The organism is Massilia sp. X63, from assembly GCF_041023745.1.
In the GTDB taxonomy this organism is placed as follows: Bacteria; Pseudomonadota; Gammaproteobacteria; order Burkholderiales; family Burkholderiaceae_D; genus Telluria.
Window position 1 is genome coordinate 57273 of record NZ_JBFTEF010000003.1, and the last position, 113686, is coordinate 170958.

The 113686-nt window shown below is 66.5% G+C and carries 102 protein-coding genes, 1 tRNA gene and 1 pseudogene (2 of these 104 only partly in view); 42 read left to right on the forward strand and 62 right to left on the reverse strand.

The features are described from left to right. From AB3347_RS07315 to AB3347_RS07345, 7 genes are all read right to left on the reverse strand, one after another. Positions 1 to 315: the 5' portion of an ABC transporter ATP-binding protein gene (locus tag AB3347_RS07315; protein WP_369091130.1), read on the reverse strand. 621 nt of this gene lie to the left of the window's left edge; 315 of the gene's 936 nt are visible here — the first part of the coding sequence; the start codon lies at positions 313 to 315; its stop codon lies off the left edge, out of view. A 167-nt stretch (positions 316 to 482) separates the two neighbouring features. Beyond that, on the reverse strand, positions 483 to 758 hold the full coding sequence (locus AB3347_RS07320) for a lipid asymmetry maintenance protein MlaB (protein WP_369091131.1): 276 nt from the start codon (positions 756 to 758) through the stop codon (positions 483 to 485). After that, entirely contained in the window at positions 758 to 1390 is a 633-nt protein-coding gene (locus tag AB3347_RS07325; RefSeq protein ID WP_369091132.1) for a phospholipid-binding protein MlaC, read from the reverse strand. Before AB3347_RS07325 ends, AB3347_RS07320 begins: the two co-directional genes overlap by 1 nt. Positions 1391 to 1501: 111 nt before the next feature. Further along, positions 1502 to 2326: a VacJ family lipoprotein gene (locus AB3347_RS07330; RefSeq protein ID WP_369091133.1), complete on the reverse strand. Its 825-nt coding sequence runs from the start codon at positions 2324 to 2326 to the stop codon at positions 1502 to 1504. Beyond that, the gene (gene mlaD / locus AB3347_RS07335; RefSeq protein ID WP_369091134.1) at positions 2323 to 2796 is read right to left on the reverse strand and encodes an outer membrane lipid asymmetry maintenance protein MlaD; all 474 of its coding nucleotides are present in this window, start codon (positions 2794 to 2796) and stop codon (positions 2323 to 2325) included. Before mlaD ends, AB3347_RS07330 begins: the two co-directional genes overlap by 4 nt. A 31-nt stretch (positions 2797 to 2827) precedes the next feature. After that, positions 2828 to 3610, reverse strand: coding sequence for a lipid asymmetry maintenance ABC transporter permease subunit MlaE (mlaE, locus tag AB3347_RS07340; RefSeq protein WP_369091503.1), 783 nt, complete (start codon positions 3608 to 3610; stop codon positions 2828 to 2830). Further along, entirely contained in the window at positions 3610 to 4413 is an 804-nt protein-coding gene (locus AB3347_RS07345) for an ABC transporter ATP-binding protein (RefSeq protein WP_369091135.1), read from the reverse strand. Before AB3347_RS07345 ends, mlaE begins: the two co-directional genes overlap by 1 nt. 34 nt (positions 4414 to 4447) lie before the next feature. Between AB3347_RS07345 and AB3347_RS07350 the strand changes: the two genes are divergently transcribed. Further along, positions 4448 to 4705 (forward strand): hypothetical protein, encoded by a 258-nt coding sequence (locus tag AB3347_RS07350; RefSeq protein WP_369091136.1) that lies wholly within the window; start codon positions 4448 to 4450, stop codon positions 4703 to 4705. Positions 4706 to 4861: 156 nt separating this feature from the next. On the opposite strand, the gene AB3347_RS07355 is transcribed toward AB3347_RS07350, so the two are convergent. The 5 genes from AB3347_RS07355 to AB3347_RS07375 all read right to left on the reverse strand — a co-directional run bounded on the left by AB3347_RS07355 (position 4862) and on the right by AB3347_RS07375 (position 14079). Next, on the reverse strand, positions 4862 to 6325 hold the full coding sequence (locus AB3347_RS07355) for a glutamate synthase subunit beta (protein WP_369091137.1): 1464 nt from the start codon (positions 6323 to 6325) through the stop codon (positions 4862 to 4864). A 35-nt stretch (positions 6326 to 6360) separates the two neighbouring features. Then, on the reverse strand, positions 6361 to 11088 hold the full coding sequence (locus AB3347_RS07360; RefSeq protein WP_369091138.1) for a glutamate synthase-related protein: 4728 nt from the start codon (positions 11086 to 11088) through the stop codon (positions 6361 to 6363). A gap of 322 nt (positions 11089 to 11410) precedes the next feature. Beyond that, complete coding sequence (locus tag AB3347_RS07365) at positions 11411 to 12121, reverse strand: transposase (RefSeq protein WP_369091139.1); 711 nt, start codon at positions 12119 to 12121, stop codon at positions 11411 to 11413. A gap of 104 nt (positions 12122 to 12225) precedes the next feature. Beyond that, complete coding sequence (locus AB3347_RS07370) at positions 12226 to 12906, reverse strand: response regulator transcription factor (RefSeq protein WP_369091140.1); 681 nt, start codon at positions 12904 to 12906, stop codon at positions 12226 to 12228. 12 nt (positions 12907 to 12918) lie between these two features. Further along, positions 12919 to 14079 carry an ATP-binding protein gene (locus AB3347_RS07375; RefSeq protein WP_369091141.1) on the reverse strand — a complete coding sequence of 387 codons (1161 nt, stop codon included), beginning with the start codon at positions 14077 to 14079 and terminating at the stop codon, positions 12919 to 12921. Positions 14080 to 14239: 160 nt separating this feature from the next. Here AB3347_RS07375 and AB3347_RS07380 point away from each other — a divergent pair, with 160 nt between their 5' ends. After that, positions 14240 to 14488 carry a DUF3297 family protein gene (locus AB3347_RS07380; RefSeq protein ID WP_159699730.1) on the forward strand — a complete coding sequence of 83 codons (249 nt, stop codon included), beginning with the start codon at positions 14240 to 14242 and terminating at the stop codon, positions 14486 to 14488. 240 nt (positions 14489 to 14728) lie between these two features. Here AB3347_RS07380 and AB3347_RS07385 read toward each other — a convergent pair whose 3' ends face one another. Beyond that, positions 14729 to 17854, reverse strand: a complete 3126-nt coding sequence (locus AB3347_RS07385) for a DEAD/DEAH box helicase (protein ID WP_369091142.1) — start codon at positions 17852 to 17854, stop codon at positions 14729 to 14731. A 284-nt stretch (positions 17855 to 18138) separates the two neighbouring features. Between AB3347_RS07385 and AB3347_RS07390 the strand changes: the two genes are divergently transcribed. Then, entirely contained in the window at positions 18139 to 20490 is a 2352-nt protein-coding gene (locus AB3347_RS07390) for a Tex family protein (RefSeq protein ID WP_369091143.1), read from the forward strand. A 24-nt stretch (positions 20491 to 20514) separates the two neighbouring features. Here the strand turns inward: AB3347_RS07390 and AB3347_RS07395 are convergent, their stop codons facing one another. After that, positions 20515 to 20802: a hypothetical protein gene (locus tag AB3347_RS07395; RefSeq protein ID WP_369091144.1), complete on the reverse strand. Its 288-nt coding sequence runs from the start codon at positions 20800 to 20802 to the stop codon at positions 20515 to 20517. Positions 20803 to 20880: 78 nt separating this feature from the next. After that, the gene (locus tag AB3347_RS07400; protein ID WP_369091145.1) at positions 20881 to 21201 is read right to left on the reverse strand and encodes a hypothetical protein; all 321 of its coding nucleotides are present in this window, start codon (positions 21199 to 21201) and stop codon (positions 20881 to 20883) included. A 165-nt stretch (positions 21202 to 21366) separates the two neighbouring features. Between AB3347_RS07400 and grxD the strand changes: the two genes are divergently transcribed. Together grxD and AB3347_RS07410 are read left to right on the forward strand one after the other, a co-directional pair. After that, entirely contained in the window at positions 21367 to 21681 is a 315-nt protein-coding gene (gene grxD / locus AB3347_RS07405; RefSeq protein WP_369091146.1) for a Grx4 family monothiol glutaredoxin, read from the forward strand. 4 nt (positions 21682 to 21685) lie between these two features. After that, positions 21686 to 22279, forward strand: a complete 594-nt coding sequence (locus tag AB3347_RS07410) for a UbiX family flavin prenyltransferase (RefSeq protein ID WP_369091147.1) — start codon at positions 21686 to 21688, stop codon at positions 22277 to 22279. Positions 22280 to 22291: 12 nt separating this feature from the next. Here the strand turns inward: AB3347_RS07410 and AB3347_RS07415 are convergent, their stop codons facing one another. From AB3347_RS07415 to AB3347_RS07425, 3 genes are all read right to left on the reverse strand, one after another. Then, positions 22292 to 22465 (reverse strand): hypothetical protein, encoded by a 174-nt coding sequence (locus AB3347_RS07415; protein ID WP_369091148.1) that lies wholly within the window; start codon positions 22463 to 22465, stop codon positions 22292 to 22294. 118 nt (positions 22466 to 22583) lie between these two features. Then, positions 22584 to 23003, reverse strand: a complete 420-nt coding sequence (locus AB3347_RS07420; protein WP_369091149.1) for a hypothetical protein — start codon at positions 23001 to 23003, stop codon at positions 22584 to 22586. 245 nt (positions 23004 to 23248) lie between these two features. Further along, positions 23249 to 24301, reverse strand: coding sequence for an MBL fold metallo-hydrolase (locus AB3347_RS07425; RefSeq protein ID WP_369091150.1), 1053 nt, complete (start codon positions 24299 to 24301; stop codon positions 23249 to 23251). 139 nt (positions 24302 to 24440) lie between these two features. On the opposite strand from AB3347_RS07425, the gene AB3347_RS07430 reads away from it, so the two are divergent. From AB3347_RS07430 to AB3347_RS07465, 8 genes are all read left to right on the forward strand, one after another. After that, positions 24441 to 24842: a MerR family DNA-binding transcriptional regulator gene (locus AB3347_RS07430; RefSeq protein ID WP_369091151.1), complete on the forward strand. Its 402-nt coding sequence runs from the start codon at positions 24441 to 24443 to the stop codon at positions 24840 to 24842. 127 nt (positions 24843 to 24969) lie between these two features. Further along, complete coding sequence (locus tag AB3347_RS07435) at positions 24970 to 26154, forward strand: isovaleryl-CoA dehydrogenase (RefSeq protein ID WP_369091152.1); 1185 nt, start codon at positions 24970 to 24972, stop codon at positions 26152 to 26154. Between the two features lie 155 nt (positions 26155 to 26309). Then, complete coding sequence (gene aceK / locus AB3347_RS07440; protein WP_369091153.1) at positions 26310 to 28124, forward strand: bifunctional isocitrate dehydrogenase kinase/phosphatase; 1815 nt, start codon at positions 26310 to 26312, stop codon at positions 28122 to 28124. Further along, positions 28117 to 29316 (forward strand): acetyl-CoA C-acyltransferase, encoded by a 1200-nt coding sequence (locus AB3347_RS07445; protein ID WP_369091154.1) that lies wholly within the window; start codon positions 28117 to 28119, stop codon positions 29314 to 29316. The genes aceK and AB3347_RS07445 overlap by 8 nt, the downstream gene beginning before the upstream one ends. Positions 29317 to 29390: 74 nt before the next feature. Next, entirely contained in the window at positions 29391 to 30059 is a 669-nt protein-coding gene (locus AB3347_RS07450; RefSeq protein ID WP_369091155.1) for an SDR family oxidoreductase, read from the forward strand. Between the two features lie 32 nt (positions 30060 to 30091). Continuing rightward, positions 30092 to 31219: an acyl-CoA dehydrogenase family protein gene (locus tag AB3347_RS07455; protein WP_369091156.1), complete on the forward strand. Its 1128-nt coding sequence runs from the start codon at positions 30092 to 30094 to the stop codon at positions 31217 to 31219. After that, positions 31216 to 31761 carry an N-acetyltransferase family protein gene (locus AB3347_RS07460; protein WP_369091157.1) on the forward strand — a complete coding sequence of 182 codons (546 nt, stop codon included), beginning with the start codon at positions 31216 to 31218 and terminating at the stop codon, positions 31759 to 31761. The genes AB3347_RS07455 and AB3347_RS07460 overlap by 4 nt, the downstream gene beginning before the upstream one ends. 111 nt (positions 31762 to 31872) lie before the next feature. After that, positions 31873 to 32946 (forward strand): MORN repeat-containing protein, encoded by a 1074-nt coding sequence (locus AB3347_RS07465; protein WP_369091158.1) that lies wholly within the window; start codon positions 31873 to 31875, stop codon positions 32944 to 32946. A gap of 10 nt (positions 32947 to 32956) precedes the next feature. Here the strand turns inward: AB3347_RS07465 and AB3347_RS07470 are convergent, their stop codons facing one another. The 5 genes from AB3347_RS07470 to AB3347_RS07490 all read right to left on the reverse strand — a co-directional run bounded on the left by AB3347_RS07470 (position 32957) and on the right by AB3347_RS07490 (position 40997). Continuing rightward, a complete protein-coding gene (locus AB3347_RS07470; protein ID WP_369091159.1) occupies positions 32957 to 33385 on the reverse strand; it encodes a nuclear transport factor 2 family protein in 429 nt (142 codons plus the stop codon). Between the two features lie 8 nt (positions 33386 to 33393). Beyond that, positions 33394 to 34440, reverse strand: a complete 1047-nt coding sequence (locus AB3347_RS07475) for an LD-carboxypeptidase (protein WP_369091160.1) — start codon at positions 34438 to 34440, stop codon at positions 33394 to 33396. Between the two features lie 159 nt (positions 34441 to 34599). Beyond that, positions 34600 to 37449 carry a TonB-dependent receptor gene (locus AB3347_RS07480; protein ID WP_369091161.1) on the reverse strand — a complete coding sequence of 950 codons (2850 nt, stop codon included), beginning with the start codon at positions 37447 to 37449 and terminating at the stop codon, positions 34600 to 34602. 186 nt (positions 37450 to 37635) lie between these two features. Next, positions 37636 to 39399, reverse strand: a complete 1764-nt coding sequence (locus AB3347_RS07485) for an ABC transporter substrate-binding protein (RefSeq protein WP_369091162.1) — start codon at positions 39397 to 39399, stop codon at positions 37636 to 37638. Between the two features lie 38 nt (positions 39400 to 39437). After that, complete coding sequence (locus tag AB3347_RS07490; RefSeq protein WP_369091163.1) at positions 39438 to 40997, reverse strand: serine hydrolase domain-containing protein; 1560 nt, start codon at positions 40995 to 40997, stop codon at positions 39438 to 39440. A 254-nt stretch (positions 40998 to 41251) separates the two neighbouring features. Here AB3347_RS07490 and AB3347_RS07495 point away from each other — a divergent pair, with 254 nt between their 5' ends. Further along, positions 41252 to 42490 carry a nucleoside recognition domain-containing protein gene (locus AB3347_RS07495; protein ID WP_369091164.1) on the forward strand — a complete coding sequence of 413 codons (1239 nt, stop codon included), beginning with the start codon at positions 41252 to 41254 and terminating at the stop codon, positions 42488 to 42490. 13 nt (positions 42491 to 42503) lie between these two features. Continuing rightward, positions 42504 to 44003, forward strand: a complete 1500-nt coding sequence (gene dacB, locus AB3347_RS07500; RefSeq protein WP_369091165.1) for a D-alanyl-D-alanine carboxypeptidase/D-alanyl-D-alanine-endopeptidase — start codon at positions 42504 to 42506, stop codon at positions 44001 to 44003. A 166-nt stretch (positions 44004 to 44169) separates the two neighbouring features. Here the strand turns inward: dacB and AB3347_RS07505 are convergent, their stop codons facing one another. The 11 genes and pseudogenes from AB3347_RS07505 to AB3347_RS07555 form a co-directional block, all read right to left on the reverse strand. Beyond that, on the reverse strand, positions 44170 to 45078 hold the full coding sequence (locus AB3347_RS07505; RefSeq protein WP_369091166.1) for a polysaccharide deacetylase family protein: 909 nt from the start codon (positions 45076 to 45078) through the stop codon (positions 44170 to 44172). Between the two features lie 90 nt (positions 45079 to 45168). Next, on the reverse strand, positions 45169 to 45792 hold the full coding sequence (locus AB3347_RS07510; RefSeq protein WP_369091167.1) for a PEP-CTERM sorting domain-containing protein: 624 nt from the start codon (positions 45790 to 45792) through the stop codon (positions 45169 to 45171). A gap of 110 nt (positions 45793 to 45902) precedes the next feature. Next, complete coding sequence (locus AB3347_RS07515; RefSeq protein WP_369091168.1) at positions 45903 to 46514, reverse strand: M15 family metallopeptidase; 612 nt, start codon at positions 46512 to 46514, stop codon at positions 45903 to 45905. Next, positions 46511 to 47419: a LysR family transcriptional regulator gene (locus tag AB3347_RS07520; RefSeq protein ID WP_369091169.1), complete on the reverse strand. Its 909-nt coding sequence runs from the start codon at positions 47417 to 47419 to the stop codon at positions 46511 to 46513. Before AB3347_RS07520 ends, AB3347_RS07515 begins: the two co-directional genes overlap by 4 nt. Before the next feature lie 518 nt (positions 47420 to 47937). Further along, positions 47938 to 48705: pseudogene (locus tag AB3347_RS07525) on the reverse strand (N-acetylmuramoyl-L-alanine amidase); the annotation flags it as partial. A 20-nt stretch (positions 48706 to 48725) separates the two neighbouring features. Then, positions 48726 to 49670 (reverse strand): N-acetylglucosamine kinase, encoded by a 945-nt coding sequence (locus AB3347_RS07530; RefSeq protein ID WP_369091170.1) that lies wholly within the window; start codon positions 49668 to 49670, stop codon positions 48726 to 48728. Positions 49671 to 49753: 83 nt separating this feature from the next. Continuing rightward, positions 49754 to 51313, reverse strand: coding sequence for a glycoside hydrolase family 10 protein (locus tag AB3347_RS07535; protein WP_369091504.1), 1560 nt, complete (start codon positions 51311 to 51313; stop codon positions 49754 to 49756). Between the two features lie 61 nt (positions 51314 to 51374). Continuing rightward, positions 51375 to 52517 carry an acyltransferase family protein gene (locus AB3347_RS07540; RefSeq protein WP_369091171.1) on the reverse strand — a complete coding sequence of 381 codons (1143 nt, stop codon included), beginning with the start codon at positions 52515 to 52517 and terminating at the stop codon, positions 51375 to 51377. Positions 52518 to 52572: 55 nt separating this feature from the next. After that, on the reverse strand, positions 52573 to 53838 hold the full coding sequence (locus AB3347_RS07545; RefSeq protein ID WP_369091172.1) for an MFS transporter: 1266 nt from the start codon (positions 53836 to 53838) through the stop codon (positions 52573 to 52575). A 38-nt stretch (positions 53839 to 53876) separates the two neighbouring features. Next, positions 53877 to 54776: an N-acetylmuramic acid 6-phosphate etherase gene (gene murQ, locus AB3347_RS07550; RefSeq protein WP_369091173.1), complete on the reverse strand. Its 900-nt coding sequence runs from the start codon at positions 54774 to 54776 to the stop codon at positions 53877 to 53879. A gap of 77 nt (positions 54777 to 54853) precedes the next feature. Beyond that, entirely contained in the window at positions 54854 to 55594 is a 741-nt protein-coding gene (locus tag AB3347_RS07555) for a GntR family transcriptional regulator (protein ID WP_369091174.1), read from the reverse strand. Positions 55595 to 55901: 307 nt separating this feature from the next. Here AB3347_RS07555 and AB3347_RS07560 point away from each other — a divergent pair, with 307 nt between their 5' ends. From AB3347_RS07560 to AB3347_RS07615, 12 genes are all read left to right on the forward strand, one after another. Next, positions 55902 to 57275 carry a serine hydrolase domain-containing protein gene (locus tag AB3347_RS07560; RefSeq protein WP_369091175.1) on the forward strand — a complete coding sequence of 458 codons (1374 nt, stop codon included), beginning with the start codon at positions 55902 to 55904 and terminating at the stop codon, positions 57273 to 57275. A gap of 124 nt (positions 57276 to 57399) precedes the next feature. Then, on the forward strand, positions 57400 to 58644 hold the full coding sequence (locus AB3347_RS07565) for a D-amino acid dehydrogenase (protein WP_369091176.1): 1245 nt from the start codon (positions 57400 to 57402) through the stop codon (positions 58642 to 58644). Positions 58645 to 58702: 58 nt separating this feature from the next. Then, the gene (locus AB3347_RS07570; RefSeq protein WP_369091177.1) at positions 58703 to 59143 is read left to right on the forward strand and encodes a YchJ family protein; all 441 of its coding nucleotides are present in this window, start codon (positions 58703 to 58705) and stop codon (positions 59141 to 59143) included. A 30-nt stretch (positions 59144 to 59173) separates the two neighbouring features. Beyond that, entirely contained in the window at positions 59174 to 60781 is a 1608-nt protein-coding gene (locus AB3347_RS07575; protein WP_369091178.1) for a carboxyl transferase domain-containing protein, read from the forward strand. A gap of 14 nt (positions 60782 to 60795) precedes the next feature. Beyond that, on the forward strand, positions 60796 to 61581 hold the full coding sequence (locus tag AB3347_RS07580; RefSeq protein WP_369091179.1) for an enoyl-CoA hydratase/isomerase family protein: 786 nt from the start codon (positions 60796 to 60798) through the stop codon (positions 61579 to 61581). A gap of 28 nt (positions 61582 to 61609) precedes the next feature. After that, on the forward strand, positions 61610 to 62950 hold the full coding sequence (gene bioA, locus AB3347_RS07585; RefSeq protein ID WP_369091180.1) for an adenosylmethionine--8-amino-7-oxononanoate transaminase: 1341 nt from the start codon (positions 61610 to 61612) through the stop codon (positions 62948 to 62950). A gap of 5 nt (positions 62951 to 62955) precedes the next feature. Further along, positions 62956 to 64143, forward strand: a complete 1188-nt coding sequence (gene bioF / locus AB3347_RS07590; protein ID WP_369091505.1) for an 8-amino-7-oxononanoate synthase — start codon at positions 62956 to 62958, stop codon at positions 64141 to 64143. Next, positions 64140 to 64982: a dethiobiotin synthase gene (gene bioD / locus AB3347_RS07595; RefSeq protein WP_369091181.1), complete on the forward strand. Its 843-nt coding sequence runs from the start codon at positions 64140 to 64142 to the stop codon at positions 64980 to 64982. Before bioF ends, bioD begins: the two co-directional genes overlap by 4 nt. Before the next feature lie 11 nt (positions 64983 to 64993). Beyond that, positions 64994 to 66025 carry a biotin synthase BioB gene (gene bioB / locus AB3347_RS07600; RefSeq protein ID WP_369091182.1) on the forward strand — a complete coding sequence of 344 codons (1032 nt, stop codon included), beginning with the start codon at positions 64994 to 64996 and terminating at the stop codon, positions 66023 to 66025. Between the two features lie 69 nt (positions 66026 to 66094). Then, a complete protein-coding gene (locus AB3347_RS07605; protein ID WP_369091183.1) occupies positions 66095 to 68116 on the forward strand; it encodes an acetyl-CoA carboxylase biotin carboxylase subunit in 2022 nt (673 codons plus the stop codon). A gap of 29 nt (positions 68117 to 68145) precedes the next feature. Then, complete coding sequence (locus AB3347_RS07610; protein ID WP_369091184.1) at positions 68146 to 69075, forward strand: 2-hydroxyacid dehydrogenase; 930 nt, start codon at positions 68146 to 68148, stop codon at positions 69073 to 69075. A gap of 5 nt (positions 69076 to 69080) precedes the next feature. Then, complete coding sequence (locus AB3347_RS07615) at positions 69081 to 69998, forward strand: hydroxymethylglutaryl-CoA lyase (RefSeq protein ID WP_369091185.1); 918 nt, start codon at positions 69081 to 69083, stop codon at positions 69996 to 69998. Positions 69999 to 70096: 98 nt separating this feature from the next. Here AB3347_RS07615 and AB3347_RS07620 read toward each other — a convergent pair. Then, positions 70097 to 70173, reverse strand: a tRNA-Pro gene (locus AB3347_RS07620). A 135-nt stretch (positions 70174 to 70308) separates the two neighbouring features. Here AB3347_RS07620 and AB3347_RS07625 point away from each other — a divergent pair. Next, a complete protein-coding gene (locus AB3347_RS07625; RefSeq protein ID WP_369091186.1) occupies positions 70309 to 70896 on the forward strand; it encodes a hypothetical protein in 588 nt (195 codons plus the stop codon). Positions 70897 to 70920: 24 nt separating this feature from the next. On the opposite strand, the gene AB3347_RS07630 is transcribed toward AB3347_RS07625, so the two are convergent. The 4 genes from AB3347_RS07630 to rsmI all read right to left on the reverse strand — a co-directional run bounded on the left by AB3347_RS07630 (position 70921) and on the right by rsmI (position 78785). Then, on the reverse strand, positions 70921 to 72573 hold the full coding sequence (locus AB3347_RS07630; protein WP_369091187.1) for a methyl-accepting chemotaxis protein: 1653 nt from the start codon (positions 72571 to 72573) through the stop codon (positions 70921 to 70923). 69 nt (positions 72574 to 72642) lie between these two features. Continuing rightward, a complete protein-coding gene (locus tag AB3347_RS07635; RefSeq protein WP_369091188.1) occupies positions 72643 to 74820 on the reverse strand; it encodes a putative bifunctional diguanylate cyclase/phosphodiesterase in 2178 nt (725 codons plus the stop codon). Between the two features lie 8 nt (positions 74821 to 74828). Beyond that, positions 74829 to 77453 carry an EAL domain-containing protein gene (locus AB3347_RS07640; RefSeq protein ID WP_369091189.1) on the reverse strand — a complete coding sequence of 875 codons (2625 nt, stop codon included), beginning with the start codon at positions 77451 to 77453 and terminating at the stop codon, positions 74829 to 74831. Between the two features lie 426 nt (positions 77454 to 77879). Next, a complete protein-coding gene (gene rsmI, locus AB3347_RS07645; protein ID WP_369091190.1) occupies positions 77880 to 78785 on the reverse strand; it encodes a 16S rRNA (cytidine(1402)-2'-O)-methyltransferase in 906 nt (301 codons plus the stop codon). Between the two features lie 11 nt (positions 78786 to 78796). Between rsmI and AB3347_RS07650 the strand changes: the two genes are divergently transcribed. From AB3347_RS07650 to AB3347_RS07670, 5 genes are all read left to right on the forward strand, one after another. Further along, the gene (locus AB3347_RS07650; RefSeq protein ID WP_369091191.1) at positions 78797 to 80068 is read left to right on the forward strand and encodes a penicillin-binding protein activator; all 1272 of its coding nucleotides are present in this window, start codon (positions 78797 to 78799) and stop codon (positions 80066 to 80068) included. Between the two features lies 1 nt (position 80069). Then, complete coding sequence (locus AB3347_RS07655; protein WP_369091192.1) at positions 80070 to 80426, forward strand: YraN family protein; 357 nt, start codon at positions 80070 to 80072, stop codon at positions 80424 to 80426. An 82-nt stretch (positions 80427 to 80508) separates the two neighbouring features. Beyond that, entirely contained in the window at positions 80509 to 81102 is a 594-nt protein-coding gene (locus AB3347_RS07660) for a phosphoheptose isomerase (protein ID WP_369091193.1), read from the forward strand. Further along, positions 81099 to 81731 (forward strand): BON domain-containing protein, encoded by a 633-nt coding sequence (locus AB3347_RS07665; protein ID WP_369091194.1) that lies wholly within the window; start codon positions 81099 to 81101, stop codon positions 81729 to 81731. Before AB3347_RS07660 ends, AB3347_RS07665 begins: the two co-directional genes overlap by 4 nt. Before the next feature lie 45 nt (positions 81732 to 81776). After that, positions 81777 to 82295, forward strand: a complete 519-nt coding sequence (locus tag AB3347_RS07670) for a TlpA family protein disulfide reductase (protein WP_369091195.1) — start codon at positions 81777 to 81779, stop codon at positions 82293 to 82295. Between the two features lie 64 nt (positions 82296 to 82359). On the opposite strand, the gene AB3347_RS07675 is transcribed toward AB3347_RS07670, so the two are convergent. From AB3347_RS07675 to AB3347_RS07715, 9 genes are all read right to left on the reverse strand, one after another. Beyond that, positions 82360 to 82788 carry a PaaI family thioesterase gene (locus tag AB3347_RS07675; protein WP_369091196.1) on the reverse strand — a complete coding sequence of 143 codons (429 nt, stop codon included), beginning with the start codon at positions 82786 to 82788 and terminating at the stop codon, positions 82360 to 82362. 67 nt (positions 82789 to 82855) lie between these two features. Then, entirely contained in the window at positions 82856 to 84835 is a 1980-nt protein-coding gene (locus tag AB3347_RS07680; RefSeq protein ID WP_369091197.1) for a helicase-related protein, read from the reverse strand. Between the two features lie 124 nt (positions 84836 to 84959). Beyond that, complete coding sequence (gene lipA, locus AB3347_RS07685; RefSeq protein WP_369091198.1) at positions 84960 to 85946, reverse strand: lipoyl synthase; 987 nt, start codon at positions 85944 to 85946, stop codon at positions 84960 to 84962. A gap of 28 nt (positions 85947 to 85974) precedes the next feature. Then, positions 85975 to 86673 carry a lipoyl(octanoyl) transferase LipB gene (gene lipB / locus AB3347_RS07690; RefSeq protein WP_369091199.1) on the reverse strand — a complete coding sequence of 233 codons (699 nt, stop codon included), beginning with the start codon at positions 86671 to 86673 and terminating at the stop codon, positions 85975 to 85977. A gap of 89 nt (positions 86674 to 86762) precedes the next feature. After that, positions 86763 to 87029: a DUF493 family protein gene (locus AB3347_RS07695; RefSeq protein WP_369091200.1), complete on the reverse strand. Its 267-nt coding sequence runs from the start codon at positions 87027 to 87029 to the stop codon at positions 86763 to 86765. 307 nt (positions 87030 to 87336) lie between these two features. Next, a complete protein-coding gene (locus tag AB3347_RS07700) occupies positions 87337 to 89340 on the reverse strand; it encodes a DUF6600 domain-containing protein (protein ID WP_369091201.1) in 2004 nt (667 codons plus the stop codon). A gap of 123 nt (positions 89341 to 89463) precedes the next feature. Next, positions 89464 to 90114, reverse strand: a complete 651-nt coding sequence (locus AB3347_RS07705; protein ID WP_369091202.1) for a LysE family transporter — start codon at positions 90112 to 90114, stop codon at positions 89464 to 89466. A gap of 115 nt (positions 90115 to 90229) precedes the next feature. Continuing rightward, a complete protein-coding gene (locus AB3347_RS07710) occupies positions 90230 to 90514 on the reverse strand; it encodes an HU family DNA-binding protein (RefSeq protein WP_027864703.1) in 285 nt (94 codons plus the stop codon). A 208-nt stretch (positions 90515 to 90722) separates the two neighbouring features. Beyond that, positions 90723 to 90932 carry a BrnA antitoxin family protein gene (locus tag AB3347_RS07715; protein WP_369091203.1) on the reverse strand — a complete coding sequence of 70 codons (210 nt, stop codon included), beginning with the start codon at positions 90930 to 90932 and terminating at the stop codon, positions 90723 to 90725. A gap of 198 nt (positions 90933 to 91130) precedes the next feature. On the opposite strand from AB3347_RS07715, the gene AB3347_RS07720 reads away from it, so the two are divergent. Next, on the forward strand, positions 91131 to 92066 hold the full coding sequence (locus AB3347_RS07720) for a DUF808 domain-containing protein (protein WP_369091204.1): 936 nt from the start codon (positions 91131 to 91133) through the stop codon (positions 92064 to 92066). A 54-nt stretch (positions 92067 to 92120) separates the two neighbouring features. Here the strand turns inward: AB3347_RS07720 and AB3347_RS07725 are convergent, their stop codons facing one another. Beyond that, complete coding sequence (locus AB3347_RS07725) at positions 92121 to 92609, reverse strand: hypothetical protein (RefSeq protein WP_369091205.1); 489 nt, start codon at positions 92607 to 92609, stop codon at positions 92121 to 92123. A 45-nt stretch (positions 92610 to 92654) separates the two neighbouring features. Beyond that, a complete protein-coding gene (locus AB3347_RS07730; RefSeq protein WP_369091206.1) occupies positions 92655 to 93128 on the reverse strand; it encodes a hypothetical protein in 474 nt (157 codons plus the stop codon). A gap of 52 nt (positions 93129 to 93180) precedes the next feature. Here AB3347_RS07730 and AB3347_RS07735 point away from each other — a divergent pair, with 52 nt between their 5' ends. Genes AB3347_RS07735 through AB3347_RS07745 form a run of 3 tightly spaced genes read left to right on the forward strand, consistent with a single transcriptional unit; the run spans position 93181 to position 96014 of the window. Further along, positions 93181 to 94479: an SDR family oxidoreductase gene (locus AB3347_RS07735; RefSeq protein WP_369091207.1), complete on the forward strand. Its 1299-nt coding sequence runs from the start codon at positions 93181 to 93183 to the stop codon at positions 94477 to 94479. Between the two features lie 3 nt (positions 94480 to 94482). After that, positions 94483 to 94947 (forward strand): DUF2269 family protein, encoded by a 465-nt coding sequence (locus AB3347_RS07740; protein ID WP_369091208.1) that lies wholly within the window; start codon positions 94483 to 94485, stop codon positions 94945 to 94947. 38 nt (positions 94948 to 94985) lie between these two features. Next, on the forward strand, positions 94986 to 96014 hold the full coding sequence (locus tag AB3347_RS07745) for an NAD(P)-dependent alcohol dehydrogenase (RefSeq protein WP_369091209.1): 1029 nt from the start codon (positions 94986 to 94988) through the stop codon (positions 96012 to 96014). A gap of 20 nt (positions 96015 to 96034) precedes the next feature. Here the strand turns inward: AB3347_RS07745 and AB3347_RS07750 are convergent, their stop codons facing one another. The 3 genes from AB3347_RS07750 to AB3347_RS07760 are packed head-to-tail and all read right to left on the reverse strand — an operon-like array spanning position 96035 to position 98177. Beyond that, positions 96035 to 96805 (reverse strand): glutaminyl-peptide cyclotransferase, encoded by a 771-nt coding sequence (locus AB3347_RS07750; RefSeq protein WP_369091210.1) that lies wholly within the window; start codon positions 96803 to 96805, stop codon positions 96035 to 96037. Between the two features lie 49 nt (positions 96806 to 96854). Then, positions 96855 to 97538, reverse strand: coding sequence for an SOS response-associated peptidase (locus tag AB3347_RS07755; protein WP_369091211.1), 684 nt, complete (start codon positions 97536 to 97538; stop codon positions 96855 to 96857). Positions 97539 to 97586: 48 nt separating this feature from the next. Then, on the reverse strand, positions 97587 to 98177 hold the full coding sequence (locus tag AB3347_RS07760) for a histidine phosphatase family protein (protein ID WP_369091212.1): 591 nt from the start codon (positions 98175 to 98177) through the stop codon (positions 97587 to 97589). Positions 98178 to 98374: 197 nt separating this feature from the next. On the opposite strand from AB3347_RS07760, the gene AB3347_RS07765 reads away from it, so the two are divergent. Then, positions 98375 to 99067 carry a DUF6624 domain-containing protein gene (locus AB3347_RS07765; RefSeq protein ID WP_369091213.1) on the forward strand — a complete coding sequence of 231 codons (693 nt, stop codon included), beginning with the start codon at positions 98375 to 98377 and terminating at the stop codon, positions 99065 to 99067. Here AB3347_RS07765 and nfsB read toward each other — a convergent pair. Beyond that, positions 99054 to 99707: an oxygen-insensitive NAD(P)H nitroreductase gene (gene nfsB / locus AB3347_RS07770; RefSeq protein ID WP_369091214.1), complete on the reverse strand. Its 654-nt coding sequence runs from the start codon at positions 99705 to 99707 to the stop codon at positions 99054 to 99056. The two genes, AB3347_RS07765 and nfsB, sit on opposite strands and share 14 nt — an antisense overlap. A 22-nt stretch (positions 99708 to 99729) precedes the next feature. Beyond that, positions 99730 to 100737, reverse strand: a complete 1008-nt coding sequence (locus AB3347_RS07775; protein WP_369091215.1) for a zinc-binding alcohol dehydrogenase family protein — start codon at positions 100735 to 100737, stop codon at positions 99730 to 99732. Positions 100738 to 100839: 102 nt separating this feature from the next. Between AB3347_RS07775 and AB3347_RS07780 the strand changes: the two genes are divergently transcribed. Further along, complete coding sequence (locus AB3347_RS07780; RefSeq protein WP_369091216.1) at positions 100840 to 101742, forward strand: LysR family transcriptional regulator; 903 nt, start codon at positions 100840 to 100842, stop codon at positions 101740 to 101742. Here the strand turns inward: AB3347_RS07780 and AB3347_RS07785 are convergent. The 3 genes from AB3347_RS07785 to AB3347_RS07795 form a co-directional block, all read right to left on the reverse strand. After that, positions 101739 to 102800 carry an NAD(P)H-dependent flavin oxidoreductase gene (locus AB3347_RS07785; RefSeq protein WP_369091217.1) on the reverse strand — a complete coding sequence of 354 codons (1062 nt, stop codon included), beginning with the start codon at positions 102798 to 102800 and terminating at the stop codon, positions 101739 to 101741. The genes AB3347_RS07780 and AB3347_RS07785 overlap by 4 nt on opposite strands. 113 nt (positions 102801 to 102913) lie before the next feature. After that, a complete protein-coding gene (locus AB3347_RS07790) occupies positions 102914 to 103366 on the reverse strand; it encodes a hypothetical protein (RefSeq protein WP_369091218.1) in 453 nt (150 codons plus the stop codon). 137 nt (positions 103367 to 103503) lie between these two features. Beyond that, positions 103504 to 105762, reverse strand: coding sequence for a PhoX family phosphatase (locus AB3347_RS07795; protein ID WP_369091219.1), 2259 nt, complete (start codon positions 105760 to 105762; stop codon positions 103504 to 103506). Between the two features lie 159 nt (positions 105763 to 105921). Between AB3347_RS07795 and AB3347_RS07800 the strand changes: the two genes are divergently transcribed. After that, entirely contained in the window at positions 105922 to 108621 is a 2700-nt protein-coding gene (locus AB3347_RS07800; RefSeq protein WP_369091220.1) for a PAS domain-containing protein, read from the forward strand. Positions 108622 to 108625: 4 nt separating this feature from the next. Here the strand turns inward: AB3347_RS07800 and AB3347_RS07805 are convergent, their stop codons facing one another. Beyond that, positions 108626 to 108973, reverse strand: a complete 348-nt coding sequence (locus AB3347_RS07805; RefSeq protein ID WP_369091221.1) for a YnfA family protein — start codon at positions 108971 to 108973, stop codon at positions 108626 to 108628. Between the two features lie 136 nt (positions 108974 to 109109). Here AB3347_RS07805 and AB3347_RS07810 point away from each other — a divergent pair, with 136 nt between their 5' ends. After that, complete coding sequence (locus AB3347_RS07810; protein ID WP_369091222.1) at positions 109110 to 109526, forward strand: DUF2750 domain-containing protein; 417 nt, start codon at positions 109110 to 109112, stop codon at positions 109524 to 109526. 61 nt (positions 109527 to 109587) lie between these two features. Here the strand turns inward: AB3347_RS07810 and tssG are convergent, their stop codons facing one another. Genes tssG through tssE form a run of 3 tightly spaced genes read right to left on the reverse strand, consistent with a single transcriptional unit; the run spans position 109588 to position 113011 of the window. Beyond that, positions 109588 to 110679, reverse strand: a complete 1092-nt coding sequence (gene tssG, locus AB3347_RS07815; protein WP_369091223.1) for a type VI secretion system baseplate subunit TssG — start codon at positions 110677 to 110679, stop codon at positions 109588 to 109590. Beyond that, on the reverse strand, positions 110643 to 112484 hold the full coding sequence (tssF, locus tag AB3347_RS07820) for a type VI secretion system baseplate subunit TssF (RefSeq protein WP_369091224.1): 1842 nt from the start codon (positions 112482 to 112484) through the stop codon (positions 110643 to 110645). The genes tssG and tssF overlap by 37 nt, the downstream gene beginning before the upstream one ends. Before the next feature lie 2 nt (positions 112485 to 112486). Continuing rightward, on the reverse strand, positions 112487 to 113011 hold the full coding sequence (tssE, locus tag AB3347_RS07825; protein WP_369091225.1) for a type VI secretion system baseplate subunit TssE: 525 nt from the start codon (positions 113009 to 113011) through the stop codon (positions 112487 to 112489). Between the two features lie 165 nt (positions 113012 to 113176). Between tssE and tssK the strand changes: the two genes are divergently transcribed. Continuing rightward, positions 113177 to 113686, forward strand: the 5' end (the start) of a protein-coding gene (tssK, locus tag AB3347_RS07830) for a type VI secretion system baseplate subunit TssK (protein ID WP_369091226.1). It continues 831 nt past the right edge of the window; only the first 510 of its 1341 coding nucleotides appear in the window; its start codon is at positions 113177 to 113179; the stop codon falls past the right edge of the window.

Genomic DNA, 113686 nt, shown 5'->3' on the forward strand with positions numbered 1-113686 from the left:
GCCGAAGTAGCCCGACTGCAGGCGCAGCGTCTCGCGCACCGTGAAGAAGGGATCGAACACCAGTTCTTGCGGCACCACGCCGAGGCGCTTGCGCGCTTCGCGGAAGTCGGTCACCACATCGTGGCCATGGATCTTGACGCTGCCCACGTCGGGGCGGATCAGGCCGGCCACGGTGGAAATCAGGGTCGTCTTGCCGGCGCCGTTGGGGCCGAGAAGGCCGAAGAACTCGCCTTCCTCGATGGTCATCGAAACGCCCTTGAGGGCCTTGAAGCCCTTGTAGCTTTTCTCGACGCTGTTAATCTGGATCGCTGTCATTCTTGTTGGGAGGGCTGGCGCGGGCGCGCCGGGACCGTGCGGGGAAACGACCCATTATAGGGGAAATCGCAAATACAAGAGGCCGGCGGAGGTTTTTGCGCGGAGGCCGTGCGGCGCTGCGCGAAGCAGGAGAAACGATGGGGACGGCCAGGCCGTCCCCATGCGGGTCAGGATTGCGGCAGCAAGCCGTCCACGCCGTACAGCGCGGCCAGTTTCTGCACGTTCTGCGGAACGTTGATGTAGGTGAGGCGCTGGTTGGCGGCGCGTGCGCGGCGCTGCCAGGCCAGCAGCACGGCGACGCCGGACGAGTCGGCGGCGCTGACGCCGCCCAGGTCGAACACGGTCTCGCCGGCTGCGATCGCGGCACAGCCCTGCTCGAGGGCGCCTTTGGCGCTACCGAAGGTCAGGGCGTCGAGCGAGAGCATCGGATTGGCTTCGGCCATTACTTCGGCGCCTTCAGCGGCTTGGAAGCCAGCTGCTGGTTACGCTCGGCCAGCTTCTTGATCAGGCCATCGACGCCGCCCTTGCTGATCTCGCTGGCGAAGGTGCTCTTGTAGGTCTCGACCAGCCACGCGCCCAGCACGTTGATGTCGTAGATCTTCCAGCCCTGCGGGCCGTTGGCCAGGCGGTAGTTGAGGGTGATCGGCTCGCCGCGGGTGACGTTGACCTGCGAACGCACTTCGACGTCGGTGGCGCCGGCTTCGGCGCGCATCGGCTTGAATTCAACGGTTTCGTTCTTGATGGTCGACAGCGCGCCCGAGTAGGTGTAGACCAGCAGGGTGGTGAATTCCTTGGTCAGGGCCTTTTGCTGTTCCGGGGTGGCCTGGCGCCAGAAGCGGCCGGCCGCCTGCTGGGTCATTTTTTCGGTATCGACGTGCGGCAGGATCTTGGAATTGACCAGGTCCATGATCTTGTTGCGGTTGCCGGACTGGATGTCCTTGTCGGCCTTGACGGTATCGATGACGTCGGCGCTGATGCGCTTGACCAGCGCGTCCGGGGCTTCGGCGGCGATGGCCGAGGTGGCGAAGGCGATGGTGGCGCTTGCTGCTGCGATCAGTTGAACGATTGGCTTCATGTGTCGGTTTCCTATTATGGATGGGGACCCTGCCGTGCGATGTGCCGGCGAGGCATGTCTCCAGTTAACTCTTCTTACTGCCCACGGATGACACCGGTATGTAAGGACTTGTTACTTGGCCGGCGGGTTTTCCGGCGGCTGCGCTGGTGGCACAGCCGCCCCCTTGCCGGCCGGGTCGGCGGCCGGCTCGGCGTTGCTGGTCGCCGCACCGGCATCGTCGCCGTCGTCCTTGCGCGGCACGTTGCCGTCGTACACCTGGCTCTGGCGGCGCTGCATGTAGCCGTCGCGGATGAACTCGTAGCGGTCCAGGGCGGCGTCTTCCAGCAGGTTGCCGGCGTCGAGCAGGCTGGCGCGCTTGTCGACCACGCGGATCGCCGAGCCGATGTTGCGCCAATTGTCCGGGCGCTTGTACTTCCAGATGTCGGCGCCGATATCGGCCGGCAGCGCAGCGGTGTCACGCACCGTAGATGGGCCCAGAAGCGGCAACATCAAGAAGGGGCCGCTTGGAACGCCCCACACGCCCAGGGTCTGGCCGAAATCTTCGTTGTGCTTCGGGATGCCGGCTTCGGAGGCGATGTCGAGCAGACCGAAGATGCCGAAGGTCGAGTTGAAAGCGAAGCGGGTAACGTCGCCCATGCCGGCCTGGCCCTTGCCCTGCAGCAGGTTGTTGACTGCGCTCCAGGCATCGGACAGGTTGCCGAAGAAGTTGTTGACGCCGGTTTGCATGAAGCTCGGCGTAACGTTCTTGTAGGCGGTGGCGGTCGGCTTCAGGACGGTACGGTCGACCGCGTCGTTGAAGCGGAACACGGTGCGGTTATAGCCTTCGAGCGGGTCCTGCGGATTCTGCGTGGTGGCGCAGCCGCTCAGCAGCAGGGCGGCGGCGATTGCCGCAAGCCCATGGATACGGCCGGTGGTACGGTGTGGTGCGTGTTTCATTCACTACCTTCCTTTCCTTCTGCGGCCTTACTATAGATGAATTGGTTGATCAGGTCTTCGAGCACCGTTGCCGACTGGGTACGGTTGATGCGGTCGCCGTCGACCAGGTTCTGGGTGTCGCCACCCGGTTCGATGCCGATGTACTGCTCGCCCAGCAGGCCAGCGGTCAGAATCTTCAGCGAACTGTCTTTCGGGAATTTATAACCTGGCTCCATATCGAGGCGCACGAGCGCCTGGTAGGTCTTGTCGTCGAAGGTAATTTCACCCACGCGGCCAACCACCACGCCGGCGCTCTTGACCGGCGCCTGCGGCTTGAGGCCGCCGATGTTGTCGAACTTGCCGGTCACGGCGTAGGTCTTGCTGAACGAGATCGTGCTCATGTTGCCAGCTTGCAGGGCCAGGAACAGCAGCGAGGCCACGCCCAGCAGGACAAACAGGCCAACCCAGACGTCGATAGTTTTGCGGTGCATACGAATACCCTAGTGAAACTTGTTTATCTGATTACTTGTTGAACATCAGTGCGGTCATGATGAAGTCCAGGCCCCAGACCATCAGCGACGCGATGACGACGGTGCGCGTGGTCGCGCGCGACACGTCTTCCGGGGTCGGCTTGGTCTGGTAGCCCTGGAACAGCGCCGTGAACGTGACCGCGATACCGAAAATAAGGCTTTTGAGCACACCGTTCAGTACGTCAGCGCGCACATCCACGCCAGCCTGCATCTGCGACCAGAACGCGCCCTCGTCGACACCGATCAGCTGGACGCCGACCAGGTAGCCGCCGAACACGCCCACGGCCGAGAAAATGGCCGCCAGGATCGGCATGGCGATGACGCCGCCCCAGAAGCGCGGCGCCAGTACGCGTTGGACCGGATTAATTGCCATCATTTCCATCGCGGACAGCTGCTCGCCGGCTTTCATCAAGCCGATCTGGGCGGTGAGCGAGGTGCCGGCGCGGCCGGCGAACAGCAGCGCGGTCACGACCGGGCCCAGCTCGCGCACCAGCGCCAGCGCCACCACCTGGCCGAGCGCCTGCTCGGCGCCGTACTGGTTCAGCGTGTAATAGCCCTGCAGGCCGAGCACCATGCCGACGAACAGGCCGGACACGATGATGATCACCAGCGAGTAATTGCCGATGAAATGGATCTGTTCAGAAATCAGGGCCGGACGCTTGAAGGCGCCGGGCGAGACGCCGAGCAGGTTGAAGAAGGCCCGGGTGGCGAAACCGACGCTGGCGATCGCTTCGCGCACGGTGCGGCCGATGGTCTCCAGGAAGCGCGTGATCATCATTTGCGCACTCCCAGGCCGAGGTCGTCGGCCAGCGACTTGCCCGGATAATGGAAGGGCACCGGGCCGTCCGGCGCGGCATTCACGAACTGCTTGACGTACGGATCTTCGGACACGCGCAGCTCGGCCGGCGTGCCTTCGGCAACGATCTTGCCTGCGGACATGAAATACACGTAGTCGGCGATGGCGAAGCATTCGTGCACATCGTGCGAGACCAGGATCGAGGTCGAGCCGAGCGCATCGTTCAGGTTGCGGATCAGGTTGGCGGTGACGCCCATCGAGATCGGGTCGAGGCCGGCGAAAGGCTCGTCGTACATGATCAGTTCCGGGTCCAGCGCGACGGCGCGGGCGACCGCCACCCGGCGCGCCATGCCGCCCGAAATCTCGGCCGGCTTCAGGCGGTGCGCATTGCGCAAGCCCACGGCGTTGAGTTTCATCAGGACCAGGTCGCGGATCACTTCTTCGGGCAGGTCGGTGTGTTCGCGCAGCGGGAAGGCGACGTTGTCGAACACCGACAGGTCGGTAAACAGCGCGCCGAACTGGAACAGCATGCCCATGCGGCGGCGCAGGCGGTACAGGCCTTCGGTATTGAGCTTGTGCACGACTTCGCCGCCCACGCGCACCTCGCCGCGCTGCGGGCGGATCTGGCCGCCGATCAGGCGCAGGACCGTGGTCTTGCCACAGCCCGAGCCGCCCATGACGGCCACGAGCTTGCCGCGTGGAAAGTCCATGCGGAGGTTCGACAGGATGGAACGCTCTCCGTACGCAAAGTGCAGATCGCGGATTTCGACTAGGTTCGACACAGCGTGATTGATTTTTGGGTAATCGGTTATTGTAGTGCAGAAAGCTCAAGCCTCGCTTGAGCTAGCCCATTTTGGGATGTTTCTTCAACGCGCCGATGCGAAAAAACTAACTGAAGGGTCAGATATTTTCGATCGTAAGGTTTTGTTTTTCAAAGGATATGTATGTCTGCCGAAGCCGACATCGACCGCATTGTACCAAAAATACTATACAGCAATAAACCATACATTTGTGGATGTATCTTTTGGCGTGCAACATATTTTGCGTCGCATGATGCACTGCAATAAGGCTTAGCGTAAGGACATTGCCGGGTTGGTCGTCGTGCGGGCACGCACATAAACGTGTCGGTAAGCGCAAAAACCTGCTTGTTTGTTGGTCGCCGTCCACAGCAGGGCCAGCGGTAGAAAAACAAAGGGCGGCCGAAGCCGCCCTTGCTGACCTGTGCGCTGCTCAACGCGGCAGCACTGAACTGCCCATCAGGAACTCGTCGACCGCGCGGGCGCACTGGCGGCCTTCGCGGATCGCCCACACCACCAGCGACTGGCCGCGGCGCATGTCGCCGGCGGCGAACACCTTCGGCTTCGAGGTCTGGTAGGACTTCTCGCCCTCGGTGGTCGCACGGGCATTGCCGCGCGCATCCTTCTGCACGCCGAAGGCATCCAGCACGTTCTGCACCGGCGACACGAAACCCATGGCCAGGAACACCAGGTCGGCCTTCATCTCGAATTCCGAATCCGGCACTTCGACCATCTTGCCGTCTTTCCACTCGACGCGGCAGGCGACCAGCTTGTCGACCTTGCCGCCCTTGCCTTCCAGGCGCTTGGTGGCCACCGCCCAGTCGCGCTGGCAACCTTCTTCGTGCGAGGACGAAGTGCGCAGGCGGGTCGGCCAGTAGGGCCAGACCAGCGGCTTGTTCTCGTGCTCGGGCGGCATCGGCATCAGTTCGAACTGGGTGACGGACGCCGCGCCGTGGCGGTTCGAGGTGCCGACGCAGTCGGAACCGGTGTCCCCGCCGCCGATCACGACCACGTGCTTGCCGGTAGCCTTGATCTGGTCCTTCAGCTTGTCGCCGGCATTCACGCGGTTCTGCTGCGGCAGGAAGTCCATCGCGAAGTGCACGCCTTTCAGTTCGCGGCCCGGGACCGGCAGGTCGCGCGGCTGCTCGGCGCCGCCGGCCAGGACCACGGCGTCGAAGTCCTTCTCCAGGTCTTCCGGGAAGATGGTGTCGCGCGCCATGTTGCTGACCGTGGCCGGGAAATCCTTGCCGACCAGGACACTGGTGCGGAACTTCACTCCCTCCTCGCGCATTTGCTCTACCCTGCGGTCGATCAGGTCCTTCTCCATCTTGAAGTCGGGGATGCCATAGCGCAGCAGGCCGCCGATGCGGTCGCTCTTCTCGAACACGGTCACGTCGTGGCCGACACGCACCAGCTGCTGGGCGGCAGCCAGGCCGGCCGGGCCGGAACCGATCACCGCGACCTTCTTGCCCGTCTTGACGGCAGCCGGCTGCGGCACGATCCAGCCATGCTCCCAGCCGCTGTCGGCGATCTTGCGCTCGATCGACTTGATGCCGACCGGATCGTCGTTGATGCCGAGCGTGCAGGCCGATTCGCACGGAGCCGGGCAGATGCGGCCGGTAAACTCGGGGAAGTTGTTGGTCGAATGGAGGTTCTCGACGGCCGCACGGTAATTGCCGTGATAGACCAGGTCGTTCCAGTCGGGGATCTGGTTGTTGACCGGACAGCCCGTGTTACAGAAGGGGATGCCGCAATCCATGCAGCGCGCGCCCTGCACCTTGGCCTGGCCGTCGGTCAGGGTCAGCACGAATTCCTTGTAGTTCTTGACGCGATCGCTCGGCTCGAGGTGGCCCTCTTCCTGCCGTTCGAATTCCATGAAGCCGGTAATCTTGCCCACGTTGTTTTCCTTATTCCGATTAATAGCGTTGCGCGTTAAGCTGCGAGCTCGATCTTGTCGTTCGCTTCTTCCATGCTCGAGTTGTGCATTTCCTCGAGGGCGCGCTTGTAGTCGGTCGGGAAGACCTTCACGAACTTGCCGCGGCTGTTGGCCCAGTCGTCCAGCAGGTTGCGCGCGCGGGTGGAACCGGTGTGCTTGAAGTGGCGCTCGATCAGGCGGCGCAGGATGACTTCGTCCGACTCGCGCTCGCCGCCACGGGTCTGGCTATGCCAGCCGGCCTGGCCATCCTGACCTTGCTGCTTGGTGGTGAGCACCGGCTCCAGGTTCACCATCGTGGTGTTGCACTTGCCTTCGAACTCGCCCTTCGGGTCGTACACGTAGGCGACGCCGCCCGACATGCCCGCCGCGAAGTTGCGGCCGGTCTCGCCCAGCACCACCACCGTCCCGCCGGTCATGTATTCGCAACCGTGGTCGCCGCAGCCCTCGACCACCGCGACCGCGCCCGAGTTACGCACGGCGAAGCGCTCGCCGGCCACGCCGTTGAAGAAGGCCTCGCCGGAAATCGCACCGTACAGCACGGTGTTGCCGACGATGATGTTGTCCACCGCCCAGCCGCGGAACTCGGTATTCGGACGCACGATGATGCGGCCGCCCGACAAACCCTTGCCCACGTAGTCGTTGCCCTCGCCCACCAGGTCGATGGTGATGCCGGCCGCCAGGAAGGCCGCCGCCGACTGGCCGGCGGTGCCCTGCAGCTGGATGTGGATGGTGTCGTCCGGCAGGCCGGCGTGGCCGTAGCGCTTGGCCACTTCGCCCGACAGCATGGTGCCCACGGTGCGGTTCAGGTTCTTCACCGGCGAGATGAAGGACACCCGCTCGCCCTTCTCCAGCGCGGCCTTGGCCTGCGCGATCAGCTTGTGGTCCAGCGCCTTGTCCAGGCCATGGTCCTGGGCGTCGGTGTGGAAACGAGCACGCGGCGATTCAAGCTTCGGCTGGTAGAAGATGTTCGAGAAGTCCAGGCCCTGCGCCTTCCAGTGCTGGACGGCCCTGGCCTTGTCGAGCAGGTCGGTGCGGCCGATCAGTTCGTCGTAGCTGCGGATGCCCAGCTGCGCCATGATCTGGCGCGCTTCTTCGGCGACGAAGAAGAAGTAGTTCACCACGTGCTCCGGCTTACCCTGGAACTTGGCGCGCAGGACCGGGTCTTGCGTGGCCACGCCCACCGGGCAGGTATTCAGGTGGCACTTGCGCATCATGATGCAGCCTTCGACCACCAGCGGCGCGGTCGCAAAACCGATTTCGTCGGCGCCCAGCATCGCGGCGACGACCACGTCGCGGCCGGTGCGCATCTGGCCGTCGGCCTGCACGCGAATGCGGCTGCGCAGGCCGTTGAGCACCAAGGTCTGCTGGGTCTCGGCCAGGCCCAGCTCCCACGGGGTGCCGGCGTGCTTCACCGAGGACAGCGGCGAGGCGCCGGTGCCGCCGTCGTGGCCGGCGACCACCACGTGGTCGGCCTTGGCCTTCGAGACGCCCGCGGCCACGGTGCCGATGCCGACTTCCGACACCAGCTTGACCGAGATCGAGGCATGCGGATTGGCGTTCTTCAGGTCGTGGATCAGCTGCGCCAGGTCTTCGATCGAGTAGATATCGTGGTGCGGCGGCGGCGAGATCAGGCCCACGCCCGGCACCGATACACGCAGGGACGCGATGTATTCGGATACCTTGTGGCCCGGCAGCTGGCCGCCTTCGCCCGGCTTGGCGCCTTGCGCCATCTTGATCTGGATCTGGTCGGCCGATGCCAGGTATTCGGCGGAGACGCCGAAACGGCCCGACGCCACCTGCTTGATCTTGGAACGCAGCGAGTCGCCCTCTTCCAGCGGGATGTCGGCGACCACGCGGTCGGCGCCCAGGATCGAGGCCAGGGTCTCGCCCTTGGCGATCTTGATGCCCTTGAACTCGCCCATGTAGCGGCGCGGATCTTCGCCGCCTTCGCCGGTATTCGACTTGCCGCCGATGCGGTTCATCGCGATGGCCAGCGTGGCGTGCGCTTCGGTGCTGATCGAACCGAGCGACATCGCGCCGGTGGCAAAGCGCTTGACGATGTCCTTGGCCGGCTCGACTTCTTCCAGCGGGATGGCTTTCGACGGATCGATCTTGAACTCGAACAGGCCGCGCAGGGTCAGGTGGCGGCGGCTCTGGTCGTTGATGATCTGCGCGTATTCCTTATACGTGCTGAAATTGTTGGCGCGGGTCGAGTGCTGCAGCTTGGCGATCGCGTCCGGGGTCCACAAATGGTCTTCGCCGCGCACGCGGAAGGCGTATTCGCCGCCGGTGTCGAGCGCATTGGCCAGCAGCGGGTCGTTGCCGAAGGCCAGCGCGTGCAGGCGCAGCGCTTCTTCCGCCACTTCGAACAGGCCGATGCCTTCCACGGTCGAGGACGTGCCGCGGAAGTACTTGTCGACCAGCGACTTGTTCAGGCCCACGGCCTCGAAGATCTGCGCGCCGCAGTAGGACATGTAGGTGGAGATGCCCATCTTCGACATCACCTTCATCAGGCCCTTGCCGACCGCCTTGGTGTAGTTGTAGATCGCCTTGTCGGCGTCCATCTCGTGCGGCAGGTTGTGAGCCAGGTCGCTGAGGGTTTCCAGGGCCAGGTAGGGGTGCACGGCTTCGGCGCCATAGCCGGCCAGCAGGGCGAAGTGGTGGGTCTCGCGGGCCGAGCCGGTTTCCACCACCAGGCCAGTGGAGGCGCGCAGGCCGCGTCCCACCAGGTGCTGGTGGATGGTGGAGGTCGCCAGCAGCGCGGGAATCGCCACCTGCTCGCTGGAGAGGTTGCGGTCCGAGACGATCAGGATGTTGTGGCCCGACTTGACCGCGTCCACCGCCTCGGCGCACAGCGAGGCCAGGCAGGCTTCGATGCCTTCCTTGCCCCAGGCGACCGGATAGCAGATGTTCAGCTCATACGACTTGAACTTGCCGCCGGTGTGCAGGCTGATGGCGCGCAGGCGCGCCATGTCGTCGAAGCCGAGGATCGGCTGCGACACTTCCAGGCGCATCGGCGGGTTGACGTTGTTGGTGTCCAGCAGGTTCGGCTTCGGGCCGATGAAGGACACCAGCGACATGACCATGCTTTCGCGGATCGGGTCGATCGGCGGATTGGTCACCTGCGCAAACAATTGTTTAAAGTAGTTATACAAAGGTTTGAGCTTGTTCGAAATCACCGCCAGCGGCGAGTCGTTGCCCATCGAGCCGGTGGCTTCCTCGCCCAGCACCGCCATCGGCGCCATCAGGAACTTCAGGTCTTCCTGGGTGTAGCCGAAGGCCTGCTGGCGGTCCAGCAGCGGGACCGCGGCTTTTTCGCCCTGCGCCGTCCCGTCTTTCGCGCGGTTCGGCGCCAACTGGGATTCCGACAGCTTGATTTCGTTGAGCTTGATGCGCACCGACTTGATCCAGGCTTTATAGGGCTTGGCATTCGAGTAGGTGTCTTTCAGCTCCTTGTCGTCGATGATGCGGCCGGCTTCCAGGTCGATCAGGAACATCTTGCCCGGCTGCAGGCGCCATTTCTTGACGATGCGCGATTCCGGGATCGGCAGCACGCCGGATTCCGAGGCCATCACGACCAGGTCGTCCTCGGTGATCACGTAGCGCGCCGGACGCAGGCCGTTGCGGTCCAGGGTGCCGCCGATGTGGCGGCCGTCGGTGAAGGCCATGGCGGCGGGGCCGTCCCACGGTTCCATCATCGCGGCGTGGTATTCGTAGAAGGCGCGGCGGTTATCGTCCATCGCCGTGTGGTTTTCCCAGGCTTCCGGGATCATCATCATCATCGCCTGGGCCACCGGGTAGCCGGCCATCACCAGCAGTTCGAGCGCATTGTCGAAGCAGGCGGTGTCGGACTGGCCTTCGTAAATCAGCGGGAAGAGTTTACCCAGGTCTTCGCCCAGCACGGCGGATTTCAACATGCCTTCGCGGGCGCGGGTCCAGTTGAAGTTGCCCTTGACGGTGTTGATCTCGCCGTTGTGCGCGATCAGGCGGTAAGGGTGGGCCAGCGGCCATTCCGGGAAGGTGTTGGTGGAGAAGCGCTGGTGCACCAGCGCCAGCGCCGAAATGCAGCGCGGGTCCTGCAGGTCGCGGTAGTAGACGCCCACCTGGTCGGCCAGCAGCAGGCCTTTATAGACGATGGTGCGGGCCGACATCGAGGGCACGAAGAACTCCTTGCCGTGCAGGAGTTTCAGCGCCTGGATCGCGTGGCCGGACGACTTGCGGATGACGTAGAGTTTGCGCTCGAGCGCGTCGGTGACCATGATGTCCGGGCCGCGGCCGATGAAGATCTGGCGGATCACCGGTTCTTTCGCCTTGACGAAGGGCGACATCGGCATGGTCTCGTCGACCGGCACGTTGCGCCAGCCCAGCACCACCTGGCCTTCGATGCGCACGGCGCGTTCGATCTCCTGTTCGCAGGCGATGCGCGAAGCGTGCTCCTTCGGCAGGAACACCATGCCAACGCCGTATTCGCCGGGCGGCGGCAGTTCCACGCCCTGCTTGGCCATCTCGTCGCGGAAGTACTGGTCCGGAATCTGGATCAGGATGCCGGCGCCATCGCCCATCAGCGGATCGGCGCCCACCGCGCCGCGGTGGTCGAGGTTCTTCAGGATCTGCAAGCCCTGCTCGATGATCGAGTGGCTCTTGTTGCCCTTGATATGGGCGATGAAGCCGACACCACAGGCATCGTGTTCATTGGCGGGATCGTACAAACCTTGGGCAATCATGAGGCAATCTCCACAGCTTTATCGAGGGTCGAAAATCGAGAATAGTGCAACGCAGCAGAAGCCGCAACCAGAACAATTGGGGTCAGAGTCGAATTGTTTGATAATTTCTTGGAGCAATCGTTAATTAGGGACAGGGTGCCAGGAGGGCGGACTTTATTCGCCATCCTTGGAATAAATTATTGATTTTTATAGAGAAAAATCTGACCCTGCGTTCTTGGCATGAGGCGCCAGGATGTGTCCGGCGGGAGTTGGATCGCGTCTTTGCAGGCCAGGAATAAAAAAAGGGCATGAATAATCATGCCCTTGAGTGATTGGTGATTGCTTATGCCTGCGGAGGCGGCGGGATCGGTTCGCGGAACGGTCGTCCGCGCTTGGCCGGCAGGATCTGGCGCTTGGTCTTGCGCTCGAGTTCGGCCTTGAACGCATGCGAGCCCAGCGGCTGGTTCTTGAGCACCGCGCTGGTGACGAACTCGACCTCGTCCTGCGCGATCCCCTGCATGACCAGCTCGGTATACGCCGCTTCGCGCTGGAAGGGAGTATTGCCCAGCCCCCAGTACAGCAGATGATCGGTGACCAGGCCGTCCGCACGCACGCCCGCGTGGTGGGCATAGCTCGACCAGGGGTAGTCCAGCGGCCCCGCCGCCAGGCCGGCGCGCACGGGATTGAGTTCGATGTAGCGGCTGCAGGCCAGCAGGTAATGCTCGGTATCGACCAGCGAGGTGCGGAAACGCCCTTCGAACAGGCCGCCGCTGCGCGCGTACTTGTTGTTGAACCAGGGAACGTAGTAGCGGCCGACCTTCTGCATCATCAGCGCCAGCCCGGTATCGTCGGACGGGGTGGCCAGCAGGTGCAGGTGGTTGGGCATCAGCACATAGGCGTGGATCGCCACCTGGTAGAAGCGCGCCGCCTCCTTGAGCCAGCCGAGGAAGCGCCGGTAGTCTTCCTCGTCGTGGAAGATCGGCTGGCGGTTGTTGCCGCGCTGGATGACGTGCTGCGGCTGGTGCGGGATGATGAGTCGGGGAAGGCGTGCCATGGCGTGCTCACAAGTCGAGCAGGCATTTTAGCCGAGAAATTCGACTCTGTCCCCGATTAATCCGGCGCCGTTCGAAAAACAGGCCGACTCTGTCCCTAGTTAGCTCAGGCCAGCGTGAAGCCGGCCGACAGGCTGTAGCCTTCGCCGTAGGCGCTGCGCAGCGGCAGGTCCTGGCCGAGGCCGGAACGCGCCTTCTTGCGCAGGCGGTAGACCAGCATGTCGACCCGGCGGCTGGCGTCGGGATCTTCGCCGCCCATGCCGGCGACGATCACCTGGCGCGGCACCGGCCGCGTGTTGATGGTCAGGAGGTGCAGGAAGTTGCACTCTTTTTCGGTCAGGTCGATCACCTTGCCGCCCAGTTCGAGCTGGCGCGCGCTCACGCGCAGCGTCCACTTGCTCGGCGCCGGGGCAGGGTCGGACGGACGCACGCGGCGGTCCAGCGCTTCGATGTGGGCCGCCAGTTCCGGGAACTTGATCGGCTTGGTCAGGTAGTGGTCGGCGCCCAGGCGCAGCCCGAGGATGCGGTGGTCGAACGCCACCCGGCCGGTCAGCACCAGCAGGCCGATCTCGGGATACAGCTGGCGCATCCGCGGGATGACGTTGAAACCGTCCTCGTCCGGCAGGCCGAGGTCGAGAACCACGACCGCTGCCGGCGTGCGCGTCAGCGCCGCCCACATCTCGCTTGCGGTCTTGGCGATCGTGACATCGTGGTCGAGCTCCCTGAGGAACTCGGCCATGTCGTCTGCGTATTCGCCATTGTCTTCAACAATCAGTATCTGCGTCATGGATTGGCCATGTTAATGATCGGTCCGATTATCACTGTTGGGAGAGGATGAGGCAAGTTGTTGTTGCCCGCTAATATCCAGGGCGGGTAACCAGAGCCGGAATTCGGCGCCGCCCTCTCCCGCTCCCAGGCGCAGCATGCCGCCGTGAACGTCGACAATCGAGCGCGCCAGGTACAGGCCCAGGCCGCTGCCCGGCAGGCCGGCGGCATTGCTGCCGCGGTAGCCTTTGTCGAAGATGTGCGCGGCGTCGGCGGGCGGCACGCCGGCGCCTTCGTCGCGCACCGCGAACTCGACCCCGCTGCCGCTGCGGCGCGCGCCCAGCGTCACCTTGCTGCCGCTTGGGGAAAACAGCAGGGCGTTGTCGACCAGGACCTTCAGCGCCAGCCGCAGTCCCTCGGGCTCGCCGCGCAGCCCCAGCGTCAGATCCTCGGCCTCGAGCAAGGCTTCGCGCCCGGCCGCGCGCACCTGCGTCATGCCAGCGTCGAGCAGCTCGCGCGCGGCAATCGTGTTCGGCTGGCGCACCTTGCCGATCGCGGCCAGGCGATCGGGCGATAAATATTCATCCAGCATGGCGATCAGGCGGTCGGCCGCCACCGCGATCTTGCGGTAGCGCTGGCGCACCGCTTCGTCGGCGCCCTGCGAGGTCGCTTCCAGCCGCTGGATCGCGCCGTCGATGGTCGCCAGCGGCGTGCGGAATTCGTGGTTCAGCATGCTGGCGAAGCGGCGCTGGTCGGCCAGGTGGGCACGCTGGGCCGACAGGTCGCGCAGCAGTCCCACCAGCGAACTGCTGCCGTCCGCGTTGCGCAGCACCGTCGTGATCGCCTGCAGGCCGATCGGATGGCCGTCCGTGTTGCGCACGTCGACTTCCTGCACGCGGCGCTCCCCGGGCGCGGCGTCGCCGCTCGCGGCGAGGTGCATGCCGAGCGCGCCGAGCGCCTCGTGGGCGCCGCTGCCGGCGATGGCGGCCTGCAAGGCGTCCGCCTCATGTCCCAGCAGAGCCGAGAATGCCGGGCTCAGGTAGCGCAAGCTGCGTGCGGGCAGGTCGATGCTGAAAGCGATGTCGCCGGCGAGTTCAGCGATGGTGCGGAATTGGGCCTCGATACCGGCAGCGCCGGCGCCAGGGCGTTCCGGACTGGCCGGAGCAGGAGGGTCAGCAGCCTTGCTACGGGTCATCGGGCACTTTCTATTGACAATGGGACAATGATGCTTGTCTTCCAGTATATCGTTGCTCCTGGCCCTTTGTACAGACGAGCCCGGAAGCACTGCCGCGCAGCGCGCCCGATCCGCCGAAAAATGCGCCACGCGGCCCGCAGTTGGTGGATAATTCGCGTCTATGAACGATACTGCTACCCTCCCCCCACTCCCGGACCGGCTCTCGATCGACCCGAGCAGCCCTTTTCATAACCGCGACGTTTTCCAGCGCGAGATCGGCATCCGCTTCAACGACAAGGATCGCCACGACGTGGAAGAGTATTGCATCAGCGAAGGCTGGATCAAGGTCGCCGCCGGCCGCACGCTCGACCGCAAGGGCAAGCCGATGCTGATCAAGCTGAAAGGCAAGGTCGAGGCGTTTTACAAATAAGTTCTTGTTGCCGAAAATTGAAAAGGCGGCTGGTTTGCACCAGCCGCCTTTTTTCGTAGGGTGGGCGGCTATACCCGTGAATGCGATTTGCCCGCATTGTGAATGCCGCCCACGCGCTCAACCAGCGTTGAAATGGACGATACGCGCTATATCATCGTGTAGTCGACCGCGTGGGCGGCATAGCGTGATCTGGTCCACTGGACCAGATCACCCCTACGGAAAACGCGGTGCCGGGAAAGCTCAGTCTTCCAGCGGCGCGAAGATCGCCTGCAGGTCTTCCTGCGTCAGCGCCATCTTCTGCGATTCGCCTTCGGACAGGATCGACTGCGCCAGTTCCGACTTCTTCTGCTGCAGCTGCTGGATCTTTTCTTCCAGCGTGCCCTTGGCGATCAGCTTGTAGACGAACACCGGCTTGTCCTGGCCGATGCGCCAGGCGCGGTCGGTGGCCTGGTTCTCGGCCGCCGGGTTCCACCACGGATCGTAGTGGATCACGGTGTCGGCCGCGGTGAGGTTCAGGCCGACGCCGCCGGCCTTCAGGCTGATCAGGAAGATCGGCACCGCGCCCTGCTGGAAGGCGGCCACCTGGGCCGAGCGGTCGCGCGTTTCGCCGGTGAGCAGCGCATAGTGGATCCCGCGCGCGGCGAGTTCTTCCTCGATCAGGAACAGCATGCTGGTGAACTGCGAGAACACCAGGATCTTGCGGCCTTCCTGCAGCAGGTCTTCGACCATCTGCATCAGGTCGGTCAGCTTGGCCGAGACCGCCGCGCTGTTCTTCTTGCCCGGCATGTTCTTCACCAGGCGCGGGTCGCAGCAGACCTGGCGCAGCTTGAGCAGCGCCTCGAGGATGACGATCTGGCTTCGCGCCACGCCCTTGCGGTCGATCTCGTCGCGCACCTTCTTGTCCATGGCCAGGCGCACGGTTTCATACAGGTCGCGCTGCGGACCGGACAGTTCGATGCGACGCACCATCTCGGTTTTTTCCGGCAGCTCCTTGGCCACGTGGTCTTTCGTACGGCGCAGCAGGAAGGGCTTGATGCGGCGGCTAAGCAGGCTGCGGCGCACCGAGTCGTCCTGGCGTTCGATCGGGTGGCGGAACTGGTTGTTGAAGGTCTTCTCGTCGCCCAGCAGGCCGGGCAGCAGGAAGTGGAACTGCGACCACAGCTCGCCCAGGTGGTTCTCGAGCGGTGTGCCGGACAGGCACAGGCGGTGGCGGGCGTTCAGCGAGCCGGCCGTCTGCGCCGCCTTGGAGCGGGTGTTCTTGATGTAGTGCGATTCGTCGAGGATGACCAGGTGATAGTGATGCTCGCGCAGCTTTTCCTCGTCGCGCGGCAGCAGCGCGTAGGTGGTCAGGACGATGTCGGCATCCTTGATCTGGTCGAACAGGTCCATGCGCTCCTTGCCCTGCAGGAGCAGCACCTTCAGGCTCGGGGCGAAGCGCGCGGCTTCCTCGCACCAGTTGGTCATCAGGCTGGTCGGCGCGATCACGAGGGCCGGGCTGGTCAGGCGGCCCGCTTCCTTCTCGGTGAGGATGTGCGCGATGGTCTGCACGGTTTTACCGAGGCCCATGTCGTCGGCCAGGATGCCGCCCAGGTCGTACTCGCGCAAGAACTGCATCCACGACAGGCCGTCGAGCTGGTAGTCGCGCAGCGTGGCCTGCAGGCCCTTGGGCGGCTCGACCTTCTTGACCGAGCCGAACTGGCTCAGCTTGCGGCCGGTTTCGCGCAGGCGTTCGCCGCCGGTCCAGCGCAGCTCGAGGCCGCGCGCCAGGTCTTCGAGGCGCGCCGCGTCCAGCGTGGACATGCGCATGCGGCCCTTGATCTTGTCGTTGAAGTAGAGCTCGCCCAGGGTGGCGAGGATGGGCTTCAGGCGGCCCCAGGGCAGCGCCACGCGCGCGCCGTCGGGCAGCGTGGCCAGCATCTGGTCGGCTTCGGCATGGGCGGCCAGCACGGCCGGGTCGAAGTCGGCGGGCGCGCTGCGGATCAGCTGCACCAGCACCGGCAGCAGCGGCACGCGCTTGCGCGCCACCACGATGCCCAGCTCCAGTTCGAACCAGGCGTTGCCCGCTTCTTCCGGCTCGTCGATGTCGGCATACCACTCTTCGACGGCGACCGTGTCGTAGCGGTACTTGGCCGACTTCTGCACGTGCCAGCCGGCGTCGGACAGCGCATCGAGGTCGTTCTCGGCGAAGCGCAGCCAGTGCGCCTGGCTATCGAGACCGAGCGCGCCGGCCATCGCGTTGAAAGGCGCGGTGACCGGCTTGCGGAAGCCGATCTCGTTCAGTTTGTTGAGGGCCGCGGCTTCGGCCTTGGGATCGCGCTCGATCACCTCGGTGACGTCGCCGATCTGGCGCACCACGCGTTGCGCCGGGTCGAAGGACACGCGCTGGCCGTCGTAGTCGTAGGCCAGCACGGCGAAGTCGTGCCAGCGCGGCGCGCCGCCGTCGGACAGCTGCACCGAATCGAGCAGCAGGTGCGGTATCGGTGAGACATCGTTGCGCAGGCGCTGGGTGAGCGGCTGCGGCAGCGGCATCAGCTGCTGCAGGCCGTGCGCCAGCAGCAGCTGCGAGACGCGCTTCTTGTCGGTGCCGGACAGCGCCGGGGCCTGGGCCACCAGCGCCTGCAGTTCGGCCAGCGAGATGTCGATGCCGCCGCGATTCAGTTCGAGCGGGCCGATCGACAGGTTGTCGATATACCACGGCGGGTCGGTCGGCAGCATGTAGTCGATCAGGTCGGCGCCGCTGTGGGTAGCGCCCTTGGCCGGTTCGACCGACCACCCCAGCTTGGCCACGCGGCCTTCGTCGCGCCAGGCCAGGCTGGCCAGGCGGGTGGGGCCTGCCTGCAGCGGATAGACCAGGCCATTGGCCATGTCGGACCAGGAGTTCGCCCACAGCAGCTTGCCCTGTTCGAGCAGCATCTGCAGCAGGATGGCGCCGACCTTGCCTTTCGGTTCGGTGGCGCTGGTGCCCTGGGCCGAGCCGCTGCGCATCGCGATGAAGAAGCGCACCAGGTCGACGTCGTCGCCTTCGAGGTAGGCGGGCGGCGCCGACAGCAGCGAGAACACTTCGCTCACCGGGCTGGCGGCGGCGACGTCGCCGTTCGGGCGCAGGCGCGCCTTGCACAGGCAGACGGCGACATGGCGTCCGCCGCTGGTGGGCGCCATGACGTACACGAACTTGTACTGCACGGCCTTCGGATCGGCGACCTCGTCGGTCAGTTTGGGCTGCGGATGCGCCGCGGCCTCGACCCTTTGCAGCCAGCTCACCACCGGTGCGGGCAGGGCGGGAGCGCGTGCGGGAGCGCGGGCGACTGCGGGTGCAACCGCGGGTGCGTCGGTGGCGTTCTCGCGATGATCATCGACTGTGTGCATGGGTCTCGTGTGTCTGTATTAAAAACGACAATAACGAACATTATCCTTCATACGCACACTTCCGTTTTGTTCGGAATCGCACGTAGCGGGCAAAACTTGTCCGCAGCATGCGGGTGCGCATGCGCGCATCGGACTGTTCGATGCGTGCAGCCGACTGTTCTCGCATGTTCAAGTGACGCTGTCAAGACTGGCGTATCCGCGACGTTTGCGTATCATTGTTCGCTTGACCTTTTAGAGACATGCGCGTACCGACACGCGCATCACATCGGACCACATCGCGCATCATGCTGCCCTCCATCGAACAACGCCTCGCCCTTGAACTGGCCGCCAAACCTGTCCAGGTGGCCGCCGCCGTCGCCCTCCTCGACGAGGGCGCCACCGTGCCCTTCATCGCGCGCTACCGCAAGGAAGCCACCGGCGGGCTGGACGACACCCAGCTGCGCCTTCTTGAAGAACGCCTGCGCTACCTGCGCGAGCTGGAAGACCGGCGCGCCTCGATCATCGCGTCGATCACGGAGCAGAACAAGATGACCCCGGAGCTGCTCGAGGCGATCGCCCATGCCGAGGACAAGACCCGCCTCGAGGACCTGTACCTGCCCTACAAGCAGAAGCGCCGCACCAAGGCGCAGATCGCGATCGAGGCGGGCCTGGCGCCGCTGGCCGAGGCGCTGCTGGCCGACCCGGCGCTCGATCCGGAAAAGCTCGCCGCCGGCTACCTGCGCGAGGCCTTCACCAACGCCGACGGCGGCGCCAACCCGGGCGTGGCCGACACCAAGGCGGCGCTGGACGGTGCGCGCCAGATCCTGATGGAGCGCTTCGCCGAAGACGCGACGCTGCTGCAGTCGCTGCGCGAATACGTGCAGGAACACGGCGTGGTCGAATCGAAGGTGGTGGCGGGCAAGGAGGATGAAGGCGAAAAATTCGCCGACTACTTCGACTATTCCGAGACCCTGTCGACGATTCCCTCGCACCGCGCGCTGGCCCTGATGCGCGGCCGCCGCGAGGGCGTGCTGGACGTGACGCTGCGGCTCGACTCGGAACCGGAAAAGCCGAAGTGGGACGCGCCGCACAATCCCTGCGAAAGCCGCATCTGCGCCGCCTTCGGCATCAAGTCGGCAGGCCGTCCGGCCGACAAGTGGCTGCTCGACACCGCGCGCTGGACCTGGCGCGTGAAGAGCTTCATGTACATCGAGACCGAGCTGATGGGCGCGCTGCGCGACAAGGCCGAACTCGACGCCATCCAGGTGTTCGCCCGCAACCTGAAGGCGCTGCTGCTGGCCGCGCCGGCCGGCCCGCGCGCCACCATGGGCCTGGACCCGGGCCTGCGCACCGGCGTCAAGGTGGCGGTGGTGGATTCGACCGGCAAGGTGGTCGACACCGCCACGGTCTACCCGCACCAGCCGCGCAACGACTGGGACGGCGCCCTGCACACGCTCGGCAAGCTGGCGGCCAGGCACAACGTGTCCCTGATCTCGATCGGCAACGGCACCGCCTCGCGCGAGACCGACAAGCTGGCCCAGGACCTGATCAAGCAGCATCCAGAACTCAAGCTCACCAAGATCGTCGTTTCAGAAGCTGGAGCCTCGGTCTACTCGGCCTCGGAATTCGCCTCGCGCGAACTGCCGGAACTCGACGTATCGCTGCGCGGCGCGGTGTCGATCGCGCGCCGCCTGCAGGACCCGCTGGCGGAACTGGTCAAGATCGACCCGAAGTCGATCGGCGTCGGCCAGTACCAGCACGACGTCTCCCAGACCCAGCTGGCGCGCTCGCTCGACGCCGTGGTCGAGGACTGCGTGAACGCGGTGGGCGTGGACGTGAACACCGCATCAAGCGCCCTGCTGGCGCGCGTCTCGGGCCTGTCCAGCAGCGTGGCGCAGAGCATCGTGAGCTACCGCGACATGAAAGGCGCGTTTACCTCGCGCGCGGGCCTGAAGGCCGTGCCGCGCCTGGGCGACAAGACCTTCGAACAGGCGGCGGGCTTCCTGCGCGTGATGGGCGGCGAGAACCCGCTCGACGCCTCGGCGGTCCACCCGGAATCCTATCCGGTGGTCGAGCGCATCCTGGCCGACATCAAGCGCGACATGAAGGCGGTGATCGGCGACAGCGCGCTGATCAAATCGCTCGATCCGGCCAAGTACGCGGACGAAAAATTCGGCGTACCGACCGTGAGCGACATCCTGAAGGAACTGGAAAAGCCGGGCCGCGACCCGCGCCCGGAATTCACCACCGCCACCTTCAAGGAGGGCGTGGAAGCGATCTCGGACCTGCGCCCGGACATGATCCTGGAAGGCGTGGTGACCAACGTCGCGGCCTTCGGCGCTTTTGTGGACATCGGGGTGCACCAGGATGGCCTGGTGCACATCTCGGCGCTGTCGAACACCTTCGTGAAGGACCCGCACACCGTGGTCAAGGCCGGCCAGGTGGTGAAGGTAAAAGTGCTGGAAGTGGACGTCAAGCGCAAGCGCATCGCCCTGACCATGCGCCTGAGCGACAGCGCGCCGCAACCGGGATCGCGCCCGGAACAGCGCGGCGACCGCGACGACCGCAAGCGCGTGGCCCAGCACCAGCGCCAGGAAAAACCTCTGCCTTCCGCCGGCGGCGCGATGGCGGCGGCCTTCGCCAAGCTGAAGAAGTAAGGCGGCGGGGCGAGCGCCCCGCCTTCAGCCGGCGTGCTTGAGGTACAAGCCCACCATGTACACGCTCAGGAAACCGAAGCCGACCAGGAGCATGCGCGCTTGCGGCATGGCCGGGCGGCCGGTCTTGCGGATCGAGAGCGCGTCGCGCACCAGCAACAAGGCGTAGCCGAGCGCCGCGAGGCCGCAGATGATCTCGCCGATACCGCCGCGCATGATTCCGCCGACGAGGTTGATCACGCCCGGAATGCCCAGCAGGGCGGCGATCAGGAAATTCGTGCCGGCGTTGGGGCCGCGGCGGGGTGGCTGTTGCATGATGGTGCCTGGGAATGAACGATGGGCGCGATCATACCGCAGTCGCTGCCCCTGGCCAAAGGGGCGGGCCGCCGCAGTTCAGGTGACCGGGGCGAACACGCGCACCGCGACCGCCCCCACCTTCACCACGAAGCACAGGCAGAACAGGCCGAAACAGGCATAGCCGACCATGGTGGTGCGGTGCGAGGCGAGTTCGCCGCGCCGGTCGCGGTAGGCCTGCACGGCGCAGTAGAGCAGGAACCCGCCGGCGAGCAGCTGGGTGAGATTGAGCATGATGTCTTCCAGCGGGTCCTGGAACATGCCGGTGAGGACTTCGTACAAGCCGGGAATGACGAAAAACGCGGCCATGCACCACAGCAGGGGCGATGGCATGGAGGCGAAGCCTCGATAGGCGATCATGTCGACTCCTGTTTCGATGGCGGACAGCCCATCATAGCGAGGATTTTCCGGTAAAAATCCGCCGATTGTCACAGCGGCCCCAGGATTGAGGCGACGGCCCATGCCCGCGCTGCCGAATTCTTATAAAATGGCGGCATCTTATCCATTCCCCCTGAAGGCACACACATGAGCGACGTTCAAACCTGGATCAAAGACACCGTGACCAATACCCCGGTCGTGCTGTTCATGAAGGGAACCGCCCAGTTCCCGCAATGCGGTTTCTCGGGCCGCGCCATCCAGATCCTGAAAGCCTGCGGCGTCGATAACATCGCCACCGTCAACGTCCTGGAAGACGCCGAAGTCCGCCAGGGCATCAAGGATTACTCGAACTGGCCGACCATCCCGCAACTGTACGTGCGCGGCGAGTTCATCGGCGGTTCCGACATCATGAACGAGATGTACGAATCGGGCGAACTGCAGACCCTGCTGAAGAACGGCTGATCGCATGAGCGGCCGCCCGCGTCGCATCATCGTCGCCATCACCGGGGCGACCGGCGCGGTCTATGGCGTGCAGCTGCTGCGCCGGCTGCATGCCGCTCCCGGCGTCGAGACCCACCTGGTGATATCCGACGCCGCCTCCCTCACCCTGCACCAGGAACTCGGCCTGCAGCGGCGCGACGCCGAGGCGCTGGCCCACGTCGTCCACCGCAACCGCGACATCGGCGCCTCGATCGCCAGCGGTTCGTTCCAGACCGACGGCATGGTGATCGCTCCCTGTTCGATGAAGACGCTGGCGGCCGTCGCCCATGGGCTGTCGGACAACCTGGTCACGCGTGCCGCGGACGTGATGCTGAAGGAAAGACGCAGGCTGGTGCTGATGGTGCGCGAGACGCCCTTCAACCTGGCGCACCTGCGCAACATGACCGCCGTGACGGAAATGGGCGGCATCGTGTTCCCGCCCCTGCCGAGCTTCTATCACCGCCCTGCCACGATCGAAGAGATGGTCGAGCACACCGTCGACCGCGCGGTCGACCTGCTCGGGCTCGACAACGCCCACGCCCCCAGGTGGGGCGGCATGAAGGACACGCAGGGCGCTTGACCCTGAGTGTTCTTAACGCTTGTCGCCGTCGAACGGCTCGTCGGCTTTCTTCGCCTCGCGCGCTTCCTCGATCATCCGCCGCCGGGCGTTGCGTTGTCGCATCACCTCGGCATGGCGCGCCGCCGTCATCGGCGGTGCGGTCATCAGTTCCTTGAGCTGGGCGGTGTTGGCGTAGTTGTTTCGCATACGGCAGCTGCTCCTTGACGTGACCGGTGGCGGCGGATCCGCTCGCCACACGACTGATTATGACCCAGCCAGGGCCGTTTGTGCCGTTCTGGAGTCACGAAAAAGTGCAATCGCGAAACTATTTTTGCTCTGGCTTCTGGTGATTCATCCTGACCAGCATGCGGATGAATTCGCGCGCGAGCTGGCGGTGGTGTTCATCCAGGCGCTGCAGGTCGGCGATCAGCTTGACGTCGGCGGACTCGAAGCGGGCGCTGCCGCCATTGGCATCGGCGCCGGCAGCCGCGTTTTCGGCGCCGCCGAAGCGCAGCCAGTCGGCGGGCACGCCCAGCCACTGGGCGATCATGCGCAGTTTTTCCTGGGTCGGAATGGCTTCGCCCACCAGCCACTTGCGGGCGGCATGGACGGTAATCGGGCGGCCTTCGAAACGGATGTTGAATTCCCTGGCGAGGCGGGTAGGACTATCGGGCGAGTAGTGGGCGTTCTTCAGCGCCTGTTGCAGGCGCTCGCTGAAGCTCTCCCGTTCATTGGTCGAATTCATTGCAATACTTACTATAGTGGACGGCGGGCTTGCCAATGCTGAGCAACGCGCGAGCAATCATACTCTTAAAAAGTAACAAAGATGTGATTTTTTAATAGAATTCTCGTCATTTATACTCAGCAAAACTTTCCACCGCCGCGGTGAATGGACTCAAATATATATCCTAGCGGAAAGATTATGGCATTGCCGCACGATTACATGCAACAAATATGCATAGGCCTGGGCTGGCCGTCGCATCCGGCGGATCAGGCCAGCTGAAAGCGGATGACGCCGTCGTCGCCTCTCGTGCGACGCAGCAGCCCGTCGCGCCAGAGCTTGTGCAGGTGAGCCAGCGCTTCGCCCAGAGCGAAACTGAGCTGGTGGGCGTCGAGCTGGCGGCGGAACATCAGGGGCACGATGTCGACCGCGGATTTGGGCTCGGTGCAGGCTTCCAGCACCTCGGCCAGGCGCGCCGCATGGTGATCGTGCAGTTGCGCAATACGGGTATGGAGGCCGCGGAAGGGTTTGCCGTGCGAGGGTAGCACGAGTGTATCTTCAGGCAAGTTTGTGAACTTTTTCAGCGACTCGAGGTAAAGCTCGAGCGGGTTCCCTTCCGGCTCGACCGCGAACACCGACACGTTGGTCGAAATGCGCGGCAAGACCATGTCGCCGGAAATCAGGACGTTCAGTTGTTCCGAGTACAGCGAGGCATGCTCGGGCGAGTGGCCGAAGCCGGTGATCACGCGCCAGGAAGCGCCACCGACCTGGACCAGGTCGCCGTCGCGCAGGCGGGTATAAGCGTCCGGCACTGCCGGCACCAGCGAAGGATAGTAATTGCGGCGGCTGCGCATCTGTTCCAGCATGGCCGGGTCCACCAGGCCGTGACGCTCGAAGTGCGGAATCGCCGAAGGACCGTCGACGCCCGGCAGCGCCGCCGCCATCATGCGGGCGAAGGCGAACTCTCCGGTCGTGGTCCAGAACGGCGCATCGAAGCGGCTGCTGAGCCAGCCCGACAGGCCGACGTGGTCCGGATGGCAGTGGGTGGCGAACACGCGCAGCAGCGGCGCACCCTGCAGCCCGTCAGTGAGCACTTGCTCCCATGCCGCACGGGTGGCGTCGGTCGCGGCGCCGCAATCGACCACGCTCCAGCCGGCCTGTCCCTCCTGCTCGTCGCGCAGCAGCCACAGGTTGATGTGGTCGAGCGCGAAGGGCAGCGGCATGCGGATCCAGCACAGGCCGGGCGCGATCTCCTCCAGCTGTCCCGGAGCGGGGATGGTGTCGCCAAAGGGATAATGCAGTTGGGCTTCGAGCGGGTTCATGGAAAACTTTCGTGTTCGTCGACAGGCGGTCGCGCTACAATGCCGTTAACGTTAACGTAAACGGAAAATACGCAGACATCGATTGTAAGCGATTCCCTGCCTCCCTTCCCTTGCCCAGGCTTTCCTTCACTGTAGAACCATGGTCACCTACACCATCGCCGAACTGGCCCGCGAATTCGACATCACTGCCCGCGCCATCCGCTTCTATGAAGACCAGGGCCTACTGAGTCCCAAGCGCGAAGGCGTGGGCGGGCGCAACCGCGTCTACACGCCGCGCGACCGCACCCGCCTGAAGCTGACCCTGCGCGGCAAGCGCCTCGGCCTGACCCTGTCCGAGATCAAGAGCATCGTCGACATGTACGAGTCGCCGCGCGACACCGTTGCCCAGATCGACCGCTTCCTCGGCGTGCTCGCCCACCAGCGCGTGACGCTGGAGCAGCAGCGCGCCGACATCGAGATGGCGCTCGAAGAAATCTCCGCCCACGAAGAAGAATGCCGCCGCCTGCTGGCGGAAAGCGCCGAGAGCAAGGACGCGGCCTGACCCATCGAGGGAGGTAGAGACCTCCCGTTTTTTCGCCATCTGGTTGACGTTTACGTTAACGTAAGAGGCGAGTATGATTCATCCTTGAATTTTTGCCCAACCACCGTTCACCGTGAGGACGACGACAATGCTGCATCTCCCAGGCCTGACCTTTGACCATGGCGAAGACATCGCCGCGCTGCGCGAAGCCGTACAACAGTTCGCGGCGGCCGAAATCGCACCGCGCGCTGCCGAGATCGACCGCAGCGACCAGTTCCCGATGGACCTGTGGAAGAAGATGGGCGAACTCGGCCTGCTGGGCATCACCGTCAGCGAAGAGTACGGCGGCGCCAACATGGGCTACCTGGCGCACATCGTCGCCATGGAAGAAATCTCGCGCGCCTCGGCCTCGGTCGGCCTGTCCTACGGCGCCCACTCGAACCTGTGCGTCAACCAGATCAAGCGCAACGGCAACGAAGAGCAGAAGCGCAAGTACCTGCCCAAGCTGATCTCGGGCGAGCACGTGGGCGCGCTGGCCATGTCCGAGCCGAACGCCGGTTCCGACGTCGTCAGCATGAAGCTCAAGGCCGAGCTGAAGGGCGACCGCTACGTCCTGAACGGCACCAAGATGTGGATCACCAACGGTCCGGACGCCGACACCCTCGTGGTGTACGCCAAGACCGACCTGGAAGCCGGCCCGCGCGGCATGACGGCCTTCCTGATCGAAAAAGGTTTCAAAGGCTTCTCGATCGCGCAAAAGCTCGACAAGCTGGGCATGCGCGGCTCGCACACCGGCGAACTGGTGTTCCAGGACTGCGAAGTGCCGGTCGAGAACGTGCTGGGCGGCGTCGGCAAGGGCGTTAACGTGCTGATGTCGGGCCTGGACTTCGAGCGCACCGTGCTGTCGGGCGGTCCGCTGGGCATCATGTCGGCCTGCATGGATGTCGTGGTGCCGTATATCCACGAGCGCAAGCAGTTCGGCCAGGCGATCGGCGAGTTCCAGCTGATGCAGGGCAAGATCGCCGACATGTACTCGACCATGATGGCCTGCCGCGCCTACGTCTACGCCGTGGGCCAGGCCTGCGACCGCGCCACCTCGCCCGAGCAGGTGCGCGCACTGCGCAAGGACGCCGCCGGCGCCATCCTGTACAGCGCCGAGAAGGCCACCTGGATGGCCGGCGAGGCGATCCAGACCCTGGGCGGCAACGGCTACATCAACGAGTACCCGGTCGGCCGCCTGTGGCGCGACGCCAAGCTGTACGAGATCGGCGCCGGCACCAGCGAGATCCGCCGCATGCTGATCGGCCGCGAGCTGTTCGGCGAGACGATGTAAGGCAACATTCGTAGGGTGGTCGGCTTTGCCGACCGCGCGTTCAACTAAAACCGGCATATAGATAACGCATCGGCTGGTTGAACGCGCGGTCGGGAGGACCCGACCACCCTACATTGCACTACACTGTCCGCTTACCACTGTGCGCGAGACGAACGATGACCCAGCAAGCGTTCCCCAAACTGCTGTCTTCCCAGATCGCATTCGACATCGCGCGCACCATCCTGGACGGCTTCGACAAGCATTACCGCCTGTTCCGCCAGGCCAGCCAGCAGGCGCGGCGCTATTTCGAGACCGCCGACTGGGCCACCGCCCAGGGAGCGGCGCGCGAGCGCATCGATTACTACGACCAGCGCGTGCAGGAATGCGTCCACGTGCTGCAGGACGAGTACGCGCCCGAAGAACTGACGGACCCCGTCTGGCGCGAGACCAAGCTGCACTACATCGGCCTGCTCGCGGGCCCCAAGCAGCCGGAACTGGCCGAGACCTTCTTCAATTCGGTCAGCTGCATCATCCTGCACCGCAGCTATTACCATAACGACTACATCTTCGTGCGCCCGGTGGTCTCCACCGAGTACATCGAGACCGACGAGCTGCTGCCGACCTACCGCGTGTACTACCCGGCCGCCGACGGCCTGCGCTTCGCCCTGTGCCGCGTGCTCACCAACTTCCAGTTCGCCGTGTCCTTCACCGCCCTCGACCGCGACGTGGCCCAGGTCGAGGCGCGTCTCAGCGAGGCCTTCGGGCTGGCGCGCGCGGAACCGAACCTGCAGCTGCAAGTGCTGTCCAGTCCCTTCTTCCGCAACAAGGCCGCCTACATCGTCGGACGCGTCATCAACGGTCCACGCGACTACCCCTTCGTGATCCCGGTGCTGCACGACCGGCAGGGCAAGCTGGTGCTGGATACGGTGCTGACCGACGTCTACCATATCACCCTGCTGTTCAGTTTTACGCGCGCCTACTTTTTGGTGGACATGGAAGTGCCCTCGGCCTACGTGGGTTTTCTCCGCAGCCTGATGCCGCGCAAGCCGCGCAGCGAGATCTACACGGTGCTGGGCCTGCAGAAGCAGGGCAAGGCCCTGTTCTACCGCGACTTCCTGCAGCACCTGAAGCACAGTTCCGACCTGTTCCGCATCGCGCCCGGCATCCGTGGCTTGGTGATGCTGGTGTTCGAGCTGCCGTCCTTTCCCTACGTGTTCAAGGTGATCAAGGATTTCTATCCGCCGCCGAAAGAGACGACGCGCGCCCAGGTCAAGGAAAAATACCTCCTGGTGAAGCACCACGACCGGGTCGGGCGCATGGCCGACACCCTCGAGTATTCGGATGTTGCCTTCCCGCTGGCGCGCTTTTCGGAAGAGCTGTTGAACGAACTGCAGCAGTTCGCGCCCTCGCTGGTCGAGATCGAAGGCGAGCGCATCATCGTGCGCCACCTCTACATCGAGCGCCGCATGGTGCCGCTGAATATCTTCCTGGCCGAGGCCGAGGCCGCCGGCGACGAGGAACGCATCGAGCACGGCGTGATCGAATACGGCAATGCGATCAAGGACCTGGTCGCCGCGAACATCTTCCCGGGCGATATGCTGTACAAGAACTTCGGCGTCACCCGCCACGGCCGCGTGGTGTTCTACGATTACGACGAAATCGAATACCTCACCACGTGCCACTTCCGCGATATCCCGGAAGCGCGCAACGAAGAGGACGAGATGGCGTCCGAACCCTGGTACCCGATCGGCAAGCACGACGTTTTTCCGGAACAGTTCGGCAGTTTCATCCTTGGAAATCCGACCATCCGTCGCTATTTTATGCAGCACCACGCGGAGCTACTCACCCGCGCCTATTGGCAATCCCACAAGGACCGCATATTGGCGGGCGTCGTCGACGACGTCTTCCCTTACCCCCAGCAGATCCGTTTCTGCGCACAAGGCGCAAGCACACCACCCCCACCCATTTTGGAGAACCTACACAATGAATGATCCAGTCGTTATCGTTGGCGCCGCCCGTACCCCGATGGGTGCCTTCCAGGGCGATTTTTCGTCGAAGTCGGCGAGCGACCTCGGCGCGGTGGCGATCAAGGCCGCGGTGGAGCGCGCCGGCGTCGACGCCAACAGCGTCGAGCACGTCTACTTCGGCAACTGCCTGATGGCCGGCCAGGGCCAGGCCCCGGCGCGCCAGGCGCTGATCAAGGCCGGCCTGCCGCTGTCGACCGGCGCCGTGACCCTGTCCAAGATGTGCGGCTCGGCGATGCAGGCCGCGATCTTCGCCCATGACCAGCTGGTGGCCGGCAGCGCCGACATCGTCGTCGCGGGTGGCATGGAATCGATGACCAACGCTCCCTACCTGATCCCGAAGGCGCGCGGCGGCTACCGCATCGGCCATGGCGTCATGTTCGACCACATGATGCTCGACGGCCTGGAAGACGCCTATTCGCGTAACGAGAAGACCGGCGAAGGCCGCTCGATGGGCACCTTTGCCGAAGAGTGTGTGGCCACTTACCAGTTCACCCGCGAAGAGCAGGACAACTTCGCGATCGAGTCGGTCAAGCGCGCCCAGGCCGCCAACAACGAAGGCTGGTTCGGCTGGGAAGTCGCGCCGGTGAGCGTGGCCACCCGCAGCGGCGAACTGCTGGTCGAGAAGGACGAAGGCCCGATGAAGGCCAAGATCGACAAGATCCCCTCGCTCAAGCCGGCATTCAAGAAGGACGGCACCGTGACCGCCGCCTCGTCCTCGTCGATCAACGACGGCGCCGCCGCCCTGGTGATGATGCGCGAGTCGAAGGCCAAGGAACTGGGCCTGACCCCGATCGCGCGCGTGCTCGGCCACGCCACCCACGCCCAGGAACCGAACCTGTTCACCACCGCCCCGATCGGCGCGATGCAGAAGCTGTTCAAGAAGACCGGCTGGACCGCTGGCGACGTGGATCTGTTCGAGATCAACGAAGCCTTCGCCGCGGTGCCGATGGCCGCCATGCGCGACCTCGACATCCCGCACAGCAAGGTCAACATCCACGGCGGCGCCTGCGCCCTGGGCCACCCGATCGGCGCCTCGGGCGCGCGCATTATCGTCACCCTGCTGGGCGCGCTGAAGCGCACCGGCGGCAAGCGCGGCGTGGCGTCGCTGTGCATCGGCGGCGGCGAAGCGACCGCGATGGCGATCGAACTGGTGTAATTCACACATCGTGGTTAATGCGGTAAATTTTGGCCGCATTAACCACGAATCGTTTTGAATAAAAGGAGCTTGCCATGCCAACAGCATTGATCCTCGGCGCCTCGCGCGGTATCGGCCACGAAATGGTGCGCCAGTACCGTGCGGACGGCTGGCGCGTGATCGCCACCGCCCGCAAGCAGGAAGACTGCGACGAACTGTCACGGATGGGCGCGACCGCCCACCAGCTCGACGTCACCAGCGCCGATTCGATCGCCGCGCTGGGTTGGCGGCTCGACGACGAAAAGATCGACGTGGCCTGGCTGGTGGCCGGCGTCTACGGTCCGCGCGGCTCAGGCTTCCCGACCGGTCCCGAATTCGACACCGTCATGCGCACCAATGTGCTGGCGGCGATGCGCCTGATCCCGATCGTCGGCCCGCTGCTGGCCGATACCCGCGGCAAGCTGGCCGTGGTGTCGTCCAAGATGGGCTCGATCGGCGCCCGCAACGCCACCGAAGGCAGCCTGTACCGCGCCAGCAAGGCGGCGCTCAACTCGGTACTGAAGGACGCTTCCATCACCTACGGCGCGCAGGGGGTCACCTGCGTGTCCTTCCACCCGGGCTGGGTGCAGACCGACATGGGCGGCGCCGGCGCCTCCCTGACGGTGGAGCACAGCGTGCGCGACCTGCGCGCCACGCTGGACAAGCTGGACGCATCGTCCAACGGCGCTTTCCTGAACCACGACGGCGCGCCGATTCCCTGGTAATTCCAGATAACGCATAACAAACACGAGACACGATGATACTGAGCGAAGAACACCAGATGATCCGCGACGCCCTGCGCAGCTACGCGCAGGAGCGCCTGGCCCCCAACGCCGCGCGCTGGGACCGCGAGCACTATTTTCCGAAGGACGAGCTGAAGGAACTGGCCGGCCTGGGCGCCTTCGGCGTCGCGGTGCCGGAGCAGTACGGCGGCGCGGGCCTCGACTACGTGTCGCTGGCGCTGGTGCTGGAAGAGATCGCGGCCGGCGACGGCGGCACCTCGACCATCATCTCGGTCAACAACTGCCCGGTCTGCTCGATCGCCATGATGTACGCGAACGAAGAGCAGAAACAGCGCTACCTGGTGCCGCTGGCCCGGGGCGAGATGCTGGGCGCCTTTGCCCTCACCGAACCACACACCGGCAGCGACGCCTCGGCCCTGCGCACCACCGCCGTGAAAGACGGCGACCACTACGTCCTCAACGGCACCAAGCAGTTCATCACCAGCGGCAAGTACGGCGACGTCGCCATCGTCATGGCGGTCACCGATAAGGCCGCCGGCAAGAAGGGCATCAGCGCCTTCTGGGTGGAGACGACCACGCCGGGCTACATCGTCGCCGGCCTGGAACAGAAGATGGGCCAGCATTCGTCCGACACCGCGCAGATCGTGTTCGACAACTGCCGCGTCCCGGCCCGGAACCTGATCGGCGAAGAAGGCATGGGCTACAAGATCGCGCTGTCGGGTCTCGAAGGCGGCCGCATCGGCATCGCCTCGCAATCGGTCGGCATGGCGCGCGCGGCCTATGAAGCGGCGCTGGCCTATGCCAAAGACCGCGAGAGCTTCGGCAAGCCGATCTTCGAGCACCAGTCGGTGCAGTTCCGCCTGGCCGAAATGGCGATGCAGATCGAGGCCGCGCGCCAGCTGATCCTGCATGCGGCGTCGATGAAGGATCTAGGGGTGCCCTGCCTGAAGGAAGCCGCGATGGCCAAGCTGTTCGCTTCCGAGATGGCCGAGCGCGTGGTCTCCAGCGCCATGCAGGTGTTCGGCGGCTACGGCTACGTGGCCGACTTCCCGATTGAGCGCATCTACCGCGACGTGCGCGTGTGCCAGATCTACGAAGGCACCAGCGACATCCAGAAGATCCTGATCGCGCGCGCACTGTGAGCTCGCCTTTGATCGCGATCCGCCCCGCCATGCCCGCGGACCTGCCGGCGCTGTTCGCCTACCTGGGCGAACAGCTGGCGGAGAACGGCCGCGACGGCGTCCTGTTCCAGCCGATGGAGACCAGCACGGACGGGGTGCCGCAGCCGATGCGCGAACGCTTCGCGGCCGGCATGGCCACGGCCGTCGGCCAGCCGGGCTGGCGCCACGTATGGGTCGCGCTCGACGCGAACGGCGCGATCGCCGGCCACATCGACCTGCGTGCCCGGCCGGAGCCGGCGTCCAGCCATCGCGTCCTGCTCGGCATGGGCGTGCGCCACGACCTGCGCCGCGCCGGCCTGGGATCGCGCCTGGTGCAGGAAGCGCTGGCCTGGGCCCGCGCCGGCGGCTTCGCCTGGGTCGACCTCGAGGTGCTGTCGCAGAACCACAAGGCGCGCGCGCTCTACGCGCGCATGGGCTTCGTCGAGACCGGCGAAATGCCGGACCTGTATCGCATCGGTGGGCAGTCGGTCGGCGAAGTGGCCATGAGCTTCAAGCTGGGATGACTGTGGCGTCAGGGTGACACTGTGTCTTCCGATGTGACGGCGGACACATTGTCGGCGCGGGCCAGTCCTTATACTCGGGGGCCGCCCCACGACGAGCACCGCTCCCGCACCATGACCACTTCCCTGCGCGGCTTTGCCGCCCTGTTGTCGCTTCTTCCGCTTGCCGCCGCCCACGGCGCGAACACGCCCGAACCGCTGGGCGAAAAGGGCTGCCGCATCGCCGACATCGTGCCGCGCCCGCAGGGCGATGCGGTCTCGTGGAGCGGCGCCTGCAAGGACGGCTACGCCGACGGCAAGGGCGTGCTGGGGTGGCGCATTTCCGGCGAGGGCAAGCGCAAGCTGGACGCCACGCTGGTGCGCGGCGAGATCAGCGGCGAAGCCACCCTGACCTACGAGGGCGGCCAGTACATCGGCAGCTTCCGCCAGGGCATGCCGCACGGTAGCGGCTATTTTGCGTATGCGAAGAGCGGCGACCAGTACGAAGGCAGCGTCGTCGACGGCGTGCGCGAAGGCGCCGGCACCATGGTCGCCGTGGACGGCTCGAGCTACGAGGGACAGTGGAAGGCGGGCAAGCGCCATGGCAGGGGCAAGGCGACGTTCAAGCTCGGCGGCAGCTACGAGGGCGACTGGCACGAAGGCCGCATGCACGGCAAGGGCAGCATGGTCTATGGCGGCAGCGGCCGCACCTATACCGGCGAATTCCGCGACAACCGCGCCGTGGATGCGGTGCCGGCGCCGCTCGACGACGAGCCGCAATTCGGCCTGAACGAAGCGTTTGCAGAAACCGGGTACCAGGCGCCGGCCAAACGCCCCGCCAATCCCACGCCCATGGACAAGTCCTGGGCCGCCATGACGCCGGCCCAGCAGAACATCATCCGCAACGCCTACCCGGCCCTCGACGACCGCGACGAACCGCCCTATCCGCTGCAGGGCCTGGGCGCCTACTCCAAGGCCATTTCCGACCTGTACCAGAAAATGCCGGTGTACGAAGGCAACAGCATGATCTACCTGACGGTCGGCCCCGACGGCGTGCCGACCAGTGTCGCCACCTACGGCATCACGCACAAGGAATTCGGGCGCTACGTGTCCATGGTCGCCATGGCGCAGCGCTTCAAGCCGGCGCTGTGTGCGGGCACGCCCTGCGCAATGGTCTTCCCGCTGCGCTTCTCGTTCACGCTGGAATAAGCGCCCCGGCTCAGCCGCCTTCGGCCACGCGCGAGGAATGCGAGGACACCAGCACCCACTCGCCGCCACGCTTCACCCACACGCGCGTAAAACGGAAACGCCCGTTCCAGGGTTTGCCGTCGGTAAGCGCCGACTGCACGCTGGTGCCGTTCACGACGGCCATGTCGCCATATTCGCGGATCGCCACGCCTTCGTTGCGAATCTCCCCATTGACGCGCTTGCGCGTGCTCAGGTCGGCCAGGTAGTCGGCCTTATGCTGCACCTTGCCGTCCGAGTGCACCAGCACGAAGCCCGGGTCGATCAGGCGGTCCAGCGCGGCCACGTCGGCCTGCTGGCGGAGCAGGTTCCACGAGGCGTCGCGCGCGGCGAGGACGGGGTCGGCCGCCAGGGCCGCGAGCGGCGCGGCGCAGGCCGCGAAGACGAGCAGTGATTTGATCATGTCGGGTCTCAGGAAACGGCAGGTTCGAGCAGGGTCACGGTGTGCGCGTCGGTGTCGAGCGTGGCGCGCACGCCGATCGGCAGCGTGAACTGGTGGCGGATGTGCCCGATCGAATAGCCGGTCACCGCCGGGATGGTCAGGGGCTTGAGGTGTTGGTCGAAGGTTTGGTCGAGCGTCAATGAACGCCGCCCTTCCTGGGGCGCGCAATCCTCGCAGATGCCGACCATGACGCCGGCCGCGCCGGCGAAGCCGAACGAAAGATCGAGCTGGGTCATCCAGCGGTCCAGGCGGTAGGGCGCTTCGTCCACCTCTTCCAGGAACAGCAGGCCCTTGCGGAAGTCGGCCGCATAGGGCGTGCCGCACAGGGCCGCCACCATCGACAGGTTGCCGCCCAGCAGAGGGCCGCTGGCCCGGCCAGTGGTCAGGGTGCGGATGCCGAAGTGCGGCATGGCCTGCGCCTTCAGCGCGTTTTCCGGCGCCATCGGGATGGTGTAGGTGGCGCGCGGATCGCACAGCACCGCCAGCATGTGCTCGCGCGGGTAATCGGCCAGCGTGGACGAGGCCACCGGGCCGTGGAAGCTCACCAGGCCGGTCTTGTTGTGGATCGCCAGGTGCAGCGCGGTGATGTCCGAATAGCCGAGCAGGATCTTCGGGTTGGCCCGGATCAGGGCGTAGTCGAGATGCGCCAGCAGCGAGATGCAGCCGGAGCCGCCGCGGACCGGCCAGATCATCTTCACTTCCGGGTCGGCGAACATGGCGTGCAGGTCGGCCAGGCGCTGCTGCGCCGAGCCGGCATAGTTGCCGAAGCTGGCGCGCAGGTAGCGGCCTTCCTTGACGCGCAGGCCGAGCGCTTCGATGTTCTGGATGGATTTTTCGATCAGGCGGTCGTCGACCACGCCGCCGGGAGCGACCAGGCCGACCAGGTCGCCCGGGCGCAGGCGTGGAGGTTTGATCAGTCTCGCCGACGCGCGCCGCGGAGCGGCAAGGGTGGGGGCAGAGATGGCGGCTGCGACGGAGGCGCCGAAGCCGCGCCGGCTGATTTTCATAGGCGACATCAATCAACGTCGTCCCGGCGCAGGCCGGGATGACGGGGCAAAGGATACGGCGCCGAACAAAGGACTGGCTGCTCGGCCCAAAAGAAAACGGCCCGCGCCGTGGAGGCTTGCGCCTCCCTGGACAACGGGCCGCGGGTTTGGCTAACCCAGGCGATCAACTTAGAAGAACTTGTAGGTCGCCATCAGGGTGAACGAGCGGCCACGCGGATCGGCCACGCGCGGTTCCCAGCTGCTGCCGGCGCCGGTGTTGCTGTCGTAGGTGATCGCGAACGGAGGATCTTCGTCGAAGATGTTCTTGATACCCGCGGTCAGCGTCACGTTCTTGAAGCCGGTGTAGGTCGTCGTCAGGTGGAAGATCGAGTAATCGTCCACTTTCGGGTTGTAGTTGGCCGGCTTCACCAGGCCGTTGGCCACGCCCGGCAGCACCTGGTCGTCATAGCCCGAACGATAGATGTTCTGCAGCATGGTGCTCCAGTTGCCGTACTTGTAGGTCGCGTAGGCGCTGTGCTTCCACTTCAGGCCCAGGTCGCCGGTGAAGGTGAAGCGGCCCACTTCGCTCTTGCCGTATTCGGCATTGGTGGTGGCGCGCGACTTCTTCTCCAGCAGGCGCGAACCGTCGATGCCCAGGGTCCACTGCGAACCGGTGCTGAACTTGCCGTTGAGGCGGGCACCCAGCTCGAGGCCGCGGGTGATGCGCTCGCCGGCGTTGACCCAGCGCTGGTCGATGACGGCGATATTACCCGCCGCGTCGCGGATGAACTGCTCCTTGAACAGGTTGTAGTTCGCCACCATGGTCGCGGTGCTGAACGAATCGATGGTGTTCTGCTTGCGGATCTCCCACAGGTCGGCGTTGGCCGAGAACCAGTTGAACGGCTCGATCACGACACCGACGGTGCCCTGCTTGGCGGTTTCCGGACCCAGGTTCGACTTGCCGCCGGTGTAGATGTTCGGGGTAATCGATTCGCAGCCAGGCTTGGTCGCGTCGACCAGGCCGGTCGGGCACTTGGCCGGGTCGACCAGGTCCTTGCCGGCGTACGGCGACTCGGTGATGCCGTTGAACAGCTGGTTGAACGACGGCGCGCGGAAACCTTCGTTGTACGAACCGCGGAACAGCAGCTGCGGAATCGGCTGGTAGCGGAACGAGACCTTCGGGTTGGTGGTGCTGCCGATGCCGCTGTACTGGTCGCGGCGGATCGCCAGCGTCACGTCGAGGTTCTTGACCACCGGGACCAGGATCTCGGCGTAGACCGCCTTGATGTCGCGGTGCACGTTGTCCAGCGCGTTGGCGTCGTCGAACGGCGCGTTCAGGATCACCGGACGGGCGCTTGCCGCACGCTTGTCGCCGTTGAACTTGTACTCTTCGCGACGCAGGTCGAAGCCGACGGCGCCCATCACGGTGCCGGCCGGCAGGTTGAACAGTTCGCCCGACAGCGCGCCGTCGACCTGGGTCAGGATGGTCTTGCCGCCGTACAGGGTCACACCGGCGGCGGAGGTGCTCTTGATCAGGTCGATCGCTTCCTGCGACTGCTTTTCACCCGGCAGCAGGAAGGGATTGATCTTGCCGCTGCCCAGCGCGCTGGCCAGGGCTGCAGTGTAGTTGTAGCCGGTGCCCAGGCGCGATTCCGACTCGCTGAAGGCGCGCGAGGCGCCGACGCGGTAGTCGAAGCTGCGGCCGAACAGGCTGACCGGGCCGTCGGCGCCGACCAGCAGGCGGCCTGCCTTGGATTCGGTCACGATCTCGCGGTTGCCGCACTCCATGCAGCGCCAGCGGTAGGCGATCGGCAGGCCGTAGTTGGCCGCGACGCTCGGGAACACCTTGACCAGCGCGTTGTACACCGTGTTGTAGGCCGCGCCGGTGCTCGGGTAGAACGAGCTGGCCGGGAAGGTGCTGGCGCCCGGCGAGATCTGGTTCGGCGAGAAGCGCTTGGCCACTTCGACGTTCGAGGCAACGCCTTCGATGAAGAACTGGTGGTCGCCAGACTGGAAGGTGGCGCGCGCCAGCGCGTTGCTGTTCTTGACCGGCTGCTGCAGCACGGCCGCGCGGCCGGTATCCCAGGCGCAGCCATAGGCGGCGCCGGCGCTGTTCCACAGCTTCTCGTCGTACGGACCCATGCCGTCGATGCTGGTGCAGCCCTGGCCGCCCGGCAGGTCCAGGATGCTGATGCCGCTATAGGCGGTGGTGCCGCCGCCCGGGATGGTCGGGCCGGTGCCGGTGCGCGACAGCAGCGTCGGCGCGATGGTGGTGGCGAACACGTTGGCGTGCGGCGAGCCGCGGGTGTCGACCGAGACGCCACGGTCCGGCTGGAAGGCGTTCACGAAGTCGCGCTGGTCGCCGCGCAGGGCCTTGTTCTGGCTGTGCGCGAACGTGGCCAGCACGTTCCAGCCGTCGGTCTGCAGGTCACCCCAGCCGCCGGTGACGGAGGCGCGGCCGATCTCGCTGCCGCCGGCCTCGGTCACGTCGACGAAGGCCTGGGTCTCCAGGCCACGGTAGTTCTTTTTCAGGATGAAGTTGATCACGCCGCCGATCGCATCGGTGCCGTAGATCGCGGAAGCGCCGTCCTTCAGCACCTCGACGCGTTCCACCGCCGCCATCGGGATCGAGTTCAGGTCGACCGCCGAACCCTTCATGCCGTGGGTCGCCACGCGGCGGCCGTTCAGCAGCACCAGGGTCGAATCCGAGCCCTGGCCGCGCAGGTTGGCCGAGGAGGCGCCGTTGTTGCCGCGCTGGGCGCCCGAGGTGACGTCGGCGTTCGAGGCCAGGTTGTCGGAACCGTTGCCGTTGACGTTCAGCGTCGCGATCAGCTGCTCGGCGGTGACGATACCCTGCGCTTCCAGCTGTTTGGCGGTAATGATCTCAAGCGGCAGCGCGCCTTCCTTGGCGATGCGCTTGATGCTACTGCCGGTGATCTCGACACGCTGGATCGGGCCGGTCGTTTGCACGGTTTGTGCAAATGCCGGGCTGACCGCGCCCATCAGGGCGACCAATTGGGCGATCTTCTTTAACTTCACACGCTTCTCCTAACGTTTTCCCTTGGCGGTCACAACTGCCTGACCGGTTTTTTAATGTCGCAATGTCTTGGCATTACGTTATTTTTCGATTTCAGGGTAAGCCCTCTTATTTACGGCTATCCAATGAAATATCCGGCGGCCAGTATAACTAACGGGAATGTTTTATTTGGGAAAAACTCACCAAAACTAGCGCGCCACTCTGGTAGAGCGTGCTCTTTGCGCAACATCGACATCCAGATAACGCCAGGTCGTGAATTCAACCGGGTGACGTTTGTAGTTTTTCAACCACGGATGGCGCAAATCGCCCGACAGCACATGGGTCAGCGGCACCCAGGGGTTATAGGCGTGGATCAGCTGGTTCATCTCAAAGTACAGCTTCTGGCGCGCCGGGCCGTCGGTGAGCCGGCGCGCCTGCTCGTAGCGTTCGTTATAGGCCGGCAGGTTGAAGCGCGCATAGTTGGCGCGGCCGGCATTCGGGCCGTACAGCAGCTGGTAAAAATTGTCGCCGTCGGGGAAGTCGGCAATCCAGTTACTTTCGAACATCTGGACCTTGCCCAGGCGCGAAGCCTTGATGATCTCGGTTTTCTTGTCCGACTTGAACACGACGCGCAGGCCGATCGCGTTCAGGCACTTGCGCCACAACTCGTCACGCAGGCGGCCGCCGACCGTCGCTTCGCTGTGCATGGTCAAGGTCAAGGGTTTGTCGTCCGGCGTCCTGCGAAACCCATCGGCGTCGCGCCGGGTATAACCGTAGCGGTCCAGCAGCGCGTTGGCGAGGGCCGGGTCGTAGGGCACCGGGCTGCGGTAGTGCGGGTCGTAGCCGAGCACATTGGGCGGCAGCGGCGACTCGGCCTTGATCGCGAAGCCCTTCTTCAGCAGCGCGATGTCCTCGGCATTGTTGTAGGCCAGCGAGATCGCGCGGCGCAGCGCCACCCGGTCCTTGCCGTAGCCGCCCACCACCGGGTCGTCCATGTTCATCCACATATAGTAGGTCTGCAGCACCGGGAAGCGCGACAGCACGATGCCGCGCGCCGTCAGTTCGGGTTTCAGCTGGCCGTCACGCACCACCATGTCGGTCATCGACTCGGGAATCTGCTCGAGGTAGTCGTATTCGGCGTTCAGGAAGCCCAGCATGCGGCCCTGGAATTCCTCGGCGATGCGCAGCTCGATCCGGTCCACGCGCGGCAGGCGCTTGCCTTCCAGCGCCGCGGCGATGGCCTTGTCTTCAGCGCTGTACATCTCTCCTTCCCCTGGGGTCGCATGGAACACGGCGGTCGAATCCGGATTCGCCAGCAGCACGATGCGGTCGCTGCGCTTCCACTCGCCGACCATGAAGGGGCCGGTGCCCACCGGGTGGTTGCCGGCCTGGCCCGGATAGGCCTCGATGACCTCGCGCGCCACCGCGCCCGAGGCGGGCGTGGCCAGGTAGAACAGGAAGTTGTTGTCCGGCGCCTTGAGGCGGATGCGCAGGGTGTAGCGGTCGAGGGCGCGCAGCTCGTCCACGCCTTCGAACATGGCGGCCCAGGGCGACCTGGTCGCGGGATCGCGCAGGCGCGCCAGGCTGAACGCATAATCCTGCGCCGTCATCTCGCGCTTCACGCCCTTGAAGGCCGGGTCCGGGGTGAAGTAAATGCCGGGGCGGATGCGGAAGGTGTACGTCAGGCCGTCCGCGCTTACCTCGGGCATGGCGGTGGCCGTGTTGGGGCGCAGCTGCGCCGGCCGCGCCAGGTAATCGTAGCGCAGCAGCGGGTCGAACAGGTTTTCCAGCAGCGACAGGGTAGCGTTGTCCGAGGCCACCGCCGGATCGAGGCCGGTCTCGCTGGTGGACAGGAACATGCGCAGGACTTTTTCCTGCGTCTTTGCCGGCGGCTGCGCGGACGATTGCGCGCTCGCGCTGCCGGCGCACAGCAGGGGGAACAGGAAGGCAGCGGCGGTCAGGCGAAGTAGCATGCGGGTCTTGCGTCTTTCATGTATTGGAAATGCTCGTGCTACTGCTTCACCGGCGTGAGCGCGATCTCCTGCACCTTGGGATCGCGTTCCGGGGTGAGCGTGAAATGGACGTTCACGGTGCCGCGCTCGCCGACCAGCGGGAAGCTGCCACGCAAGCCGTTTTCGGCCTTGATCGGGCCGACCGAGGTGACGTTCCCGATCGGCTCCAGCTTTTCACGCGCATGCACGATCCAGTCTGCGCGCGAGCGGTCGAGGAACAGGTTGTCGGCCGCGATCGCGCTGCCCAGCGCCGCGTCCCACGACTGCACCAGCTGCGCCACCTGCAGATGGCGCGTGGCCAGGATCGGCGATACGGCAACCGGCCGCGGTCCGAGGTCGGCGCGCTCGACCAGCATGGCCAGCGCCTTGGCCGTCGGGGCGTACACCGGTCCGTAACGCAGGTTGGTGAAGGCAAACACCCCGACGCCATGATCCGGTGCGAAACGGTACTGGCTGCCGAAGCCGGGCAGGCCACCCGAGTGACCGGAGCTCACCACGCCACGGCTGTCGCGCTGCCAGACCAGGCCATAGCCGTAGAAGCTGACGTTCGGGTTCGGCGTTTTCATGTCGCTCAGGGTGGCCTTGGTGGACATGCCGGCAAACGCGTGCGGCAGCTGCATCTCGCGTACCGAAGCCCGTTTCACAGGTCCGCGCTCCGACTCGTCGCGGGCCGGCCAGGCATCCAGGTGAAAGGCGACATAGCGCGCAAAATCATCCATGGTGGTGATCAGCCCGCCCATGGCGGCGCCGTCGCCGTCGTGCAGGATCGGCTCGAGCTCCCAGCGGTCGTGATCCCAGCGGTAGCCCAGCGCGAGCTTGCCCGGCGCGGCCTGCGTGTATTCCCAGCGCGTGTTGTGCATTCCGAGCGGCCGCAGGATCTCGCGGGTGACGACATCCTGGAAGCGCATGCCGGCCACCTTGCTCACTACCTTCCCCAGCAGGATGTATCCGAGGTTGCTGTATTCGAAGCTGTGCCCGGGTGCGTTCGAAAACGACAGCCCGGCGCCGACCAGTTGCTCGAGCCGGGCGTTGGAAGCGGCCATCTGGCGGTCGCCCCAGGGGTTATCTTCCGGCAGCCCGGTGGTCATGGTCATGAGCTGGCGAATCGTCAGCGCGGGCGAGTCGGTGGTGGGCAGCCGCACGCGGCGCAGTTCAGGCAGGTAGTTCGCCACCGGATCGTCCAGCCGCAGCTTGCCCTGATCACGCAACTTCAGCGCCGCCATCGCCACGAAGTTCTTGCTCATCGAGGCGATGCGGAATTCGGTCGAGCCCGTCGCCGGGATCTTGCGCTCCACATCGGCCAGGCCGAGCGAACGCGCGTGCACCAGCTTGCCATCGAGGACCACCCCGTACACCAAGCCCGGCAGGTGCTCCTTGGCGGCAAGCTCGGTATACATCCTGTCGATGTCCGGAAGCAGCGCCGCCACGCGCTCCGCACGGCTCGCCGCTTGCGGCTGCGCCGGCGCCTGCACCGGGGCCTGCGCCTGAGCGGGCGCGACGGCGACGCCGGCAAGTACGACGACAAGGCTGCACAAGCCAAGGCGAGATGGACGATGCATGGTGGTCTCTTCTCCGGTAAGCAGGATTTTGGAGAAAGATTATGCCCTGTTTCGCATGCCATCGAGCAAACAAAAACGCGACCGGAAGGAACACCGTTGTCGGTCGACCCCGGCCTGCCGCGCCGCCGAGGGACAGGTCCGGCGGGCGCTCATAACTTTTAAATATGGCGCAAATGCATTCTTTCATCTGCGCAGCTTGCTCTCGGCCTATACTCTCCGCTGCACAATCGTACGACCTCAGCGACGGTATCACCATGGCACTCAATTACATCTGGACTGGCTTCTTCCTCGTCGGCTTCGTCGCGGCACTCGCGCAATGGCTGTTCCTGGGCGACACCGAAATCTTCAAGCGCATCATCGACGGCACCTTCTCGTCGGCCAAGATGGCGGTGATGGACATCGCCCTGCCGCTGGCCGGCGTCATGACGCTCTGGCTGGGTATCATGAACGTGGGCGAGAAGGCCGGCGCCATCAACCTGTTCGCGCGCGTCATCGCCCCCTTCTTCTCGCGCATCTTCCCGGGCGTGCCGAAGGACCATCCGGCCAACGGCCACATGGTGATGAACTTCTCGGCCAACATGCTGGGCCTGGACAATGCCGCCACGCCCTTCGGCCTGAAGGCCATGGAAAGCCTGCAGACCCTGAACCCGAACAAGGACGAGGCCAGCGACGCCCAGATCATGTTCCTGGTGATCCAGACCTCGGGCCTGACCATCATTCCGCTGGCGATCATGGCCCAGCGCGCAATTCTAGGGGCCGCGAATCCGGCCGACATCTTCATCCCGACCCTGATCGCGACCTACTGCTCGACCATCACCGGCATCATCGCCGTCAGCCTGCGCCAGCGCATCAACCTGCTCCATCCGGCCGTATTCGGCTGGATCGGCGGGCTCACCGCCCTGATCGCCCTGCTGGTCTGGTACTTCACGGTCTTCCTCGACAAGGAGCAGATCCAGCTGGTCTCGGTGGTCACCGCCAACCTGATCCTGTTCTCGATCATCGCCGCCTTCATGGTCGGCGCGCTGGCAAAGAAGGTGAACGTGTTCGAAGCCTTCATCGAGGGCGCCAAGGGCGGCATCGAGACGTCGTTGAGGATCATTCCCTACCTGGTCGGCATGCTGGTGGCGATCAGCGTGGTGCGCAACTCGGGCATCCTGGGCATCATCGTCAGCGGCTTCGCCTGGGTCTTCCAGGCGCTGGGCCTGCCGACCGACTTCGTCGGCGCGCTGCCGACCGCGCTCATGAAGCCGCTGTCGGGCAGCGGCTCGCGCGCCATGATGATCGACGCCATGACCACCTACGGCGTCGACTCCTTCGTGGGACGCCTGGCCAGCATCCTGCAGGGCGCCGCCGACACCACCTTCTATGTCGTGGCGCTGTATTTCGGCTCGGTCGGCATCCGCAAGACCCGCTATGCGATCGGCTACGGCCTGCTGGCCGACCTGGCCGGCGTCATCGGCGCGATCCTCGTCGCCTACCTGTTCTTCGGTTAATCAAGGAGTAAGCATGCTTCGCCGCCTCACGCTCGCCACCCTCTTGTTCGCCGCGCTCGGCGCGGCCCACGCCCAGCTGCCCGCACCGGTGGCCCAGGTACTGGCGCAACAGGGCCTGCCGGAAGACGCCCTCGGCGTACTGGTGCTCAAGGGCGAGTCGGTCGTGCTGGCGCACCAGGCCGACCGGGCGATGCAGCCGGCATCGACCATGAAACTGGTGACGACCATGGTGAGCCTGGAGCGCCTCGGCCCCGCCTTCCGCGGCCGCACCGAGCTGCGCACCACCGGCACGGTCGACAAGGACGTCCTGCGCGGGAACCTGATCCTGAAGGGCGGCGCCGACGCCGACCTGTCGGGCGAAGGCCTCGAGAACATGCTGCGCGCCCTGCACTACCAGGGCATCCGCCGCATCGAGGGCGACCTGGTGCTGGACCGCAGCCTGTGGCAGCCGGCCCGCCTGGACGTCGGCGTCGCCCCCTTCGACGAGTCGCCCGAGGCCTACTACAACGTCATCCCGGACGCGCTGCTGGTGAACAAGAACATGCTGCAGATCGACATGCGCTCCACCACCAAGCGCCTGAAGCTCGAGATGCAGCCGGCGCTCGACCGCGTATCGATCGGCTCGGACATGACCCTGGTCGAGGCCGACTGCTCCAAATGGGAAGACGGCTGGAAGCTGCCGGAAGCGGTGCGCGAGAAAAACGGCCGCATCAAGGTGCTGCTGCACGGGACCTTCCCGAAGGACTGCGCGCGCACCTACAGCATCAACGTGCTGGACCGCGACGACTACATCGACCGCCTGTTCCGCCAGAAGTGGAAGGAACTGGGCGGCAAGTTCAGCGGCAAGGTGGTGGCCGGCACGGCGCCGCCCGAATCGACGCTGCTGGCCGAGCACACCTCGCGCATGCTGCCCGAACTGGTACGCGACACCAACAAGCCGTCGGACAACCTGCTGGCGCGCACCCTGTTCCTGAGCCTGGGCAGCCTGCAGCCGGATCCGGCCGCGGGCAGCTTCGCGCTTCCCGCCAATGGCGAGACCACCTTCGCGCGCGCGGACGCCGCGGTGCGCGAATGGATGCGCGGGCAGCGCATCGACGACACCGGCTTCGTGATCGAGAACGGCTCCGGCCTGTCGCGTACCGAACGCATCACGCCGCAGCAGATGGCCTACCTGCTGCAGGCCGGCCTGCGCAGCAACTGGGCTCCCGAGTTCCAGGCCAGCATGCCGATCGCCGGCATCGACGGCACCCTGCGCCGCCGCCTGCAGGGCACCGCGGCCGCCGGGCGCGCACGCCTGAAGACCGGCACCCTGCGCAACGTGGTGGCGCTGGCCGGCTACGTGCCGGATGCGAACGGGGTGCAGAACGTGTTCGTCGCCATGGTCAACAGCGAGCAGGCCGGCAACGGCCGCGGGCGCGCGGTGCTCGATGCGCTGGTGGACTGGGTGGCGCGCTCGGGCGCGATGCAGCAGCCGGCGGTGGCGCCGGTGCAGGCGGCGCCTGTGGCGCCGTGAGGTGCTAGCGCTTCGCCTGGGAACTGGGATCCCGGCCTTCGCCGGGACGACGTGCTCGAGCCAATGGCAGGAATCTGCACACCGGTTCGCGCCTTTATTTCCCCAGCACCGTCGCTCCCGCGCAGGCGGGAGCCCGATCTTGTCCGGGCATGCCTCGCGCAGGACGTTACAAGCCCTGCTTCCCTAGCGCCTCGATCTCGAAGTCGCCGTCGTCCATCAGGCGCAGCCCCAGCTCGGAAGGCGACAGTCCCAGGCTGCGCCCCATCGACAGCAGCAGGCTGCCGCCGGGCCGTTCCGGCATGAAGCGGTAGACCGGGTCGGCATAGGCCTGCGCCGGCGCGACGATGGTCCAGCCCATCTCCCTGAACTGGCCGATCACGTCGTCCAGCCACAGTGCATTGATCAGGTTATGGTGCAGCAGCAGCACCTGCGGGATATCCCTGCCCTGCAGGCGCTGCGCCAGCTCGCGGTAGGCCAGCGCACGCTGGCGGATGTGCGCCAGGTAGGCTTGCCGGATCGGCTCGAGATTGGCCTGCGGGTCCTTCGCCAGCACCTCGACCAGTTTCTCGTTCAGCCGCCAATCGCTGGTGTCGAGCGTGACATAGCCGTTGCGGTAGCCCTGCTGGCGCAGGAAGCTGCGCATGCCGTCGCGTTTGTCCTTGTCCTTCCCCTCGCGCAGGTAGGTGGAGCGATACCACTTCTGGTAGCCGGGCAGCGCGGCGATGACGCGGTCGCAGTCGAGCACTTCCTGCTGGTACCGCGCCAGCGTGACCTTGGCATCGTCCAGGTCCGGATGCGTCATCGTGTGGTTGGCGAGCGCGTGGCCGCCCTCGGCCACGAGGCTGCATAGTTCGCCCAGTTCGAGGATGCCGTCGCCGTCCTCGTCGTTGCCGCTGAACGCGCCCGTGATCTGCGCGTCGGGCAGGAAGCCTTCGGTGTGGGTGGTCCCTTCGAACCGGTGGGTCGTGGTCTGGCTCGCATGGAAGCCGGTGTAGGTGAAGGCCCGGTTGACCGGCTCGGCATGGGCGGCCCATGCGCTGCCGGCCAGCAGGGCAAAGAGCAAGATCCTGCGCATCGCCGTTCTCCCGCCAGAGGTGAGATACCAGATTAGCACTGCCGCACCACGGCGCCCGTGCGCACGCGGCGCCTGTCGCGGCGAAGCGACTCAGCTGCGGGCAATCCCCGCCTGCCTGCGGCGCCGCTGCAGCCCCGCCAGCAGCAGCAGTCCGGCCGCCGCCATCGCCCCCGTCGCCGGTTCGGGCACGGGCAGTATCTCGACCCTGAACCGGGTTTCGGGTGTCCAGAGCATGATGCGCTCGAATTCGCTCGTGGCGCTGTAGCCGGAATAGCGTGCGCTCACGCCGGTGGTCGTGTAACCCTCCCAGCTCGCATCCCCGGCATGGGTATGTCCGCTGTAACCGGCCGCGTAAGAGAGTTCCCCGCCGAGGTCGAAGCGGAAGCTGTCGAGCGTGCAGCTGCGATAGGCATAGTCGTCCGGACCACAGCTCAGGTGGTCCGAGCCCTGCAGATTCAGATAGGTCAGCTCGGCGCCCACGATGATGCCGTCGCCGTTCAGGTCTTCGCCGGTAAACCGGCCCGCGACCGATGCATTCGGCAGGAATTCTTCGGTCACGCTGGTGACCGTGGTGTTCCCTTTTCTTTCGATGGTGGTGAGCTTGGACTGGAAGCCGGTCCAGCCGAAGCTCCAGGATCTCGGCTCGGCATGGGCTGTGCAGGCGCCGCCGGCCAGCAAGGAAGCAAGGAGCCAGGAAGCTGCGTTGGTGCGCATCGCGGTTCTCCCAGGAGAAAGGACATGGCAGATTAGTACCGCGCACGACGCGCACGATTACGGCCGCGCCCGCCTGTCGCGGTAAAGCGACTCAGCAGCCGCAAAAAAGCTCAGAGCACGCGGCGGTAGGTGGCGCGCACCAGTTCGCGGTCGCCGCAGTCGAAGTGCCACCACTCGGTGTTGATGCCGAAGAAGCCGGCCTGCAGCATTCCCTCGCGCAACAGGCGGCGGTTGGCCAACTGCGCTTCGGTGAGCTCGCCGGAGAGGAGGAAACCTTGTTCCAGCGCCGGGTGCGACAGGTTGGTCATGTCGTCGAAGCCGGTGCCCATGTCGAGCTCGCGGCCGCTTTCGTCGAGCAGGGTGATGTCGAGCGCCATGCCGTAGGAGTGGATCGAGCCGCGCACCGGATTGGCCAGGTACATCTGCAGGCCGGTGCCTTCCAGCGCATCCCACAGCTGCTGCTGCACGCGCTGCGGACGCAGGGCGTCCAGCACCAGGGGGGTGTAGCCGGGACGGCGCTGCTTGAGCCAGGCCACGACCTTGCCGAGTGCGTCGGCGGCGTCGCGGTGCAGCCAGGCGCAGTCGAAGGGCGAATACAGGTCGCGGCCGACGAAATTGTTGGCGCTTGCGTAGCGCAGGTCGATCGCGATCCCGTCGATGCTGGCGAGATGGCGGAATTCAGGGCTGCCGGCGATATCTTCGCTGGCGACGGTCAAACTCATGATGCACAGGCTCGTTCAAGACAGGCGCGCGCGGTCGCGCCGATACAATTGGCCAGCTCCCGCGCCCCGTGCGACAAGGGGGAATGGCTGGCGCTCAGCAGATACAGGTGCACCGGCATCGCCGGCGCCCACTGGCGGCACTGCACCTTGGCCGGATCGGCCGAGGCGGCGGTGAAGGGGTCGAGCACGGCCAGGCCGGCGCCGGCTTCGACCAGCGAGCGCGCAATCTGGTAGGTCTGCACCACGGTGTGGTAGACCGGCTGCACGCCCTGCGCTTCGCAGGCCGCGACCACCATCTCGCCCAGCGGGTCGCCGTCGCTCAGGCCGATCAGTTCACCGCTCAGTCCTTCGACGCCGAAAGGCCTGGACAGTTCCTCCTCGCTCCAGGTGCCGCGTGGCGCCATCACCGTGAGCATGCCGTGGGCGATCGGTTCGGCCACGATGCCGGGGTGGCGCGGGTCCTGCAGCGACAGCGCCAGGTCGGCTTCGCCCAGGCGCAGCGCGTTCACGATCTCGCCGGTGTGCTGGGTGGCCAGCTCGCAGCGCGCCTGCGGGAAGTCGCGGCGCCATACCGTCATCGCCTGCGGCAGCACGCTGATCGCGATGGTCGGCGTCGACACCAGGCGTACGGTCTCCACCGCGCGGCTCTTGAGGCTGGCGGCGAGGCGGCGGATGCCCTGCAGGTCGCGGTTCAGCTTCTCGGTCTCGACGAACAGGCGGTGCGCTTCGGGCTTCGGGTACAGCTTGCCGCGCACGCGCTCGAACAGCGGCATGCCCAGCTGCAGCTCGGCATGCTGCAGGACTTTCGTCACCGCCGGCTGCGAGATGTGGAGAACCTGGGCGGCACCGCTGATGGTACCGACCTGCATAATGGCGTGGAAAACTTCGATATGGCGCAGGCGCATCGCTTCATCCTTCAATTAAGAGCGTCTAACAAAAACCTGAGGGCAAGGCGCGTTCTCGAAGACAGTACGCTAGTACGGCGAGACGATGCAACGCAGCCATCGGGCAATTTGTCAGAAGCACGAGAATCCGCGCGCATGGCGCGGACTTGCGGAAGGATACAGGGAAAACCCGGCTGCGGCGACCGTCACGGCGTGTTCACGACAGCCGGGTTGGCCGGTACGGCAAGCGGTGCGGCCGGTGCGACAGGCTCCGCCGGCACTGCGGGCGCTGCCGGCGCGACAGGTGCTGGGGGCGCTGCAGGCGCAGCCGACGCGGGCGGCAGCGGCGGGGTGGCCGGGGTCGGCACCGGCGCCGGCACGGCCGGATTCGGCAGCGGCACCGGCGCGGCCGGGGCGGGCGCAGTTTCCGGCACCGGGGGCGCGGGCGGAGTCGCCGGCGGCAGCGGCGGCACCGGCGAGGTCGTCAGCGGCGGCACGATCACCGGCAGCGGCGCATTCGCCGGCGTGGTCAGCACTTCGAGCAGCGCGGCGGTTTCGGCATCCGGATTGCCGGCGAAATCGGCCGGGCGGTATTTCATCTGGAAGGCCTGCAGAACGGTGCGGGTCTGCTGGTCCAGCATCCCGGTCTGCTGGATCGCGAAACCGTGGGTGGCCAGCTTGCGCTGGAACCAGAAGATGTCGGGCAGGGTCCCGTCGAACACCGGGCGCACCCTGGCGACGCGCTGCGCGTCCGGCCACAGCACCAGGCCTTCCTGGGCCAGGCGCGCCCACGGGAACAGCGGTCCCGGATCCTGCTTGCGCTGCGGCGCGATGTCGCTGTGGCCGAGCACGTTCTCGGGAGCGATGCCGTGGCGCTGGACGATGTCCTTCAGCAGCGGAATCAGCGCATCCATTTGCGCCTGCGGGAAGGGGTAGAACAGGCGGCTGCCGTCGGGGTTGGCGGTCCAGCCCGGGTTGACGATCTCGATGCCGATCGAGCTGTTGTTCAGCTGCGTGTAGTTCTTCCAGCTCGAGTTACCGGCATGGTAGGCGGCGCGGTTCTCGTCCACCAGGCGGTAGATGATCGGCTGTGCGTGGTTCGTCACCAGGTAGTGCGAGCTCACCTGCTGCTCGGTCAGGATCTTGATCGAGGTCGGATTGTCCGACACCGTGTAGTGCAGCACCAGGAAACGCGCGCGGCTCGACTGGCCCTTGGCGTTGTAGGTGGTGTCGATCTTGGGGCCGATCGGGCCGGTGGCGCAGCCTGCCAGCAGGGCGAGGATGACGGGAACGAGGAGGTTTTTCATCGGGGTTGGATCCTGTGTGATTAGTTGGCGCAGCGCGCCGGGTCTGCTGCCAGCCGCGCGGCCGCATAGTGGGCGCGCATGCAGGTCTGGGTCAATCGCGTATCCGGCGGCAGGGCTGCGCGCATGGTCTCGACGATGGCCGGGTGCAGTTCGGCGGCGCGGCCGGCCAGCGCCACCGGGCGCGGGCCGAAACGGCTGACCAGCGCCTGCGCCAGCCGGGCCAGTTCGCGGCCGGCTTCGCGCAGGATGGCGGCGGCGGCCGGGTCGCGTTCGGCGGTGGCGGCGACCGCGATTGCCAGCTTGCCGACCTCGCCGCGCTCGCGGCCGTAAATGAACTGGCGCGAGAACGACCAGTCCGAACCGCCCACGTGCTGGAACACGGCATGCGCCATCGGGGAGTTTTCCCAGGCGCCGGGCTGCTCGTCTTCGAGGCGCCAGATATGGCGCAGGGCCTCGCGCGCGATCCAGAAGCCGCCGCCGCCGTCGTCCAGCACCACGCCCCGTCCGCCGGCGCGATGGAAGCCGCCATGGTCGTCGATGTAGGCGCCGATCGAGCCGGTGCCGGCATACACCAGGTAACCCTCGCCCGGCTTGAAGCTGGCGAGGTAGGCGATCTCGATGTCGTTGCTGAGCACTACCGCCTTCGGGTCGAGGCCGAGCAGTTCGCCCAGGCTGCGCTGGAGCAGGCCGCCGTCGCCGCCATAGCCGGTCAGGCCGGCGCGCACCGCCACGACGCGGCCATGCGCCAGCACTGCTTTTGCCAGCACATCCTGCGCAATGGCGCCGAAGGTGGCCTGCACCGCCTCGCGTCCGTCGGTACTGCCCATTTGCAGGGCCGACAGGCCGTCTGCCGTGCCCTCGGCGACGATGCGCCCGTCCGGCGCCGCGAGGGCCCAACGGGTCTGGGTGCCGCCGGCATCGATGCCGAGGCCTAGTTTGTCTTGTTGCTGTTCGGGAGTAAGCATAGCCCGCGAGTGGTTGTTATCGGTCCTGCATGAACAAGGCCGGTGAACCGCGTATTACACGGTTCGGCCTCTTGTTCCCTATATTACGGCTTACGCCATGCCTGAACGCGCGCGCCTTCGTTGCCGAGGCGGTCGACCGCATTCACCAGCACCAGGTCGGCCGCGCCGAGCCTGGCGTCGTCCGGCACGGTCCAGTCCACGCGCACCGCCGGCACCACCGAGAAGCGCCACTGGCCGCCATGGCGCGCCCAGACCGCATACAGCGCGTTCGCCTTGCCTGGCTTGAACCTGAGCGCGACGCCGTCCTTGGCGCGCGCGGCCGTGACCTGCGGTGTGCCCGGCCCCTCGGACTTCAGCCAGGGGGTGGCCGGCACCAGCGCCTGGCCGCCGTAGGTGCCCGCGCGCAGCTTGTCGCTGATGCCCTCGCGGTTCTGGGTCAGCGCCACCATGCTGAAGTGGACGTGGCCGGTCGCCTGCGGACGCTGGCGCGTCAGGGCGATCTGGTCGATGACCTCCTGTGGCGCGTAGTTCCTGGTCGGCGCGCCGATGCGGCTGGTGAACAGCCCCGGCCACATGTGGCGGCCCTGCGGGTTCTGGCCGATCCAGTAGTCGAGCAGCACCGGATAGGACTGGGCGGTCTGTGCGATCGGCCAGTACAGCTGCGGCGTGAAGTAATCGAGCCAGCCCTTCTCCAGCCACAGCTCGGCGTCCGCATACAGCTTGTCGTACTGCGAGAAGCCGGCGATGCCCGGCGGGCGGCGGTCCGGGCGGCCCAGGCCGAAGGGGCTGATGCCGAAGCGCACCCAGCTCTTTTCCTTGTGAATGCCCTTGTACATCGCTTCGATCAGGCGGTTGACGTTGTCGCGGCGCCAGGAGGGGCGATCGAGCTTGCCGCCGCCGGCCACATAACGGTCCCAGGCCGGGCCGTCGGGGAAGTCGAGCTCCTTGCTCGCGGGCTTGCCGTTGCCGTCCAGCGCCTGCGCATTGCCGGCGACGTCAGGCGCCTCGATCGGGTACGGATAGAAGTAGTCGTCGATGTGCACGCCGTCGATGTCGTAGCGGCGCACCACGTCGAGGATCACGTCCATGGTCTGCTTCGACGCGGCTTCTTCGCCCGGATCCATCCACATGAACTTCCCGTAGCGCTTGACCGCGTGCGGGATGGTGTTGGTGATGTGGTTGGGCGCGGCCGGCGTGCGCGCATTGTCGTGGCGTGCGCGGTAGGGATTGAACCAGGCGTGCAGTTCGAGGCCGCGCGCATGCGCTTCCTTGACCCAGAACGCGAGCGGATCGTACATCGGCGACGGCGGCTTGCCCTGGGCGCCGGTCAGGTATTCGGTCCAGGGCTCGATCTTCGACGGATAGATCGCATCGGCCGCCGGACGGACCTGCAGCACGATCGCGTTCAGGTTCAGGCTGACTGCGCGATCCAGGATCACGATCGCCTCGGCCTGCTGCTGCGCGGCAGGCAGGCCCGGCTTGCTCGGCCAGTCGATGTTGGCGACGGTCGAGACCCAGGCGGCGCGGAATTCGCGCGGGGCCGGTGGCGGCGTATCGGCGGTTCCGGCGCCGGGAACGGTCGGCTGGGTGGTGCAGGCAGTCAGGAAGCTGCCCAGGGTCAGCGCACCGGCCATACCGGCCATGCCGGCCAGGGTGAATGCACGTTTTTTCAAATCCGGCTTCAAATCCGCTCCTTCATTCTTTTCAGACTTTGACGAACCACCGCTTGCGCCACATGCCGTACGCGATCGCGAACATGCAGGCGTTGAACAGGATGGCATATAACAGGGAGGTATTGGCGGCGCCCAGCGGCAGCGCCTTGATCGGCGCATACAGCGTGCGGCCGAGCGACAGCTGGTTGCCGCTTGGTCCCGCCAGCTTGATAAAACCGAGCATCTTGGCGACGAAGCCCGAGAACGCGAAGATGAACAGCGCGTTCATGCCATAAATGACGAAGGGTTTGGCCCAGGCCGCGGCGCGCTCGCGCACGACGGCGTAGGGGTTGGCGTCGAGCAGCCAGTAGAACATGCCGAAGGCGAGCAGCGCCCAGCCGGTCATCCACAGGCAGTAGGACACCGTCCACAGGCTCTTGTTGATCGGCATGAGCACCGCATCCAGGCTCGATCCCAGCGCCAGGAACACCAGGCCGGCGAACAGCATCCATGCGGTCTGCTCGATGCGCGGCACATTCAGGGCCAGCAGGCGCCCGGCGAGCACGCCGAACAGCTGGCTGCACAGGGCCGGGATGGTGCTGATCAAGCCTTCCGGGTCCCAGGTCTTGGCCTGCACCCACAGGTGGCCGTCCAGCAGCATGCGGTCGACGTATGCGCCGAAGTCCTGGCCGGGCTCCAGTACGCCGGCCCCGATGCCGGGCACCGGCACCCACAGCATCAGCACCGAGTACAGCGCCAGCAGCGCGGCGATCACGGCCAGCTGCGCGCGCCAGCCGAGGTAGACGACCAGCGGCGCCGCCAGCAGCGTGCACAGGGCGATGCGTTGCAGCACGCCCGGGATGCGCACGGTCTCGAAGTCGAAGCGCGGGATGAGGTTCAGCAGGAAGCCGATCAGGAAGATCAGCGCGGCGCGTTTCGCCAGCTTGAGCAGCAGGCGCGGCTTGTCGGCGCCTGCTGCCGCCAGGCGCCCGAGCGACAGGGTCATGGCGACGCCGCCGATGAACAGGAAGAAGGGGAAGATGCAGTCGGTGAAGGTCCAGCCGTGCCATTTGGCGTGGGCCAGTTGCGCATGCAGGTTGCCCCAGTCGCCCGGATTGTTCACGAGGACCATCGCGGCGATGGTAAAGCCGCGGAAGGCGTCGAGGGAAGTCAGGCGCACGGGTGCATCGGGCATTGCTGCATGGTCTCCTTGTGATTGTTCTGTAGGGTGGTCGGCTGCGCCGGCCACCCTACTTCTTGCCGAACTCGGGGTCGATCTTCACCAGTGCCGCCATGATGAAGGCGGGGATCGTGGACAGGCAGGCCCAGATGAAGAAGTGCTTGTAGCCGAGGTATTCCTGCAGGTCGCCGCTCCACATGCCCGGCACCATCATGCCGAGGGCCATCAGGCCGGTGCAGATCGCGTAGTGGGCGGTCTTGTGCTCGCCCTCGCAGACCATGATCATGTACAGCATCATCGCGGTGAAGCCGAAACCGTAGCCGAACTGCTCGATGGCCAGCGACGCGCAGACCACGGCGAAGCTGGTCGGCTGCGTCTGCGACAGGTAGACGAACACCAGGTCCGGCAGGTGCACCGCGAACACCATCAACCACAGGCAGCGCTTCAGGCCCAGGCGCGAGATCAGGTAGCCGCCGGCCAGCCCGCCCAGGGTGAGGAAGGCGATGCCGATGGTGCCGTAGGCGATGCCGTACTGCTCGGTGGTCAAGCCCAGGCCGCCCTCGGCCAGCGAATCCTTGAGGAAGGGCGCCACCAGCTTCAGGAGCTGGGCCTCGCCCAGGCGGAAGGTCAGGATGAAGCCGAGGATCAGCCAGATGTCGCGCTTGCGGAAGAACAGCGCGAAGGTGGTGAAGAAGTCGCGCAGCGGATTGCTGGTGCCGGCCACCTTGTGGTCGCTGTCCGGCTTGGGCAAGACCAGCTGGTGCCACATGAAGGCCGCGAAGAACAGGCCGGCCAGCACGAAGAACACGATCGACCAGGCCTGGTTGACGTCGCCCAGTTGGGTAGCCAGGTAACCGGCCAGCACCACCAGCGGCCCCTGCCCCGCCAGCGTCGCCAGGCGATAGAAGGTCGAGCGCACCCCGACGAACGCGGCCTGTTGCTGCTGGCGCAGGCCGAGCATGTAGAAACCGTCGGCCGAGATGTCGTGGGTGGCGGAACTGAAGGCCATCAGCCACATCACGGCCAGGCTGGCGACGAAGAAGTTGGGCAGGTGCAGCGACATGCCCACCGCAACCAGCGACGCCGCGACCGCGAGTTGCAGCAGCACGGTCCAGCGGCGCTTGGTGCCGAACATGTCGACGATCGGCGACCACAGGGGCTTGATCACCCAGGGCAGGTACAGCAAGCTGGTATAGAAGGCGATGTCGGAGTTGGACACGCCCATGTCCTTGTACATGATGACCGACAGGCTCATCACCACCACGTAGGGGATGGCCTGGGCGAAGTACAGGGACGGCACCCACTGCCACGGGGATTTCGCTTGCGTAGTTTGCATAGTTCTTTCGTGGTCGGCGGGGCCCGGACGCCCCGCTCTTATGCGATGGCTTCGCGCACGCTGCCGTGCGCCGCCTCCAGGAGGGCCTGCGCCTGCTCGACACTGGTTTGTTTGATCAAGGCCACCACCGCGGTCTTGACGTGGTAGCCGCACTGCTCCAGCACCGCCTGCGCGGCTGCCTCGTCGGCGCCGCTGGCGAACATGGTCAGGCGGATGGCGCGTCGCACCAGCTTGGCGTTGGTAGCCTTCAAGTCTACCATCAGGTTGCCGTACACCTTGTGCAGGCGAACCATCAGCGCGCTGGAGAAGGTGTTCAGGGCGATCTTCTGCGAGGTGCCGGCCTTCAGGCGGGTCGAGCCCGAGATGACTTCCGGGCCGGTGTCGAGGGTGACGCCGATCTCGGCATCCATGGCCACCGGCGCGTCGGCGTTGTTGGCGAAGCCGATCGTCAGCGCGCCGAGTTCGCGCGCGGCTTTCAACGCGCCCAGCACGTAAGGGGTGAAGCCGGAAGCAGCGATCAGCAGCACCACGTCGTTGGCGCCCACGTTCACGTTGTTCAGGTCGGCGGCGCCCTGGTCGAAGTCGTCCTCGGCGCCTTCGACCGCGACGAACATCGCGTCCTGGCCGCCGGCCAGCAGCGCCACCGCGCGCTCGTGCGGCCACGAGAAGGTCGGGTACAGCTCGACGCTGTCGAGCACGCCGAGGCGGCCCGAGGTGCCGGCGCCGACGTAGATCAGGCGCCCGCCCGCTTCCACGCGCGGCAGCGCGGCGGTGACGGCGGCGGCAATGCGCGGCGCGGCGGCGCGCACCGCATTGACCGCATTGAGCTGGTCGTCCACCAGGACGTTGACCAGTTCCACGGTCGGGTACTGGTCGAGGGAAGCGTGGTCCTGGGCCGGGGTTTCGGTTTTCAGCATTGCCGTGTCTTCTAGGAGCAAAGTAATCGATGAAACCAGTGTAATACCAATTGCGGCAAGTGGCTCATGAAAGCTGCGGCCGTCATCATGCCGAAAAGTTATGCTGGGCGGCGCAACTCGGCCACGAAGTCGTAGTGGTCGCTCAGGCAGTAGGAATGCGTCAGCTCCACCGGCTCGCCCGATTCCAGGTAGCCGACGCGGGTGATGAACAGGACCGCGCGGCCTTCCGGCACGGCCAGGCGCGCCGCCAGTTCGGCCGGCGCATTCATCGCGCGCAGGTGCTGCAGCGCGCGCACCGGCATGTGCCCGGTCTTGGCCAGGTGCGCATACAGCGAACCGCCGACGTTCTCGGGCCGCGGCAGCACGGTGGCCGGGATCACGCTCACTTCATAGGCCATCACGACCTCGTCGGCCAGGCGCAGGCGCTCGAGGCGGGCCACGCGGGCGTTCGGCGACAGCCCGAGCGAGAGCTGCTCGTCGGCCTCGGCCAGCACCACCTCGCGCCGCAGCCAGTGGCTGCTCGGGGTATAGCCGCGCTGCTGCAGCTGTTCGGAAAAGCTCGACAGGTCCGACAGCGGCTGCTCGATGCGCGGCGCGATGTAATTGCCGGAACCGCGCCGGCGCACCACCAGCCCCTGGTCGACCAGCTGGTCGATCGCCTTGCGCGCGGTGACGCGCGAGACGTCGAGCTGCTCGGACAGGGTGCGTTCGGACGGCAGCGCCTGGTCGGCCTGGTAGCGGCCGTCGCGCACGTCTTGTGCGAGCTTGCGCGCCAGCTGCATGTACAGCGGCGAGTTGTCGGTCAGGTCGACCTGGAAGGCGGGGGTGCTTGTCGTCATCGGCAGCAGGCTGTGGGGGTTGACCAAAGTGTAATGGCTCCATCTGTTGCCGACACATTGCAGTCCATGAAAAAGCATGGTGCACACATTCGCCTGGCTTATGGACAGCTTGAAGCGCCGTCGCCGACCGCCGCTGCAAGGCGCAGCAGCTTCGTCAAACTGTGCTTATGAGCATACCACTTTAGACCAATATAAAACGGTTATGCCAAGTTGACGGCTATTCATTTGGCAATCCTTCCTGTCACTCCGTATGCTCAACCAAAGGTTTACATATTTCACAAATAAACACAGGCAGAAGGAGACCGGGATGAACGAGCGCAGGCGCAGCTTGCTGGGCATGGCCCTGCTGGGCGCGGTCGAGCCGCTGCTGGCGGCGCCGCTGTCCTCCGCGGCCGCGCCGCTCCTCCCCGCCGCAGCGCGCCGGGCCCTGGACGCCGAACTGGCGGCCGTGGTCGACGACCCGGCGCTGCAGCTGGCCAGCCTGTCGGTGGTGGCGATCCGCGCCGGCCAGCCGGTGTACGAACAGGCTTTCGGGCGCCGCTATATCGGCAACGGCGCCCTGTCCGACAAGCCGGCCACGCCCGCGACCCTGTTCCGCATCGCCTCGATCTCCAAGATGATGACCACGCTGGGCCTGATGCGCCTGGTCGAAGCGGGCCGCATGGAGCTCGAGGCCGACGTCTCGGCCTACCTGGGCTTCAGCCTGCGCAACCCGCATTTTCCCGATCGCGTCATCAGCCTGCGCAGCCTGCTCACGCATACCTCCTCGCTGCGCGACGAAGGCGGCTATTCCTGGCCGTTGTCGACTGCCCTGAAGGACGTGCTGGTGCCGGGCGCTCCGCTGTACGGCGAAGGCAAGATGTGGTCCGGGCGCGCCGGCCCGGGCGAGTACTTCACCTACTGTAACCTCGGCTGGGGCGTGATCGGCACCGCGATGGAGCGCGTGACGGGCGAGCGCTTCGACCTCCTGATGCAGCGCCTGCTGCTGCAGCCGCTCGGCATCGTTGCCGGCTACAACCCGTCGGCGCTGCCGCCGGCGGCGCTGGCGAACCTGGCGACGCTGTACCGCAAGCGCACGACCGACACCGAGATCTGGAACGCGGACGGTCCCTGGATTCCCCAGGTCGACGATTATTCGGCCACACCGCCGGCGCCTCCGGCCGGCATCGCCGCCTACGTCCCCGGCGCCAACGCCACGCCCTTCAGCCCCACCGGCGGCCTGCGCATCTCGGCGCGCGACATGGGCGTGATCATGCGGATGCTGATGAACGGCGGCGTGCATGGGACGACGCGGCTGTTCCAGCGCGCCACGCTCGAGCGCATGTTCGCGCGCCACTGGACCATCGACGACAAGGGCGGCAACGGCGATTCGCTGAACGGCTTCTTCCCTGCCTGGGGCCTGGGCAATGCCCATTTCCCGGACCGCCCCGGCTCCGGACTGGTCGAGGGCGGCGGCTTCGATGCGGTCGGCCACTCGGGCGACGCCTATGGCCTGATTTCGGTGTTCGCGGCCGACCTGGCGCGCGGCAACGGCCTGATCATGCTGGCGGGCGGCAGCTCGGCCGATCCGGAACTGCAACGCGGACGCTATTCGGCACGGGCGCGCTTCGAGGAACGCATCCTCAGTGCGCTGTACCGCCATGCCATTGTCACAAACATCGCGCAACAGGCCGCAACATGAGGCCAATGCGTACATATATGCCGGTTATGGCGCTTGGCGCGAGTTTCATTGGCCGCGCTGCGGCCGAGCGCCTAAGCTCATCACCCCAGTTCAAAAAGAAGAAGAGTGCAGGATGCAGCAAGTAGTGCAAGCAAATGAGCAAGTCCTCGTCATCGGTGGCGGCGTGGTCGGCCTGGCCTCGGCCTGGTGGCTGGCGGAGGCCGGCTACCGGGTGCGCCTGCTCGAGCGCGCGTCCGAGGTCGGCAGCGGCGCCAGCTACGGCAACGGCGGGCAGCTCAGCTACCGCTACGTCTCGCCGCTGGCCGACGAGGGCGTGCCGCTGAAGGCCCTGCAATGGATGTTCCAGGACACCGGCCCGCTGCACTTCCGCCCGGAAGCCGACCTGCGCCAGTACCGCTGGCTGGCCAGCTTCCTGGCGCACTGCCGCGCCGACGTCAACCGCCGCACCACCGACAAGCTGCTGCAGCTGGGCGAGCTGTCGCGCCAGGGCATGAAGCAGCTCGAAGTCACCATCCCGCTCGAGGAATTCGACTGGCGCGACGCCGGCAAGCTGGTGGTCTACCGCTCGCGCGACGTGTTCGAGAAGGCGGCCGGGAAGCCAGGCGCCGGCGAGATCTGGTCCGCCGCCGAATGCGCCGCGCGCGAACCCTCGCTGGGCGCGGCCGAGCCGCTGCTGGCCGGCGGCATCTACAACAGCGGCGAAGCGGTGGCCGACTGCCACGCCTTCTGCCTGGCGCTGGCCGCGCGCCTGCGCGCCCACCCGCGTTTCGAGGGCTTCGTCCATGGCGAAGCGCGGCGCCTGGTGGCCGATCGGGGCCGCATCGCCGGCATCGACACCGACCAGGGCATGATCCAGGCCGACAGCTACGTGCTGGCGGCCGGCATCCAGAGCCGCAGCCTGGCCGACACGGTCGGCATCGCGCTGCCGCTCTATCCGCTCAAGGGCTACAGCCTGACGGCGCCGATCCGCGCCGACGACGTCGCGCCGGAAATCAGCGTCACCGACTTCGAGCGCAAGGTGCTGTACGCGCGCATCGGCGACAAGCTGCGCGTGGCCGCCATGGTCGACATGGTCGGCGAAGACCTGCGCCCCAATCCGAAGCGGGTGGACAGCCTGACCCGCCAGGTAAAGGAGACCATGCCGCGCGCGGCCGACTACTCGCAACTGTCGGTCTGGGCCGGCCTGCGCCCGGCCACCCCGAGCAGCGCCCCGATCATCGGCGCCACCCGCTACGGCAACCTGTGGCTGAACGTCGGCCATGGCCCGCTGGGCTTTACCTTCGCCTGCGGCAGCGCCAGCCTGCTGGCCGGCGTCATGAAGGGCGAGGCGCCTCCGTTCTCCCTGGATGGCCTGACCCTGCGCGGCTGACCCGCCACGCATAACGCCTGCCGCATCCGCCATGAGGAAATGGCGGATAATGACGGCCATGTCCAAAACGACCATCCCCGGTGCCTGCCCCTGCGGCGGGCCGTCCCTTGGCGCCTGCTGCGGTCCGTTCATCGAAGGCAGCGCCCTGCCGCCCAGCGCCGAGACCTTGATGCGCTCGCGCTACACCGCGTATACGCTGAAAAACGCGCCCTATCTGCTCGCCACCTGGCATCCGACCACCCGTCCGACCGAACCGCTCTTCGATGATCAGGAACCAATCCGCTGGCTCGGGCTTGAGATAAAATCTGCTTTACGTTTACGTCAACGTAAAGTAAATTCACCGGATGATCCAGACAGTGACACCGTCGAATTCGTCGCCCGTTTCAAGGTGGCCGGGCGTGCGCATCGGCTCCATGAAGTGAGCCGTTTCCTGCGCGAGCCCGACCCGAAGACCGGGGCGCCGCGCTGGTATTACGTGGACGGAAGTTTCCCCAAATAAACAAAAGTCAAGAGACAACAGAGGACGGCAATGCCCCAGATCGAGAGCAAACTGAATCCGCGCGGTGAAGATTTCAAAGCCAACGCCGCGGCCATGCAAGCCATCGTCGACGACCTGCGCGCCAAGGTCGCGCAGATGGCCCAGGGCGGCGGCGAAGCCGCGAGCGCCAAGCACGTCGCCCGCGGCAAGCTGCTGCCGCGCGACCGCGTGCAGATGCTGCTCGACCCGGGCACGCCCTTCCTCGAGTTCTCGCAACTGGCCGCCTACGAGATGTACGAGGGTGCGGCGCCAAGCGCCGGGATCATCACCGGCATCGGCCGTGTGGCCGGCCAGGAATGCGTGATCGTCTGTAACGACGCCACCGTCAAGGGCGGTACCTACTACCCGATGACGGTCAAAAAACACCTGCGCGCCCAGGAGATCGCCGAGCAGAACCACCTGCCCTGCATCTACCTGGTCGACTCGGGCGGCGCCAACCTGCCGAACCAGGACGACGTATTCCCGGACCGCGACCACTTCGGCCGCATCTTCTATAACCAGGCGAATCTCTCCGCCAAGGGCATCCCGCAGATCGCGGTGGTGATGGGCTCCTGCACCGCCGGCGGCGCCTACGTGCCGGCCATGAGCGACGAATCGATCATCGTCAAGGAACAGGGCACCATTTTCCTGGGCGGCCCGCCGCTGGTAAAGGCGGCCACCGGCGAAGTGGTCACCGCCGAAGACCTGGGCGGCGGCGACGTCCATACCCGCCTGTCGGGCGTGGCCGACCACCTGGCGCAGAACGACCTGCACGCGCTGTCGCTGGCGCGCACCATCGTGTCGAACCTGAACCGCGTCAAGCCGCAACAAGGCGCGCTGCGCGAAAGCGTGGAACCGAAATACGCGTCGGAAGAACTGTACGGCGTGATCCCGGTCGATACCCGCAAGCCGTTCGACGTGCGCGAAGTGATCGCGCGCGTGGTCGACGGCAGCGAATTCGACGAGTTCAAGGCGCGCTACGGCACCACGCTGGTGTGCGGCTTTGCCCACATCTACGGCATGAAGGTCGGCATCATCGCCAACAACGGCATCCTGTTCTCGGAGTCGGCGCTCAAGGGCGCCCACTTCATCGAGCTGTGCTGCCAGCGCAAGATTCCGCTGGTGTTCCTGCAAAATATCACGGGCTTCATGGTCGGCCGCAAGTACGAGAACGAAGGCATCGCCCGCAACGGCGCCAAGATGGTCACGGCCGTCGCCACCGCCTCGGTGCCGAAGTTCACCGTGATCATCGGCGGCTCCTTCGGCGCCGGCAACTACGGCATGTGCGGGCGCGCGTTCTCTCCGCGCTTCCTGTGGATGTGGCCGAACGCGCGCATCTCGGTGATGGGCGGCGACCAGGCGGCCTCGGTGCTGGCGACAGTAAAACGCGACGGCATCGAAGGCAAGGGCGGCCAGTGGTCGCCCGAGGAAGAAGCGGCCTTCAAGCAGCCGATCAAGGAGCAGTACGAGCACCAGGGCCACCCCTATTATGCGTCGGCGCGCCTGTGGGACGACGGCGTGATCGACCCGGCCGACACCCGCACCGTGCTGGGCCTGGGTCTCTCGGCCGCGCTGAACGCGCCGATCGAGGACACCAAGTTCGGCGTGTTCCGCATGTAAGGGAGAACAAGAACATGGAATACCAGACGCTGACCGTCGCGATCGACGACAAGGTGGCCGCCGTCACCCTCAACCGTCCCGACCTGCGCAATGCCTTCAACGAGCACGCCATCGCGGAACTGGCGCTGGCCTTCGACGAACTCGGACGCAATGAACAGGTGCGCGCCATCGTGCTGGCCGCCAACGGCCCGGCCTTCTGCGCCGGCGCCGACCTGAACTGGATGAAGAAGATGGCCGGCTACTCGCACAGCGAGAACCAGCAGGATGCCGCGCGCCTGGCCGACATGCTGCGCACCATCTACCTGTGCCCGAAGCCCACGGTCGCCAAGGTGCAGGGCGACTGCTACGCCGGCGGCATGGGCCTGGTGGCCGCCTGCGACATCGTGGTCGCCAGCGAGGTGGCGCACTTCTGCCTGTCCGAAGTGAAACTGGGCCTGATCCCGGCCACCATCTCGCCCTACGTCATCAAGGCCATGGGCGAGCAGGCTTCGCGCCGCTACTTCCTCACCGCCGAGCGCTTCGACGCCAGGGAAGCGCATCGCATCGGCTTCGCCCACGAGGTCGTGCCGGCGGAGGCGCTGGACGCCACCGTGGCCGGCATCGTGAAGAGCCTGGTGACGAACAGTCCGAACGCCGTGGTGCAGGCGAAAAAGCTGGTGCGCGAGGTCGTGGGCCAGCCGGTCGACGACGCGCTGCTGGCCGATACGGCCAACCGCATCGCGGAAATCCGCGCATCCATGGAGGGCCGCGAAGGCGTCGCTTCCTTCCTCGAGAAGCGCAAGCCGACCTGGCTAAATTAAGTAAACAGTATTAAGTATTGGATTGATTGTGAAGCAGCAAACCTCTTCCGACTGGATCGCACGCAGCCTGCGCAGCGTGTGGCACCCGTGCACCCAGATGCAGCACCACGAAGAGGTGCCGCTGATCGCGGTCAGCCATGGCAAGGGGCCGTGGCTGTACGACCACGAAGGCCGCCGCTACCTGGACGGCATCAGCTCCTGGTGGGTCAACCTGTTCGGCCACGCCAACCCGCGCATCAATGCGGCGCTGAAGCAGCAGCTGGACAAGCTGGAACACGCGATGCTGGCCGGCTTCACCCACGAGCCGGTGATCGAGCTGTCGGAAAAACTCGCGGCCCTCACCGGCCACAACCTCGGCCACGCCTTCTACGCCTCCGACGGCGCGTCGGCGGTCGAGATCGCGATGAAGATGAGCTTCCACGCCTGGCGCAACGCCGGCCATTCGTCCAAGCAGGAATTCGTCTGCCTGCAGGGCAGCTACCACGGCGAGACCATCGGCGCGCTTGCCGTCACCGACGTGCCGCTGTTCAAGGACGCCTACGGCCCGCTGCTGCGCGCCTCGCACGTGGTGCCGGCGCCGGACGCGCGCAACGCGCAAGAGGGCGAATCGGCGCAGGACGTCGCCCGACGCGCCATTGCAGCCGTGCGCACCCTGTTCGAAGAGCGCGGCGACAAGATCGCGGCCATCATCGTCGAGCCGCTGGTGCAGTGCGCCACCGGCATGGCGATGTACGACCCGCTCTACCTGGAACTGCTGCGCGAGCTGTGCGACCAGCACCACGTGCACCTGATCGCCGACGAGATCGCGGTCGGCTGCGGCCGCACCGGCACCTTCTTCGCCTGCGAGCAGGCAGCCATCTGGCCGGACTTCCTGTGCCTGTCGAAAGGCATCAGCGGCGGCTACCTGCCGCTCTCGCTGGTGCTCACCAGCGACGCCATCTACCAGGCCTTCTATAGCGAAGACATTACCCGCGGCTTCCTGCACTCGCACTCCTACACCGGCAATCCGCTGGCCTGCCGCGCGGCCCTGGCCACGCTCGAGATCTTCGAGGAAGACGACGTGCTGAACCGCAACCGCGAGCTGGCCACCAGGCTGACCATCGCGCTGGCGCCGCTGGCCGAGCACGAGCGCGCACAGCACTTCCGCCAGCGCGGCATGATCTTCGCCTTCGACGCGGTCGAGCCTGATGCTGCGCGCGCGTCGAGCTTTGCGCGCCGCTTCTTCACCACCGCCGTGGAGAACGAACTGCTGCTGCGCCCGATCGGCCGCACCGTCTACCTGATGCCGCCCTACGTGCTGGACGACGAGGATGTCGCCGGCCTGGCCGCGCGCACGCAGAAGGTGTTCGAGTCGGTGATCGCGGGCTGAGCATGATGGACCTGATCGCCGACATCGACCGCAAGCTCGACGCACTGGCAACGCAGAGCCTGACGCGCCGCCTGCGCGTGGCCGACAGCCCCTGCGCGCCGCGCCAGGTGGTCGACGGTCGCGCCATGCTGGCCTTCTGCAGCAACGACTACCTCAGCCTGGCGGCACACCCTGCCGTGATCGCGGCGCTGCAGGAAGGCGCGGCGCGCTATGGCGCCGGCAGCGGCGCCTCGCACCTCGTCAGTGGCCACAGCCGCGCGCACGCACTGCTCGAAACGCGCTTCGGCGAATGGCTGGCGCCGCACATCGACCAGGCGCGCGCCTTGTACCTGTGCACCGGCTACATGGCCAACCTGGCGGTGCTCACCGCGCTGGGCGCGGATGCCGACGCAATGATCTTTTCGGAAGCGCTGAACCACGCCTCGCTGATCGACGGCGCGCGCCTGGCCAAGGCCGGCGTCGCGGTCTATCCGCACGGCGACGTCGCGGCGCTCGAACGGCAGCTGGCCGCCAGCACGGCGGCGACCAGGATCGTCGTCACCGACAGCGTGTTCAGCATGGACGGCGACCTGGCGCCGCTGCCCGCGCTGCTGGCCCTGTGCGAACGCCTTGGGGCCTGGCTGGTGGTCGACGACGCCCATGGCTTCGGCGTGCTGGGAGAGCATGGCCGCGGCGCGCTCGAGCATTTCGGGCTGCGCTCGCCCAACCTGGTCTACATCGGCACGCTTGGAAAAGCGGCCGGCGTGGGCGGCGCCTTCGTTGCGGCGCACGCCAGCGTGATCGAACTGCTGGTGCAGCGCGCCCGCCCCTACATCTACACCACGGCCGCACCGCCGGCGCTGGCGCATGCGCTGCAGGCCAGCCTCGACATCATCGGCGGCGACGAAGGCGTGCAGCGCCGCGCCCACCTGGCGGCACTGGTGGAGCACCTGCAGGATGCGCTGCGCCTGCAACGCTGGCAGCTGCTGCCCTCGCGTACCGCGATCCAGCCGGTGATCATCGGCAGCAACGAGGACGCGCTGCGCGTGGCCGCCGGCCTGCACGAGCAGAGCCTGTGGGTGCCGGCGATCCGTCCGCCGACCGTGGCGCCGGGCACGGCGCGCCTGCGCGTGACCCTGTCGGCCGCGCACACCCACGACGACGTGGCGCTGCTGGCACGCGCGCTGAACGAACTGGAAAGGGCCACCGCATGAAGAACCTGAACGAACCCGACCAACCGCTGGCCTTGACGCCCGTGCTCACGGTGCCGGGAAGCGCCGGCGCCCCGGTCGCGACCGAAGCGCCCGCCGAGCCGCAACCGGAAGCGCTGGCCCTGGATGCCGTGCCTTCGCGCTTCTGCTGCTTCGTGACCGGCACCGATACCGAGATCGGCAAGACCTTGATCTCGGCCGCGATCCTGCACAAGCTGGCGGCCAGCGGCCGCCGCGCCTGCGGCATGAAGCCGGTGGCGGCCGGCGCCGAGCTGCGCGACGGCGAGCTCCACAACGAAGACGCCGACATGCTGCGCGCTGCCGGCAACGTGCACCTTCCATCCAGCATCACGACGCCCTTCATGCTGAAGGAACCGGCGGCGCCGCACATCGCCGCCGCCCTCGAGGGCGTGATCATCGAACCGGTGCCGATCCTGGCCGCCTACACCGAAATCCAGGCGGCCTCGGATGCGGTGGTGGTCGAAGGCGTGGGCGGATTCCGGGTGCCCTTCAACGACGATTTCGACAGCGCCGACCTGGCCGCCCAGCTCAACCTGCCGGTGATCCTGGTGGTGGGCATGCGCCTGGGCTGCATCAGCCATGCCTTGCTCACCGTGGAGGCCATCGTGGCGCGCGGCCTGGTGCTGGCCGGCTGGGTCGCCAACACGGTCGACCCCGATATGCGCTTCGAGCTTGACAACATCGACGCGCTGGAACAACGCATTCCGGCGCCGCTGCTGGGCCACGTGCCCCGCCTGGAGAACCCGACGGCCGAAGCCGCCGCAGAATATATCGACCTCGCGGGACTGCCGGGCTGGCATTCCCCGCGCGTCCAGACCTAAGGAAAACCAAGATGTCCCAAACGAATACCGTCGCCCTCCACCGCCCTGTCGCCATCAAGCAGGCGGACAACGCCACCTGGCCGCTGGCCGACGTGCTGGCCCTGTTCGAACTGCCGTTCAACGAACTGATGCACCGCGCCCAGGAAGCGCACCGCGCCAACTTCCCCGACGGCGACGTCGAGCTGGCCACCCTGCTGTCGATCAAGACCGGCGGCTGCGAGGAAGACTGCGGCTACTGCCCGCAGGCCGCGCGCTACGACACCGGCGTCGAAGCCAAGAAGATCCTCGACCTCGACACCGTGCTGGATGCGGCGCGCGAAGCCAAGGCCAATGGCGCCACCCGCTTCTGCATGGGCGCGGCATGGCGCAGCCCGAAGGAACGCGACATGGAGAAGGTCGAGACCATGGTGCGCGAAGTGAAGGCGCTCGGCATGGAAACCTGCGCCACCCTGGGCATGCTGGAAGAAGGCCAGGCCGAACAGCTGAAAAAAGCGGGCCTGGACTACTACAACCACAACATCGACACCGCGCCGGATTTCTATAACAACGTGATCTCGACCCGCGAATACCAGGACCGCCTGGACACGCTGGGCCGCGTGCGCAGCGCCGGCCTGAAGGTCTGCTGCGGCGGCATCGTGGGCATGGGCGAGACGCGCGAGCAGCGCGCCGGCCTGATCGCCCAGCTGGCCAACCTGAACCCGTATCCGGAATCGGTGCCGGTCAACCACCTGGTGCAGGTCGAGGGCACGCCGCTGCATGGCGTGGAAAAACTCGACCCGATCGAATTCGTGCGCACCATCGCCGTGGCCCGCATCACCATGCCGCAGGCGCGCGTGCGCCTGTCGGCCGGCCGCCGCGAACTGGGCGAAGCCGTGCAGGCGATGTGCTTCATGGCCGGCGCGAATTCGATCTTCTACGGCGACAAGCTGCTCACCACCGGCAACCCGGAAGCGGACGACGACCGCGTGCTGCTCGAGAAGCTGGGCCTGAAGACGCGCGCCGCGACGCTGGAGTCGGCGGCCAAGGCTGCCTGCGGCTGCTAATTTTTTGCGAACGCGGCCGGGGAGACACGGCCGCCATGAACCTAAACCGAAGAAGCGAAAGACCAACGCATGTTCACCAAAATCCTCATCGCCAACCGTGGCGAAATCGCCTGCCGTGTCGCCGCCACCGCGCGCCGCATGGGTATCCGCACCGTCGCCGTGTACTCGGAAGCCGACGCGGGCTCGAAGCACGTGGCGGTCTGCGATGAGGCGGTGCTGATCGGCCCGAGCGCGGCCAAGGACAGCTACCTGCGCGGCCAGAAGATCATCGAGGTGGCCAAGGCCACGGGCGCCCAGGCGATCCACCCGGGCTACGGCTTCCTGTCCGAGAACGCGGAATTCGCCGAAGCCGTGCAGGCCGCCGGCCTGGTCTTCATCGGTCCGCCGGGTTCCTCGATGCGTGCGATGGGTTCCAAGTCGGCCGCCAAGCAGCTGATGGAAGGCGCCAACGTGCCGCTGGTGCCGGGCTACCATGGCGACCAGCAGGACCCTGCCTTCCTGCGCGAGCAGGCCGACCGGATCGGCTATCCGGTGCTGCTCAAGGCCAGCGCCGGCGGCGGCGGCAAGGGCATGCGCGTGGTCGAGCGCTCGGAAGACTTCGAAGCCGCGCTGGCCTCGTGCAAGCGCGAAGCGATCAGTTCCTTTGGCGACGACAAGGTGCTGGTCGAGAAATACCTGATCCGCCCGCGCCACATCGAGATCCAGGTGTTCGCCGACACCCACGGCAACTGCGTCTACCTGCACGAGCGCGACTGCTCGGTGCAGCGCCGCCACCAGAAGGTGCTGGAAGAAGCGCCGGCCCCGGGCATGACCCAGGACCGCCGCGCCGCCATGGGCGAAGCGGCCGTGAATGCCGCGCGCGCGGTCGACTACGTGGGTGCCGGCACGGTGGAATTCATCGCCAACCAGGACGGCTCGTTCTACTTCATGGAGATGAACACCCGCCTGCAGGTCGAACATCCGGTCACCGAGATGATCACCGGCACCGACCTGGTCGAATGGCAGCTGCGGGTGGCCTTTGGCGAGCCGCTGCCGAAGAAGCAGCACGAGCTGGCCATCCACGGCCACGCGATCGAAGCGCGCGTCTATGCCGAGAACCCGGAAAAAGGTTTCCTGCCCTCGATCGGCACGCTGCGCCACATGGACACCCCGCAGGCGGTCGAGTTCGAGCTGGGCGCTTCGGGGACGAATCCCGCCGCGGTGCGCGTCGACTCGGGCGTGCGCGAAGGCGACGCCATCTCGCCCTTCTACGACCCGATGATCGCCAAGCTGATCGTCTGGGGCGCCGACCGCACCCAGGCCCTGGCGCGCATGTCGCAGGCCCTGGCGGAATTCCAGATCGTCGGCCTGGCGACCAACATCGCTTTCCTGAAGCGCCTGGTCGAAGGCGACGCCTTCTCGAGCGCCGACCTGGACACCGGCCTGATCGAGCGCCACGGCGCCACGCTGTTTCCGGCCCCTGCCAGCGCCCCGCTGGGCGCCCTGGCCCTGGCCGCGCTGGCGCTCAGCAGCAGCGAGACCGTGCGCGGATCCATTAATCCGGCCGACCCGTGGGCCCAGGCCCGCGGCTGGCGCATGAACAGCGCCTACCGCCGGGTGCTGTCCTTCGCCGACGAATTCAGCGGCGAGGCAGGCTACCAGGTAGGCCTGACCTATGGCGCTCACGGCTGGGAGATCGATGCCGGCGGCGAGCGCCAGCGCCTCGAACTGGTCCGCCATGAAGGCGCCGAGCTGACGATCCGCCTGGGCGACACCTCGCTGCACGGCAGCGTGCGCCGCGATGGCGAGCTGTTCCACGTGTTTACCGGAGGCCGTCATTACACCCTGGCGTACAATGACCCGATGGCGCACGCCGGCGAGCTCGAGGCCGCAGGTGGACGCCTGACCGCGCCGATGCCGGGTAAAGTGGTGGCGGTGCTGGCCTCGTCCGGCAAGGAAGTCAAGAAGGGCGAGCCGCTCGTGATCATGGAAGCGATGAAGATGGAACACACGATTTCCGCGCCGAGCGACGGCCTGGTGGAAGAAGTGCTGTACCAGGTTGGCGACCAGGTGGCGGACGGCGCGCCGCTGCTGGCTTTCAAGGCGGCGTAATACCAATACAAGAATATAGAGGGGGAGACATGCGCATACTCCTGTACCGCGGAGACGGCGTGATCGAGCCATGGGCGCGCGAATTCGCCGCCGTCATGCCGCAGGTGGAGACCGTCGCCTGGAAGGAGGGCGCCGCCCTGCCGCCATGCGACTACGCGGTATTGTGGAGCCCCGCGCCCGAGCTGCTCGACCAGCTTGCCCATGTGCGGGCGATCTTCCTGATGGGCGCCGGCGTCGACGCCCTGCTCAAGCTGGGCGATGCGCTGCCGCCGGTGCCCTTCGTGCGCCTGGGCGACGCCGGCATGGGCGTGCAGATGGCGGAATACGTCGCGCACGCGGTGCTGCGCTACTACCGCCACTTCGACGACTACGAGCAACAGGCCCGGCAAGGTGTCTGGGACCCGCTGCCGCTCACGCCCAAGGACGACTTCACGGTCGGGATCATGGGGCTCGGCAAGCTCGGCCTGCCGGTGGTGGAGGCGATGCGCCTGTTCGGCTTTCCGGTGCGCGGATGGAGCCGCACGCCCAAGGACATCCCTGGCGTGGAATGCTTCCATGGCATGGACGGGCTGGATTCGTTTCTGCGCGGGACGCGGGTGCTGGTCTGCATGCTGCCGCTGACGCCCGAGACCGCCAACCTGCTCGACCGCCACAACCTGGGCAAGCTGCAGCCGGGCGCTTATCTCATCAACGTCTCGCGCGGCGCCATCCTGGCCGAACCCGACCTGATGACCCTGATCCGCTCCGGCCACATCGCCGGCGCCACGCTCGACGTGTTCCGCCACGAGCCGCTGCCGGCGCCGCACCCGTTCTGGAACGAGCCGCGCATCAGCATCACCCCGCATATCTCGGCGCTGACCGTGCGCCGCGAAGCCGTGCTCCAGATCGCCGACAAGATCGCGAAGCTGGAGAGCGGCCAACCCGTCGACGACGTCGTCGACCGCGATCTAGGATATTGAAAGACATGAACCAAGCCAGCCTGCCGAAGAAGGTCAAGATTGTCGAAGTGGGGCCGCGCGACGGCCTGCAGAACGAGAAGGAAGCGCTGTCCGCCGCCGTCAAGATCGAACTGGTAAACCGCCTGGCGCGCGCCGGTTTCGCCAACGTCGAGGCGGCGTCCTTCGTCTCGCCCAAGTGGGTGACGCAGATGGCCACCAGCGCCGAAGTCATGGCCGGCATCGAACGCCTGCCGGGCACCATCTACTCGGCCTTGACGCCGAACATGCAGGGCTTCGAAGCGGCACTCGCAGCAAAAGCCGATGAAGTCGTGATCTTCGGCTCGGCCTCGGAAGCCTTCTCGCAGAAGAACATCAACTGCTCGATCGCCGAATCGATCGCGCGCTTCGAGCCGGTGGCACAGGCCGCCAAGGCGAACAGGCTGCGCCTGCGCGGCTCGATCAGCACCGCGTTCGGCTGCCCGTACCAGGGCGAGGTGTCCCTGGATGCGGTGGCCGACGTGGTGCGCCGCATGCGCGACCTCGGCTGCGACGAGATCGACATCGCCGACACCATCGGCGTCTCGACCGCGCGCAAGACCCAGGCCGTGATGCTGGCAGCAAGCCGGGAATTCCCGCTGCAGCAGCTGTCCGGCCACTTCCACGACACCTACGGCCAGGCGCTGGCCAACATCTACGCGGCGCTGGAAGTCGGCGTGGCGATCTTCCACTCGTCGGTGTCGGGCCTGGGCGGCTGCCCGTATGCGAAAGGCGCGACCGGCAATGTCGCCACCGAGGACGTGGTCTACCTGATGAACGGGCTCGGCATCGAGACCGGCATCGACCTCGACCAGGTGGTGGATGCGGGACAGTTCATCTCGCAGCAGCTCGGTCGCAAGGGAGCGAGCCGGGCGGGGAATGCGATTGCCGCGAAGCGGGCAGGCTGAATTCTTTGGGCGGGTGGCGATGCCGCCCGCCTGAAGAAAAACAGGGCCCGGAAACGAAAAAAGCCGACAGTTTTCGCTGTCGGCCTTTTTCTTGATACTGGTCGGAGTACAAGGATTCGAACCTTGGACCCTCTGGTCCCAAACCAGATGCGCTACCGGGCTGCGCTACACTCCGAGGAGAAGAATCATACCGCGCCGGGCTTGCCAGGTCAAGGTTTCAGGCCAAATTAAGGCTTGTTGTCGTATTCTTCGACAACAATCAGCCGAAAACATGATGAGTCTGGCAAGGTCCGATCACAGTGACGCAAGCATGATGCAAGGGAACAAACGCTTCCTGTTCGGCATCGGCGTGTCCGTGAGCGTGCACATCCTGTTGCTGCTTGCCTACCGGAATAGCGGTTCCCTGCCGGCGTCCGCGCCCGAACCACCTGCTGCGATCGTCGTGAGGATTGCCCCGCCGGCCCCGCCGCGCGTCGAACCGACACCGGCACAGCGGCAGGAAGCGCCGGCGCCACGCAGCGCACGCAGGTCGGCGCCTGAACCCGTCATTGCCGTGCCTGCTTCGCCGCAGCAGGAAACCCCATCCGATCCCTTCGTGGTCCAGCAGGCCGATGCGCCGGCCGACACACCGGCACCTGCGCCGGCGCATAGCGCGACGCCGCAGTTCGACATGAATACGGCCAGGCAAGCGGCGCGGCAACTCGCCGGTCAGACCAGACTGGGCCGGGAGGGATTGGCGAACGCGCAATTCCCCGATCCGCCCCTGGAGACGGAATCGAAGTTCGCCAAGGCCATCAGCAAGGCCAAGCGCCGCAATTGCAAGGACGGCATTCCGGGCGGCCTGCTGGCGCCGCTGTTCCTCGCCATGGACAAGAAGGACAGCGGCTGCAAGTGGTAAAGGATGTCGCGCGCTGCCCGTGCTTCAGGGCGCCAGCGCTTGCAGGTCCCGGCGCTGGCCGCCGTGTGGCCCCGGCCCGGGCTGTGCCGCGATCTGCCGGGCCGCACTGTCCTGCCCCGTGCTCGCCGGCGCACGCAGGTGGAAGGCGCCCACCGTGTGCGCCAGGCTGTCCGCCTCTTCGCGCAAGGCCTGGGCGGCGGCCGATGCCTCCTCGACCAGGGCGGCGTTTTGCTGGGTGACCTGGTCCATCTGGACGATGGCCTGGCTCACCTGTTCGATACCGACGCTCTGTTCGCGGCTGGCCGTCATGATCTCGGCCATGATGTGGGTCACGCGCTCGACGCTGCGCACGATGTCTTCCATGGTCGTGCCGGCCTGGTCGACCAGTGCCGAGCCTTCGCTCACCGTGCGCACCGATTCATCGATCAGCGTCTTGATTTCCCTGGCGGCGGCGGCACTGCGCTGGGCCAGGTTGCGCACCTCGTTGGCGACCACGGCGAAGCCGCGGCCCTGCTCGCCGGCGCGTGCCGCTTCCACCGCGGCATTCAAGGCCAGCAGGTTGGTCTGGAACGCAATGCCGTCGATCACGCCGATGATATTGCCGATGCGCGTGGCCGACGCATCGATCGCCGCCATGGTCTGCACGACTTGCGCCACCACCGCGCCGCCCTTGCCGGCCACTTCCGACGCCGACAGCGCCAGCTGGTTCGCCAGCTGCGCATTGTCCGCGTTCTGCTTGACGGTCGAGGTCAGCTCGTCCATGGAAGCCGCGGTCTGCTCGAGCGACGCCGCCTGCTGTTCGGTACGCGCCGACAGGTCCAGGTTGCCTGCCGCGATCTGGCTGGACGCGGTCGCGATGGTGTCGGTGCCGGCCCGCACGCGGCCGACGATGCCGGCCAATCCTTCGTTCATGTCGCTCAGCGCGCGCATCAGGCGGCCGGTTTCGTCGGTGCCCTGCACATCGATCTCCTGCGTCAGGTCGCCGCCGGCCACCGCTCCGGCGATCCGCACCGCCTGCTCGAGGGGATGCACGATGCTGCGCAGCAGCGCGACGCCGACGATGCCGGCCAGCACCAGGCCCAGCGCCATGCCGGACAGGCACACCGTGCGCACGATCTCGAAGGTCGCGTGCGACGCCTCGGTCGACTTGCGGCCCTCGTCGAGCTGAAGCTGGATCAGCTCGTCGATGGCGACAGCCACGGGTTTGAAGGTCTCGATCAGCGGGCCATGCACGATCTCACTGGCGCCTGCCATGTCGGCGCCACGCAGCGCCGCGATCGCGGGCTGCAGGCCGCGCTCGGCGAAGGCGCTGCGCGCCGCGAGGAAGCGCGCGACCAGGACCTGTTCGCGGGCATCGATGGCGGCGTTCGTGTAGGCCTTCCATTGCTGCTCGACGATGGCGTCGTTGTGTCCGATGTCCTCGAGCAGGGCGGGCAGCTGTCCGGCCTCGGCCGTCAGTGCTTCGGCGGCATCGAACTTGATGCGGTTCAGGCTGCGCACCAACTGGTCGAGCTGGCCCAGGCGGACCAGGCGGTCGCTGTACAGGGACTGCAGCTCGTCGTTGGCATGTCCCAGGCTGATCAGCCCGACTGCGGCCCCGACGATCAGCTCCATGCCAAGCAGGGCAATCACGAACAGGAGGCGGATCTTGATGCTTGTTTTTTGAAATAGCAGCATGTGAATGGTTTCGCTCTGGGATGGTTCAAGGGAAGGACACCAAGGCTGAAGCGGTGCTTCAACACAGGGTCAACACAGGGCCGGCGTTTCCTTCATGAGCAGGCCGGCCAGCTGCTCGGGCCAGATCGGACGGCTGAAGTAATAGCCCTGGATCTGGTCGCAATCGTTCTCCTTCAGGAAGGCCACCTGTTCGGCCGTCTCGACCCCTTCCGCGACCGCGGCAAGGCCGAGCGAATGGGCCAGGGTGATGATGGCGCGGATGATCGCCGCCCCTGCCTCATCGCCCATGTCGTTCACGAAGGCGCGGTCGATCTTGAGGACGTCGAGCGGGAAGCGCTTCAGGTAGCTCAGCGACGAGTAGCCGGTGCCGAAATCGTCGATCGACACGCTGACCCCGAGTTCCCTCAAGGAGCGCAGCACGTCGGCGGCCTCTTCGGTGTCCTGCATCACGGTGCTTTCGGTGATCTCGAGTTCCAGGCCGGCCGGCGCCAGGCCGCTGGCGTCCAGCGCGGCGCGGATCCGCTGCGCCAGTCCCGGCTGCTGGAACTGGCGCGCCGACAGGTTCACCGAAATGCGCCCGCGGAACAGCCCTTGCGCCCGCCATGCGGCAGCGCGGGTACAGGCTTCGCGCAGGACCCACAGGTCGAGCTCGTTGATCAGGCCGCTTTCTTCCGCGATCGGAATGAAGCGCGCCGGCGCCAGCAGGCCCAGTACCGGATGGCGCCAGCGCACCAGGGCCTCGACCCCGACCATGCTGCCGTTCTTGACGCTGACGCGCGGTTGGTACTGGAGCACGAACTGACCGCGCTCGATCGCATGGCTCAGCATGGTTTCCAGGTCGATGCGTTCACGAATCGACCCTTCCATGCTGGCGCTGTAGAAGCACAGGTGCGCCGGAGCGTCGGTGCGGGCGCAGGCGCTCGCCAGTTGCGCCATCTGCAGCAGCTGGTCGGGCTGGCAGGGCTCGGTCGGCAGGACCGCAATGCCGACGCTGGCCGACAGGAACACATGGTTGCCGGCCGGGGCAAAAGGACGGCGTACACAATCCTGCAGCGCCCTGGCCAGCGCGGCCGCATTGTCCCGGCTGCTATGGCGCCGCACGACGATGAATTCGTTGTTGCCCTGACGCGCCAGCAGGTCGTCGGCGCCGAGCCGGGCCGACAGGCGCGCCACGCACTCGTGCAGCACGTCTTCGCCGCCGGTCCAGCCATAGTGGCTGTTGATCTTCCTGAGGCCGTCGATGTCGAGCACCAGCACCGCCACCGCGCCGGCGTTGCAGTGGGCCGCCTCGATCGCTTCGCCCAGCATTTCCAGCGCCCGGTGCCGGTCCGGCAAGGCTGCCAGCGGGTCCTGCGCCAGGCGCCTGGCCACGGCGGGCTGCAGGCGGGCGACGTCGCGCGCGGCGCTGGACAGGCCGGTGCGGCGCCCTTGCTGCGCCGCCACCGGGTACCGGGTCGGCGCCTGCAGAACCTCGGCGAACACCGCCCGGTGCAGGCACAGGAATGCGAGCAGCTTGTACAGGTGGGCGGCGATGTTCGACAGGTCGTCCGGCCCCAGGTACAAGGTAAAGTTGATGCCGCTCAGGCCGGTGACCGCCGCAGCGGTCGCCAGGTAGCGGTTGCCGCGCGTGGGCACGCGTCGCGCGCGCAGCAGCAGGAGCAGGGCCGCCACCACGTTCATGCCGATGAGTACGTATTCGAAGGCGAGCCTGGACGCCGTCAATCCCTCGACGGAAACGAAGCTGGGCGGGACCAGGTCGGACTGCCCCAGCGCCAGCCAGTAGCCCCATGCGGCCAACCCACAGGTGCCGACCACCCAGAGGCGGTAGCTGCGCACCCCGATCGTGCAGGCGGCCGGCAGCAGCGCCGCGCCCAGCAGTGCCAGCGCCGCAAGGCCGCGCGCGCCTACCCAGAACGCGGCAGTGCTGGCGGCGGGCACCGACGCCAGCGCCCCGGGCAACACCGGGATCGTCAGCAGGTGGCCGATGCCGAGCAGGCCGACCGCGAGCGCGCTCGACGACAGCAGGGCCAGCCCGGCGGGCACGCGCTTGCCGGCCGCGTGGGTGACGACCGCGAACACCAGTAGGGCAAGCACGATCGAGCACGCTTCCAGCGCGGCATGCAGCGGCGGATACCAGGGCGAAGTCGAGGGCAACATGCCCGCGTAACCGAGCGCCAGCCCGACGGTCAGCGCGGCCAGCAGGACGCACAGGCTCGTCAGGCGCAAACCGCCTGGAATGGGACGCACCAGTTTCCTCATGCCGCCGCGTCCACATCATGACGGCGCAGCAGGCGCTCGATCTCGGCGGACGGCACCGGCTTGCCGAACCGGTATCCCTGCATCCGGTGGCAGCCGTGCGCTTCCAGGAAGTCCTGCTGGGCCGCGGTTTCGACGCCCACCGCGACCACGTCCAGCTTCAGCGACGCGGCCAGGGCGATCACGGCATGCACGATGGCGGCAGCGTCATCGTCGGCCGCGATGTCCGCGATGAAGGAGCGGTCGACCTTCAGCCCATGGATCGGGAAGCGCTTGAGGTTGGCCAGGCTCGAATAGCCGGTGCAGAAATCGTCGATCGCCAGCTGGACGCCCATCTGCGACAGCCGTGCCATTGCGTCGGCCGCCGTGCCCGGGCTTTCCATCAGCAGGGTTTCGGTGATTTCCAGCGTCAGCGCCCGCGGATCGCAACCGGTGCGCTCCAGCAGGCGCTCGACCTGCGCGGCAATGTCTTGCTGGTGGAACTGGCGTGTCGACACGTTCACGCTCATGCGCAGCGGCGCCAGGCCCATGCGCGTGAACGCCGCCAGCTGGCTCATCGCAGTGGCCAGCACCCACTCGCCGATCGGTACGATAAGACCGGTTTCTTCCGCCAGCGGGATGAAATCCGCCGCCGGCAGGATTTCGCCACCGTCGACCTCCCAGCGCAGCAGGGCTTCCAGCCCGACGATTCGGCCGCTCGCGCTGTCGAACTGGGGCTGGTAATGCAGCCTGAATTCGTCGCGTTGCAGGGCGCGCTGCAGCCGCGCCTCGATGTGCAGGTGCTCTTCGGCCCGCACGCCCATGTCTTCGGTATAGAAGTGGAAATGGTTGCCCCCGTTCGCCTTGGACCGGTACATGGCGGTATCGGCCGCCTTGAGCAGGGCGGTCGGGTCGCGTCCGTCGCGTGGATAGATCGCGATGCCGATACTCCCGGTCGGAAACAGCTCATTGCCAGACAGGGTCAAAGGCTGGAACAGGTCCGCCAGAACCTTGCGCGCCACCAGGCCGGCGTCGTCCGGCGCCACCAGGTCGGGCAGCACCACCACGAACTCGTCCCCGCCCTGGCGTGCGACGGTGTCGCTTTCACGCAGGCTCCGTCCCAGACGGCGCGCGATCTCGATGATCATCTGGTCGCCCGCATCGTGCCCAAGGCTGTCGTTCACATGCTTGAAGCGGTCGAGGTCGATGAACATCACGGCAACCATGCGCCCGTTGCGCTGTGCCTGGGCGATCGCATGCGACAGGCGGTCCTGCAGCAAGGCGCGGTTCGGCAGACCGGTCAGCGTGTCGTGGTTGGCCATCCTCAGCAAAGCCTCTTCGGCCTGCTTGCGGCGCGAGATGTCTTCGACCGCGATGATCAGGCGCAACTGGCCGCTGACGGCCTCGCGCATGGCCGACGCGCTGACCGTCACCCAGATCGTGTTGCCGCGCTTCGAGACATACCGTGTCTCGCGCTGGAAATCGCGGATCTCGCCGTCGATCAGCTGGCGAATCAGCACCCGGTCTTCCAGCAGGTCGCTCTGGTAGGTAATCTGGTGTACGAAGCGTTGCAGCAATTCGATCTCGGTGTAGCCGACGATCTGGGTCAGCTTGCGGTTGACGCGCACGAAACGGCCTTCGCGCGACAGCAGGGCGATCCCGACCGCGGCCTGGCTGAAGGTCAGGCGGAAAAACTCTTCGCTTTCCTGCAGGCGCAGGCGGGCCTGCCGCTTGAAGGTGATGTCCCGTCCGATCAGCAGCAGGATCGGGCCTTCGGCCTGCCTGGTGCGGCGGATGTTGAATTCGAAGTAGCGCGCCCCATCGGCGTGTCCATCGATGGTGATGACCACGCCGTCTTGCGGCACCCCCGAGGCCAGCGCGGTGGCCATCCGTTCGGCAAGCTCGGAGGACGGCAGGAAAGAGGCGAGCAGGGGATGCGCTTCGAGCGCATCTTCGGGGATGCCGAGCATATCCTGCATCGTCAGGTTCATCGAGCGTACCCGGCCGGCCGCATCGGTCACGATCAGTCCTGCAGGCATGCCGCCGATGATCTGCGTGAGATAGTTCTGGTGCTGGACGACGCTGCGCTGGTCAGCGTGCGCATAGGTGTCGAGGGCCAGGCCCATGTCCAGGCACACGACCTTGAGGATGCTGTTGAACATCGCACTCATGCGGCGTGGCTCGGCATGAAAATGCTTCCACAACAGGTCGAACATGCCGGCCAGGTACTTGCGGTAGGCCCCGATGTACCATTTTGGCTCCAGCCCGATGCGCTGGTGCACCAGCCCGACACGCAGGCGGTCGCGGATGTAGTCGCCGTCGTAGTTGCCGGCGGTCAGGCTGCGGAAATACGTGGCCTGGGAATGCTTCAGGCGCTCTACCGTGTTGTCGTCCTTGACCAGGGCGCGCAATGCCGGGAAACGCAGGATGTGCTCATAGAAGTCGTCAGAAAACGTGTGCGTATCTTCCATCAGCAGGTCATGCAGCTCGCGCAGCAGCGCAATGTCCGCATCGTCCAGGTCGAGGAAGGCCATGCGCGCGGCCACCTCCTCCTGGTCGAGTCCAATTTCACGTCCGATCGTATCGACCGGATCCTCCAATGCATTCGTCGGCATTGCCGTGACGAACTGCGCATGCTGAACCATATCGGCTTATCCACTCTGATTGTTTGAAACCTGCTTGATGGCCAGGCGAAGCTGAACGCACCGCGACATGCGGTGACTCGTCCAGCGTTCACTTATTTATCTGGGAACAGGTGCTCGGAGAGCAGGGAGGTGAGATGTTGGGGCTCTACAAAGGAAAGCTCACTACAATTTCCCGCAAGACATTTAAGTGAATTCAGAGCAATATTTTAGATGTACAATTTATATCGATCAAACGTCTTATTTGATCTGAATCAAAAAATTACCAACTAAATAGTGATCGACAAGCGATCACTCTGCGCACTGCTGTGCGGTGGGGACGGTCCTGATGCAGGAGCCTGGATAAAGGGGGATGGTGATGACGTGACTGTCTGCCTGGAGGCAGGCAGGAAGGCCGGTGGCATCAGGCGCGCCGCCCGGCCGGTGGGCTTATTCGCCCTTGATTTGCAGGGCCCGCTCGTACAGGGCGTTCTTCTTGCGCCCGGTGATCTGCGCCGCCAGGTTAGCCGCCTGTTTTACCGAACACTCGGTCAACAGGATCTGCAGGATACGCTCCGCTTCGGCATCCTGCGCGTCGGTTTGCAGGGTTGCGCCTTCCACCAGCACGACGAACTCGCCGCGCTCGCGGTGCTGGTCCGCTTTGACCCAGGCCAGCGCCTCGCCCAGCGGGCAGCGGTGCACCTCTTCGAACAGCTTGCTCAGCTCGCGTGCGAACACTACCTGGCGGGTCGGCTCGAAACTCGCCAGCAAGCCTTCGACGCACTCGACGATCCGGTGCGGCGCTTCGTAGATGACCAGCGTCGAGGTCTCGCGCGCGAGTTCCGCCAATGCGGTTTCGCGCTGTTTCGACTTTGCCGGCAGGAAGCCGACGAAGTGGAAGCGGTCGTTCACCAGCCCGCTGGCCGACAGGGCGGTAATGGCTGCCGACGGTCCCGGCAGCGGCATCACGTTCAGGCCCGCGGCGCGCACCGCGTCGACGATGCGCGCGCCGGGGTCGGACACGGCCGGCGTGCCGGCGTCCGATACCAGCGCCACGCGCTGTCCGGATTGCAGGCGCTCCACGATCTTTTCCGCCACTTCGCGCTCGTTGTGCATGTGGGCGGCGATGGTCTGCTTGTTCAGGCCGAAGCGCTGCAGCAGCGCGCCGGTCTTGCGCGTGTCTTCGCAGGCCACGACATCGGCCAGCGCCAGCAGGTGCAGGGCGCGCAGCGTGATGTCGGTGACGTTGCCGATCGGTGTAGCCACGACATACAGCGTTGCGGTAGGATAGGACTGCTGGGCCGCCTCGCCCATGACGGGAAGCCGGGCGATGTCGATGGTCTGCTGTTCTGTCATAAGGGATTCCGATGCTGAAGAAAAAGAATATCAGGGCGCTGCTCGCGCTGGCCACACACGGCCTGCTCGCGGCCTCGTTGGCTGCATGCAGCAGCACACCTTTGCCGCCAGACACTGGTTGCGGCGTACCGGGCGGATTTTGCGCGCCCGCCGCGCCGATAGCAAGCCCGCCGCCTGCCGAAGCCAGCTACACGCCGCCGCCGCCCGTCGCGCCGGTGCGCACCAATCCGGTCGACCTGCCCCCATCCGCCGACGGCCGCCCGCTCGCCGACGGCGCCGCCCGCGCGGGCGTGCGCATCGCCCTGCTGCTGCCGCTGCAGTCCGACGCGTTCGCGCAGCCGGCCGAAGCGGTGCGCGCCGGCTTCATGGCCGGCTACGAACGCGACCGCCAGGGCGTAACGGTCAACCTGGTTCCCACCACCGACTCGGCGCAGGCCACGCTCGATGCCTACGCCCGCGCGGCCGAACAGAACGACATCGTGGTCGGTCCCCTGTCCCGCCCTGCCGTGGCCGCGCTGGCCGCCGGCGGCGCCGTGAGCAAGCCGACCGTCGCCCTCAACCACCCGCAGACCGATGGCCCGCTGCCGCGCCGGATGCTGGTGGTCGGCCTCACGCTCGAAGACGAAGCGCGCCAGGTGGCCGACTGGGCCGCCGCCGAACAGCCCGCCGGCCGCGCCCTTGTGCTGACCGGAAAAGCCGCCTGGCAGCAGCGCCTGTCGGGCGCCTTCACGGCGCGCTGGTCGCAGCTGGGCCTGAACAATGCCGTGGTCGAACTGCCCAGCAGCGAGGGCTACGTGGACGCCAACGCGCTGGCCGACCTGCGCGCGCGCCTGCAGGTCGACCCGCCGCAATTGGTGTTCGCCGCCCTCGATGCGGTCCAGCTGCGCCAGGTGCGCAGCGCCATCGGCACCTCGCTGCCGACCTACGGCACCGCCTCGATCAACCCGGGCCGCGATCCGGCCATGAGCGCGCCGGAGCTGAGCGGCGTGCGCATCCTCGACCTGCCCTGGACCGTGCAGCCCGAGCACCCGCTGGTGGCCAGCTATCCGCGCTGGAGCAGCGATACCGAAGGCTACGACATGCAGCGCCTGTACGCACTGGGCATCGACGCCTATCGCATCGCGCGCGAATTGGCCCTGCGCCCCAACGGGTCGTTCGAACTCGACGGCGTGACCGGCCGCCTGTCGGTCGACATGGGCGGCGCGTCGCCGGCCTTCCGCCGCGTCGAGACCGGCACCGTCTACCGCGACGGCATGTTCGAAGCGGTGGCCTTCGGAAGATGACATGTGGCCGCAGCGCCTGTCACTGCGGCAGGTCCAGGGCCGCGACTGGGAGCGCGCCGCCCTGCTCCACCTGCGCCGCCACGGCTTGCGCCCGGTCGAAGAGAATTTCCGCTGCAAGGGCGGCGAAATCGACCTGATCATGCGCGATGGCGATACCCTGGTGTTCGTCGAAGTGCGCCAGCGCGCCGCCGCCTCCCACGGCGGCGCGGCCGCCAGCATCACCCCTGCCAAGATCCGCCGCCTGGTGCGCGCGGCGCAGTTCTACCTGTTGCGCTTTCCCGTCACGCCGCCCTGCCGCTTCGACGTGGTCGCCATCGATGGCGACCGCCTGGAATGGCTGCAGGATGTGATTAACTGAACAAGTACTTACCGACAGGAATGTAAGCAATTTTTTCGGTGCTTGCCCGACCCGGGTTGCCACTGCACTATAATCCTCGGCTATGAATACTCAACGCATCCTCGCTCACTTCCAGGAGAGTGCCGATCTCAAGATGAAGTCGGCAGCTGCCCTGGCCCAACCCATTTCGCAGGCCGTCGAACTGATGTTCAGCGCCCTGTCCAACGGCAACAAGATCCTGGCCTGCGGTAACGGCGGTTCCGCCGCCGACTGCCAGCACTTCGCTGCCGAGCTCGTCGGCCGCTTCGAACGCGAGCGCTTCCCGCTCCCGGCGATCGCGCTGACCACCGACACGTCGATCATCACGGCGGTCGGCAACGACTACAGCTTCAAGGAGATCTTCTCGAAGCAGGTGCAGGCTTTCGGCCAGGCGGGCGACGTCCTGCTGGCGATCTCGACCTCGGGTAACTCGGCCAACGTGCTGGCCGCGGTCGAGGCGGCGCTCGAGCGCGAAATGCGCATCGTGGCCTTCACCGGCAAGGATGGCGGCGCGCTGGCGAAGCTGCTGACCGACGCCGACATCCATATCAACGTGCCCCACGCACGCACTGCGCGCATCCAGGAAGTCCACCTGTGCGCGATTCACTGCATCTGCGACGGCATCGACGTCGCACTGTTCGGAGGAGAAGAGGAATGATGAAAACGCGCCCGCTGGCCGGCCTGCTGTCCAAAATCGTATTGGGAACCGCGCTGGCGGCCTCGCTGTCGGGTTGCGTGGCCATGGCCGTCGGCGGCGTTGCCACCGCCGCGCTGTCGGCCAACGACCGCCGCACCATCGGCATGCAGACCGAGGACAAGGCGATCAACGTCAAGGCCGAGATCAAGCTGCAGCAGCTCACCGGCGAGAACGGCCACATCAACGTCACCAGCTACAACCGCAAGGTGCTGCTGACCGGCGAAGTGCGCGACGAAGCCATGAAGCAGGCCGCCGAGCGCGAAGTGCGCGCCATCGACAACGTGGTCTCGGTGATCAACGAACTGGAAATCGCCGGCCCGTCGAGCTACACCTCGCGCTCGAACGACGCCCTGATCACCACCAAGGTCAAGGCCAGCCTGGTCGACAAGAAGACGGTGTCGGCCACCGCCTTCAAGGTCACCACCGAACGCGGCGTGGTCTACCTGCAGGGTCTCGTCACCCCGCGCGAAGGCAATATCGCGGCCGACGTCGCCAAGGGCGTCGCCGGCGTGAACCGCGTCGTCAAGATCTTCGAGTACATCGCCGAAGAAGACCCGCGCGCCAACCAGCCGGCGCCGAGCCAGAGTTAATGCCAACGGCAGGACTGCGGTCCTGCCGTTTTTTTATCCGCTGCCATGACCGCTTCCACCTCTTCCCGTTCCTGGATCAAGCCCGCCGCCGCCGCTGCGGTGGTGCTGGCGCTGGCCGGCATCGGCTACGCCTCGTTCCACAGCGCCACGCCCGCGCCGAACGTCACCTTCATCAGCATCGCCGGCGACAAGATCAGCACCGAGTCCCTGCGCGGCAAGGTGGTGATGGTGAATTTCTGGGCGACCTCCTGCGTCACCTGCGTCAAGGAGATGCCGCAGATGGTCGAGACCTACAACAAGTACAAGGCGCAAGGCCTGGAGTTCGTGGCGGTGGCCATGCAGTACGACCCGCCCAACTACGTGCTGAACTTCACCGAGACGCGCCAGCTGCCCTTCAAGGTGGCGATCGACTCGGCCGGCGACATCGCCAGGCAGTTCGGCGACGTCACGCTGACCCCGACCACCTTCGTCATCGACAAGCAGGGCAAGATCATCAAGCGCTACGTGGGCGAGCCGTCCTTCCCGGAGCTGCACAAGCTGCTCGAGAAGGAACTCGCTACCTGATCCTTACTTGGAACCTATCCCAGTAGGGAATGAGCCGCTTCCGCCGCCAGCGTCCTCCTCCCTACTAGGATAGGTTCTTAGGATAAAGGATCATCTGGGTGCAGCGGAACAGGGCCAAGGTCTTGCCGCTGTCCTTGTCGGTAACGGTCGCATCCCACACCTGCGTGGTGCGGCCCAGGTGCACGGCGGTCGCGACAACCGCGATCGTGCCCTGGCGCGCGGTGCCGAGGTGGTTCGATTTCAGCTCGATGGTGGTGAAGTTCTGCGCGCCTTCCGGCAGGTGGGCGACGCAGGCGTAGCCGGCCGCGGTATCGGCCAGCGTGACCACGCTGCCGGCGTGCAGGTAGCCGTTCGGCGCCAGCAGCTGGGGCGTGACGGGAAGCTCGGCGCAGACGCGGCCTTCGGCCACTTCGGTGATCCGGATGCCGAGGTGGCCGGGCAGGAAGGACTTGCCGAATTCGTTGAAGGATTCTGGGGTGTATTTCGGGTTCATGGTGCTTGTTTCTTGGTAAAGGCGGGATCGTACACTGCGCGTGGCGATCGTGCAGGCACCACAGCCCTCAACGCCTGCGCTTGCCCCTGCCCGAAGCACCGCCCTTTTGCCGTGCCGCCGTGTTCTGCTGCTGCAGGATCGCATCCACCCGCTCCGACGCCTCGCGCGCCAGCTGCTGCGCCTCGGCGATGCTCGGGAAATACTCCGGCTCCCGATAACCCAGCCACGCATAGGCCGAGTACATGCGGCAGGTATCCTCGACCTCCTGCAGGTTCATGTAGAACAGCTCCTGCGGATGCGGGGTCAGCTTGCACACCTTCTTCTTGGCCAGCGACAGCGCCCAGTGCTCCCAGGCGCTCTGCAGCACGGGCACCCGGCTGGAGATCGGCACCAGGGACAGCATGAATTTTTCGGCCACGGACAGCGGTAAGGTGTCCAGCCATTCGGCGCGTTCGTTCTGCTCCTCGGTGATGCGCGGATAGAAGAAGCCGTCCGGCACGTCGATGTTGTGCACGAAACGGCGCAGCAGCTTGACCAGCGAGGTCTCGCCCGTCACCGAGGAGATGCGGTGCAGCTGCTCGAGCGAAGGCGCGACCGCGAAACCGGTAGCCGGCACCGGCGGAATCTTTTCCTTCATCAGCGCGCGCATCACCGAGTGGGTGTCGTCGTCGTAGCCCGCGACAAAACCCTCCTCGTGCACGCCGTAGCGCCCTGCCCGGCCGGCGATCTGCTTGGCCAGCGCCGCCGAGATCTCTTCTTCCTCGACCCCGTTGTACTTGACCGTGGTGGTCATGACGATGCGCGCGATCGGCATGTTCAGGCCCATCGCCAGCGCGTCGGTGCCGACCACGATGTCGGCCTGCCCTTCGCGGAAGCGTTCGGCCTGGGCGCGCCGCACTTCCGGCGACAGGTTGCCGTACACGGTGGCGACCGACAAACCCTTCTCGGTGATCATGTCGCGCCACATCAGGACCTCGCGCCGCGAGAAGGCAATGACGGCGTCGCCGCGCCGCAGGTTGCCGAGCTTGCGCACCGGCGCCGGTTCCATCGCCAGCGGCGCCATGCGCTTCAGGACGTGGACTTCCAGCGGCACTTCGAGCCGCTCCGCCAGCGCCTCGATCGCGCGCCGCGCCTCCGGTGCGCCGACCAGGAACACGGTCGACGCCGGCGCGCCGCACACGGCCGCGGTCCAGGCGGCGCCGCGGTCGCGGTCGGCCAGCATCTGGATCTCGTCGATCACCGCCACTTCGACCGGGGTTGTCGTGTCCAGCATCTCGACGGTGCTGGCGACGTGGGTCGCGTCCTCGGCGATGCGGCGTTCTTCGCCGGTGATCAGGCTGACCTTGATCTGTTTGCCGTGCGGGCGCGCATTCTGCAGCCGCTCGTAGTTTTCCAGCGCCAGCAGGCGCAGCGGCGCAAGATAGACCCCGCTCGCGGCCTTGGCCAGCGCTTCCATCGCGCGGTGGGTCTTGCCCGAGTTGGTGGGGCCCAGCAGGGCGACGAACTTGCGCTGCATGCGGCTGGCCACGTCGAAGGACTCCGGGTATTCGGCCAGGTTGATGCTTTCCTTGGTGCGCGCGGCATGGCGCTCTTCCTGCTCGCGCTCGACCGCGTGGGTCAGGCGCTGCGAGATGCGCTGGAAGACGTATTCGGCCGGTTCCGAGGTTTCCAGTTCGTCGAGCACGTGCAGGAACAGCATCGGATCCCAGCCGAAATCGTCGGCTTCTTCCGCGATGTCGCGCACGAAGGCCTCGGCCTCGGTCTGCAGTTGCTCGATGGCGTCCGGGGTGGCGCGTTCTTCCAACAGCGCGCGGCGCGCCGGCATGTCCATCTTGCGCCACTTGCTCGGTTTGGCCAGCACGCCGCGCGCGGGCACCAGCCGATAGGGCACGCGCAGGCCTTCGTAGCGCACCTCTCCCGAGAAGCGCAGGAAGACACGGCCTTCCATCTTGACCAGTTCGATGCCGCGCTCGGCGAAGTCGAGTTCGCGCTCCAGGAAGGCGTCGTCGTGTTCGGTGTCGTTCGGTGGGGTATGGGAGTGATTCATGCTTGCTTACGCGATGTCTTGTTGATATCAACTATATCGCGGAAGCGGCGTATGCCTTGTTCCAGTGCATACGAGGAAGATGCACGCGGGACAGCGGCGCCGCCGCCCCGCGCGCTGGAGGGTGTTACGCAGCCACGCCCGCCTCGTGCGCCTGCTGGTCGGCGTGGTACGACGAACGCACCATCGCACCCACGGCGGCGTGCACGAAGCCCATCTCGTAGGCCTTCTCTTCGAACATCTTGAAAGTGTCCGGGTGCACGTAGCGGCGCACCGGCAGGTGCGAGTTCGACGGCGCCAGGTACTGGCCGATGGTCAGCATGTCGATGTCGTGCGCGCGCATGTCGCGCATCACTTCCAGGATCTCTTCGTCGGTCTCGCCCAGGCCGACCATCAGGCCCGACTTGGTGACCGCGTTCGGGTACATCTTCTTGAAGTCGCGCAGCAGCACCAGCGAGTGCTGGTAGTCGGCGCCCGGGCGCGCTTCCTTGTACAGGCGCGGCACGGTTTCCAGGTTGTGGTTCATCACGTCCGGCAGGCCGTCGGCGAAGATGTTCAGCGCCTTTTCGAGGCGGCCGCGGAAGTCCGGCACCAGCACTTCGATCTTGGTATTCGGCGACAGGGCGCGGGTCTTCTGGATGCACTCGACGAAGTGGCCGGCGCCGCCGTCACGCAGGTCGTCGCGGTCCACCGAGGTGATCACGACGTAGGACAGGCGCAGGTCGGCGATGGTCTTGGCCAGGTTGGCCGGCTCGTTGACGTCCAGCGGATCCGGACGGCCGTGGCCGACGTCGCAGAACGGGCAGCGGCGGGTGCACTTGTCGCCCATGATCATGAAGGTCGCGGTGCCCTTGCCGAAGCATTCGCCGATGTTCGGGCAGCTCGCCTCTTCGCACACGGTCACCAGCTTGTTGGCGCGCAGGATGTCCTTGATCTCGTAGAAGCGCGACGAGGCGGTGGCGGCCTTCACGCGGATCCAGTCCGGCTTTTTCAGGCGCTCGGTGTCGGCGATCGGGACGATCTTGATCGGGATGCGCGAGGTCTTGCTGGCGCCCTTCTGCTTCTCGGTGGCGTCGTAGGCTTGGGCAGTACCGGTGTTGGTATCGGTGGTCATTTGGCTAGCGCCCTGGCGGGCTTCCATTTCAAAGGTTGTTCGTTGCTGGGACGTCCGCTTCGGTCGTCGCCAGTTGGCGCACCAGTTCTTGCGCCAGCGCCTGCTGGACATCCGCCAGCGGGGCTTCCACGCCCATCGTGCGCATGTCGACCGTGGCCAGGCCCGAGTATCCGCACGGGTTGATCCACGTGAACGGGGACAGGTCCATCGCCACGTTCAGCGACACGCCATGGTAGGTGCAGCCGTTGCCGCGCACCTTGAGGCCGAGGGCGGCGATCTTCGCGCCCTTGTTCGGGCCGTCCGCCACGTAGATGCCGGGGGCACCGGCCACGCGTTCGCCCGCAAGATTATACGCCGCCAGCACCTCGATGACCGCCTGTTCGATTTTTGCCACAAACTGGCGGGCGTACAGCTTGCCGCCCGGCTTGTTGCGGCGCAGGTCCATCAGCAGGTAGATCACGACCTGGCCGGGACCGTGGTAGGTCACCTCGCCGCCGCGGTCGGTCTGGACGACGGGAATGTCCGCATGTTGTGCCTGCGCTAGTACGTGGGCACGGTCGGCGCCCAGGCCCAGCGTATACACAGGGGGATGCTCGACGATCCACAGTTCGTCCTGCGTCTCGGGCGTGCGCGCGTCGGTGAAGGCGCGCATGGCGGCGAAGGTCGGTTCGTAGTCGGCGCGGCCGAGCGCGCGGATCAGCGGCGTGGCGGGACGGATCGAAGACATGAAGGGTATAGGAAGGAAGTATGGACAGCCCTGCCATTATAAGCCAGCGCGATGCGTCGTGCCCGCCGGCCGTCCATTCCTGTTGATCCTTACAGGACCATTTTCACCATGTGGTGCGAGGACAGGGCGCGATAGACGTCGTCCAGCATCTCGCGGCTGGTGGCGCGCACGGTCACGGTCAGGCCGGTGTAGTTGCCTTTGGCGGAGGGGCGGCTTTGCACCTTGCCGGCATGGAAAGTCGGATCCAGCGCCATGATGACCTCGACGATCGTCGCCTGGAAGTCGACATGCGTCGCGCCCATCACCTTGATCGGGAAGTCGCTCGGATATTCGATGAGGGATTCTTTCTGGTCCATGGTATTCGTCCTGTGCAAAGCGGCATTGTAGCCGCTCTCATATGGTGCTGCACCGGCGGAAAAAAAGAGGCCGGCGCTGTGGCCGGCCTGAACTATTTCTTTTCCGAGAAATAGCGGGACAATTCGGGCCGCTCGGAGCAGCGCTGCTGCCTGCGAGCGAGTGATGCCACTGTAGCGGGCCGCCGTCCCCCCCGCGAGCGGAATGTGACGAACGGCAGTTTGGCGCGACAAGCGACCCAAACGGCGGAGCAGGCGGTGCCGCCGTGCCGATGAAAAAAGAGCCGGATGCGGCATCCGGCTCTTGCGCTCAACGGACCCGTTCGTTGGGGCGCTCGTTGTCCAGGCTCTCGGCCCGGCGCTCGGCCCGGCCGCGTCCCGGCGGCGGGGCGGACGGGGTGGCTGCCGGCGGCGGCGGCGCCATCACGCGCGGCGGCGGCGCGAAGGCCTGGGGCGGCGGCGCAGGCGCGGCCGGGGGCGGAGACACCTGCATGGTCGGCTGCGGCGTCGACGCCATCGCTTGCGGACGCTCGCGGCGGCCCTCGAAACGCTCACCGCGCTCACCACGATCGCCGCGGTCGCCGCGCTCCCAGCGCTCGGCACGTTCCTCGTCGCGTCCGCCGCGTCCCCAGGCTGGCGGACGGGCCGGTTGCTGCACCACGGCCGGCGCCGGCGGCGGCGAGGTCGTGATGGCGCCCGGCTGGAAGGGCTGCTGGCCCGGCGTGGGGGCCGGCACGGCCGCCACCGGCGGACGCGGCGCCGGGTCGGTGCTCAGCACCGGCGGGCGCTGGCCGCGGCCCCAGCCGCCGTCGCGATCGACCCGGTCCGGGATGCCGTCGCGGTCGCGGTCGCGCGATCCGCCGATGCGATCAAACCGGTTGCGGATGCCGTCGTTGTCGCGCTCGCGCAGTCCGTCGTTACGGTCGACCCGGTTCGGGATGCCGTCGCCGTCGCGGTCGCGCGGCCCGCCGATGCGGTCGAGGCGGTCCGGGATGCCGTCACGGTCGCTGTCGCGACGTGCGCCGCGCTCGCGCCAACCCTGCGGGGGCGGCGGTGTGGCGCCCGGCGTGGTCGGCCAGGCCTGTGGCGGGGTGGCGCGCGGCACGTTCGGCACCACGACCGGGCCACGCTGGCCGAAGTTCGCGTGCGGGACCACGGTCAGGCCGTCGCGACGGTAGTCCGGCCTGCCGTCGCGGTCACGGTCATGGTTGCGATCACGCCAGCTCCAGCTGTTCAGGCGGCGCAGGCGCTCGTCCGACAGGCGGTAGTGCGGCACGTAGTGGTCGCGCGGGCCGAGCGGGTACCAGCCGGTGGCCGGACGCGAACCGTACTGGCTGAAGTTGACGCTCCAGCCGCTGCCGCCGACCCAGCCCACCAGCGCCGGCGACCATACCGGACGGCGGCCATCGTATTCCCTGTGGCCCGGAGCCCAGGCCCAGCGGTTCTTCACGTGCACCCAGCGGCCGTAGTGGAAGGGCGCATAGCCCCAGGGCGCGTTGTCGACCCAGGTCCAGCCCCAGGGGGCGATCCAGGTCCAGCGGCCGTCGCGGTAGGGCACCCAGCTCGAGGACACCGTCGGGATCCACAGCGGGCCGTATTCGAGGTCTTCCTGCCAGATGCCATGGCGGTCCAGTTCCTCGTAGCCGGTCATCTCGGTGGTGACGTACTGCGCCGAACGCGCGCCGTCGTTCAGCCGGTCGCGCGCCAGCGACCAGTCGTCGAAGGCGTCGCGGCGCGCCTGCAGGGTGCGCACGTCGTCGTCGCGCAGCTCGGCGCTGCGGCCGGCGCGGATGGTCAGGCTGGCGCCGCCGCCGTCGACCTGGGCTTCGCCGTCGAACACGCTCACCACGCTGGTGTCGCGCACGCGCTCGGCGTCTACCCGCAGGCGGCCCGGTTTCAGCATGCGCACGCGGCCCTGCGGCGTGCTCAGTTCGAACTCGCGCAGCACCTCCTCGCTCAGGATGCGGATGCTGGCGCTGCCGTAGTGCAGGCGCAGGCGCAGGCTGTCGTCGTCGAGTTCCGTCACTTCGAGCGAGCTGTCGCCGTCGATGCGGATCGCGGTCGAGCCGATGCGCACCTCGGTGCGGCCGTTCGGCGCGGTGGTGATCAGGTTGCGGGTGGTGACCGGCCAGTTCACCAGGGCGTCGCTGGCGGATTCGCCCACGTCGCCGCTGATGCTGACCTTGCCTTGAGCAAGCGAGACGCGGCCGACCCGTCCCGGCGGCTCGGTGTCCAGCGTATCTTGCGCCAGGGCGACAGTGGATAAGGCCGTGAGCGCGAGCATCACGGCAGTCTTGGCGAATCGCTTGTTCATGGAAACTCCGCTAGGTGGGACGAAGGACGGCAACGTCATTACAACGCACGAGTGCCTGCAGGGAATACCCAACTTACAGAAAGTTTCAAAGCTGTTGTAACGGACACAACAGACACATCGTGCTCAGGCGCGGCGGCCAGGCTCCACCAGGAACAGCAGCGACCCCATCAGCACCAGCACGGCGCCGAACAGGCGGTTCTGGATCTTCACGGCGCGCACGTCGCGGAAGAAGCGCTGCATCGACGAAGCCAGCGCGGCATAGCCGTGCATCACGATCGAGTCGATGGTCACCATGGTCACGCCCAGGATGGCCAGTTGCGGCAGCAGCGGCGCTTCCTTGGCGATGAACTGCGGCAGTACCGCGACCATGAAGATGATGCCCTTGGGGTTGGTGGCGTTGGTGAGGAAGCCGGTCATCACGCGCTTGCCGAAGCTCGGGTGCGCGGGCAGGCCGGCGGTGCTCAAGGCGCCGGCGTCGGCGGCCGGTTCCGCCTTGGCGCGCCACTGGGCGATGCCGAGATAGATCAGGTACAGGGCGCCGATGGTCTTCACGATGGCGAAGGCCAGCGAGGACGCCAGCAGCAGCGATCCCACGCCGGCGCCGGCGATCACCAGCACCAGGATCAGGCCGAACTGCAGGCCGAGCACGGTGGCGCTGGCCTTCCTGATGCCGTAGGCGAGGCCGTGCGACATCGACAGCACGGCGCCGGAGCCGGGCGAAATGGCGATCAGCGAACCGGCGATGACGAAGGCGATCCAGGTGGCGAAGCTCATGCTGCTGGGGAATGGAAAATGAAGGGAAGGGGGAGGAGGGTCACGCAAAACGGACCGGCGCGCGCGTCCGGGCAAGTACTTGCGTCCGGAGCGCGGCGCGGGGCCTGGGTACTGCTTACTTCTTCTTTGGGTTGACGGCTGCTTTCAGCGTCGCGCCGGCAGCGAAGCGCGGGGTCTTCGATGCTGCGATCTTGATGACATCGCCGGTTGCCGGGTTGCGGCCCTTGCGCGCAGCGCGCTTGGTGACCGAGAAAGTACCGAAGCCGGTGATACCGACCGTGTCACCCTTTTTGAGGCGCTCGGTGATGATCTCGATGATCGTGTTGACGGCGGTGTTGGCAGCCGCACCCGACATCTCGGTACGCTTCGCGAATTCCGCGATCAGTTCGCCTTTTTTCATAAGTCCCTCCGGGGTTAAAAGAGCGGGAAGATTAGCACAAATAAATTGCTCTATGTAATCCCGCCCCAGAGGGAAATGCGAGGAAAGCTTGGGGCGCCGGGCAAAACCCCGAGGGCAATGCGCATCGCCGCAGCGGCGGACCGCGAAAACAGTACGCTAGTACGGCGAGGCGATGCAACGCAGCGATCGGGGGAATTGCCAGGTGCTCTTAGACCAGGCTGCTTTCGACGCCCGGGGCGGCCAGGCGATGACGCAGGGCGGCGTTGATCAGGGTCTGGTAACCCGTACCGCAGCGCTCCGACAGGTTGCGGAATTCGTTCAGGACTTCGTCGTCGAGGTAGATCGTGATGCGGGTCTTGCGTTTCGGCGGGCGCGCGCGGCGCACGGGGGCAGCTTGCAGGGTCGATTCGGTATTCATGGCATCTCCTTCGGTAGCGAGGCTGCTGTACCGCAGCCAACAGACTGCACTATACGTATGCGCATGCCGGCATACCCGGCAAAAGCGACGAGATGCAGATTTACACGACTGGAATGCAAAAAGCCGCGCTGAACCGTGTGCCCGGCTTCCGGACCTCGGGTAAGATGTGGCTAACTTGACATGATTGGAGTATGACCAATGGCTGCAGGCAGTTTGCTGGCATTACTGGACGATATCGCCTCCGTCCTCGACGACGTTTCCGTGATGAGCAAGGTGGCGGCCAAGAAGACTGCCGGCGTGCTGGGGGATGACCTGGCGCTCAATGCCCAGCAGGTGACGGGCGTGAATGCCGACCGCGAACTGCCGGTGGTATGGGCGGTGGCCAAGGGTTCGCTCAAGAACAAGGCGATCCTGGTGCCGGCGGCCTTGGCGATCTCGGCCTTCGTTCCCTGGCTGATCACCCCGCTGCTGGTGATCGGTGGCGCCTTCCTGTGCTTCGAGGGTTTCGAAAAGCTGGCGCACAAATTCCTGCACAGCAAGGAAGAGGACGCGCAGCACAAGGCCGAACACGTCGCCAACCTGGCTGCGACCGACACCGACATGTGCGCGCTGGAGAAGGAAAAGATCAATGGCGCCGTGCGCACCGACTTCATCCTGTCGGCGGAAATCATCGTGATTGCGCTCGGCACGGTGGAAAACGCGCCGTTCAGCCAGCAGGTCATGGTACTGGTCGCGATCGCGATCGCGATGACGCTCGGCGTCTATGGCCTGGTGGCCGGCATCGTCAAGATGGATGACGCCGGACTCTACCTGAGCCAGAAGGCCAACGGCCTGGCGCGCGGCACCGGCAAGCTGCTGCTCGCCGCCGCGCCGCGCCTGATGAAGTTCCTGTCGGTGGTCGGGACCGCGGCCATGTTCATGGTCGGCGGCGGCATCATCGCCCACGCCTGGGCCCCGCTGCACCACTTCTCGGAAAGCGCGGCGCACATGACCGCAGGCGTGCCGGGCATCGGCGGCGTGCTGGCGGCGATCACCCCGACGGTGGTCGATGCGCTGGCCGGCGTGGTGGTCGGCGCCCTCGTGCTGGCGGTCGTCACCGTGGTGCAGCGCCTGCGCGGCAAGAACGAGCACTGAGCTACCGGCCACCGCAACGGGCTGCAGCCAAGCTGTCTTGTCTTGTTGCCGGCATCAAGCCGGTGCCGGCTCCATGCGTCCGAGCCGCAGCGAGGCGCGGGCATAGCGCACGCTCCAGGCAAGGGCGCCCAGCGCCATCGCACTCAGCACCCAGCTGGCCCAGCCGTGGTCGGCCGGCGCCAGCCCGGCCGGAAGTGCGTGCCACGCCAGCAGCGCCTGTCCGGTCAGCGTGTACATGACGCCCAGGTTCATGAAGAGGAACAGATGCAGGAAGCGCTCGCTGGGCGGCAGTAGCCGTACCTCGCCTTCCACCACCACGTCGCGCGCCGACACCAGCAGTTCGGCGCCGAGCAGCGCCACGATCCACCACACGAACGCCCCGTGCCACTCGGTCCAGGCGAGCGAGGCGAACAGCGCCGCGAACAGGAATTCGCGCGTGCTGTGCAGGCGCTCTTCGGCCAGGCACTCGCGTCGCGACGGCAGCTTCGACAGCCATGCGTGGTTGATGACCACGTCCAGCAAGCCGATGATGCCGTGTGCCATTAACGGATAGACATAGGGCGGCACGTTTTTTCTGTCTGCTCTAGACTAATTGCGACGGATTAGCGCGGCGCCCGCGGCCAGCCCCAGTGCGAAGCCGGCATACACGATCGCCAGCGACGGTGTCGACAGGTGTTTTTCATAGCCCGGCTGGAAGCGCTTGGGGGTCAGCTTGTAGTCGGCGAAACAGGCAAAGGCGGCGGTGGCCGCCGATGCGGTCAGCATGCCCACCGGCGTCTTGCGGTCGAGATACCTGCCCGCGAAGCGTTCGAACAGGATCGACCAGAAGGTGGCGCTGGCATGGTGGATCAGGTAGCCCGGTATCGTGTAGCGCATCGACGGGCCGCTGTGGCGCGCCGCCTTGTCGCCATAGATCCAGTGGCTGACCGCATTGGTGGGAGCGAAGGCGCTGCCGACTTCCTTCCTGCCGAGTGCCGCCAGGGCAACCGTCGACAGGATGCTGGACGTGGCGCCGCCGATGAGGCCGCGTTGTAGTGCCGAGTTCCAGGCTTGCGTTTGCATATGGTCCTCCTGGTTGACTGGTTGAGCTGAACAAGCGTGAAAGGAAGCATGGATGCGGATCTTGCTGACGGGAGCCAGCGGTTTCATCGGGCAACACCTGTTGCAGGCATTGCTGGCCGAGGGGCACCACGTGGTTGGTGCGCTGCGCCGGCCCCGAACCAGTCCGGATCCACGCCTTGCCTACATCCATGCGGACTTCGCCCAAGATACCGATAAATCGGTCTGGCTGGCGCGCATGAACGAGATCGGCGGCGTCGACGTGGTGATCAATACCGTCGGCATCTTCCGCGAATCCGGCAGCCAGACCTTCGACCGCCTGCATACCGACACCCCGCGTGCGCTGTTCGCCGCCTGCGCCGAATCGCACCAGGTGCAGATGGTGATCCAGCTGTCGGCCCTGGGGGCGGACCGCGACGCCGACACCCGCTACCACCTGTCCAAGAAGGCGGCCGACGACTACCTGGCCTCGTTGCCGGTGCGCGCCTACATCGTCCAGCCTTCGCTGGTGTATGGCGGCGAAGGCGCCAGCGCCAAGGTGTTCCGCATGCTGGCCAGCATGCCGCTCACGCTGCGCTTCGGCAGCGCGCCGCAGCTGGTGCAGCCGATCCACATCGACGACCTGGTGGCGGCCATTGTCGGCCTGCTCAAGCATCGCCTGCCGCTGCCCCCGGGGGCCGGGAGTGCGCTGCGCGTGCCGCTGGTCGGGCCGCAGGCGATGCCCTTCACCGACTACCTGCAGGCGCTGCGCACGGCCATGGGAATGGGACATCAGGCGGTACTGCCGCTGCCCGGGGCGCTGGCGCGCCTGATGGCGAAGTGCGGACGGGTGCTGCCGGGCGGACTGCTCGACGAGGAGGCGCTGCGCATGCTCGATCGCGGCAACGCCGGCGACCCCGCCATGACCACCCGGCTGCTCGGCCACCCGCCGCGCCCTGTGAAAGAGTTCATCCGCGATCCGCGTGCCGAAGGCACCCAGGCCAGGCTGGGCTGGCTGCTGCCCATCCTGCGCCTCTCCATCGCGGCGGTGTGGATCGTCACCGCCATCGTCTCCTACGGCCTGTACCCGGCCGAAGCCAGCTACCAACTGCTGGGGCGCAGCGGCATTCCGCCCGCGCTGCAGCCGCTGATGCTGTACGGCGCCGCGACCTTCGACCTGGCGCTGGGCCTCGGCATCCTGTTCCTCGAGAGGCGGCGCTGGCTGTGGCTGGCGCAGCTCGGCCTGATCGGCTTCTACACGGTCGTCATCGCCATCAAGCTGCCGGAGTTCCTGCTGCACCCCTACGGGCCGCTCACCAAGAACCTGCCCATGCTGGCCGCCATCTGGCTGCTCTACGAACTCGAGAAACAGTAAAAAATGGAATACGTCGTCATCAAGTGGCTGCACATCCTGTCGTCGACCTTCCTGTTCGGCACCGGCATCGGCTCGGCCTGGTACATGCTGTTCGCGAACGTCAGCCGCGACGTACGCGCGATCGCCGTGGTGGCCAAGTACGTGGTGGTCGCCGACTGGCTGTTCACGGCGACCACCGCCATCGCCCAGCCGGCGACCGGCTTCTACCTGATCCACCTGGCGGGCTACCCGCTGCACAGCAAGTGGATCATGTGGTCGATCGCCTTGTATGTGCTGGCCGGCGCCTGCTGGTTGCCGGTGGTGTGGCTGCAGATACGCATGCGCGACATCGCCCAGGAGGCGGCCCGCACCGGCACCGAACTCACGCCGCAGTACTGGCGCTACTTCCGCATCTGGATCACGCTCGGCGTGCCGGCATTCATCGCCTTCGTGGTGATCTTCTGGCTGATGGTGGCCAAGCCGATGTGACCGGATGCACAACACCGCCTGACTTCAAGGAGATTCCCATGCGGGCATACCAGATTCTTCCCGGCTCGAACATCGACGGGCTGCAGTGCATCGACTACCCCGACCGCGACCTCGGCCACGGCGAGGTGCGCATCCGCGTGCACGCGGTGTCGCTCAACTACCGCGACCTGATGGTCGCCAGCGGCAACTACCTCGTCACCGTAGACGACCCCATCATTCCCTGCTCGGACGGCGCCGGCGAAGTGCTGGCAGTCGGGCCGGGCGTCACGCGGGTGCAGGTGGGCGACCGCGTGGCCGGGTCCTTCTTCCCCTACTGGCACGACGGCATGACCTCGCCCGAGAAGATCCGCCATGCGCTGGGCGGCGACATCGACGGCATGCTGGCCGAGGAAGTGGTGCTGCACGAAGACACGCTGGCAAAGATTCCGGCATCCCTGAGCTTCGTCGAAGCCTCCACCATGCCCTGCGCCGGCGTCACCGCGTGGAACGCAATCTTCGTGTCCAGCAACCAGCTCAAGCCGGGCGACACCGTGCTGCTGCTGGGCACCGGCGGGGTCTCGGTGCTGGGCCTGCAATTGGCGAAGGCGGCGGGCCTGCGCACCATCATCACCTCATCGAGCGACGAGAAGCTGCAGCGCGCCCGCGCGCTCGGCGCCCACCACACCATCAACTACAAGGCGATTCTCGAATGGCACGAGGAAGTGCTGGCCCTCACGCACGGCAGGGGCGCCAACGTGGTGCTGGAAGTGGGCGGCAAGGGGACCGTGAACCGCTCGGTGTCGGCGGCCGCGATGGGCGGCACGGTGGCGATCATCGGCGGCGTCAGCGGCTTTGGCGGAGAGGTGAACCCCGCCTCGCTGCTGGCCACCGCCAAGCGCATGGTCGGCATCTTCGTGGGTAGCCGGTCCATGCTGGAGGACGTGATGCGCTTTGCCGATACCACCGGCCTCAAGCCCGTCATCGACCGCGTGTTCCCGTTCTGGCAAGCCCAGGACGCCTACCGCTACATGGAATCGGGCTCGCACTTCGGCAAGGTGGTGATCGACGTCACCAGCCAGGATCACTGAGCAGGACCGCTGGGCGCTGCTCAGCGCTTCTGCGGCACCAGTTCGATCTCGTACAACCTGGGCCACAGCTTGCCGGTGACGAACAGGCGCTTGCCCTTGCTGTCCCAGGCGATGCCGTTCAGGACCGCGTCCGGGTCGGGGGTGCCGCGCTGCGCGGGCGGCAGCAGGCCCTCCAGGTTGATCACGCCTTTCACGTTGCCGTTGGCGGGATCGATGCGCACGATCAGGTCGGTGCCCCATATGTTCGAGAACAGCTCGCCCTCGACCATCTCGAGCTCGTTGAGCTGGGCGATCGGCTTGCCCTGGTGCGTCACCTGGATGCGGCGCAGCTCCTTGAAGGTCTTGGGTTCCAGGATGCGGATGAAGGAGCTGCCGTCGCTCATGTACACCTGCTTCGCGTCGCTGGCCAGGCCCCAGCCTTCGCCGACGTACTTGAAGGTGTGCTTCAGCTTGAAGCTCTTGCGGTCGAACACATAGCCGACCTGCGACGTCCAGGTGAGGGCGACGATGTCGTTGCCGACCGGCGTCGAACCCTCGCCGAACACGTCCGCCGGCATGGCGGCCTGCTGCAGCACCTTGCCGCTGGCAAGGTCCACCCGGCGCAGCCAGGACGTACCGTTGCGGCCCGTGGTCTCGAACAGGTGGCCGTCGCGGAAGAACAGGCCCTGGGTGAAGGCTTTCGGGTCGTGCGGGTAGGTGTTCTTGACGACGAAGCCATAGACGGGAACGGCGGCATGGGCGGCGCCGGCAATGACGGCGGTGGCGGCAAAGGTGGCGAGTGGTTTCAGCATGGTGCTGAAACTCTAGCACGATCGCGCACGGGCCGGCGTGGCCCGCCCATCAGAACAAGGACAAATTCGGCGACGGCGCCGGGTTCTTTTTCACGGTCTGCGGCGCGGCCCAGGTCTTCATGCGCGCGGCCGGATAGTGGCGCAGGAAGCTGCGCGCCGTCTCGAGGTCGCGGCAGGCCAGCCAGTCCTCGAGTTCGTCCGGTGCGATGATGACCAGCGAGCGCTTTTCGTCGTCCGGCTTGTGCATGCGCGACATCAGCGGGTGCGTGTCGGCGTTGATGGTGATCTGGGTGAACGCCGATTCGACCCGGCCGTCGGCCTCGGTCCACTCGCGCCACAGGCCGGCGACCAGGAAAGGGCTGTCGTCGTGCATGCCGATCGCGTGGCGCACCGCGCGGCCGCTTTCGTAGCAGGGCTCGTAGAACCAGGTCATCGGCACCGCGCACAGCTGCAGGCGGCGCCAGGCCGGGGCGAAGGAACGCCGCTCGCCCAGCGATTCGGCGCGCGCGTTCATGGTATCGAACGGCTTGACGCCGGGCGGGATGTGGCGGCGCGGCACCATGCCGTAGCTGGCCAGGCAGGCCGAGGGGCTGCCGTCGCGGCCGCGGCGGATGATCGGCGCGCTATAGTCCTTCCAGACTTCGTCCGGCCAGCGCCAGTCGGCCGGCAGTTCGCTGAAGGCGCCCAGGGTGCCGAACTGCTCGCGAGTGGGGGTGTGGTAGTTGACGCACATGATCAGGCCAGCATAGTCCAACTGCCGGCAATAGGCCAGCAGGCGCCTTCATTCTACGCCTGTTGCCTGTGCACGCAGCCTGCCGACCACATCCAGCCGGTCCGGCCCCGGGCGCGCGACCACGATCTCGCCCTGCGCCAGGTATTCGCCGACCAGTGCCCGGATGTTGACGTCGTGCGTCACCAGCACCAGGCTGGTCTTGCGCGCTTCACTGTCGCGCCTGAAGGCGGCCACCCGGTCCAGCACCTCGCGTAGCTTGGCGCGGCCGGCGGGCGCGCTGTCGCGGAACATGGAGTCGAGCATCGGCGCTTCTTCCACCCGGCCGAAGGCGAGGCGGGCAGTATCGAGGCAGCGGCACCAGCGGCTCGACAGCACCGGACCGAGCGGAATGCCGCGCTCGCGGAAAGCGGCGCCGATCGCGAGCGCATCGCGCTTGCCCTGTGCGGACAGGTTGCGCTGGGTGGCGCACGCGCCGAGACGGAAGCCGGGTGGATCGCCGATGCCGGGATCGGTGGCCGCATGCCGGATCAGCAGCACGTAGCCGCCGTCCTGCAGGCGCTGCCACAGGCCGCTGTCGGCCGCCGGCAGGGGACCGCTCGCCAGCAGGGCGATTGCCGCCAGAAAGCCTCGTCGTCGCATGCATGCCTCCCCGGATCGGCCTGCGGGCATTATCCTGCCGGGGAAGATGGACGAGCGCACGGCAGGGGACAGCACCCGGCTGGAGTCGGTATACAGGGAGAAGACCCTGCCATAAGCTTGCCCTAAGCCTTCCATGCGCCTGGCATGGACCGGTGCGCCATGCATCGCTACACTGCCTGCAGACACCAGGAGACGACATGCACCGCACCCACCTGCCTGCCGCACTGCTCGCGGCCTGCCTGGCCCACCCTGCCATTGCCGCGGCCACGGAACCGTGCGACGACTATGCCGCCGAGCTGACGGCCATGGCCACGGCAGACCAGGCGCTGCGCAGGGGCATCGATTACCTCGACCCTGACAGCGCGCCGCAGCGCAGGCTGTCCAGCCATATCATGCTGGTCGACCGCACCAACACGGAGCGCCTGAAGGGCCTGCTGGGGCGCTGCGGCTGGCCGTCGAGCGCTACGCATGGCGCGCAGGCGGTCAAGGATGCCTGGCTGGTGGTCCAGCATGCGGACCGTGACCTGGCGTTCCAGAAGCAGGTGCTGGCGCTGGTCGCGCAGGGCGCTGCCGCGGGCGGCGACGGCCCCGACCAGTCCTACGCCTATCTGTACGACCGCATCGCGGTCATGGAAAAGCGCCCGCAACATTACGGCACGCAGCTGTCGGCCCCAACGCGCCAGTATTGTGCCCTCGCGTTCGACCCCATGGACGACCGCACGAAGGTCGAGGCGCGCCGCGCGCAGCTCGGGATGGCGCCGCTGGATGACTACCGGCGCAGCGTGCTGGCGATGCAGCGTTGCCCGGTTCCGCCGCAGCATCCCTCGGACTATCACTATGCCCCGCCGCTCGGGCAGGGCAAGCAGACCGCCGACGTCAAACGAAAGTAAAGGTCAGCTCTTCCGGCAGACGCGATTTCGGCAGGCCGGCATTGAAGTCGGTCTCGGCGTGGTAGCCGAAGCTCGCCAGCACCACGCTGGCCAGGCCCTGCTGGTGCAGGCCGAATTCCTCGTCCAGGATCTTCTGGTCGAAGCCTTCCATCGGGGTGGCGTCGATGCCGAGCGAGGCCGCGCCCAGCAGGGCGGTGCCGAGCGCCAGGTAGACCTGCTTTTCCAGCCATTGCGGCATGTCGCGCGTGGTGTAGCGGTGCGTGCGCACGTAGCCGCGCCGGCCGGCGTCCTGTCCGGCACGGGCGGCATCGTCGCGGAAGCGTCCGTCGCGCGCTTCCTGGGCCAGCAGGCGCTCGAGGTGGGCGTCGTCCATGTCGATGCGCGAGCAGAACACGATCACGTGCGAGGCGTCGACGATCTTGGCCGTGTTGTAGCCGTAGCCGCCCTGCGCCGCCTTGGCCACGCGCGCCTTGCCTTCCGGCGTGCTGGCGACGATGAAGTGCCAGGGCTGCGAGTTCACCGACGAGGGGCTGTGGCGCAGCAGGCTGTACACCTGCTGCATCAGTTCGTCGGGAACGCGGCGTGCGCTGTCATAGGCCTTGGCGGTATGGCGTTTGCGGGCTGCTGCGAGAATATCCATCTTCTGTGTTTCCTTTGTTGGCTTAAAAATGTTCGAGCACGATCTTGCCGACTGCGCGGCCGCTTTCGATCAGTGCATGGGCGCGGCGCAGGTTCTCGGCCGAGATGCTGCCGAAGTGCTGGCCCAGGGTGGTACGCAGGCTGCCTTCGTCGACCATCTGCGCGACGAGGTTCAGGAGCTTGTGCTGCTTGATCATGTCCGGCGTCTCGAACATCGAGCGCGTGAACATCAGCTCCCAGTGCAGCGAGATCGACTTGCGCTTGAGCGGCACGGCATCCAGCGTGGCCGGGTCGTCGATCAGGGCGAACTGGCCCTGCGGCGCCAACACGTCGACGATGGCGTCATAGTGCTTGTCGGTGTGGGTCAGGCTGATGACGATGTCCACCGCCGGGAAACCAAGCGCTTCGAGCTGCGGGCGCAGCGGCTGCGCGTGGTCGACGACGTGGTGGGCGCCGAGTTCGCGCACCCAGTCGCGCGTTTCGTCGCGCGAGGCGGTGCCGATCACGGTCAGGGCGGTGAGCTTGCGCGCCAGCTGGACCAGGATCGAGCCGACGCCACCGGCCGCACCGATCACCAGCAGCGACTTGCCGGCGCCGCCACCCTCGGCCATGCGCAGGCGGTCGAACAGCAGTTCCCAGGCCGTGATCGCGGTCAGGGGCAGGGCGGCAGACTGGGCAAAGTCGAGCGTGGCCGGTTTACGGCCGACGATGCGCTCGTCCACCGCCTGGAATTCGCTGTTCGAGCCCGGGCGCAGCAGCGAACCGGCATAGAACACTTCGTCGCCTTCCTTGAACAGGCTGACATTGCTGCCGACCGCGCGCACGATGCCGCTCGCATCCCAGCCGAGCACGCGCGGCTCCGTGACTGGTGCGCCGAGGCGGATCTTGGTATCCACCGGGTTGACCGAGACGGCGCGCACTTCCACCAGCAGGTCGTGCGGGCCCGCCAGGGGCATCGGCAGCTCGATCTCCTGCAGCGACTGGGGGTCGGCAATGGGCAGGCCGTGCTGGGTATACACTACTGCTTTCATGTTGAATCTCCGGTAAGTTTTGATCCTGGCGCCCATTCTACTTAGCAGCCTGGTGCGGAAAAACCCGGCTGGAGCGATTTCACTTTCACAGCTGGAGAGAAAATGATCAGGTTAGACGACCTGTCGCTGTTCGTCAGGACGGCTGCCCTTGGCAGCTTTTCGAAGGCCGCACGCGAGATCAACCTGCTGCCCGGCCAGGCCAGCGCGGCGATCGGTCGCCTCGAGCGCGAGCTCGACATCCGCCTGTTCGCGCGCTCGACGCGCAGCCTGCGCCTGACGGAAGAGGGCAAGCGTTATCTCCCGTTTGCCCAGGATGCGCTGCAGGCCCTGCGCGACGGCGCCGAGGGCATCCGCGGCGACCTGAACTGCCTGACCGGCACGCTGCAGATCGCGGCGCCGTCGGACTTCGGGCGCAACCTGCTGCTGCCGTGGATCTCGGAATTCCGCCGCGCCCATCCGGGGCTGGATATCCAGCTGCTGGTATCGGACCAGGTGGCGGACGTGTTCCGCGACCCGGTCGATATCGCCCTGCGCTACGGCCAGATCGACGACGCCAGCTACGTCGCGCTGCCGGTCGCGCCGGACAACCGCCGCGTGCTGGTGGCCGCGCCCGGCTACATCGCCCGCCACGGACGCCCGGCCACGCTGGACGCGCTAATCGACCACAACTGCCTGCAATACCGCCTGCGCGGCCGCACCTACGACCGCTGGTCCTTCCCGACGGCAGAGGGCGCGCGCCTGGTGCAGGTGGCGGGACGGCTGGTGAGCGACGACGCCGAAGTGGTGCGGCGCTGGGCGCTGGCCGGCGAAGGCATCGCCTATAAATCCTGGCTGGACGTGAGCCAGGACGTCGCCGACAAACGGCTGGAAGTGCTGCTGCCCGAGGTGCCCGGCGAGCCGACCCCGTTGCACCTGGTCTGCCCGCACCGCAGGCAGTTCTCGCCGGCCGTGAAGCTGCTGCACGCGCTGGTGGAAGAGCGCTGCCGTCCGCTGGCGCGCGCTTAAACGGTTTCGTTCATTTCCTGCGCCAGCAGGGCCACCAGCGCGCCGGCCGGCATGGCGCGCGCCTGGGCGAAATTGGTGCCGCCCCAATTCACCGAATAATCCTGGCTGCCCTTGGCGGATGCCACCGCGTGCAAGGCCTTGGCGGCGTCGTAGGCGATCGGGTAATCCGGCAGCGGCGGGTGGCCGGATGCGCCGACCTCGGAAAACAGCTTGTTGACGATGCCGCGCGCGGGCCGCCCCGAGATGACGGCGCTGATTTCGGTCTGCAGCTCGCCGCCCTGGGCGATCAGCGCGCGGTGGTGCGGCGGGGCCATCGATTCCGGGCAGGCGATGAAGGCGCTACCCATCTGGACCGCGCCGGCGCCGTGGTAGAACGCGGTGCGGATGTGTCTTCCGTCCATGATGCCGCCGGCGGCGATCAGCGGCAGCGAGACCTTGCCGCGCAACTGCTCCAGCAGTTCGAAGGTGGGCAGTGCAGGATCGGGCGCGAAGGGGTCGAAGATGCCGCGGTGCCCGCCGGCCTCGATGCCCTGGGCGACGATCGCGTCGATGCCGGCCGCCTCGATCTGCATCGCCTCGTCGAGCGAGGTCGCGGTGGTGAACAGCACGATGCCGGCCGCCTTCAGCGCATCGATCCTGTCCTGCGGCGGCAGGCCGAAGTGAAAACTGACCACGGCGGGACGCAGTTCCAGCAGCAGGTCGAACATCGGCTGGTCGTCCAGGAAGCTGCGATAGATTTCGCTCAAGCCGGCGGGCGGTTCGGCGCCGAAGCGTGCGAAGTGCGGCCGCAGCCAGTCCAGCCAGGCGGCCTCGCGCGCCGGGTCGGCCTGGGCCGGCCGGTGGGCAAACACATTGACGTTGAACGGACGGCTGGTCTTGTCGCGCACCGCCGCGATGGCCGCGCGCGCCTGCTGCACGGTCGAGGTACCCAGGGCGACCGAGCCCAGCCCGCCGGCTTCCGAGACGGCGGCGGCCAGCGCCGGGGTCGAGACGCCCGCCATCGGGGCCTGGATGATGGGGTGGCGGATGTCCAGTGTCGACAACAGGTCGTGGCTCATGATTGCGCTCCGTTGGGTCAGGTCCAATCATGAGTATAGCCAGAGCGGGGCGCTCGTGCTGCGCACACGGGCAGGCAGGGCGGCACACGGCCGCTGCCCGCAGCACGGCGCCCTCAGGACATGCGCACCAGTTTCAGGCCGGCCTTGTTGGCGCGCTGGGCCTTGCGCGACGGCGCCACCGGCCACCACTGGGCCGCGCCCCACAGCAGTTCCGGTACCAGGAACAGCCAGACCACGGGCATGCCGCCTTCGAGCAGCGCCCACAGCATCCAGGTCGCGAACAGGAAGCGGCCGGCGCCGTCGTAGCGCCCGAGGGCCAGGCTCGGCTCCAGCAGGCGCCGCACGGACCACAGCAGGACCAGGCTGCCCATCAGGCAGCTGATCAGGACGTGGATGGCGGCAAACGGCGGCAGCATGGTTCCGCCCATCCAGAGATTGAGCCCGCTGAGTTTCGGATACATCAGCAGGAAACTCCATGGGGTGGCGAAGGGCATGACGATGATGATGTCGAACAGGGCACTGGCGCGCGTGATGCGGAGGTAGGTGGAGAGGGTAACGGTCGGCATGGCATGCTCCTGCGGCTGAATGACGCATCCACGATGCTGGCATGCATTGCTTTCACAGTCCTTGCGATGGACGAAAAAAGGGCCGGATGCCTGCGCATCCAGCCCCAAACGGGAGAACGGTGAAGGGGATTCGGCGATCAGGTACCGATCCTGCCGCCGTCGTTCTTGGTGATGACGATGGTGGCCGAACGCGGACGCTTGCCGGCGCCGTAGCCGGCGTTGGCCGGCCACTGGCTGGTGTACTTGGCCGGATCGCCGATGTTGGCGGACAGGGTGTTTTCGCCCGGGTGCTGGATGTTCACGAACAGCGCCTTCCCGTCCGGGGTTTCGGCGATGCCGGTGATCTCGCTGCCGACCGGGCCGACCAGGAAGCGCTTGAGCGTATCGGCGCTGGCAGCCTTGCCGACATAGGTGTCCACGCTCAGGCTGGTGCCGTTGGCGCGCGGATAGTTCAGGGTGACTTTCCTGCCGTCGCCCACCTGGCCCGGCACGCCGGCCAGCATCATGCAGTTGGTGACGTCGGTATAGGCGCCGTCGTCGGTCTGGATCCAGCAGATGCCGGTGGCGGTGCTGAAGGCCAGGCCGTCCGGGCTCGAGAAGTCCTGGTCGGCGCTCAGGCCGGACAGGTTCACGGTGGCGGCGGCGGCGCCGGCTTCGGCGCCGAACAGGTAGACGTCCCAGGTGAAGCTGGTTGCGGCCGAACCCGCGGCGCCTTCCTTGACGCGGATGATGTGGCCGTTCACGTTGCCCTGCTGCGTGCTGCTTCCCTTCAGGTCGGTGTAGGCGCGCGGGTTGGCGGCGTCCGGCGCGGCCTGGCTCGATCCGCTCGGCTCGGCGCGGCGGTTGCTGTTGTTGGTCAGCGAGAAGTAGACCTCGCCGGTGGTCGGGTGCACCGAGCACCATTCCGGGCGATCCATCCTGGTCGCGCCGACGGCGTCGCCGGCCAGGCGCGCATTCACCAGCACGTCGGCCTGGTCGGCGAACTTGTAGCCGGCATAGGCAGCGATCAGCGGATTGGCGATCGACAGCTCGATCCACTGTCCGGAGCCGTCGGCGGCGAATTTCGCGACGTACAGCTTGCCGTTGTCGAGGTACTTGTCGCCGGTGGCGATCCGGTCCGCCGGGGTAGCGTCGGCAGCGGCCCAGACCGCGTTCGACACGTACTTGAAGATGTATTCGTTGCGCGAGTCGTCGCCCATGTACACGGCCAGCGGCTGGCCCGCGATCACCTTGCCGAAAGCGGCGCTCTCGTGGGCATAGCGGCCCAGCGCGGTGCGCTTCTTGATCGCCCTGGTCTTGTCGTAGGCGTCCATCTCGACGATATAGCCCATGCCGTTCATCTCGTTGCGGTAGTCGTCGCTGCCGTCGATCGAGGCGCCCTTCTTGCTGATGTCCCAGCGCTGGTACTTGTCGTCGGTGCCGCCGGTTTCCCAGCCGTGGCGCGAGCTGGCGCCCTGGTTGCGGCCGTAGCGCTGGAGCGAGACCACGCTCTTGTCGCCGCGCGCCGCGTCGTCGCCGGCGGCGCGGGTGAAGTAGCCCGACCAGTTCTCTTCGCCCGACAGGTAGGTGTTCCACGGGGTCTTGCCGGTGCCGCAGTTGTTCAGGGTGCCGCGGACCTTGGCGCCGCCGGTCGAGTATTTGGTCACCACCAGCGCATTGCCGCGCACCGGGCCGGAGAGCTCGACCTCGGTCTGCTGGTGGACGCGGCGGTTGAAGCCGGAGTCCTTCAGGTATTCCCATTTGGCGCCGTTCCTGCGCACCTCGACCACCGACAAGCCGTGCAGCGCCATTTCCTTGTCCACCTCGGCGGCCGGACGCGGCAGGCTCATGGTGCCGCCGTTGGCGTGCACGAAGAACGAGGACAGCTTCTCGTCGGTGGTGGCTTCGTGGTTCATCGCCAGCAGGCCGCGGTCGTTGGCCGTGGTCGACGGGGCGCCGCCGGCGGAGAGCGGGAAGAACTCCATGCCGTCGTGGTGGTCGCCGGCGCGGTTCTCCATGTCGCCGTCGGTGCCGTCGTTCTTGAACGCGGCGGTGCCGGCGGTGAGCGGATCGCCCAGCGCGTACAGGACCGAGGCGGTGTAGCCGGCCGGGACCACCACGCTGTCCGCCAGGCTCTTGGACACGGCGGTGAAGCCGAGCAGCTTGTCCGCCGGCGGCGTGGTGCCGGTCGGCGGGGTCGGCGCGACCGGGACGGTGTCGTTGTCCGAGCCGCCGCAGCCGCTCAGGCCGATGGCCCCCAGCAGGGCGGAAGCGGCACCGGCGGCGCCGCCGCGCAGCAGGCTGCGGCGGCTCAGACGGGCTTCGAGAACGGTGCTGAAATGTTCGTTCGACGAAACGTTCGTATCGATGTCGTCATGGTCGACAGGGATGCGGGCGAGGTCGGTCGGCTTGTTCACGGGTTAATCCTGTTGGTAGTGAGGAAAAGTCCATGCATGGTAGGGAGCATAGATGACGAGACTGTGACGATTCGATAACAGTTGTGTGACAAATTGCCGAATTTGGCGACATGTGGAATTGCATACAGATATACTGCCCAGACCCAACAAGGATTTCCCATGCAGGACACCAGCGGCGCCGCGCACGCGCTCGACCCGGCCACGCTCGGCCAGCAACTCTTCGAAGCCAGCCAGGATTGCGTCAAATTGCTCGACGCCGGGGGGCACATCCTTGCCTTGAACGGCAACGGCATGCGTGCCCTGGAACTCGACAGCATCGACGCGGTCCTCGGCCGGCCCTGGGCCGCCCTGTGGCCCGAAGAACACCGCGCCGCGGTCGAGGCGGCGATGGCCGATGCCCGCGCCAATGGCATCGGCCGCCTGCGCGCCCCCTGCCCGACCGCGTGCGGCACGCCCAAGTGGTGGGACGTCACCGTCAGCCGGGCCGGCGCGGACGGCCTGCTGGCCTCCTCGCGCGACATCACCGACCAGGTCAGCACCGAAGCCGAGCGCGAACGCCTGATGCGCGAGCTGCGCGCGGCCAACCAGCGAATGAAAGATGTGTTCCGCCAGGCGCCGGCCTTCATGTGCGTGTTCACCGGTCCCGACCACATGTTCGAGATGGTCAACGAGCGTTACCTGCAGCTGGTCGGCGGCCGCACCTCGGTGGGCCTGCCGCTGCGGGTGGCGCTGCCGGAGATCGCCGGCCAGGGCTTCATCGAAATGCTGGACGAGGTATACCGCAGCGGCGAGCCGGTGTCCGGCACCGACATGGCGGTGATGCTGCAGCGCCAGCCCGGCGCTCCGCTGGAGCGGCGCTTCGTCGACCAGGTCTACATGCCGCTGCGCGACCCCGACGGCCGGGTGACCGGCATCCTGGTGCACGGCATCGACGTCACCGACCGCAAGCTGGCGGAACGCGAGCTGTACGAGAGCCGCGAACGCTTCCAGAAGATCGTCAGCCAGGCCGCCACCGGCGTGGTGCAGATGGACCCGGAAGGCCGCATCACCCTGGTCAACCAGCGCTACTGCGACATGGTGGGCCGCAGCGAGGCGGAACTGCTGGGCAGCAGCGTGCTCGGCGTGACCGCCCCGGATTCGATGCCGGTCACGCTGGAGGCGGTGCGCCGCCTGCGCGAGGGCGAAGCCGGCGTCGTCATCGACAAGGAATACCTGCGCCGCGACGGCAGCCGCCTGCCGGCCACCAGCAGCGTCAACGCGCTGCGCGGCCCGGACGGCGAGTTCCAGGGGCTGGTGGCGATCGTGGTCGACACCACCGACAGCAGGCGCGCCGCCGAGAAGCTGCGCGCCAGCGAGGAACGCTACCGCACCCTGTTCGAGTCGGTCGACCAGGGCTTCTGCATCTTCGAGATGCTGTTCGACGAGCAGGACCGCCCGGTGGACTACCGCTTCCTCGAGATGAATCCGATGTTCGAGGCGCATACCGGCCTGCGCGACGCGGTGGGCAAGACCGCCAGGGAGCTGATCCCGAACCTCGACGGCTTCTGGTTCGAGACCTATGGCCGGGTCGCCAAGACGGGCGAGCCGGTGCGCTTCGAGAACGAGGCGCCGTCCATGGGGCGCTGGTTCGACGTCTACGCCACCCGACTGGGCGGACCGGGCAGCCACCGGGTCGCACTGCTGTTCAGCGACATCACCGAACGCAAGCAGTCGGAAGAAACCCTGATCAAGCTGGCCAGGGACCTGGCCGAAGCCGACCGGCGCAAGACCGAGTTCCTGGCCACGCTGGCGCACGAGCTGCGCAACCCGCTGGCGCCGATCCGCAGCGGCCTGTCCGTCATGCGCCTGAAGGGCGACGATGCGGCTTCGGTGGCGCGGGTGCGCGCGATGATGGAGCGCCAGGTCAGCCACATGGTGCACCTGATCGACGACCTGCTCGACGTGGCCCGCATCAGCGGCGGCAAGCTAGAACTCAAGAAGGAACGCGCCGACCTGCGCACGGTGCTGTCGAGCGCCGTCGAGACCAGCCTGCCGCTGATCGAGGGCGGGCGCCATGCGCTGTCGGTGGACGTGCCGGAATGCGAGGTGCCGGCCGAGGTCGACGTCACCCGCATCGCCCAGGTCGTCGCCAACCTGCTCAACAACGCGGCCAAGTACACGCCGGCGGGCGGGCGCATCGGCCTGTCGCTGCGGGTGGACGGGCAGGAGGCGGTGATCGTGGTCTCGGACAACGGCATCGGCATTCCGCAGGACGCGCTGGTCTCGGTATTCGAGATGTTCAGCCAGGTCGGGCACCACCTGGAACGCGCGCAGGGCGGGCTCGGGATCGGCCTGTCGCTGGTGCGCCGCCTGGTCGACATGCATGGCGGGACGGTGGCGGCCGAGAGCGCCGGACCGCAGCAGGGCAGCGTGTTCACCGTGCGCCTGCCGCTGGCCGGCGCGGCGCAGGACGCCGCGGCGCCGGTGCCGGCCGACGGCGCCGGGCAGCCTGCGGAAGACGCCCGGATCCTGGTCGTGGACGACAACGTCGATGCGGCGGCCACGCTGTCGATGATCCTGGAGGCCTGCGGCTACCAGACCCGGGTGGCGCACGACGGCATGCAGGCGCTGGCGACGGCGCAGGCCTTCCGGCCGCAGGTGGCCTTCCTCGACATCGGCATGCCCGGCATGGACGGCTACGACACCGCGCGCGCGATGCGCCAGACGGCAGGGCTGGAAGACATCGTCCTGGTGGCGCTGACCGGCTGGGGCGCGGAGAGCGACCGCCGCAAGTCGAGCGAGGCCGGCTTCGACCAGCACCTGACCAAGCCGGTGCAGCTGGACGTGGTGCAGGAACTGCTGGCCAGGCTCGCAGGCTGAGGAGTCAGGCCTGGCGCTGTCCCAGCGCGATGCAAGCCGCCCCCAGCAGGGCCAGCGCCACGCCGGCGTAGTCGCTCCACAGCGGCTTGATGCCGTCCACCACCCACAACCAGGCCAGCGCGGTGGCGATGTACACGGCCCCGTAGCTGGCGTAGACGCGGCCGCTGGCGGCCGGATGCAGGGTCAGCAGCCAGACGAAGGCCACCAGGCTGAGCGCCGCCGGCAGCAGCAGCCAGGCCGACCCTTTACCCGTCAGCCACAGCAGCGGCAGGTAGCAGCCGAGCAGCTCGGCGATGGCGGTAACGAAGAACAGGCCGGCCATGCGGCCGAGGGAAAACAGATCGAGGGACATCGCGGAGAGCAGCTGTGGAAAAGTCCTATCTTATCCTCAGCCTGGCGCCCGGCGATGATCTCCCGGGTCATGGTCCGTGCCTGCGCCACCGATTCGCGATCCGGCGTATCCTGTTGGGGAGAGCAATTCTTCGGCGGTGGACACCTTGAGCGAGCAGGCACTTTCGGCAATCAAGCTCGGCGCGCAGCAGCTGGCGGACGTGGTCACGCTGCCCGCGAAGCAGCGCTATCTGCGCTTCGTGCAGCGGGTGGTGGAAACGGACGAGGTATGGGGACTGTACCGCGACGGCTGGGCGCTGGCCAAGACCGATGACGGCGCCCTGGTGTTCGCCATGTGGCCGGCCAGCGAGTTCGCCGACCTGTGCGCCGAGTACGAGTGGGACGGCTACGAGCCGCAATCCTTCCCGCTGGACGACCTGATGAGCGACCTGCTGCCCCAGCTCGAAGAAGACGGCGTGCTGCCCGGGATCTTCTACACGCCGGGCGACCGCGGGCTGACGCCCACGCCGTACATGCTGCGGGTAGACCTGGAGCGCGCGCTGAACAGGCGGTAGGGCGGTCGGCTCTGCCGACCGCGCGTTCAACGAACATGCACAGTGACAGAGCACGAACCGGCTACATCGGGTTCAACTCGTAGTGCACGTCGCGCCGGTCTTCGGTCTGCAAGCCCTCGACCAGGTAGGTATCCCAGCCCAGCCGCCCTGCATCGCCCGCCAGGCGCACGTTGCGCACGTCCGCGGCCAGCAGCACCAGTTCCACCTCGTATTCGAGCGACAGGCCGGTGAACATCGCCAGCATGCTGCGCAGGGCGCGTGCCGCCAGCCCACCCGGCAGGAAATCGTTGAAACCGGCCCGGTCGAGCGGGCCTACCACCAGCCGCAGCCGCAGGTCGCGCTGCCAGACGCGCGCGCCGGCGATGGCGCTCGCGCCCAGCACCACCTTGTCGCCGCCCAGGATGCTCTGCTGCTCCGGCGGCACCGCGTACCAGCAACCGACGAACTGCTCGGCCGCGATCTGCTGGCCGAAGTATTCCGACAGCACGCGCGCCAGCTGCACGCTCGATGCCGGCCGCTGGCGCACCGAGGCGGCGAAATAGGCGATCGACTCGTCCAGCACGGCGCCGTCCTCGCTGCCGGCCAGGCGCCGCCGCAACGCCCCGTTGCCCAGGCCGGCCAGGCTCAGGAGCAGGGGTAAAAATGCGTCGTGGCCGTCGAGCTGGTATTGCAGCGCCAGCCGATACTTGCGCCAGGCCGCATAGAACAGCGCCAGCGAGCGGTTCGAGAAGGTGTCGAGGAAGGCGCGCGCGCCTTCAGCCTCGGATTCTCCCTTTTCCTGCGACTGGTGCTCGGCAATGCGCTCGGTGTAGTGCAGGGGCAGCACGCCGTGGCCGCCCAGCAGGCCCATGAAGGAGGGCGTCAGGCGCACATACCTGAGTGCGCCTTCCTGCAGCGCCGCGGCCAGCGCCGCCGGCGACGTGTCGAGTTCGCGCGGCTCGGCATGGATGGCTTCCAGCTGGCTGGGCGGAAAGCCGAGCGACACCGAGTTCTGGAAGCGCAGGAACTGGGCCACCAGGTCGCGCGAGGGCTTGCCGCGGCGGCGCAGCCACAACTCGAGCATGCGCACCGCCTGCACATAGTCGAAGCGGTAGGGCTCGCGGAACAGGCGCTCGATTACAGCAGGCTCATATCGCCGCTGCGGGGCTGGCATGTGAATACCTCTTCTCCGGTTTTGCTCGATACGATCACCAGCTGGGTGAAGCTGTTGGCATGCACGTACAGGGCCAGGAAGCGCTCCACGATCTGGGCAAAGGCATGGATGCCGCCGCCGACGAAGGCTTCCTCGTCGATCGTCAGGCGCACCTCGACCCCGCGCACCAGGCAAGTAAAGGGGTTCCCGGACAGCCAGGCCGTGGTGGGACGCTGGGCGATCGCCTTGATGCCGCCGATCTGGCGCTGCGAGGACGGAGAACGCGGCAGGTCGTACAGCGCCAGCATCTCGCGGAAGGCATCGACGCCGCCGTCGGCCAGCGACAGGTGGTTCAGGGCCAGGTGCGAGATCAGGCGCCAGTGGGCGCCGCGGCCGCTGGCGAAGCGGTGCGACGCCGTGGGCTTGCGCAGGAAGGCGATCGTGCGCGCGTTCGATCCGCCCTCCAGGAACAGGTCGCCGCCCTGCTGGCCGTAGCTCAGGGAAGCCGGCAGGTCGCGGTTGGTGCAGGTCAGCTCGATGTTCAGGGTGTCGGTTTCCACCTCGGCCGGATCGAAGTCGATGTCGACGATCGATACCTGGGTCTCGAAGCCGGGACTCTTGTCCACCAGCGATTCGTCGCGCCGGACGGCGTAGTAGTGGCCAGCGTCGTCCGGGGTCTGCGCGTGCTTCAGCGCATAGAAGGGCCGGAACTGCACCAGCGTCTCGCCCTGCGGGGTCTGGCGCACCAGGTTCAACGACTCGATCGCATACACCTCGTAGGCAAAGGCGCGGCGCGCATCGGCCAGCACCGGGTAGCTGGCGCTGGTATGGGTCACGCGGATCGGTTCGCCGCGCTGGCGGAACAGGTTGATCACCGGCGTGCAGCCCAGCAGCACGTTGTTGGTGGACAGGGTGCCGAGCATGCGCGCCAGGTTCGAATCCGAGCGCAGGCCGGACAAGGCCAGGTGCAGGGTCAGCGTGCGCGCACCAAGCGGCGCCTGCGCGGCCAGCGCGGCCAGGTCGATGTCGACGAAGTTGAACTTCTCGGGGAAGCAGAAGTATTCGGTCAGCAGGCGGTAGGCGACGTGCGAGCGCGCCGGAAAATCGATCAGCGATTCGTCGTCGTCGAAGCCGGCCGCATGCACGGGGATCGCCGGCAGCGCGTTCCAGCGGCCGCTATCGTCGGCTTCCACATACGCCGCGACCGTGCGCATGAACAGCGCGTCGCGCAGCGCGGCGCAGAACGAGGGTTCGCCGTCGATGAAGACGCGCAGCCTGGGCAGCTCGAGCTGGGCGATCGCGCCCTGCTCGGCGGTGCACGCGACGGTCAGGCTGATGCTGGACGATGCGGCGCCCGGCAAGCGCACCGCATCGGGTGCGTCGATGATGGCCGAGAAGGCGGCCCGGGTCAGGGCCAGCGGCGCCACCGTGACCGGGTACACGGTGCGGAAGGTGCAGGCTGCGCCGCGCACCGGGCGGGTGTTCAATTGGGTGCCGCGCGCCACCACGCTGGCGCCGGCCTGGTTGGCGGCCCCGCCGAAATCCATGCGCGCGATCGAGCATGAAGGGAAGGGACGCAGATAGTGCGGATACAGCACCTCGAACAGCGCTTCGGTAAACTCGGGATAGTCGTCGTCGAGGCGCTTGGCGATGCGCGCGTTGAGCAGCGCGAAGGATTCGATCATGCGTTCGGTATGCGGGTCTTCGCACACCTCGCCGCTGATCAGGAGGCGCCCGGCGATGCGCGGATAGCGCTCGGCGAAATCGCGCAGGTCGCGGCGCAGGTAACCAAGTTCGCTTTCGTAATACGGCAGCATCTGTTCCATGCTCACGCTCCCAGCGGCGCGACGCGCGCTGCCTTGCCCGCTGCCTTGCCCGCCTTGCTGATGCTGTACTGCAGGGTGGACGGGGTCAGGACCGCGTCGAAATTGACCGGCTCCTGCGACACGCTGGCCACCAGCACCGCCGTGATCGAGAAGTTCAGGCGGTTCACCGAGTCGCCCTGCACCTCCAGGCTGGCGCGCACGTTGCGCAGGCGCGGTTCGTGGCACGAGATGGTGTCCTCGATGCTGGCGCAGATCTGAGCGCGGTCGGTGGGACTGGACAGGCAACGGTCGGCGAAATCGCCCAGCCCGTAGGTGACCATCGAGCGGCTGCATTCGGGGTAGGCCTTGAGCGCGCCTTCCTGGATGCTCGAGCGCGTGTTGAGCAGGGCCTCGAGGTCGCGCGCCACGGTGTCCTTCAGCTCTTCGATCGTCAGCCGCTGCGCCGCCTGCCTGGCCGGCCCGGCGCCCGGGGCGCGGTTCGGCATTCCCAGCAGGCGATCGAACAACCCCGGTGTATATCCCTTCATCAGGCTCCCCTCTGCCTTGCCGTGTGGATGGCAAAAAACGAAATTCGATGTTGCCATGGCGGGCAGCGCCAACGTTTGATCAACTTCACATGGGCAACCCTTTCCAGTTGTTATGGTTTATGAGGTATTAGATAAACCAGCCTCACATTGAGGGAAGGCAGAGACATGACCACTAAAGTTCTCTGGGGCGAAGGCCTGTTGTTGCGTCCCCAGCACTTCCAGCGGCAAGACCACTACCACGAGCAATGCCTCCACAAAAGCATCAAGGCGGTCCATCCCTATGCCTGGGGCGTCGAGACCTTGCAGGTCGACCGCGAGGCGCTGGCCAACAGCATGCTGCGCCTGCAGGCGCTGTCGGTGCGCTTCCAGGATGGCGAACTGGTCGATGCGCCGGACATCGACGCCCTGCCCGACACGGTGGACCTGAGCCTGCTGCCGCCATCGACGCAGAGCATCACCTATTACGTCGCCCTGCCCGGCATGAAGCCATTCAGCGGCAACTTCACGCCGCCCGGGCAGGCCAGCAACACGGCGCGCTTCGTGCAGGCCAACCAGGACACGCCCGACCTGTACACCCAGGCCGCGCCAGTGCAGCTCGCCTACCTGAAGAAAGCGGTGCGGCTGGTGTCGGAAGCGGATCCGCGCGACTCCTACATCCACTTTTCCCTGCTGCGC

Bases quoted from the DNA above. Each gene is read 5' to 3' on its own strand.
- lipB (WP_369091199.1), bottom strand. From the start codon at position 86,673: ATGTCTTCGATCCGTCCCGCCACGCCGCTGATCCGCGCGCTCGGCCGC.
- AB3347_RS07505 (WP_369091166.1), bottom strand. From the start codon at position 45,078: ATGCGCAGGATCTTGCTCTTTGCCCTGCTGGCCGGCAGCGCATGGGCC.
- AB3347_RS07415 (WP_369091148.1), bottom strand. From the start codon at position 22,465: ATGCGAAACAACTACGCCAACACCGCCCAGCTCAAGGAACTGATGACC.
- AB3347_RS07705 (WP_369091202.1), bottom strand. From the start codon at position 90,114: ATGAGCTTCGCCACCTGGATCGCCTTCGTCATCGCCGGTTCGCTGATC.
- AB3347_RS07660 (WP_369091193.1), top strand. From the start codon at position 80,509: ATGAATACTCAACGCATCCTCGCTCACTTCCAGGAGAGTGCCGATCTC.
- AB3347_RS07410 (WP_369091147.1), top strand. From the start codon at position 21,686: ATGAGCGGCCGCCCGCGTCGCATCATCGTCGCCATCACCGGGGCGACC.
- AB3347_RS07605 (WP_369091183.1), top strand. From the start codon at position 66,095: ATGTTCACCAAAATCCTCATCGCCAACCGTGGCGAAATCGCCTGCCGT.
- AB3347_RS07615 (WP_369091185.1), top strand. From the start codon at position 69,081: ATGAACCAAGCCAGCCTGCCGAAGAAGGTCAAGATTGTCGAAGTGGGG.
- AB3347_RS07765 (WP_369091213.1), top strand. From the start codon at position 98,375: ATGCACCGCACCCACCTGCCTGCCGCACTGCTCGCGGCCTGCCTGGCC.
- AB3347_RS07580 (WP_369091179.1), top strand. From the start codon at position 60,796: ATGGAATACCAGACGCTGACCGTCGCGATCGACGACAAGGTGGCCGCC.
- mlaD (WP_369091134.1), bottom strand. From the start codon at position 2,796: ATGCACCGCAAAACTATCGACGTCTGGGTTGGCCTGTTTGTCCTGCTG.
- AB3347_RS07730 (WP_369091206.1), bottom strand. From the start codon at position 93,128: ATGCAAACGCAAGCCTGGAACTCGGCACTACAACGCGGCCTCATCGGC.
- AB3347_RS07365 (WP_369091139.1), bottom strand. From the start codon at position 12,121: ATGGCACGCCTTCCCCGACTCATCATCCCGCACCAGCCGCAGCACGTC.
- AB3347_RS07800 (WP_369091220.1), top strand. From the start codon at position 105,922: ATGCAGGACACCAGCGGCGCCGCGCACGCGCTCGACCCGGCCACGCTC.
- AB3347_RS07665 (WP_369091194.1), top strand. From the start codon at position 81,099: ATGATGAAAACGCGCCCGCTGGCCGGCCTGCTGTCCAAAATCGTATTG.
- AB3347_RS07380 (WP_159699730.1), top strand. From the start codon at position 14,240: ATGAACGATACTGCTACCCTCCCCCCACTCCCGGACCGGCTCTCGATC.
- AB3347_RS07805 (WP_369091221.1), bottom strand. From the start codon at position 108,973: ATGTCCCTCGATCTGTTTTCCCTCGGCCGCATGGCCGGCCTGTTCTTC.
- AB3347_RS07510 (WP_369091167.1), bottom strand. From the start codon at position 45,792: ATGCGCACCAACGCAGCTTCCTGGCTCCTTGCTTCCTTGCTGGCCGGC.
- grxD (WP_369091146.1), top strand. From the start codon at position 21,367: ATGAGCGACGTTCAAACCTGGATCAAAGACACCGTGACCAATACCCCG.
- AB3347_RS07740 (WP_369091208.1), top strand. From the start codon at position 94,483: ATGGAATACGTCGTCATCAAGTGGCTGCACATCCTGTCGTCGACCTTC.
- nfsB (WP_369091214.1), bottom strand. From the start codon at position 99,707: ATGGATATTCTCGCAGCAGCCCGCAAACGCCATACCGCCAAGGCCTAT.
- AB3347_RS07750 (WP_369091210.1), bottom strand. From the start codon at position 96,805: ATGCTGAAACCACTCGCCACCTTTGCCGCCACCGCCGTCATTGCCGGC.
- AB3347_RS07360 (WP_369091138.1), bottom strand. From the start codon at position 11,088: ATGATTGCCCAAGGTTTGTACGATCCCGCCAATGAACACGATGCCTGT.
- AB3347_RS07695 (WP_369091200.1), bottom strand. From the start codon at position 87,029: ATGGACCAGAAAGAATCCCTCATCGAATATCCGAGCGACTTCCCGATC.
- AB3347_RS07675 (WP_369091196.1), bottom strand. From the start codon at position 82,788: ATGAACCCGAAATACACCCCAGAATCCTTCAACGAATTCGGCAAGTCC.
- AB3347_RS07715 (WP_369091203.1), bottom strand. From the start codon at position 90,932: ATGAATACCGAATCGACCCTGCAAGCTGCCCCCGTGCGCCGCGCGCGC.
- AB3347_RS07745 (WP_369091209.1), top strand. From the start codon at position 94,986: ATGCGGGCATACCAGATTCTTCCCGGCTCGAACATCGACGGGCTGCAG.
- AB3347_RS07325 (WP_369091132.1), bottom strand. From the start codon at position 1,390: ATGAAGCCAATCGTTCAACTGATCGCAGCAGCAAGCGCCACCATCGCC.
- AB3347_RS07370 (WP_369091140.1), bottom strand. From the start codon at position 12,906: ATGACGCAGATACTGATTGTTGAAGACAATGGCGAATACGCAGACGAC.
- bioB (WP_369091182.1), top strand. From the start codon at position 64,994: ATGTCCCAAACGAATACCGTCGCCCTCCACCGCCCTGTCGCCATCAAG.
- AB3347_RS07395 (WP_369091144.1), bottom strand. From the start codon at position 20,802: ATGCAACAGCCACCCCGCCGCGGCCCCAACGCCGGCACGAATTTCCTG.
- AB3347_RS07475 (WP_369091160.1), bottom strand. From the start codon at position 34,440: ATGTCGCCTATGAAAATCAGCCGGCGCGGCTTCGGCGCCTCCGTCGCA.
- AB3347_RS07425 (WP_369091150.1), bottom strand. From the start codon at position 24,301: ATGAACCCGCTCGAAGCCCAACTGCATTATCCCTTTGGCGACACCATC.
- AB3347_RS07575 (WP_369091178.1), top strand. From the start codon at position 59,174: ATGCCCCAGATCGAGAGCAAACTGAATCCGCGCGGTGAAGATTTCAAA.
- AB3347_RS07530 (WP_369091170.1), bottom strand. From the start codon at position 49,670: ATGCTTACTCCCGAACAGCAACAAGACAAACTAGGCCTCGGCATCGAT.
- AB3347_RS07470 (WP_369091159.1), bottom strand. From the start codon at position 33,385: ATGATCAAATCACTGCTCGTCTTCGCGGCCTGCGCCGCGCCGCTCGCG.
- AB3347_RS07655 (WP_369091192.1), top strand. From the start codon at position 80,070: ATGTGGCCGCAGCGCCTGTCACTGCGGCAGGTCCAGGGCCGCGACTGG.
- AB3347_RS07400 (WP_369091145.1), bottom strand. From the start codon at position 21,201: ATGATCGCCTATCGAGGCTTCGCCTCCATGCCATCGCCCCTGCTGTGG.
- tssG (WP_369091223.1), bottom strand. From the start codon at position 110,679: ATGCCAGCCCCGCAGCGGCGATATGAGCCTGCTGTAATCGAGCGCCTG.
- AB3347_RS07515 (WP_369091168.1), bottom strand. From the start codon at position 46,514: ATGAGTTTGACCGTCGCCAGCGAAGATATCGCCGGCAGCCCTGAATTC.
- tssF (WP_369091224.1), bottom strand. From the start codon at position 112,484: ATGGAACAGATGCTGCCGTATTACGAAAGCGAACTTGGTTACCTGCGC.
- AB3347_RS07700 (WP_369091201.1), bottom strand. From the start codon at position 89,340: ATGAACAAGCGATTCGCCAAGACTGCCGTGATGCTCGCGCTCACGGCC.
- AB3347_RS07710 (WP_027864703.1), bottom strand. From the start codon at position 90,514: ATGAAAAAAGGCGAACTGATCGCGGAATTCGCGAAGCGTACCGAGATG.
- AB3347_RS07775 (WP_369091215.1), bottom strand. From the start codon at position 100,737: ATGAAAGCAGTAGTGTATACCCAGCACGGCCTGCCCATTGCCGACCCC.
- AB3347_RS07625 (WP_369091186.1), top strand. From the start codon at position 70,309: ATGATGCAAGGGAACAAACGCTTCCTGTTCGGCATCGGCGTGTCCGTG.
- AB3347_RS07755 (WP_369091211.1), bottom strand. From the start codon at position 97,538: ATGTGCGTCAACTACCACACCCCCACTCGCGAGCAGTTCGGCACCCTG.
- bioF (WP_369091505.1), top strand. From the start codon at position 62,956: ATGGACCTGATCGCCGACATCGACCGCAAGCTCGACGCACTGGCAACG.
- AB3347_RS07485 (WP_369091162.1), bottom strand. From the start codon at position 39,399: ATGCTACTTCGCCTGACCGCCGCTGCCTTCCTGTTCCCCCTGCTGTGC.
- AB3347_RS07780 (WP_369091216.1), top strand. From the start codon at position 100,840: ATGATCAGGTTAGACGACCTGTCGCTGTTCGTCAGGACGGCTGCCCTT.
- AB3347_RS07435 (WP_369091152.1), top strand. From the start codon at position 24,970: ATGCTGCATCTCCCAGGCCTGACCTTTGACCATGGCGAAGACATCGCC.
- AB3347_RS07570 (WP_369091177.1), top strand. From the start codon at position 58,703: ATGTCCAAAACGACCATCCCCGGTGCCTGCCCCTGCGGCGGGCCGTCC.
- AB3347_RS07390 (WP_369091143.1), top strand. From the start codon at position 18,139: ATGCTGCCCTCCATCGAACAACGCCTCGCCCTTGAACTGGCCGCCAAA.
- AB3347_RS07430 (WP_369091151.1), top strand. From the start codon at position 24,441: ATGGTCACCTACACCATCGCCGAACTGGCCCGCGAATTCGACATCACT.
- AB3347_RS07725 (WP_369091205.1), bottom strand. From the start codon at position 92,609: ATGGCACACGGCATCATCGGCTTGCTGGACGTGGTCATCAACCACGCA.
- AB3347_RS07320 (WP_369091131.1), bottom strand. From the start codon at position 758: ATGGCCGAAGCCAATCCGATGCTCTCGCTCGACGCCCTGACCTTCGGT.
- AB3347_RS07545 (WP_369091172.1), bottom strand. From the start codon at position 53,838: ATGCAAACTACGCAAGCGAAATCCCCGTGGCAGTGGGTGCCGTCCCTG.
- AB3347_RS07680 (WP_369091197.1), bottom strand. From the start codon at position 84,835: ATGAATCACTCCCATACCCCACCGAACGACACCGAACACGACGACGCC.
- tssE (WP_369091225.1), bottom strand. From the start codon at position 113,011: ATGAAGGGATATACACCGGGGTTGTTCGATCGCCTGCTGGGAATGCCG.
- mlaE (WP_369091503.1), bottom strand. From the start codon at position 3,610: ATGATCACGCGCTTCCTGGAGACCATCGGCCGCACCGTGCGCGAAGCG.
- AB3347_RS07520 (WP_369091169.1), bottom strand. From the start codon at position 47,419: ATGCGCCTGCGCCATATCGAAGTTTTCCACGCCATTATGCAGGTCGGT.
- AB3347_RS07330 (WP_369091133.1), bottom strand. From the start codon at position 2,326: ATGAAACACGCACCACACCGTACCACCGGCCGTATCCATGGGCTTGCG.
- AB3347_RS07420 (WP_369091149.1), bottom strand. From the start codon at position 23,003: ATGAATTCGACCAATGAACGGGAGAGCTTCAGCGAGCGCCTGCAACAG.
- AB3347_RS07555 (WP_369091174.1), bottom strand. From the start codon at position 55,594: ATGACGACAAGCACCCCCGCCTTCCAGGTCGACCTGACCGACAACTCG.
- AB3347_RS07560 (WP_369091175.1), top strand. From the start codon at position 55,902: ATGAACGAGCGCAGGCGCAGCTTGCTGGGCATGGCCCTGCTGGGCGCG.
- AB3347_RS07640 (WP_369091189.1), bottom strand. From the start codon at position 77,453: ATGGTTCAGCATGCGCAGTTCGTCACGGCAATGCCGACGAATGCATTG.
- AB3347_RS07375 (WP_369091141.1), bottom strand. From the start codon at position 14,079: ATGACCCGTAGCAAGGCTGCTGACCCTCCTGCTCCGGCCAGTCCGGAA.
- AB3347_RS07385 (WP_369091142.1), bottom strand. From the start codon at position 17,854: ATGCACACAGTCGATGATCATCGCGAGAACGCCACCGACGCACCCGCG.
- AB3347_RS07450 (WP_369091155.1), top strand. From the start codon at position 29,391: ATGCCAACAGCATTGATCCTCGGCGCCTCGCGCGGTATCGGCCACGAA.
- AB3347_RS07735 (WP_369091207.1), top strand. From the start codon at position 93,181: ATGCGGATCTTGCTGACGGGAGCCAGCGGTTTCATCGGGCAACACCTG.
- AB3347_RS07495 (WP_369091164.1), top strand. From the start codon at position 41,252: ATGGCACTCAATTACATCTGGACTGGCTTCTTCCTCGTCGGCTTCGTC.
- AB3347_RS07650 (WP_369091191.1), top strand. From the start codon at position 78,797: ATGCTGAAGAAAAAGAATATCAGGGCGCTGCTCGCGCTGGCCACACAC.
- bioD (WP_369091181.1), top strand. From the start codon at position 64,140: ATGAAGAACCTGAACGAACCCGACCAACCGCTGGCCTTGACGCCCGTG.
- AB3347_RS07465 (WP_369091158.1), top strand. From the start codon at position 31,873: ATGACCACTTCCCTGCGCGGCTTTGCCGCCCTGTTGTCGCTTCTTCCG.
- AB3347_RS07610 (WP_369091184.1), top strand. From the start codon at position 68,146: ATGCGCATACTCCTGTACCGCGGAGACGGCGTGATCGAGCCATGGGCG.
- aceK (WP_369091153.1), top strand. From the start codon at position 26,310: ATGACCCAGCAAGCGTTCCCCAAACTGCTGTCTTCCCAGATCGCATTC.
- rsmI (WP_369091190.1), bottom strand. From the start codon at position 78,785: ATGACAGAACAGCAGACCATCGACATCGCCCGGCTTCCCGTCATGGGC.
- lipA (WP_369091198.1), bottom strand. From the start codon at position 85,946: ATGACCACCGATACCAACACCGGTACTGCCCAAGCCTACGACGCCACC.
- AB3347_RS07760 (WP_369091212.1), bottom strand. From the start codon at position 98,177: ATGCGACGACGAGGCTTTCTGGCGGCAATCGCCCTGCTGGCGAGCGGT.
- AB3347_RS07790 (WP_369091218.1), bottom strand. From the start codon at position 103,366: ATGCCGACCGTTACCCTCTCCACCTACCTCCGCATCACGCGCGCCAGT.
- AB3347_RS07445 (WP_369091154.1), top strand. From the start codon at position 28,117: ATGAATGATCCAGTCGTTATCGTTGGCGCCGCCCGTACCCCGATGGGT.
- AB3347_RS07540 (WP_369091171.1), bottom strand. From the start codon at position 52,517: ATGCCCGATGCACCCGTGCGCCTGACTTCCCTCGACGCCTTCCGCGGC.
- AB3347_RS07670 (WP_369091195.1), top strand. From the start codon at position 81,777: ATGACCGCTTCCACCTCTTCCCGTTCCTGGATCAAGCCCGCCGCCGCC.
- AB3347_RS07785 (WP_369091217.1), bottom strand. From the start codon at position 102,800: ATGAGCCACGACCTGTTGTCGACACTGGACATCCGCCACCCCATCATC.
- AB3347_RS07630 (WP_369091187.1), bottom strand. From the start codon at position 72,573: ATGCTGCTATTTCAAAAAACAAGCATCAAGATCCGCCTCCTGTTCGTG.
- AB3347_RS07455 (WP_369091156.1), top strand. From the start codon at position 30,092: ATGATACTGAGCGAAGAACACCAGATGATCCGCGACGCCCTGCGCAGC.
- dacB (WP_369091165.1), top strand. From the start codon at position 42,504: ATGCTTCGCCGCCTCACGCTCGCCACCCTCTTGTTCGCCGCGCTCGGC.
- AB3347_RS07490 (WP_369091163.1), bottom strand. From the start codon at position 40,997: ATGCATCGTCCATCTCGCCTTGGCTTGTGCAGCCTTGTCGTCGTACTT.
- AB3347_RS07535 (WP_369091504.1), bottom strand. From the start codon at position 51,313: ATGGCCGGTATGGCCGGTGCGCTGACCCTGGGCAGCTTCCTGACTGCC.
- AB3347_RS07720 (WP_369091204.1), top strand. From the start codon at position 91,131: ATGGCTGCAGGCAGTTTGCTGGCATTACTGGACGATATCGCCTCCGTC.